This window comes from Psychroserpens sp. Hel_I_66, assembly GCF_000799465.1.
GTDB lineage: Bacteria > Bacteroidota > Bacteroidia > Flavobacteriales > Flavobacteriaceae > Psychroserpens.
In genome coordinates this window covers 2,252,501-2,367,843 of record NZ_JUGU01000001.1, presented here as the reverse complement: position 1 = coordinate 2,367,843, position 115,343 = coordinate 2,252,501, and the positions used below count along the sequence as shown (strand labels likewise).

Genomic DNA, 115,343 nt, shown 5'->3' with positions numbered 1-115,343 from the left:
TAGGTCCAGCACATTGGATTGTACAGGTATTGTGGTTGCTCTTATTTTTTCGGTTTTGTAATCGTACAGTTGTAATTGCTGAAGATCTTGGTTGAAAATCCAAATGGTATTATCGTAACCGGAAGACACATGTGTCACATTTTTATAGGGCTGGATACTGTTGAAATCAATTTTAAAAATTTCGGCAAAACGGTTGTCCAAAATAATCACTGTATTGAAATCCTGATAGAACACAATCACTTTTAAAGGATTGAACGTGTTCACCATTGTTGGGATGCCCAACTGTACGTTACTGTAATTAATGGCTGGTTTTTCTAATGGCTGTTTATAGATAATGCTATTGCTCGTGTAATAGATGGTCTCAAAATTATCTATGGCGATAATTTGATCTGCTTTAATAGCTGTAGAATCTGTTGAAATCAATTCAATTTGAGACTGTGCAGTTGCAAATACCGAAAATAATAAAAGTAAATATCGAGTTATCGTCATACCAAAATTAAAGAACTGGTAAAGTACAAAAATTGAACCAGTAATTTAGTACGGATCGTTTTGATAATAGATTGAGTCATGATTTTCTTCGGAAGGATTAAAATACGAGTTTATACCCAAACCCACGAACGTTGATGATTTGGATACTCTCATCGTTAGCCAATTTTTTACGCAGTTTGGAAATAAAGACGTCCATGCTTCGTGCAGAGAAAAAGTCATCATTTCCCCAAAGTTTATTCAATATTAGGGAGCGGTCTAATACTTGATTTTTGTTTTTCACGAGATGGAATAATAAATGTGCTTCTCTATGGGTAAGTTGCTGTTGGCTTTCATTGAAATGTAAGATTTGCTTCGGGAAATCGAATGAATAATCTCCAATTTTTAAAGTTTCCGAAGTTTTTTGAATTTTTGAACGTTGCAATAAATTGTTTATTCTAACGATCAACTCTTCCATACTAAACGGTTTTTTTAAATAGTCGTTTCCGCCAATTGTGAAACCTTCAACCACATCTTGGGTTTGTGATTTTGCGGTTAAAAAAATGATTGGGATGGTGTCGTCCAAAACCCTAATTTCTTTAGCTAATGTAAAACCGTCTTTTTTTGGCATCATCACGTCGAGCACTAACAATTCTGGAGATTCTTTCTCATAGACGCTTTTGGCGATCTCTCCATTTTCGCACAGAAGGACATTAAAATCTCTGGTTTCAAGACTTTCTTTTATGATTTGACCTAAGGCTGGCTCATCTTCTGCTAGTAAAATAGTTGTTTTAGACATTTGGGATTGAGATTTTAAAAGCGGTTAGTTTATGATCAAGTTCTAAAGTAATAGTTCCATCGTGTTTTTCGACGATTTTTTTGGTGTAATAAAGCCCAATCCCAAACCCTTTTACGTCATGCTGGTTTCCTTTTGGGATGCGATAGAATTTATCAAATATTTTGTCTTTGTAGGCTTTTGTGAGTGTTTTGCCATTATCTGCAATGGTAATTTCTATATGATTTTTAATAGTTTTTAAATCAATAATAATTTTGTCGCCTCCATATTTACAAGCATTATCAATGATGTTATTGATGGCGTTTTCAAAATGAAAAATATCAACAGTTGCAAACGTGTTTTCCTTTATATTGTAAGTGATTGCTTTCTCTTCGTTTTGCATTTTATGTTTTTCAGCAATGGTTTCAATAACTTCGGAAATATTATAACGATCAAAATTAAGCTCTAAATTTTCACTGTCAAGAGAGGCGGTTTCCAGCAACTTTTCGACCATGATATTCAGCTTTGAAAGCTGTACGGTTGACATATCTAAATAGGTTTTAGTTTTTACCTTATCATCAAGTGCATTAAAACTTTGGATGCTCTCTAAAGCAACACCAATGGTAGAAATTGGTGTTTTAAATTCATGCGTAATATTACTAATAAGATCATTTTTTACTTCCGCTAATTGCTTTTGTTGTTTGATAACATGCAAAAGATAAAACAAACAGCTAATCACTGCTAAAACTAAAAAAATTGAAATTACAATGGCCCAAATAATTCTTTTAAACACATCGTTGGACACATCGTTATAAAGTAGACTTAGTTCACTCTTTTTGGGTAATAGCGTTGATTTTGATGATGTACTCAAAAATGACTTCAGTTTTGTAGAATCTATCGTTTCAATATGTTTTTCTACGGAATTATAATAATCCACATCCTTTGAAGGATCAATATATTTAATGGTGTAATTGATACCAATGTCTTTTCGGCGAAGTTCAGATTGGATTAAAGTATCAATGCCAACCAACGATAAGGAGTCTGTAGTCATAGACACAATAATCTTTGAGGTGAATTTTTTGATGTCTTCTGGTAGTTTTTTTTCAAAAGTATTTTGATCTAAAGAATCTCTTACTATTTGATTGATACTCGCAGATGACGAATCGTTAAATTGATCATTATTGTTAAGTTGCATTTGTCTAATTATAGAATCTGCTTTTGAGCCTCTAACGATTGTAACACCTTCTGTAAAATCTGGGTTTATTGAATCTGTGCTGCCAAAACCATTGGTGTCTGTCACTTTAATAGCGCTGAAGATGCTATCAAATTTTCCGTTTTTTATAAATTCTTTTTGACTCATTCCATCAAGACTAAATCCGATGGTGCTGTTTTCTGCCAAATTAGAATAATAATCATTAACAGCTTTGTCCAAACTGGTTTGCACATCATTGATAACCTGTTGCTTGCTAGATTGGTAGTTTTTATAGTTCCAATAGGCTTGAATACCAATTGTTGAGAGAATTACAACAACAATAATATATAGTATGTATCTGTATTTGGCGTCGTTCATAGTTCAAAAGTAAACGTTAAAACCCTTAAAAACTAATCGGTTAACACTCGTTAACACTGGTTAACTAAAATTGAAATACATGTGCTTTAAGTTTGTAGTGTATTAATCATAAAAAATATAATATCATGAAAACAGTAGTTACAATTTTAGGACTTTTAATGGCAACAGTTAATGTTAGTCAGGCGCAAAATTTAGAAGGTAAGGTTACAACAGAAGAGGTTAAGATAACAAATTTTGGGGTTTCGGTAACAGTGGATTCCGCAGAAGACATTGAATCCACCTTTAGCATAAAAGACATTAAAACCGTATTAAAAGAAATTGAGGGAGAAGAAGAGCTTTCATTTGAAATGACTTGTAACGGAGAGAAAATATCAGATAATGTAAAAAGAAAAGTATCGTACCGCGTTACGGGAAATTCAAATGATAAAGCTGAATTTTTAAAGAGAGTCAAAAAAGTGAGAAAGGCAGCAATTCAATTTTATACAAATAGAGACTAACCATGAAAATACTAGTAAAACTAAGTATCGTAGCAATGCTTTTTTTCTTCGGAAAAATAAATGCTCAAGATTTTCAAGGCGTTGCTACTTACAAAACGAAACGACAGGTCAATATAGAACTAGACTCCACAAAGGTGGAAACCGCAATGCAAAAGCAAATTAAGGACATGCTCAAAAAGCAGTTTGAAAAAACCTATATTCTGACCTTCAATAAAGAGGAATCCATTTATGAGGAAGAAGAATCTCTTGGAGCGCCAAATCCTGCGGGAATGATGGTAATGATGTCTGGAACAGGAGGAGGAGATATCATGTATAAAAACACGAAGCATCAAACCTATACCAATCAAAATGAATTCTTCGGAAAAATATTCTTGATAAAGGACGATTTGAAGCCCATTGTATGGGAATTAGGTTCAGAAACCAAAAACATAGGCGCTTACACATGCTTTAAAGCAACTTTCACCGAAGAAATTGAAATTTTCAAGAATAGTATGACTATAAACGGAGAGAAAGATAAAGAGGATGTTGATGAGAAGCCACAAACGAAAACTAGAGTCACAACAGCTTGGTACACGCCTCAAATCCCTGTGAATACTGGTCCTGAGAAATTCTTTGGTTTGCCAGGCTTAATCTTAGAAATCAACGATGGTTCGCAAACAATTATTTGTAGCAAAGTGGTGATCAATCCAGAAAATAGGATAGATATCGAAGAGCCAAAAAAAGGAAAACAAGTCACACAATCTGAATTTAAAGCTATTACACTCAAGAAAATAAAGGAAAACCAAGAACGGTTTCAAAGCAGTGGTAGAGAAGATGGCGAGCATATAAAGATTAGTATTGGAGGGTAATGAATTATTTTAAGATAAGTTTAACCTTTTCAAACTTAACGTTTGAGTGTTTTTGAAGTCTTACTTAATTATATACATTAATTTTGACTTTTAATTAAAGACTTCAAAACATGAAACCATTTATCAAAAAGATAACTTTTGCTATAGTATTGCTGGCAAGTATATCAATTTCAGCTCAAGAATTTCAAGGACAGGCCATTTATCAAACCAAAACAACTTTAGATATGAGTAGTTGGGGAGATCGGGCAAATCAAATGAGCGAGCAGCAAAAAAAGATGATTGCAGAGCGTATGAAAAGTATGCTGGAAAAAACATATGTGCTCAATTTCAATAAAAGTGAATCTACTTATAAAGAAGAAGAAAAATTAGAAGCTCCAGGAGCTGGCAACAGTCGTTGGGGAGGAATGATGAGTAGTTTTACAGGTGGACCACAATATAAAAATATCAAAGAATCTTTGATCTTACAGGAACAGGAATTCTTCGGAAAGCAGTTTCTCGTAAAAGATTCTTTACCAAAATTAGAATGGAAATTAGAGAACGAAACCAAACAAATTGGACAGTACACTTGCTTTAAAGCCACTACAACGAAACCAGTTGATGAAATGGATTTTATGAGTATGCGTCGAAGAGGTGGTGATGATGAGAAAAAAGAGGGTGAGAAAAAAGCAGATAGTACAAAAAAAGAATCTGATGATCCTTTTGATGAGCTTGAAGTTCCAAAATTTGTGATTGTTACCGCATGGTACACACCACAGATTCCTGTAAGTACAGGTCCGGGAGAATATCATGGATTACCAGGATTAATTTTGGAGGTTACCGCAGATAAAACAGTAATGTTGTGTACTAAAATCGTGATGAATCCACAAAATAAAGAAGCTATCGATAAACCAGAAAAAGGAGACATCGTAACGCGTGACGAATACAATCAAATCATGAAAGATAAAATTGCAGAGATGAGAGAGATGTATGGTGGACGAGGTGGTCGCAGAAATTAATTAGGTTTTCAAAAAAAAGTTCCCATTCTTCCGAAGAAAAAAAGGAAGTCAAAATCAATCAAATGAAAAAATTTTTTATTGTTGTAACGCTTTTAGTAGCGAGTTTTTCTAGTGCCCAGATTACCGTTAAAGGAGTTGTAAAAGATAGTATTGGTGAGGCTCTGGAACTGGCAAATATTATTGCTATAAATAAAGAAACTAAAGCTATGGCATCGTATGCCATAACTAATGATAAAGGTTTTTTTAAGCTTGATCTGGATAAAAATACGGTGTACACTGTTCAAGTGAGCTACATAGGGATGCAAACAGTATCTGAAACGATAACTACTAAAGAGGTTGACATAACAAAAGATTACACACTTCAAGCAGATAATGCGCTATCGGCAGTAGAATTAACCTATGAAATGCCTGTCACCATAAAAGGTGACACTTTAGTCTACAATGCAGATTCTTTTAAGGATGGTAGCGAACGAAAACTGGAAGACGTCCTCAAGAAATTACCAGGTGTTGAGATTAATGCAGACGGACAAATAGAAGTCGAAGGTAAGGTCGTCACAAAGCTTATGGTTAATGGGAAGGATTTTTTTGATGGCGATTCTAAATTGGCAACTAAGAATATCCCTTCTAATGCGGTCGATAAAATTCAGGTATTGCGTAATTATTCCGAAGTTGGGCAAATGAGCGGTGTCACAAATAATCAAGATAACGTTGCCATAAATATCAAATTAAAAGAAGGTAAAGAAAATTTTTGGTTTGGTGATATTACTGCAGGATCAGGAGTTGCAGATACAGATGGACTTTATCTCGTACAGCCAAAATTATTTTACTATAGTCCAAAATATAGTGTAAACCTTATTGGTGACATGAATAATATTGGAGAGGTTGCACTCACCAATCGGGACATTAGAAATTTTGGTGGCGGTTTTAGAGCACCCTCAAGAAGTAGTGGTACAAATATAAACTTAGGTAATAACAGCCTTAACGGTCTTACCAATATTGCTAATGCACAAGAAGTCGTTACTAAATTAGGTGCTGCAAACTTTAGTTACGCACCTCAAAAAAATTTGGATCTTAGTGGTTTTTTCATTTATAACAGTAGCAGACTGAGAACTCGCGAAGAGAGTTTTGTGCGATATACAAATTCAGATTTAGGTATTCCAGATGAAGAAACTGTGCAAGTTGGGCGCGAAGCTTCAAATCAAGCGCTTGCTAAACTTAGTGCGAGTTACAAACCAAACGTCAATAATCAATTGGATTATGACATATTGGGAAGAGTGTCTAACGATCTTGAAACCCAGGATTTGTTTTCTTCGGTTGTTGGTAGTACCAACCAATTGGATAAGGCAAAACCGTTTAGTATCAACCAAAGTTTGAATTACTATTATACTTTAGACGAAAAAAATATTTTTGCTTTTGAAGGACAGCATCTTTTCAAAGATGAAGATCCATTTTATAATGCACTTTTAGGGAACACTACAGATCCAGATGTTCAAGATCCATATGACAATACAGCAGAAAGTTTAGGGTTAAATCAAAATCAATTGGGTTACGACGTAAACCAGAACAGACGCATAAAATCCAATCAGTTGGATGCTAAATTAGATTACTATCATATTTTGAACAATAAAAGTAATATCAATTTAACCTTGGGTACGATATTGAGCAGGCAACAGTTTAACTCAAACATTTTCCAGTTTTTAGATGACGGGACCTTTTTTGACCCAGTTGCTACTTTAATAGATCCCGTAAGTGGTAATACTTTGGTGAATCAAAACGATACCGATTATAATTTTAGCGATGTCTATTTAGGGTTGCACTACAGATTAAAAACCGGTAAATTTACCATTACACCTGGGCTTTCTGTTCATTCCTATGGAAATAAGAATACACAATTTGGAGAAGAGTATAAAGATAATTTCTTTAGGGTTTTACCAGATTTCGAAACACGAATCCAATTTAAAAAGAGTGAAAGCTTGACCTTTAGATATAACATGAACAATTCATTTACAGATGTTACCAATCTAGCAGAAGGTCTAGTTTTAAATAATTACAATAGTATTGGCTATGGTAATCCAGAACTTCAAAATTCATTGTCACACAACGTCAATCTAAGTTACTTTAGTTTCAATCTCTTTAACTATACAAATGTATTTGCGGTAATTAACTACAACAAGAATATAGATCAAATTAGAAGTTTAACTCAGTTTGATAACGTGATTAGAACAAGCACATTTTTCAACTCCAATTTTGCAGATGAAAGCCTATCCGCCTTTGGTCGAGTTCAAAGAACGTTTAAAAAGATTAGAGCAAGTATGAGAGTTAATTACAGTTACAGTAAGAACAACCAATTTATTCAAGGTATACGCTCAGTAAACGAAAGTTTCACACAAGGTTACACGCCAGAAATTCGTACAAATTTTAAGGAAGCACCAAACGTAAGTCTTCGTTATGGGTACACGGTAACCAAAAATAATCAAGGTCCAACATCTACAACATTTACGGTCAATGCACCATCTATAGAGTTTGATGCCTATATATTAAAAGCGTTCACATTTAGAACAGATTTTACCTACCAAAATCAAAAAGGAGTAGGACCATCACAATCGTTTCAAACGTGGGATGCGAGTTTAGCTTATAGAAAAGATAGGGATGCAAAATTTGAATTTGAGCTCAAGGCCTCCAACCTTTTAGATATAGACTCTAGAGTGAGTAATGGCGCAAATAATATTTCGGTATTTAGTTCGGAAACCTTTATACAACCACGTTTTGTAACGTTTAGAATTATTTATTCGTTGTAAAAATGTTTTGGGCGTTACCCTTTTCCGCAGAAAAAGCTCCAAAGGGTCAGGCTATCCACTAAATCTTTTTGTAAAAACAAAAAGGATATCGTTTCTATCCTTAACGCAAAAAAAGACCTTCTTAAATTTAAGAAGGTCTTTTTTATTTTTCAGAAATTCAGCCATTTAGCATTTTATTTATTAAAAAAATACCTAAACCGTTTAATAATTGTCTAAATTTGTTAGACAAACCAAAACCTCAATAATATGAAATCTATTATTACAACAATAACTGTTATTATATGTAGTGGTTTATTGATGTTGAATCCAACTTTAGATAACGCCCAAGAGTCAAAGGAATTTCAAGGTCAGGCAACTTATATGGCCAAATCCAGTTTAGATTTGGGTAGTTGGGGAGCACGAATGAGTGAAGAGCAAAAGAAGGAAGTGAAGGCAAGGTTAAAAAACCGACTGGAAAAAACATACACCCTAAATTTCAATAAAACCGAATCGTATTTTACCGAAAATGATCAACTCGACGCGATGTCTGGAGCAACAGACTCTTGGGGAAAAAATTTCACAGCAGGAGATCAATACAAAAATGTAAAGACCAATACCCAAATACAAGACCAAGAATTCTACGGAAAGCGCTTTTTGGTAAAAGATAGCTTGCAACCCATAGATTGGAAATTAGGAAGCGACACCAAACAAATAGGAAACTATACTTGTTTTAAAGCTACAGCATCTATACCAACAGATGAGCTCACATGGTACTCGTTTTCTTGGGGAAAACTACAAAATCAAGCTCCAGCAACTGAAGATGGAGAAACTAAAGAGCAAGAAATAGCAATGACCGAAGTTGAAGCTTGGTACACACCGCAAATCCCAGTAAGCCACGGTCCATCAGAATATTGGGGACTTCCAGGTTTAATCTTAGAAGTGAGCGCAGGAGATACAACAATGTTATGTTCTAAATTGGTTCTCAATCCAGAAGAAACCATTGAAATTGAAGCACCCAATAAAGGAAAAGAAGTCACCAAAAAAGCCTACCAAGAAACCATTGTTGAGAAAATGAAAGAATTTAGGTCACAGCGTATGGGTGGGAGACCACGTGGGTAATTAGATGCCCAATTTCCTTAGGCTTAAAAAAGCCCTCTCTTTCGAATCTTAAAAAGAGAAGGCTTTCTTTATTAAAATTATTTCTATTGATCTCTTCTCGCATGAATAATACCGTTGAAAGTATGCATTGTTCCATCAGGATCTTCATAGGTGCCATCAAAATTTATATCTACGAATTCATTAACCTCTCCAAAATTTGTAATATAACTAATAACAATACTTTCGTTATTTAACAAAACTGGACCTTCGGTACCAAATCCTATGTCATCTCCAAATCCAGTATGATTATAAGCTCCAGTATAAGGGGGATTGTCATTTAGGCGAAATTGGAAAAAGAAATAATCTTGATTATCATCATTACTCGTAAATCCTTGAACAGATAATCTCGGTATTGTAGGACTTGAAGGCGAAAAATATAGTCCTATGTACAAATTCGTTGCAATGGTCACTTCATTTTCTTGATCTATTTGATATTGAATAAATTCATCTATCGTATTGCAGGCAGTTAATGTTCCAATATTTGTTATTGGACTTGTGTACGTATATGCAATAGAGTCTGTCTCTTGAAGATTAACAAAGTCATATCCTTTTAAATAGAACGTATCGTTATCATCGCAGCGCAAAAAGTTAATTTCAAAATCGCCATCATCTACATATTCATATGATTCAAATCCAGCATTATTTAAAAACACGTAACCATCATCAACAGGGTTTCCTGAACACGTCTCAAAACTTCCTAAAACCGTTTCGATATCCAAATCACCAAAATCAGTAATTTCAATTACGATTGAAGAATCTGTTGAGAATGGACCAATCGTTGTCGAATAAATAATATCAGAAATACAATTACCAACTCCAAGAACAGAAACATTTACTTCTAAAGATTCATTGCTTGGAACTAGACCGCAAACTTGTCCGTTTTCATTAGTGTATCCATTTCTTGTTCCGTAAGTATTACTGGTAATTCCAATTATCAAATTAGCTAAGCTATTATTATCAGAATTTACTGCAGTTACACACAAATTAACAGCTTCAATAGGTATATCACAATTCCAAAACGAAAAATGAGACACGGTGCCAACATAAGTATTGCCAACTAAAGTAGCTTCTCCATCTTCAATCCAATACCCATTGATCTCGTCAAAGTACCAAAGTGGTATAGAGCTTGGTGCATTTACCATTAAACTTGGGTCTAAAGGCACAGTTATTTCTGCTGTAGAACCTTCGGCTAAGTTTAAATCTTCGCCATTTTCACCTCTCAACTCTACAGCAAGCATGCCAAAAGTTTCAAGCATACGTGCTTCGTTTTGTGAGTTCGCTGCATAGAGCATTCCAGGCATTTGGTCTGGCATGTTGCCATCTGCTGGATCTAGATGATGCATAATAACATTCACATTTCCGGAGTAAGAAGAACCATCTGCTTTTATATAATCACCTTCTAAAGCAACAGATGCTCCATCTTGTAAACTAATAGTTTCTTGTGTTCCACTTGAAGTTGTGCCAACAATGGTTTCTGCCAACATCGTGATACGAATCTTATTTGTGCCTTCACTTGGAACAACTGCTCTTGAGGCGCGTATAAAGCCTGCTTTCTCTGCTTTCACATATCCGAAGCGCTCATTAACGGTAGCATTATTAATAATAAATATACCATTGGCATCTGTCATTGCAGTTGAACTTCCAATGCTAATTTGTGCATTTTCAATAGGATTATCGTTGATATCTAAAACAGTCCCTAGAAATGTTCTAGAGATTTCACTACCAAAATTTTGGGCAAATGCTGTTGGATCTGGTTCTTGGTTTTGAGGACTATTTGGGCTATCATCTTTATTACAAGACAATGCAATAAGCAATATAAAGGATAGTAAAAACGGTTTTGTGAATTTCATTATGATTGATTTTATGTTAGAGTTCTATTATCTAGATGTAAAAATTTAAAAAGGTTGCGTCAATTAAGATATAAAATATTTTTTTTCATTTTTGTTACAAATGATTTATTCTTGATTTTCAATAGAAAGAACGAATTCAACCAATATAAGAACTCTATAAAACAAAAAAACCTCCAAATTTAAATATGGAGGTTTTTGTTATAATGTATTTTAAACTTTAAATATCAAAAGCACGTTTCACTTTGTCTACATAATCCAATTTCTCCCATGTAAATAACTCAACATCAAGCGTTAAATCATCACCATTAGGTTGAGAAAATGTTTTACTAACTATTTCTGGAGTTCTGCCCATGTGACCATAAGCTGCAGTTTCACTATACATTGGTTGGCGTAATTTTAAACGCTCTTCAATAGCTGCTGGACGCATATCAAAAATACTTTTGATCTTTGAAGCAATCTCACCATCTGTAATATTAAATGGGCAAGTACCATAAGTATCTACAAAAATAGAGGTCGGTTCTACAACACCTATTGCGTAACTTACTTGTACCAATATTTCTTCACAAACACCAGCTGCAACCATATTTTTAGCAATATGTCGTGTGGCATAAGCAGCGCTTCTATCTACTTTACTAGGATCTTTTCCTGAGAACGCACCACCACCATGGGCACCTTTTCCGCCATATGTGTCAACGATGATTTTTCGTCCTGTTAATCCTGTATCTCCATGAGGTCCTCCAATAACGAATTTTCCTGTTGGGTTGATATGATAAGTAATTTGATCATTAAATAATACTTGGATGTGTTCCGGTAATTTAACAACAACTCGCGGAATCAATATCTCCACAATATCGGTTCTAATTTTAGCCAACATCGTATCGTCCTCATCAAAATCATCATGCTGCGTAGAAACTACAATCGCATCAATACGTTGAGGTACATTATCATCACTGTACTCAATAGTCACTTGGCTTTTTGAGTCTGGACGTAAATAGGTAATATCTTTATGCTCACGTCTTAAATCGGCAAGTTCTTTTAAAATTCTGTGAGACAGATCTAATGCTAAAGGCATATAGTTTTCGGTTTCACTGGTTGCGTAGCCAAACATCATCCCTTGGTCTCCAGCACCTTGCTCTTCTTTGCTTGCTCTGTCAACACCACGATTGATGTCTTCCGATTGTTCATGAATTGCAGAAAATACGCCACAAGAATTCCCGTCAAACATATACGCGCTTTTAGTGTAGCCAATCTTGTTAATCGTATCACGCGCAATTTTTTGAACGTCTAAATACGTATTTGATTTCACCTCACCAGCCAAAACAACTTGCCCTGTAGTCACTAAGGTTTCACAAGCTACTTTTGATTCGCTATCAAAGGCTAAAAAATGATCAATTAAGGCATCGCTAATTTGATCTGCTACTTTATCTGGATGGCCTTCAGAGACGCTTTCCGAAGTAAATAAATATGACATATAATCTTTTTTTTTAAATTCAGAAAAATAAATTAAGATTGCTTTGTCGCTAGAGAAGTCTATAACTAACTGCTTTAGCATTTTTTTAAAGAGGTTGCAATCAGAACAAATTTTTCCTCGTTGATATTGGCAGCAAAAGTACAGATTAAATTGTAACTAGAAAAGAATGTATACGAAAGAATTTATTTAGAATCCCAGTCATTTTTGCAGTAAAATGAATTCTTCGGAAATGTGCTAAATCTAAAATTTTCAGTATTTCAGAATAAATATGTCTTAAAATAAATAATAACGGAATATTTTTCCGTTTAAACTTTAATTCATTAATTTTTTAGAAAAATTTTCTATTTCATTTGGTTGTGACATATAATTTTTGCAATCTTTGTACTCATAAAGTTCAAACACTTACTGAAATTGTTATCAAGAAAGGTGGAGAGATAGACTCGTTGATACCTTAGCAACCCTCGAAGTTCCTGTGAAAACAGGGATCTCAATCGAGAAGGTGCTAAATTCTACTTGAATGCGCAAGTCATTTTTTGCAAATTTGGATAGATAACTTAAAACTAATTACCCATCTGTAATTAGTAATTTCTTTTTAACATTTTTCTATTAAGTATGCTTCTTAAGAAGCTTATTTGGCTTTTGAATTAATCTTTTAATTAACTCAAAAACTTAGAAAAATGAGTACACAAAAATTCGCAACCAAAGCGTTGCACGCAGGTCACGACACGACAAAAAATGGAGGTACAAGAGCTGTCCCAATTTATCAATCTACAGCGTATGTATTTGATGATTCAGATGATGCTGCTGGACGATTCAATCTATCTATTCCAGGCTTTATTTACACCCGTTTAAACAACCCAACAAACGATATTTTGGAGCAACGTATTGCTGCTTTAGAAGGTGGTATTGCAGCGGTGGCAACAGCCTCTGGAACAGCAGCCATTTCAACTACGTTGTTAACACTTCTCAGAGCTGGAGACCATATTGTGGCATCCAATAGTTTATATGGAGGAACCTATAATTTATTAAGTGTAACGTTGCCAAGACATGGCATCACAACGACGTTTGTAGATCCATCAAACCCAGAGAATTTTGAGAAAGCTGCACGTGAAAATACGAGAGCCATTTTCGTAGAGTCGTTAGGCAATCCAAAATTAGATGTTTTAGATATTGAAGCAATTTCTAAACAAGCGAAAGCGCATAAAGTGCCTTTAATTGTAGATAATACGGTTGCAACACCATATTTATTGAATCCTATTGAGTATGGAGCAAATATCGTCATCCACTCTTTAACAAAATATATCAACGGAAACGGAACATCCCTAGGAGGTATAATAGTGGACGCAGGAACCTTTGATTGGACCAATGGTAAATTCCCAGAGTTCACAGAGCCTTCTGCTGGATATCACGGTTTAGTGTATACCGAGGCCATTGGTCCTGCAGCATTTATTGCTAAAATTAGAATTGAAGGATTGCGCGATTATGGTGGTGCTTTGAGTCCGTTTAATGCATTTCAAATCATTCAAGGTTTAGAGACTTTAGAATTGAGAGTTAAAAAGCACAGTGAAAACGCTTTGGAACTGGCAAAATGGCTACAAGCGCAACCAGAAGTTAAATGGGTTAACTATCCAGGATTAGAAACGAGTAAGTACAAAGAATTGGCTAAAAAGTATTTACCAAATGGTCAAAGTGGAATCGTCACTTTTGGTGCAGATGGCGGTTTTGAAGCAGCCAAAAAAATAGCAGATACGACCAAGATATTCTCGCTCTTAGCTAACATTGGTGATACAAAATCATTGATCATCCATCCAGCAAGTACTACACACCAACAGTTGAGTGATGGAGCTCAAGAAACGACTGGAGTGACCAAAGATTTGATTCGTCTATCGGTTGGTATTGAAAACATAGACGATTTAAAGGCAGATCTAAAAGCAGCTTTTAAAGTGGTTAAAGAGACCGTTTTATCATAGAAGTTTAATGTTCAAAATAGCTACTGCAAATTGCCATGGTTTGCGGTAGCTTTTCATAAAAATAAACTCATGTCAACATTAAAACACATTTCTATTTCTAATTTTAATACTGAAATTGGCACCACCCAACACATCAACTTATCGTATCAAGTTTTTGGACAAAACTTACATGATGCACCGATTGTTCTGGTGAATCACCCATTGACGGGTAATTCTAATATCTGCGGAAATGAGGGTTGGTGGAATGATCTCATAGGTGAACATAAATGCATCGATACCAATTTTTATACGGTTTTAGCATTTAATATTCCAGGAAATGGTTACGACGGAAACACAAATAACCTCATTGAAAATTATATGGATTTTAATGCAAGGGACATCGCTAAAATCTTTTCCGAGGGATTAAAAATTTTAAAAATTAAAGAATTGTATGCTGCCATTGGAGGATCTGTTGGAGGTGGGATTGGTTGGGAATTAGCTGCATTGCAACCAGATTTGATCGAGCACCTCATTCCTATCGCGACCGATTGGAAATCTACAGATTGGCTCATTGCCAATTGCCATATTCAAGACGCTATATTAAATAATTCCAGTTCGCCATTGGCAGATGCACGAATGCACGCCATGACCTTATATCGCACACCAGAATCTCTGACGAGTAAATTCCGAAGAACTGAAAAATCAGCTCAACTGTTTAATGTAGAAAGTTGGCTTAATTATCATGGAAAAGCTTTAGATGAGCGTTTTAATATTTCAGCATATAAATTAATGAATCAAATATTGAGAACTATTGATATTACAAGAAACAGAACGTCATTTAGTGATGTGGTTTCGAAAATCAAGTCTAATATCCATATCGTTACCATTAATAGCGATCTCTTTTTTAAACCTGAAGAAAACTGGGAAACCTATGTCGATCTTAAGTTAATAAAAGATAATGTTTGCATCAACGAGATAAAGTCAATTCATGGTCATGATGCATTTTTGATAGAATTCGCGCAATTGTCAAAATTCTTATTACCAATTTTTGAAAAAAGAAAACAAAGTAAATATTTTGAATTGGATTGCTACAAAAAAAGAATTACAGCATAACTATGAGTCATTTTGAAACCGATGCCATACGAACGCAAACCGAGCGTTCTCAATTTTTAGAACATTCAACACCTTTATATTTAACATCAAGTTTTGTTTTTGAGGATGCAGAAGATATGAGAGCGTCTTTTGCTGAAGAAAAAATACGTAATGTCTATGGTCGTTATACAAATCCAAATAACTCAGAGTTTGTAGAAAAAATCTGCAAAATGGAAGGTGCCGAAGCTGGTTATGCATTCGCGTCTGGAATGTCTGCAGTGTTTTCAACGTTTGCAGCGTTATTAAATTCTGGAGATCATATAGTATCTGTACGAAGTGTTTTTGGTTCAACACATGGTTTGTTTACCAATTTCTTGCCAAAATGGAATATCACAACCAGCTACTTTGATACCAATAATTTAGATGATGTTGAGGCTAAAATCCAGTCGAATACAAAAATCATTTATGCGGAAAGCCCAACAAATCCTGCAGTAGATATCTTGGATTTAGAGCGTTTGGGACTCATTGCAAAGAAGCATAATCTTTTATTGGTGATTGACAATTGTTTTGCAACACCATATTTACAACAACCTATAAAATTTGGAGCAGATTTAGTGATTCATTCGGCAACAAAATTAATTGATGGACAAGGACGTGTTCTTGGAGGTGTCACTGTTGGAAGTGCCGATTTGATTAGAGAGATTTATTTATTTTCGCGTAATACTGGTCCAGCATTATCACCATTTAATGCTTGGGTATTATCAAAAAGTTTAGAAACTTTGGCAGTACGGGTTGACAAGCATTGCGAAAATGCTTTAAAAGTAGCGCAGTTTCTGGAAAATTATGATAGAATAAATCTGGTGAAATATCCATTTTTAAAATCACATCCGCAATACGAGATTGCCAAAAAGCAAATGAAACTTGGTGGAAATATTGTAGCTTTCGAAATTAAAGGAGGTATAGATTCTGGGCGACAATTTTTAAACAATATAAAAATGTGTTCATTATCTGCAAACTTAGGAGATACAAGAACTATTGTAACCCATCCAGCATCAACAACCCATGCTAAACTTTCCGAAGAAGATCGATTGGAAGTTGGAATAATTGGTGGACTGGTTAGAGTTTCGGTGGGATTGGAAAACGTAGAAGATGTGATTGAAGATTTAAAACAGGCGTTACAAAATGAGTAATATACAAGAGGAAATTGAAAAACGAATATTAGTGCTCGATGGCGCCATGGGAACCATGTTGCAGCGTTATAATTTTTCCGAAGAAGATTTTAGAGGAGAACGTTTTAAAAACTACCCAACGTCACTAAAAGGGAATAACGATTTATTATCCTTAACACAACCGCAAGCTATTGCAGATGTGCATAGATTATATTTTGAAGCAGGAGCAGATATTGTAGAAACCAACACTTTTTCTGGAACCACAATAGCAATGGCAGATTATAATATGGAAGATTTGGTTTATGAGTTAAATTACGAATCTGCAAAAATCGCTAAGCAAGTTGCTAATGAATTTACAAAAGTAAACCCAGAGAAACCAAGATTTGTAGCAGGTAGTATTGGCCCAACTAATAAAACCGCAAGCATGTCTCCAGATGTGAATAAGCCAGAATATCGAGCCATTACTTTTGAAGAATTAAGAGTTGCATACAAGCAGCAGGTAGAAGCTTTGATTGATGGTGGTGTTGATGTGCTTTTAGTGGAGACTATTTTTGATACGCTCAATGCTAAGGCAGCTTTATTTGCTATTGAAGAAGTAAAAGAAGAGCGCCAAATAGACATCCCAATTATGGTATCTGGAACCATAACAGATGCATCAGGTCGAACACTGTCTGGTCAGACTGTAGAAGCCTTTTTGGCTTCAATTTCTCATATTCCATTATTGAGTGTCGGTTTTAATTGTGCTTTAGGTGCAGAGCAGCTCAAACCTTATTTACAGCGATTATCTAACGAAACCGAATTTCACACCTCTGCACACCCAAATGCTGGTTTACCAAATGCTTTTGGAGAATATGACCAATCTGCAAAACAAATGCAGGTTTTGATCGAGGATTATTTAAAAGATGGATTAATTAATATTATTGGTGGTTGCTGCGGAACAAATCCGGAACACATCAAAGCTATTGCTGAGGTTGCCCAAAATTACAAACCAAGACAAACTAAAGTACACGCATAATGGCAGAAAGTGACTGTAAAAAGTATCTAACATTATCTGGATTAGAACCTCTAGTCGTAACTCCAGAAAGTAACTTCATAAACGTAGGAGAACGCACAAACGTAACCGGTTCAAGAAAATTTTTAAGATTAATAAAAGAAGAAAAATACGACGAGGCTTTAAGCGTCGCCAGAGATCAAGTTGAAGGAGGCGCGCAAATTTTAGATGTCAATATGGATGAAGGCATGCTCGATGGTAAATATGCCATGGTGAAGTTTTTAAACCTTATTGCCTCTGAGCCAGATATTGCACGTATTCCGTTGATGATTGATAGTTCAAAATGGGAAATTATTGAAGCTGGATTACAAGTTGCGCAAGGTAAATGTGTTGTCAATTCAATAAGTTTAAAGGAAGGCGAAGCAGAGTTTAAGCGTCAGGCTAAACTTGTTAAGCGCTATGGTGCTGCGGTAATTGTTATGGCTTTTGATGAAAACGGACAAGCAGATACCTATGATCGCAGGATTGAAATTTGTAAACGCTCCTACGATATTTTGGTTAATGAGGTCAAATTTTCGCCACAGGACATCATTTTTGATCCCAATATTTTTCCTGTAGCGACAGGTATGGACGAGCATCGACGCAACGCTCTTGATTTTTTCAATGCAACTAAATGGATTCGTGAAAATCTTCCGTATGCAAATGTTTCGGGAGGTGTGAGTAATGTGTCTTTTTCTTTCCGCGGAAATGATACCGTTAGGGAAGCTATCAATTCAGCATTTTTATATCACGCTATTAAACATGGCATGAATTTAGGGATTGTAAACCCAACGATGTTGGAGATTTATGATGAAATTCCGAAGGATTTATTGCAACACGTCGAAGACGTATTATTTAATAGAAGTGATGACGCAACAGAACGTTTATTAGATTTTGCTGAAACTGTAAAAGGCGATAAAAAGGAAGATGTCGTTAAAGTTTTAGAGTGGCGAAATGAACCACTACAAGACCGAATAACCCACAGTTTAGTTAAAGGTATTGATGAGTTTATTATAGAAGATACCGAAGAAGCAAGATTAGCATCCAGCAAACCTATAGAAGTGATCGAAGGCAATTTAATGATTGGGATGAACGTCGTAGGTGATCTTTTTGGCAGTGGAAAAATGTTCTTGCCTCAAGTGGTAAAATCTGCTCGTGTGATGAAAAAGGCTGTAGCGTATTTACAGCCATTTATTGAAGAAGCAAAAAAAGCCCCTAAATCCCCAAAGGGGACTTACTATTGGAAGACAGCAGATCCAGTCTTGTATGGTTTATTGAAACAATACGCTAAAGAAATGCGTAATAAACCTACGCATGCAGAAGAGGTGTTATGGAATGAACTAAGTGGTAAAAAAGTAGATGGATTTAAGTTTAGACGTCAACATATAATAGGTGGTTACATAGCAGATTTTATTTGTTTAAAACAAAGTTTAATAATTGAAATAGATGGATTAATACATCAATTACCAGAAAATAAAATTTCTGATGAAGAGCGAACAAAATGGTTAAATAATAATGGATATCGTGTTATTAGATTTACAAATGATGATGTATTGTCAAATCTTGAAAATGTTTTAGAATCAATTAAAACCGAGTTGAAAGTTTCCCCTTTGGGGACGGAAGGGGCTAGATATGCAGGACGTATTTTAATGGCAACCGTAAAAGGCGATGTACACGACATTGGTAAAAATATTGTAAGTGTTGTTTTGGGTTGTAATAACTACGAAATCATAGACTTAGGCGTTATGGTGCCTCCAGAAAAAATTATTGAAACAGCCATTAGAGAAAATGTAGATGTTATTGGATTGAGCGGATTAATTACTCCGTCACTTGATGAAATGGTGTACGTCTCCCAGCAAATGGAGAAGAAAAATCTAAACATTCCGTTGATTATTGGAGGCGCAACAACCTCTCGTGCACATACCTCAGTTAAGATTGCACCAAAATATAATCATACGGTTGTGCACATCAATGATGCATCGAGAGCAGTGACTGTAGTTGGGAATTTGCTTCAAAAAGACAATAAAATCTATAAAGAACAAATTAGGGAAGAATACGATAAATTTAGGGAGCAGTTTTTAAAACGAGGCAAGCAAAAAAATTATGTTTCCATAGAGGACGCTCGAAAAAATAAATTTAAGATTGATTGGAGTACTTCGGAAATTGTAAAACCCAAAAACCTTGGCATTCAAATTATAGAGGACTTTGATATCACTAAATTGGAAACTTTTATTGATTGGAGTCCGTTTTTTAGAAGTTGGGATCTTCATGGTAAATATCCAGATATTTTAACAGATAATGTCGTTGGAGAACAGGCGCAAGAATTGTTCAAAGATGCTCAAAACTTATTGAAACGTATTTTTGATGAAAAGCTACTTAAAGCAAAAGCCATTTTTGGATTGTTTCCAGCAAATACAATAAATGATGATGATATTGAGGTGACAATCAGAGATGGTCATGCTGAACTTGATTCAGCATCTCATAAAGAGACGCTCACATTTCTTACCCTTCGTCAGCAATTAAGTAAAAGAGAAGGCATTCCAAATATTGCTTTATCAGATTTTATCGCACCAAAAGATAAAGGGATCCAAGATTATATGGGAGCATTTTGTGTCTCTACAGGATTTGGGACTGCAGAATTAGCCAAACAATTTGAAGCAGATCATGATGATTATAATTCAATTATGATTAAGGCATTGGCAGATAGGTTAGCAGAAGCCTTCGCAGAATACTTGCACAAACAGGTGAGGACTGATTTTTGGGGCTATGCTTCCGAAGAAAATCTAACAAATACCGATTTAATAAAGGAGTCGTATAAAGGGATTCGCCCAGCTCCAGGTTATCCAGCGTGTCCAGATCACTTGGAGAAGAAAACGATTTGGAAATTATTAAACGTCGAAGAAAATATAGGCGTGAAATTAACCGAAAGTCTAGCCATGTGGCCCGCTGCAAGTGTAAGTGGTTATTATTTTGGGAATGAAGAAGCAAAATATTTTGGATTAGGAAAGATAACCGAAGATCAATTAAAGGATTATGCAAAGCGAAGACATGTTAGTGAAGATGAAGCAAGAAAATGGTTGAATCCTAATTTGGCAGATCAATAATTCAATAAAAAAAAATTAAAATTTGAATAGCTTAAAAGCTAAAAAATATAGTAAAAACAGATAAAATTTCAACAAATTATAGCACAGAAAAATCTTAACAATTAATTACAATTTAGATAATGTTTTAATGTGAAAAAGGAATAATTTTGCAAAAAAATTAAAGCTACATTAAAATGAAAAAGTATAGATTAGAATTGAAGTTTGCTATCCAAATTATATTGCTTACAGCAGTGTCTTTGGTGATTGCGGGCTTAATGTCAAAATTTTAATTAAAGAAGATGTTCGGTTATAAATTTGTTTCTGAAAATGACTTCCAAAAGTTTGGAATTAACATATGAAAATAACTGAACACATTAAAAAAGCCAACGGAAAAACATTGTTTTCTTTTGAGATTATTCCGCCAAAAAAAGGAAATAGTATTCACGAGTTATACAGTAATATTGATCCATTAATGGAGTATAAACCTCCATTTATTGATGTCACGACGTCTAGGGAGCAATATGTTTATATTGATAAAGGCGAGGGATTGTTAGATAGGCGAATTACGAGAATGCGTCCTGGCACAGTTGGTATTTGTGCAGCAATCAAACATAAATATGATGTAGATACGGTACCACATGTGCTGTGTGGAGGGTTTTCTAAAGAGGAAACAGAATACTTATTAATAGATTGTCATTATTTGGGCATAGATAATGTCATGGCACTTCGTGGAGATGCGATGAGCCATCAAAAATACTTTGAACCCTCAAAGGGTGGTCATAAATTTGCGACCCAATTGGTAGGTCAAATCCAAAATTTAAATTGTGGTAAATATCTTCATGACGTCGTTGAGGCAGATAATAAAGCAGATTTTTGCATAGGTGTTGCTGGTTATCCTGAAAAACACATTGAGGCACCTTCATTACAATCGGATTTAAAACGTTTAAAAGAGAAAGTTGACGCTGGCGCAGATTATGTGGTGACCCAAATGTTTTTTGATAATAAAAAGTACTTCGATTTCGTAGAAGCTGCAAAAAAGGAAGGTATAAATGTGCCAATTATTCCTGGGATTAAACCTATTGCAGTAAAAAAACACCTGCAGTTGTTGCCTCAGGTCTTTAAAATTGATTTACCTCAAGACCTCATCAATGCTATTGAAAACTGTTCTAACAATAAAAATGTTAGGCAAGTTGGAGTGGAGTGGACAATCCATCAATCTAAAGAGCTTTTAGATGCTGGAGTACCAGTGTTACATTACTATTCTATGGGAAAAAGTGATAATATAGAAGCCATTGCATCTGCACTATTTTAAAACTCACATTTTGATTTTTGCGTATAGTTTTAAAGCGTAAAATTAATTACATACTTTTACGCTCTAACTCAATTTATGAATCGTTTTTTACCCTACTTGTTTTGCATTTGCTGTTGGTCTGTTTTTTCGCAAGATGAAGATCCAGATCTATTCACTTTAGATGCCAATATGTTCTACGGAACAATCCTGGAACACAACCCAGATATCTCACATTTAATTACAGATCATCCCAGCGGATTGATTTTAAGCTACAATAAAAAAACCTACGGGTTTAAAGACTGGGAAAGTAGATATAACTATCCAGACTGGGGTTTCTCATTCATTTATCAAGATATGAAAAATGAATTTCTGGGAGAGAATTATGGATTATATGCGCATTATAATTTCTACTTTTTGAACCGAAATCTTAATTTCAGAATCGCTCAAGGTATTGCATATACAACAAACCCGTATGATAAGTATTCTAACTTTCAGAATAATGCTTATGGGTCTGATTTGTTGAGCTCCACATATGTAATGTTTAATTACAGAAAAGAAAATATTTATAAAGGTTTAGGGTTAAATGCAGGTATTTCAATCATTCATTATTCTAATGCAAACTTTAGGGCGCCAAATAATTCTACCAACACATTTGTGTTCAACGTTGGTGCGAACTATTTATTTAACTATGAAAACGAACCTGAGTTTATTGCATCTTCCGAAGAAAAAAAGTTTAAGGAAGACATAAAGTATAATCTTGTGTTTAGAACAGGCTTAAATGAAAGTGATGTTATTGATACAGGTCAATACCCGTTTTATATTATTTCTGCCTATGCCGATAAGCGCCTTAATAGAAAAAGTGCGATCCAAGTGGGAGCAGATGTGTTTTTCTCAAAATTTTTAGAGGAGTTGATCTATTATTATTCGGTCGCTTTTCCAGAATTTGACGTTACCGGAAATGAAGACTGGAAGCGAGTTGGTATTTTTGTAGGTCATGAATTGTTTATCAATAAAATGTCTTTTATCACACAGTTAGGTTATTATGTGTATTACCCTTACGATTTTGAAGGACGGGTTTACAATAGAATTGGATTAAAACGCTATTTTGGAGATAAATTTTTTGGAGCTATGACCTTAAAGTCCCACGGAGCAAAAGCAGAGGCTGTTGAATTTGGAATTGGAGTACGACTATGAAAAAGTTAATATACATACTATTTACCGTTATTTTATTGTCCTGCAATGGAGAGAACGTTCCAAATTGTATCCAAAATTCTGGAGATATTATCGAAAGAGATTTTGAAGTGGATGCATTTACAGAAATTACTGCATTTGCAAGAGTAGCATTGATTGTAACAGATGCGCCAACACAATCTGTCACTGTACAAACAGGTGAATTTTTAATTAATGATATTGAAGTTGTTGTTGAAAATGGACATTTAAAGCTATACAATAATAATGCATGTAATATTACGCGAGATTATGGCATTACAAAGGTATTTGTAGGTGCACCAAACCTTACTAAAATTAGAAATGCATCTGGTTTAACAGTTAGGAGTGAAGGTGTTTTGAGCTATAATTCTTTACAGTTAATTTCAGAAGATTTTACTGAAGAAGATGCAGTAAATACTGATGGTGATTTTAATGTTGAGGTTGATTGTGATTCATTAAGTATTATGGTAAATAATTTATCTACTACGTTTATAAGTGGTGAAGTAGGCAGTTTATTTCTTGGTTATTATTCTGGAGATGCACGTTTTGAAGGTCGAAATTTGATAGCTCAAAATGTTGATATTTTCCAGCGTAGCAGTAACGATTTGATTATTAATGCACAACAATCTGTAACTGGAGAAATAAGAGGTACAGGTGACGTTATTCTTGTAAATACACCTCCAATTGTTGATGTGGAGCAGTTTTATACTGGGCAGATTATTTTTGAGTAAATTCCTGCAAAGGCAGGAATCTCAGTGCTAGAAGTAATTATCATCATTTATTTAAAGGTAAATTGCTGAACAAATACTTAGAATAACTACAAATATTCCAATTCTAGTATTCCATTCTTCTTCAAAAATTTGGGAATACGTCTTTTTGCCTCCGTAGAAAATCCATTTGATTGTTGCTCCAATTCCTTTTAGAAATGATGGAATCATATCTCTAATAAAGTCTCCAAGCATTTCAATTAAAAATTCACCCATTTAAATAGAATCTAACTAGTCAACTCCCTAAACAAACTTTCTAAACTCGCATTTTTTTGATTGAGCTGAAGGATTTTCAATTCATTATCATGAGCAAAATCAAAAACGTGGGAGCGCATATCTTCCGTAGTAGAAAATGTGATCTCGTAAATAAAATCGTGTGTGTTTTTAACGGTTTTTGCGTTAGGAAGTTTCAGTAAAAAAGCCTCTTCAACACGATAATCAAACTCTACGATTACCGTTTGTTCTTGTCCGTCGCGTAAATCCTTTAATTTTTTATCTGCAACGATTTCACCTTTATTGATGATGATCACTCTATCGCAAATGGCCTCAACCTCTTGCATGATGTGCGTCGATAAAAACACAGTTTTGTCCTTGCCAATGTTTTTGATCAAATGTCTTATTTCTACCAATTGATTAGGATCTAAACCAGTAGTTGGCTCATCTAAAATTAAAACCGACGGGTTGTGCAATAAAGCATTTGCCAACCCCACACGCTGCCTGTAACCTTTTGATAATTGCCCGATTTTTTTATGAGCCTCTGGTGTTAGACCAGTGAGTTCAATCACCTCATTGATTCGAGATTTGGGCGTTTTATAAACACCTGCGTTAAAAGCAAGATATTCCTTGACGTACATTTCTAGATATAGCGGGTTGTGTTCTGGCAGATAGCCCACACTTTTTTGAACATCCTGTTTATTAGTTTCAACATGAAACCCGCTCACTTTAGCAACACCATTGGTTGCATTGATATATGTGGTGAGAATTTTCATTAATGTAGATTTTCCAGCACCATTAGGACCCAAAAAACCAACAATCTCTCCAGTTTTTACAGAAAAGGAAATATTATTCAAGGCTTTTTGTTCGCCATAAACTTTTGAAATATGTTCAACCTCAATAGACATGTAGTAATTGTTTATTCAAAAATAGTAATTATTAGTAATGACATACTTTAAATTATGAATTCTTTAATTCTGAAATGTAAAACCTAAAAAATTAGTCTAACAATTTTGATTTGTTAAAAATATAAGTACATTAGCAATATAATTTAAATATCCAATTTGACGGATAGTAGAAATGAAAACATCAAATCATACATATTTTAACTGGTTCTATTTCTTTTTTAGCGAAAAGAGAGAGACGTTATATGTATAATTTATATAAAATAAATATAATATGAGTCTCGATGAAAATCGGGACTTTTTTTATAATTCAAATTTAAGAAACTCAAATACATTGATCAAAACAGTTGCCATACAAGGAATAAGAGGTTCGTTTCATCATATTGTGTCACAACAATACTTTGGAGAAAAGATTTTAGTAGATGAGTGCATGACCTTTGATGCGGTAATTGAAAGTATTTTAACTCTTAAAAGTGATGCTGCAATTATGGCGATTGAGAATTCTATAGCTGGCTCTATAATTCCTAATTACGCATTGATCGATTCAAATAATTTACACATCATTGGTGAGCACTATTTAGATATCCAGCACCATTTAATGGCACTTCCAAACCAACATCTGGAAGATATTAAGGAAGTACATTCACATCCTATGGCATTATTGCAATGCAAAGCTTTTTTTAAACAGTATCCTCATATAAAACTAATTGAAGATAAAGACACAGCACAAGTTGCAGAGCGCATTAATCAAGAACAAGCCAAAGGTGTAGCAGCCATCGCATCTCGTTTGGCAGCACAGTTATTTGATCTTGAGGTTTTAGCAGAAAGTATCCAAACCATTAAACATAATGAAACCCGATTTTTCATAGTTAAAACTAAAAACTCGGAATTATCTAAAAAGGAAATCAATAAAGCATCGGTAAAGTTTGAATTAGACCATAAAAGAGGAAGTTTAGCGACTATTTTAAATGTTTTGAGTGATTGTAAGTTAAATTTAACCAAAATACAATCGCTCCCAAAAATAGAAACCCCTTGGAAATATGCTTTCTTCGTGGATTTAACTTTCGATGATTACAAAGATTATGAGAAAGCGAAATCGATAATGAAAATTATGGCTCAGGATTTCAAAATATTGGGAGAATATAAAAATGCTAGACAATGATAGAGGTAGCCAATCGCTTAAAAAATGTTGAAGAATACTACTTTTCTAAAAAATTAAGAGAAGTAGCATTGCTTAAATCGCAAGGCAAGCCCATTATTAATTTGGGTATTGGCAGTCCAGATATGGATCCGCCAGAAGCGGTTCTCAACGCACTTGTTGAGTCTTTTGATGATGATGCAGCCCATAAATACCAAAGTTATCAAGGCATACCAGAGTTAAGAGAAGCCATCGCAGATTTTTATAAAAAACAATTTAATGTGCCATTAAGCTCTCAAACCGAAGTATTGCCACTAATGGGTAGTAAAGAAGGGATTTTGCATATTTCAATGGCATTTTTAAACGAAGGCGACGAGGTATTGATTCCAAATCCAGGGTATCCAACCTATAAATCTGTCACAAATCTTGTTGGAGCAGTACCGGTTTTTTACGATTTGACCGAAGATTCTGGCTGGTTTCCAGATTTGGTAGTATTAGAGAAAAGAGGCGTTGAAAAGGTCAAGATGATGTGGGTCAATTATCCGCATATGCCAACAGGAGCACAAGGGTCTGTAAAGCTTTTTGAAGATTTAATACGCTTTGCCAAGCGTCATGATATATTGATTATCAATGATAATCCATATAGTTTTGTACTCAATCGTTTTCCGCGTAGTATCTTGAAATACAAAGGTGCAAAAGACGTATGTTTAGAGTTAAATTCACTCAGTAAAACCTTCAATATGGCAGGATGGCGAGTGGGTATGCTGCTAGGTAAACACGACTACATCAATGCTGTTTTAAGGGTAAAGAGCAACATGGATTCTGGTATGTTTCTAGGCATCCAAAGAGGTGCTGTTGAAGCTTTAAAATGTTCAGATATGTGGTTTGAGAGTCTTAATAACGTGTACAGACAAAGACGAAATATCGTTTGGCAAATTGCAGATGCATTAAGCTGTACTTATAATAAAAACGCCTCAGGTTTGTTTGTTTGGGCAAAATTACCCGACCACCTCGAAGCAGAAAATTATATCGATTTAATATTAAAAGAAAAATCAATTTTCATCACGCCAGGAAGCATTTTTGGCTCCAATGGCAGTCGCTATATTAGAATTTCACTTTGTGCATCAATGACAGATCTAGAAGAGGCTCTAAAACGATTAACGTAGGATTAAAAATATTTTCTTCGGAAGATTAAAGCACGAAAACAATAAAATTTCCGAAGAAAAAAAATTAAGAATGAACAAAATTTACATCATAGGAGTTGGGTTAATTGGCGGAAGTTTAGCAATAGACATCAAGTCAAAATATGAAGGTGCAACGATTTTTGGAATCGACCTCAATGAGGACCATTTAAACGAAGCTTTATTATTAAACCTTATTGATGAAAAAGCGACCTATGAGGATTTAGAAAAAGCGGATTTGGTCATTCTCTCAATACCGGTTGACAAAGCGGTTTTGGAGTTGCCAAAAGTTTTGGATGCTGTTGGCGAGCAAACTTTAGTGATTGATGTAGGTTCTACAAAATTACCAGTGTGCAAAAGTGTAGAGAACCATGAGAGAAGACGTCACTTTTTAGCAACACACCCAATTGCAGGTACCGAATTTTCGGGACCAAAGGCAGCTATTGCAAATTTGTTCAATAAGAAAACGAACATCATTTGCGAGGTAGAAAAAACCACCTTTAAGCTGCAGGAAAAAGCTTTGAAATTATTTCAGGATTTAGGGATGCGTATTCGATACATGAATCCCGAAGCCCACGATAAGCACATCGCTTACGTGTCGCATTTATCGCATATAAGCTCATTTATGCTGGGTAAAACAGTGATAGAAAAAGAAAAAAATGAGCGTGACATTTTTGATATGGCAGGCAGCGGATTTGAAAGTACAGTACGTTTGGCAAAAAGCTCTCCAGCCATGTGGACACCTATTTTTAAGCAAAATAGAGAGAACGTTATAGAAACTTTAGACGAATACATCAATAATTTAAAGCAATTTAAAACTCTAATGGAGGCAGATGATTTTGATGCTATATACAACGAAATGAAAAACACCAACCACATCAAAGATATTTTGAACGGGTTGGGTTGATAAAAACATAAAATAAAAACAAGTAAGAACGAATTTATTTTCTTCGGAAAAATGGATTCAAAAGACCAAAAGCAATGGAAAACAAGAAAGAAATGAGAACATGGTTGGATGATATGAAACTAGATCATCCTTTAGTAATAGCAGGACCATGCAGTGCAGAGACCGAAGAACAAGTTTTAAAAATAGCCCATGAGCTAAAGGATACTGATGTAAATTATTACCGAGCTGGTATTTGGAAACCAAGAACACGTCCAGGAAATTTTGAAGGAGTTGGTGCTTTAGGTCTTAAATGGTTGCAAAAAGTAAAAGCAGAAACAGGAATGAAAACCTGTACAGAGGTTGCTAATAGAAATCACGTAGAATTAGCGTTAGCGCATGATATAGATTTATTATGGATTGGCGCTCGGTCTACTGTGAGTCCGTTTATTATGCAGGAACTGGCAGATGCCTTAAAAGGAACAAATAAGATTGTATTGGTTAAAAATCCAGTAAATCCAGATTTGTCGCTATGGTTAGGAGGTATTGAACGATTATATTCTGCAGGAATTAAAAATTTGGGTGCTATTCACAGAGGTTTTTCGACCTATGAGAAAACAAAATATAGAAACATTCCAGAATGGCAAATTGCTATTGAGTTTCAAAATAGATTTCCAGATTTACCATTAATCAATGATCCTTCGCACATTACAGGTAAAAGAGATATGATTTTTGATGTGTCTCAAACCGCATTGGATCTCAATTTTGACGGTTTAATGATAGAAACACATTATGATCCTGATAATGCATGGAGTGATGCTGCACAGCAAGTAACACCTAAAACCTTAATTAAAATCATGGAAGATTTAAAAATAAGAAAAGAATCTGATCCTGAGGCAGAGTACAATAGTGAACTTAATAATCTAAGAGCTCAAATAGATGTCGTCGATAACCAGATTATTGAACTTCTAGGAAAACGAATGAAGGTTGCCGATGGTATTGGTGCGCTTAAAAAGCAAAAAAACGTTGCGGTTTTACAAAGCAAACGTTGGAACGAGATTTTAGGAAAAATGGTACTGCATGGTGATGAAAAAGGATTGAGCGAAGAATTTATTCTGCGTATGTTTAAGGCAATTCATCAAGAGTCAATTAACCACCAGGAAAAAGTTATTAATGGATAATTGTTGATTTTAAACAAAATATTTGATTTGAGCCTCATTAATTTGAGGCTTTTTTTATGCCCTTTACTAATTCAAAGGCTGTTTTTACTCATTGTTGGTTTTATGACTTTATCATTTCCAGTAGGTTTGGTTCATAATTTAAATTCCAACATTATGAACCGAGCGTTTTCAAAATTTAATGTTCTTAAAAATAACATTGACAGCAAACAACACGTGACGAAAAGAAACAATAGATACGAACACATGACATCACTTTTACTTTTAGCATCTGTTGTAATCTCATCCCTCACTTTTGGGCAATCTGAAATTAAAGGAATAATAACCGATGAGTTTGGTCTATTGTCAAACGTGAATATCTCAATAAAGAATACAAGATTAGGCACGTCGACAGATGAAAATGATCAATATAACATCCAAGCTAAACCAAGTGATACCCTTAGAGTATCACATGTAGGTTATGAACCAGTTGATATTGTAGTAGGTCATTTTAAAGAAATTAATATTAATTTAAAAAATTATCAAGTTTTGGATGAGGTTGTTGTAAATGCTTTTGATAGTGGGACAATTTCTTGTGGAATTATATGTGAAACAATAAAGACAAATTGTTATGTAGAATTAATTGAAAATAAGTTTAAAGGTCAGGAAGACATAGAAACTGTCAAACTTTACCCAAATCCATCAAAGGATGGTGTTTTCAATATTAGTCTTTTAGAAGATATTTCTCAAGTAAACATTATCATAGCAGATTTAACGGGTCGTATCATTTTAAATAGAACAGAACGCAAACTTAGTTCTAAAGTTATTATAGATTTATCTAATCAATCTTCCGTAATTTATGTCATAAATATATTGTCAAAAGGTGTTCAAATCACTTCAAAAAAAGCGATTAAGATTTAGAAAATCAATGGTATATTTTTCAAAGTGAATTAAAAGTTTATTTTTGTCAATGAAAGAATATTCTTTCCCTAACAACAACAAGATTACATACCTATGATTAAAAAAATCACATTTTTTTTACTGTTAGTTACCGCTTATACTACAGTAAATGGCCAAGGAAAATTAGGTCCAATTACCATAACCCATGGTGAGGAGATTGAGGCAGACAAAGAAACAATTGTAAGAATTGCAGGAGAGACTAATGGTAAAATTTATACGCTAGCCACCAAAGGAAAAAACTATTTTATCAAAGTTTTTAATTCTGAAAACATGGATTTGGTTTCAGTAAATGAAATTGAAATGGACGATTTTATTGATAAAGAGCCTGTTTTTGAGGAAATAGCTGTTTTAAACAATAGAATCTACATAATTGGTAGTGTTTACGACAGAAAAAATAAAATCAATAATTTATTGGCAGTTGAGATTTCCGAAGAAGGAAAACTAACCTCAAATACAAAAAAATTATTTTCTACGGAAGTCACAAAAAACAGAGAAAAAGGAGCTTTCTATTTTAAGCATTCACCTAATCAAGATAAATTATTGATCATGCATGCTTCTTTATTTGATAAGGAAGAAATAATGCAATACGAGATAAAATTGATCAATGAAAATCTTGATATTGTTACCTCACATTTAGAAAAAGTATCTTTTGAAGATAGAAGAGATTTAGAATTTGCTATATCTGATTTTGATGTCACTTTTCAAGACGATATCTTTTTAGTAATTAACGAAAGCTATAGAGAAAGAAAAGAAAAAAAGAACATCGAGAAATTTGAGGTTCATGCCTTTAAAAAAGCAAATAACTATGCAAAAGAAGTTATTAATATAGATTTTACCGGTAAAGAGGTTATCAATTGTGAAATGTTAATGACAGCAGATAACACACTTAATTTGGTCGGTTTTTACTCTAGTGTTAATAAAAGAGGAAAAGCAAACTGGAAATTAAAGGGTATTTACTCTGCAACCATAAATGCTTCGGTAAACGAAGTGACCAATTTAAAATTTAATGTTTTTGATTTAGAGACAAAGACAAAACTAATTGGTGAGCGTCGTGCGAAAAAAGATAAAGATATACCGCCATTTTATTCAACTCACAGTTTGATTGAAAAGGAAGATGGTGGATTAATTTTTCTGGCGGAATATAGACAATCTATTATAGGCAGATCTTCTGGTATAGGTATTGGAGGTCTTGGCGTAAGTTTTACACCAATCACCTTTTTTACTAATGAAATTATCGTAACCTCTTTAAACGCAGATGGGTCTGTAGAATGGGCAAATGTCTTGGCCAAAGATCAAAAAGCAAGCTTTACAACCATGTCTCTTGGCATGTATAGTTTTAGTAATGGTTCTAATTTTTCGGTAGGAGTTGGGATCTCGATTCCTTTAGCTGTTTTAGGAAAAGGGCCTGAATATTTAGGCGCAATTCCAATATATAACAATGGAGAGCTAACAGTGGTATTTAATGACAACAAAAAAAATATGGGTGTAACAGATATTGAAGAAATAAAAACTTTGGGAAACTATAATAAAGCCATACCAACTGCATTTACATTTGATAGAACAAATGGAGATATTAGTAGGATAGATCCGGAAGAATTACAAAAAGATCAATTGATTTTAAGGCCAGGAGTCTATCATATCAAAACCGATAAAGAATATCTTATTTATTCTTCAAGAAGGTCTGAAGATAAGCTAGGTCGTATGACTATAGATTAAAAATCTAAAATAAGATTTAAAAAGACCATCAACCGATGGTCTTTTTTTGTTGTTTTAAACGCTTATTATTAGCATCTTTGCTGTAATGACAGGACTCGTATATAAATCTACAGGAAGCTGGTACACCGTTAAAACCGATCTTGGTGCTGCGTACCAATGCAGGATTAAAGGAAAATTCAGGCTTCAGGGCATAAAAAGTACCAACCCAATAGCGGTTGGTGATGTTGTGGATTTTGAAATCGAAACCAATAACGATGAGGTAACAGGAGTCATCCACAATATTCATGATCGCAAAAATTACATAGTTCGTAAATCGGTTAATCTTTCAAAACAAACCCATATTATAGCATCAAATATTGATCAGGTTTTCTTATTGGTCACAATAGACAATCCTCCAACGTTTACCAGTTTTATAGATCGTTTTTTGGTCACTGCAGAAGCTTATCACGTCAAGACCATCTTACTGTTTAATAAAATAGATACCTATAGCGAAGAGACATTGGACGAGGTGCGTTTTTTAGCGTATGTCTATAGAAAAATCGGATACGAATGTATTGGTATTTCTGCGGAAACAGGAAAAAACACAGAAAAGGTAAAAGCATTAATGACTGGCAAAGTAAGTATGTTTGCAGGACATTCTGGTGTTGGGAAATCAACTTTGGTCAATGCCATCGAACCCAATTTAGATTTAAAAACAAAAGCAATTTCTACTCAGCACAGTCAAGGACAGCATACAACCACATTTGCAGAAATGTTTGATTTAAGCTTTGATGCAAAGATCATAGATACTCCAGGAATTAAAGGTTTTGGTATTGTTGATATGGATAAGGAAGAAGTAGGTGATTATTTCCCAGAATTTTTTGAACTTAAACAAGACTGTAAATTCAATAATTGCCTTCATATTGAAGAACCAAAATGTGCAGTTAAAGAGGCTTTAGACAAAGATGACATTGCCATTTCAAGATATAGAAGCTATCTTCAAATATTAGAAGGAGAAGATGAGCATTATAGAACAGATCATTGGGATGAAAACTAATTGGTTTCAGTGAGCACTATTCAGCTTAAATAAAATTTTAAAAAAATATTGAAAGCAGTCATTCAGCGCGTTACAAAGGCGTCGGTAACTATAAAAGGAGAAAAAGTAGCCAATATAAATTCTGGTTTACTTATACTTTTGGGAATTGTTGATGACGATACTCAAGATGACATTAAATGGCTGTCTAATAAGATCGCAAATCTTCGCATTTTTGCAGATGATAATGGTGTAATGAACAATTCACTTTTGCAATCAAATGGAGATGCTATAGTAGTAAGTCAGTTTACACTTCACGCAAGTACAAAAAAAGGAAATCGACCAAGTTATATTCAAGCAGCTAAACCAGACATCGCCATACCTTTGTACGAAAATTTTGTCAAACAATTGGAAAGTGATTTAGGTAAAAATATACAAACAGGTCAATTTGGAGCAGATATGCAGGTAGAACTGCTCAACGATGGTCCGGTTACAATCATTATTGACACAAAAGATAAGCACTAATGGCTTCAATTTTTGGGCATGGATTGGTGGCTTATACAACTGCAAAAGTTATAGATTCTAAATCCAGTAAATTATTGGTATTTCTTGCAATAAGCTCTGCAATGCTCCCAGATCTTGATGTGATTGGCTATTTTTATGGTATTGACTACTCAAGTCCTTTTGGCCATCGTGGTTTAACACATTCTATTTTATTTGCGTTTTTATGGACAGGTCTTCTTACCTTTTTCTTCGGAAAGTCTAAAAAACTAACTTTCGCAATAATTATATGTCTATCCACCCTTTCTCATGGTATTTTAGACGCTATGACAAGTGGAGGTAGAGGTGTTGGTTTTTTTATTCCATTTGACAATTCCAGATATTTTTTACCCTTTAGAGGCATTAAAGTTTCTCCTATTGGTATTGAGAATTTCTTTTCAGAATGGGGACTGAAAGTTATTTGGAGTGAACTGTACTATATTGGTTTACCGTGCTTAATAATTTTGGTTGTCCAGTTTTTCATAAGAAGAAAATAAGAAATCAATTTTTTCTGATTTACGTTTTTTTACACAATTGGTTAATCAAAAAAAATTATATTTGATTTTCCGCTTAACTAAAACTCTACAAATGCCCTGTAAATATTACCTAATCGTCCTATCGATATTAGTACCTATATTTTCTTTTTCTCAAAATGAAGATTTGCTAAACTCATCTTCAGTTCCCTTAGATTTGAGAATGAAAGCCAATGCAGTTATAAGGTATAATAATACACTCATAGAGGTTAATAGTTATAATGATCTAGATTATCACAATAAACGTATTGTTACGGTTTATAACGAAAATGGAATATCAGATCAAGGCTCTTATGTTCATTATGATGAGAACAGACGCATAAAAAAATTAGAAGCAATCATTTATGATAGTAACGGTGAACAGATTAAAAAATTCAAAGAAAAGGATTTTGAAGATGTAAGTGCTGTAAGTGGAGGAACGCTTTACTCAGACAATAGATTAAAATATCTTAATTATACTCCAATAAATTATCCTTACACTATAGTTTTAGAAACCGAAATTAATTTTAAAAGCACAGCTTTTGTACCATCTTGGAGCCCAATTGAGGGTTTTTATGTGAGTACTGAAAATTCTGAATATAAGATTGTCAATAATTCTGAAACGAAAATTAAAATCAAAACCAATAATCTAGAGAATTATAATATTGAAGAACTCAGTGATTTACATTTTAAAGCCCAAGACTTAAAATCTATTAAACCAGAAGCTTATAGTCGTGCTTTCAAAAATTATGCGCCTTTAGTGAGGGCAGCTTTGATTGATTTTGATATGGAAGGCGTGAAAGGTGTAAATAACAATTGGGAAGATTTTGGGAAATGGATGCATGATAAACTATTATTAGGTACAGAGGTAATTCCAGAAACTGTTAAAGAGCAAATTAAGTTACTTACTAAAGATGCTTCAACAGATTTAGAAAAAGCAAAAATAGTTTACAATTACATGCAGGAAAAAACCAGATATATTAGTGTTCAAGTTGGTATAGGTGGATGGAAACCAATGTTGGCTGGCGATGTAGAACGTTTAGGTTATGCAGACTGTAAAGGGTTGTCTAACTATACAAAAGCACTTTTAGATGAAGTTGGAGTAGAATCCCATTATGCAGTAATTTATGGAAGTCGGGATATCACAAGTTTTGATACAGATTTCTCTGCTACAGAAGGCAATCACGCAGTATTGTGCATACCAAATGTAGAAAAGGATATTTGGTTAGAGTGTACCAGTCAAACCAATCCTTTTGGCTTTATAGCTGGTTTTACAGATGATAGAGATGCATTGCTCATCACGCCTCAAGGTGGTAAAATAATTCATACTACGATATACCAAACAGAAGAAAATTTGCAGCAAACTAATGCAGAAATCAAAATTGCCCAAGATGGATTACTATCTGCAGATGTTACAATTAAAACTCATGGTTTTCAGTATGCTTTGCATGAAGGTATCCAAAATCAAACCTTTAGAGATCAAAAGCTTTATTTTAAAGACTATTGGGATTATTTAAATAACCTTTCCGTAGAAAATATAACTTTTAATAACGATAAAGAGGCTATTGTTTTTACTGAAAATTTAAAAGTTTCAGCAAAAAGTTTTGCAACAAAAAGCGGTAAACGACTACTATTTCAACCCAATGCATTCAATAGAGTTACACGTATTCCAACACGGTATAGTAAAAGAACTCTGGATTTTGAAATAGATAGAGGCTATGTGGATAAAGATGAATTTGTTATCACTATAGATCCAAGTTTTGAGGTAGAAGCTATGCCAAATGCAATTGATATAAGCAATAAATTTGGGAGCTATTCATTTTCAATTGAAAAACTATCTAATAACCAACTGCTTTACAAAAGAACACAAATTTTAAATAAAGGTGTTTATACAAAAGAAGAATATAAAGAATTTAGAGAATTTATGTCCTCAATGGTAAAGCATGACAAATCTAAAATCGCCTTAATTTCTAAATCCTAACTTATGAGAATTTCAATTACCTTACTAGTCCTTTTACTGTCATTTAACATTCAATCTCAAAATTTTAAATTCGGTAAAGTATCTAAGGCAGAACTTGCCGAAAAAGTTCATCCAAAAGATCCATCTGCAAATGCTGCTGTTTTATTCAAAAGAGAATCTGTAAGGTTTGATTATCAAAAAGGAGAAGGTTTTATTCAATTAAGAACCATACACGAACGTATTAAAATATATAATAAAGAAGGTTTTGATTGGGCCACTAAAAAAATAAGACTTTATAATAAATCTGGTGCAGACAGCGAAGATTTATATAGATTAAAAGCTTACACCTACAATTTAATTGATGGTAAAGTAGAAGATGATAAGCTTAAAAATGACGGTATCTTCGATGAAGAAGTTAATAAATTTTGGAAGGCAAAAACATTTACAATGCCTAATATTAAAGAAGGTTGTGTCGTAGAGTTTACTTATGAGATTTCTTCTCCATATTTGGCAATAGATGATATAGATCTTCAATATATGATACCTATTAATGTATTAGAAGTACAGGTAAAAACTCCAGAGTATTTTATTTACAATAAAGTATTGAATCCACGCACTTCATATTTACCAACTATTGAAGAATCAACATCAACACGAAATGAATCCTTTACAAATACTAATGTTTCTAAGAACGTTTTCAATAGAAGAACAAATACATCTGTTTCTCAAGTTTCAATTAATGAAAAAGTAATTAACGTTAATGAAACAGATATACCTGCGCTTAAAGATGAGCCATTTATCGATAATTTAGAAAACTACCAAGCAAAATTAGAACTAGAACTTACCGCAATAAAATACCCTAATGAGCCTTATAAAAACCTTTCTAACTCTTGGGATGCTGTGACCAAAACTATTTACGAGTCAGATGATTTTGGTAACCAACTTGATAAATCAGGATATTATGAAAATGATATTGATGCGTTAATTAGTAATTTGGAAACTAATGGGCAAAAGGCTTTTGCAATTTATAATTTTGTAAAATCTAAAGTAAAATGGAATGGATATTACGGGTTTTCAACAGATGCAGGTGTTAGAAAAGCTTATAAGGATGGAGTTGGCAATGTTGCAGACATCAATTTAATGCTGGTATCTATGCTTAGATATGCAAACATAACTGCAAACCCTGTTTTAATCAGTACAAAAAGTAATGGTATTCCATTATTTCCAACGAGACAAGGCTTTAATTATGTTATTTGTTTTATAGAAGACGAAGATATTATATCATTGTTAGATGCTACAGATGAGAACGCAACCTTCAATACACTCCCAGTTCGTGATTTGAATTGGCAAGGTAGAGTAATTAGAGAAAGTGGAAGTTCAACATGGATTGATCTCACACCAAGAGAGTTATCTAAAGATGTCATCGTTTTGAATGCAAAACTAAATCCTGATTTTTCTGCGGAAGGAAAAGTACGATCTCAAAAATATGATTACGTCGCTAAAAGACATAGAGATAAATATGGCGATGCTAGTGATGAAACATATATTAAAACATTAGAAAAAGATAAAGGAGACTTACTAATTTCTAATCTGGAAGTAGATGGTAAAGGTAATTTACAACAACCAATTATTATCACCTATGATTATAAAATGGATGATGCTTTAGAAGAAATTGGTGATAAACTTTACTTCTCTCCATTACTGTTTCTAAGTACCCAAGAGAACCCTTTTAAACAAGAAGAAAGAAAATTCCCGTTAGATTTGGTGCATCCAATGTCAGACAAATATATGGTCAATATTATATTGCCCGAAGGTTATGAAGTAGAGACCTTGCCAGTAAATCAAGCGTTGGATTTTGCTAATGAAAAAGGAGAATTCAAGTATCTTATTAATCAAAACGGAAGGTTTTTACAATTAGTTATAGAATTAAAGATAAATACATCATTTATTAATCCAGAAAATTATAAGTTTTTCAAAAGCTTTTTTGCTCAAGCAATTGAAAAAGAAAGTGAAAAAATAGTGCTTAAAAGAATTTGATATGAATATTAAAAACGCCCAACTAGAAGTAGACAAATGGATTAAAGAACATGGAGTAAGATATTTTAACGAACTTACAAATATGGCTCAACTTACCGAAGAAGTTGGTGAAGTTGCACGAATAATTGCAAGACGTTACGGTGAGCAAAGCGAAAAAGAAAGTGATAAAAATAAAGACTTAGGAGAGGAGTTGGCAGATGTGGTTTTTGTAGTTTTATGCTTGGCAAATCAAACAGGTATTGATTTGCAAAGTGCCTTTGATAAAAAACTAGATTTGAAAACTAAGCGAGATCACGATAGGCATCAAAATAATGAAAAATTAAAATAAACTTCCAATTCTCCATAGAGCTTGACTCAATGGCAAGATTTCTTTTATGACAGTTAAAATCGAAAAATCCAGTATTGTAAAACAATCAAAAATTACGATTACGGGCTCTAAGAGCGAATCCAATAGATTGTTATTGTTAAAGGCGCTTTACCCAGAACTGGAAATTGAAAATGTATCAAATTCCGATGATTCTAAAGTGATGCAAAAGGCTTTAGCTTCCGAAGAAAAAGTAATAGACATTCATCACGCAGGCACCGCAATGCGTTTTTTAACAGCCTATTTTGCGAGCAATGAAGGTCGGGAAGTTGTGCTCACGGGTTCAGCAAGAATGAAAGAGCGACCAATTAAAATTTTAGTGGATGCGCTGAATGATTTGGGTGCAGATATTTCGTATTTGGAAACTGCTGGTTGCCCGCCAATACAAATTAAGGGTAAGAGGTTAACGAGGCAACATGTGAGATTGAATGCCAATGTTAGTAGTCAGTACATTTCCGCATTAATTCTAATAGCTTCTCGTTTAGAAAACGGATTGATTTTAACTCTCGAAGGTGAAATGACATCTGTTCCCTATATCAATATGACGCTTGATTTATTGCGTCAAGTTGCAATTGAAACAACTTTTAATGAACAGGTTATTGAGGTGAAGCCTAAAAAGGAAAGTTTAAAAAACAAGAAATTAACTGTTGAATCAGATTGGTCTTCAGCATCTTATTTTTACAGCATTGTAGCTTTAAGTCCTGTGGACACTCAAATCGAATTATCCTCTTATAAAAAGGAATCATTACAAGGCGATTCGGTTTTGGCAGAAATTTATGCATCATTTGGAGTAGAAACGGTTTTCTTCGGAAATTCAATAGCATTGAAAAAAACATCTAAAGAAGTAGCTGAAATTGTAGAATTTCAGCTCAATAATTCTCCAGATATTGCTCAAACTATTGCGGTAACCTGTTTGGGATTGGGCATAAAGTGCCATCTTACAGGTTTGCATACTTTAAAAATCAAAGAAACCGATAGATTGGTCGCACTTCAAAATGAACTTCAAAAATTTGGAGCTGAAGTTGACATTACTGAAGAGTCTTTGACTTTATATAAAGCGTCACAACTAAGAGAAAATGTTGTTATTGCTACATATAACGATCATAGAATGGCAATGGCATTTGCACCTTTGGGTTTAAAAACCAATTTAGAAATTGAGGATTATATGGTAGTTTCTAAATCATATCCTACGTTTTGGGATGATTTAAAAAACCTAGGTTTTAAATTTTCTAAATAAATACTGCGTTTTACTTGACAACCCCTATGTTGAGATTGTATATTTGCACCTTGTAAAAAAAAATATACACATGAAATTATCACACTTTAGTTTTGATCTACCAGATGAATTGTTAGCAGAACGTCCTACCGAGAATAGAGACGAATCGCGTTTAATGGTTCTCAATAGAGAGAAACAAACAATCGAGCACAAATTATTTAAGGATATTATCGATTATTTTGATGAAGGTGATGTGATGATTTTAAATAATACTAAAGTTTTTCCAGCACGTTTATTTGGTAATAAAGAAAAGACAGGTGCAAGAATTGAAGTGTTCTTACTTAGAGAATTGAATGAAGAGCAACGTCTTTGGGATGTTTTGGTAGATCCAGCACGTAAAATTAGAATTGGTAATAAACTATATTTTGGTGATGATGAAACCTTAGTAGCAGAGGTTATTGATAACACAACCTCAAGAGGTAGAACTTTACGTTTTTTATACGATGGGTCTTACCATGAATTTAGAAGAAAATTGACAGAGCTAGGTGAAACTCCTTTGCCAAAGTATATTCAAAGAGAGGTAGAGCCAGAAGATGAAGAGCGTTACCAAACTATATTTGCTAAAAATGAAGGTGCAGTTGCAGCTCCAACAGCGGGATTACATTTTTCAAAACACTTACTTAAGCGTTTAGAAATTAAGGGTGTAGAATTACCAGAAGTAACACTCCACGTTGGTTTAGGTACATTTAACCCTGTTGAAGTTGAAGATTTATCTAAGCACAAAATGGATAGTGAAGAGATTTTTGTAACTAAGCCAGCTACAGATATCATCAATGACGCGAAAGTTCATAAAAAACGCGTTTGTGCGGTTGGTACCACTGCGATGCGCGCTATAGAAAGTTGTGTCTCGTCGAGCGGAACATTAAATGAATATAGTGGATGGACCAATAAATTTATTTTCCCTCCATATGAGTTTAGTATCGCAAATAGTATGATTACAAACTTTCATACTCCAAAATCAACCTTATTGATGATGGTTTCAGCATTTGCAGGACACGATTTTATGAAAAAAGCTTACGAAGAAGCGGTTAAGGAAAAATATCGTTTTTACACCTATGGAGATGCAATGCTTATCATATAATTTTAGCTATTGAATAATAAAATGAAGCCTTATGTAATAATAAGGCTTTTTTTTGCTTCGGAAATTTTAAAACTTTGAGATCAAATCTTAAGCAGAGAAATTGGTTTGATTACTTTTGCAAAGAGTTATGAAAGATAAAAAGAAAGACGTAAGGGCATTAACCAAAGAGCAATTGAGAGATTTTTTTGTCAAAGAAGGTGATCAAGCCTTCCGAGGAAATCAAGTCTATGAATGGTTGTGGGGTAAAGGTGCTCATTCTTTTGAGGATATGACCAATATCTCAAAAGAAACAAGAGAGATGCTTCAAAATAATTTTGTGATCAACCATATCAAAGTTGACCAAATGCAAAAAAGTAGTGACGGTACGATTAAAAATGCGGTAAGATTACATGATGGCTTAATTGTAGAGTCTGTTTTGATTCCAGCAAAAAACCGAACTACTGCCTGTGTGTCAAGTCAAGTTGGCTGTAGTTTAGATTGTAGATTCTGCGCAACTTCTAGATTAAAAAGAATGCGCAACCTCAATTCAGATGAAATCTATGATCAAGTTGTTGCAATAGACAATGAAAGTCGCCTGTACCATAATAGGCCATTGAGCAATATTGTATTTATGGGTATGGGAGAACCGCTCATGAATTATAATAACGTTTTAAAAGCAATAGATAAAATAACATCTCCAGATGGTTTGGCAATGTCGCCAAAGCGAATTGTGGTCTCCACCTCTGGCGTGCCCAAGATGATAAAAAAAATGGCAGATGATGAGGTCAAGTTTAAGCTTGCGGTATCATTGCACTCTGCAATTGATGAGATTCGTACATCGATAATGCCATTTAATGCGACATTTCCATTGGCAGATCTAAGAGAATCTTTAGAATATTGGTACGAAAAGACAAAAACCGAATTACTTACGAGTATGTCGTTTGGGATGGTATCAATGACATAGAAAAGGATGTTGAGGCTTTGATTACATTCTGCAAATTTGCACCGAGTAAAGTCAATCTTATCGAGTATAACCCAATTGATGATGGCGAATTTCAACAAGCAAGTTCAAAAGCGATCGATATGTATGTGAGCATGCTAGAGGCTAACAATATTACAGTTACGGTGAGACGTTCACGAGGTAAAGATATTGATGCAGCTTGTGGGCAATTGGCAAATAAGACATAAAAAAAGCGACCAATTGGTCGCTTTTTTTATAAAATAAAAGTGTTTAGCTCTTGATAAACTTTAGAGTTTTGATACCGTTTTCCGTACTTACTCTTGCTAAATAGATACCATTCTTTAATTGTGATAATTCAACGGAATCTTCATTACCATTTAAATTTTGGTTAAAGATATTTTTTCCAAGAACATCGTAAATCTCTAAAGTACTCAGATTATTTTGTGGAGAATTCAATTTTAATTCCTTGCTTTCGGTGTTGTAAAAATGAGTGAAAGAATTGATTGAAAATTCACTTACTGATAAATCTTCATCATTAATTCTAAGATTGTCTAAGTACCCTTCTCCACCAAAGTTATCATGTACAAATCTAAGTCCAGTAAAATCAAAATCATTTAATAATATAGATGTCCCAACTTGAACATCGTCTACAAAATAAACAATATTAGATCCGGTAGTTTCAGCTCTAACATTATACCAAGTATCTACAGACCAAGTTCCAACGTTTTGAAAAGCTCCTGTTGCGTCAGCAATTTTGATATTACCTTCAAAATCAAAATCGATGAGGAATGTAAAAAACAAATCACCCATAGCGTCCTCTCCAGTGACACCAAATCTAAAATCTGAGCTATTCGCATCTTGTTGAGTGATACGCACATCATATGAAAAGGTAGCATCTGTAAAATCTATTGGTAAAGCAAAATCATAAAAACCTCCAAATATTGCTCCAAATGTATTTCCAAAAGCAGGATCCGGAGCTATCTTTAGAGAAGCGGTTCCATCTGTTGATTGTTCACTAGAAACGACTTGATTAGATATAAAGCATCCAACTCCACAACCGGTAACAAACCAACCATTTTGAGCATTAATATCTCCAAGAGTGTATGCTGGCGCTTCAAAAGAGATTGTTTCTTGAGCATTACCAAAGGTAAATGCTAAAAACATTAAAAATAATAAAGTAATTTTTTTCATAATTGTTCGGATTTTAAATTAATTAATAATTAAAGGTAAAAAAAAATGTCTAGAGCGTTAAACCTAAAATAAGATTTAACTATTTATTGTTACTTAATCAAAACCTTAAGTAGTTAATTAGTAATTTTGCAATATCAACTCAACAAACTATTAATACTTGAAAATTACCGAACAAATAAAACAACCCATCGCATATGAGATGGAGCTTTTCGAGCAAAAGTTCCTTCTTTCTATGTCAAGTAAAGTTGCTTTATTAAATCGTATTACACATTATATTGTTAACCGTAAAGGGAAGCAAATGCGACCAATGTTTGTTTTTTTAGTGGCAAAAATGGTTGATAATGGGCAGGTAAGTGAACGAACCTATAGAGGCGCTTCAGTAATTGAGTTGATTCATACAGCAACTTTAGTTCACGATGATGTGGTTGACGATAGCAACCGTAGACGTGGTTTTTTCTCTATTAATGCACTTTGGAAAAATAAAATCGCAGTACTAATTGGCGATTATTTACTGTCTAAAGGCTTGTTACTTTCAATAGATAATAATGATTTCGATTTGCTCAAAATCATCTCGGTAGCAGTGAGAGAGATGAGCGAAGGGGAGTTACTTCAAATCGAAAAAGCGAGACAGCTCGATATTACAGAGGAGGTTTATTACGATATAATTAGACAAAAAACTGCAACCTTAATCGCTGCATGTTGTAGTTTGGGAGCAGCTTCGGTAAAGCCAAATTCAGATCACGTAGAGTCTATGCGTAAATTTGGAGAGCTTATTGGAATGGCATTTCAAATTAAGGATGATCTTTTTGACTACGGAAATGAAGCCATAGGGAAACCCACAGGAATAGACATAAAAGAACAGAAAATGACACTTCCTCTTATTCACGTTCTGAACAATTGCACCAAAAAAGAAAAATCTTGGCTTATAAATTCAGTTAAGAATCACAACAAAGATAAAAAACGAGTAAAAGAAGTTATCGCTTTTGTGAAAGCCAATAACGGTTTGGACTACGCCATTAATAAAATGAAGGAATTTCAGGCAGAAGCGTTAACCATATTAAATACATATCCCGAATCCCAATACAAAACAGCACTGGAAATAATGGTAAATTATGTTATTGATAGAAAAAAATAAAAATTATCTGTCTAATTTTCAATAACTTAAAAAATATTTCAAATCTCAGGCAACCATTTATGTAATAATTGCGTCTTTATAAATAGAAGACCAAACCAAAGTTATTTTGAAAGTAATTCAATTACATCATAAAAATAATACGACGCTCATAAAAAAAGCAGCAAAAGGCAAACGTGATGCTCAGCATACCTTGTTTGAAATTCATGCGCCAAAAATGCTTAGCATTTGTCGCTATTATATAAAAGATATCCAAAATGCGGAGTCTGTGATGCTAAAAGGATTCTTCAAAGCCTTTACAAATCTCAATAAGTTTAAAAACGAAGGTAGCTTTGAAGGTTGGTTAAGACGCATAATGGTAAGGGAATCGATTTCATTCTTAAGACAAGAGAAAAACGTAGAATTTTCGGTTGAAGATGAGCCAATCACGCAAGAACAATACAATAATGTAGACTCGCAAATTGAAGTTGCCCAAATTCAGCAGCTTATTGACGAACTTCCCGAAGGTTATAAAATGGTATTTGTCATGTACGCGATTGAAGGCTATAAGCATAATGAAATTGCAGAGATTTTAAATATCTCCCAAGGCACATCCAAATCGCAATTATTCAAAGCACGACAAATGCTTCAGAAAAAGATAAAAGACATAAATAAAACAAGTTATGGCACCAATTAAATTTGAGGAAAATATAAAAAATAAGTTAGAGAAAAGAACAATCCAGCCCTCAACTGGTGCTTGGGATAAATTATCTGCAGATCTTAACCAAAATGATAAAAGCAATAGAAGAGGCTTGTTTTTTTATATAGGCATAGCAGCAAGTATTGTAGGCGTTTTATTGGTAACTACGATAATTTTTAATGCTTCGGAAAATCAACCAGGCGAGCCAAAAATAGTAGAAACCCAAGCTAATGACTCTAAAAACAAATTAGAATCAAAAGAATTAAATGAAATTCCAAAAGTGGAAGTGGCAACCGTGAATTCCGAAGATATTTCCGAAGAAACCAAAGAGAAAAAAGAGAGTAATCAATTTAAGTCATCAATCAAAAACGAACAAAACGTAGCTTCAAATAGCAAGAAAACAATAAAAACAGAAGACGATCTTGTGATTGAAACACCATATTCAACCAATGCTAATAATCAAGAAAAGTTAAATAAAGCAGTGGTTGAAAACACTACCAGTTCAAATAGAAAAGAACAATCAATTAATACGCTAACATTTGAAAAAGCAAAAGTAGTTGAGGTCGTGAATGAAATTAAAAAGCTAGAGATTGAAAATGGAACGGTTACAGATGCAGAAATCGAAAACTTGTTGAAACAAGCCGAAAGAGAAATTTTAAGAGAACGAATATATAACGAAACTACACGAACTGTAAATGCAGATGCACTACTTCAAGACGTTGAAGATGATTTACAGCAATCGTTTAGGTCTAAAGTATTTGAAGGTTTAAAATCTAGTTTCAAAACAGTGAAATCTGCACTGGTTGAGCGCAATAATTAAAGTCTCTTAACAAGAGCATCTCATTTGAGAAATTGAGATTAAAACGTATCATCAATTTTAAAATTAACATTATGAACACTATCACAAAAACAGTAGTGCTACTATTCCTATGCTTGATTGTAAGCAACTTAACAGCACAAGAAACACAAAAAGATTCTACAAACACAACAGTTCCATTTCGAGAAAGCGCACTTCAAATAGAGAGGCTGGTTGAACTCAAAACAACTATTGAAAATGAAGAACGTGAATTCTTAAAATTAGAAGTAGAAAAAATTAATGATAGATTAGAAAATGGCGAAATATCCAATGAACAAGCTGAGAATTTAAAAAAAGAAGCTGCAAAAAAACGTGCTTTAAATATTGAAAACCGTATCGCAATTATTGATAATAAGATTTCTTTATTAGAGCGAAATGATGCTTATTACAATGATGGCGATAAAGATAATTTAAGTATCGGTTTTAGTACTTCAGGTGGATTCAGCGGTATAACATTTAATCAAAAAAACAAACCAAAAAAATATGACAAGCGCACTACTAGTGATTTAGTTTTAGCAGCAGGTTTTAATAATGCCATTGGTGACGGTCAAAAAATTGGCGATGACTATTTGTTTTTAGGTTCTGGCTTTGTGGAATTGGGATTTGCCTGGAAAACAAGATTATTTAAAGAATCCAATGCAGCACGTTTAAAATATGGATTTTCTTTTCAATGGAATAAATTAACATCCAAAGGCAATCGCTACTTTGTTCAAGATGGCAATATAACCACATCAGAGGTGTTTCCGGTTAATCTTAAAGAATCACAAATACGATTTACAAACTTAGTAGTGCCAGTACATTTTGAATTTGGCCCATCAAAAAAAATAGAGCGAGATGATTATTTTAGATATAGCACGACAAATCGTTTCAAAATAGGTATTGGTGGGTATGCAGGTTTCAATATTGGGACACAACAAAAATTGAGATTTGAAGAAGATGGAGAAAACATAAAACAAAAAATAAGACGTGATTATAACGCCACGCCTTTTGTGTACGGTGTAAGTGCCTATGTTGGTTATGTAGGTATAGGTATTTATGCAAAATATGATTTAAATCCGCTATTTGAAAATCAATCAAATGATCAACATAACCTTTCATTAGGGTTTAGATTCGATTTGGATTAGTCTAATTATATATCCAATTAAAAGCTCCAATTACATATGTAGTGGAGCTTTTTTTTTACATTTACAGTCCATAATTATTTCTGAAATTGATATCAAAATCCACCATAGAACAAGTATTTGAAACCGCTCGCGTTGAGGAGGTTATTGGTGATTTTGTGCAATTAAAAAAGTCTGGAAGTAATTTTAAGGGGTTGAGTCCATTTAGTGATGAACGCTCACCAAGTTTCATGGTATCTCCAGTAAAACAGATTTGGAAAGATTTTTCCAGCGGAAAAGGAGGCAACGCAGTCACATTTTTAATGGAGCACGAGCACTTCACCTATCCAGAAGCTATAAAATACCTCGCAAAAAAGTACAACATAGAAATCGAAGAGACCGAACAGACCGATGAGCAAAAGCAGGAAGCCAACGAGCGGGAAAGCTTGTACTTAGTCAATGAGTTTGCTAAACAGTATTTTGAGCGTATTCTTTTTAAAACAGATCAAGGTCAAGCCATTGGTTTAAGCTATTTTAAAGAGCGTGGGTTTACAAATGAAACCATTAAACTCTTTAATTTGGGTTATTCTTTAGACGATTGGCAAGCCTTTACAGATGAGGCGTTAAAGCAAGGTTACCAATTAGAATTTCTTGAAAAAACAGGACTTTCTATTGTAAAAACAGATAAAAAATTCGATCGCTTTAAAGGTCGCGTCATGTTTCCTATTCACAGTATGAGCGGACGTATTTTAGGTTTCGGAGGGCGTATTTTGAAAGCAGATAAAAAAGCAGCCAAATATCTCAATTCCCCAGAAAGTGAAGTCTATCATAAAAGTAAAATTCTCTACGGAATTTACCACGCAAAGCAATCTATCGCTAAAGAAGATAATTGCTATTTAGTTGAAGGTTATACAGATGTTATTCAGTTTTATCAAACAGGAATAAAAAATGTGGTTGCCTCTTCTGGTACTGCTTTAACGCCAGAACAGATTCGTTTAGTCAATAGGTTGACCAATAATATCACTGTGCTTTTTGATGGTGATGCAGCAGGAATAAGGGCGTCTATTCGTGGTATTGATCTTATCTTAGAGCAAGGTATGAATGTAAGAGTTTGTGGTTTTCCCGAAGGTGAAGATCCAGATAGTTTTGCAAAGAAAAACACACTTGATGAATTAACAGAATATCTCAACGATAACTCAAAAGATTTCATTCAGTTTAAGGCATCACTTTTAGTAAAAGAAGCCAACAATGATCCTATAAAAAAAGCAGAAACGATTAGGGAGATTGTTAATAGTATTGCAAAAATTCCAGACCAGATTAAAAAAGAGGTGTATATCCAAGAATGCTCTCGTATAATGGATATTAGTGAGGAAGTACTGTTTACTACATTGGCGCAATTAGATAAGAAGACAGCGCAAGACTCCAATAAACCTTATAAAACTGAGCAAAAAGCATTTCAAGTTGTAAAGCCTGAAGTCAAAGCGCCAAAAGTTGACTTACAATTTGAATTAGAGCGAAAAATAATAGAAATTCTTTTACTCTACGGAACAGAAACTGAAGATTTTGAAGATCTAGTTCTTAAAGAAACCGAAGAAGGAGAATTACAGTTAGAGCCAGTAACCCATAATGCAAAAGTATTTGAGAAGATATATTTAGACTTGCAGGAAGATGAAATGCAGTTTACAAATACAAACTTCAAATCACTGTATTACACAATTATAGATAACCTTCATCAAGATCCGGAATTTGAGCTCAAAAACTTCATAAACCGTTTAGATCAAGAATTGGCAAGTGATGTAACCTCTATATTAATGAATGATGAGCGTTATAGATTACATGATTGGGAACGCAAAAATATTATTCCGAAGGAAAAATTGCACTCTATTTCACAGTTGGTGACGCAAACCATCTTGACACTACGTTGTTATTTGATTGATAAAAAGGTCTCCCAATATCAAAGCGATACATTGCGTGAGAACGCCAATTCTAGGGGTATTTTAGAAGATGTAAAAGATTATTTAGGATTAAAGATGCTGCTTTCTAGAAAACTAGGAAAAGTAGTTGGAAGTAAATTTTAGGTTAAATCCATATGCTTTCCTTGATTTACCAAATCTATGAGATTTGTTACGTTTAATTTTTTGAAAAGTCTAGCTTTATAGGTACTTACCGTTTTCTCGTTTATATCAAGTTCTTGGGCAATTTCTTTGTTCTTTTTGCCAGAGGATAATAATTTTAAAACCTCTACTTCTCTTGTAGATAAACGTTTGTAAATTCTGGTTTTAGACTGTTTGGTTTCATTGTAATTGAGATGTTTAGACATTTTGTCGCTCAAATAAATCTCCCCAGAATGAGCACGTTTGATCGCTTTTATGATGACATCTGTCGATTCGGTTTTTGAAACAAAACCAGAAGCTCCTGCCTTTATACTGCTAATGGCATAAATTTCTTCAGGATGATAGCTAAACATGATAATATTAATATAGCCATGTTCTTTTTTGATAGCTCTTAAAGCTGTAATACCGTTAAGTTCAGGTAGTTCAATTTCACAAATAATGACATCTACTGTATGTCTTCTTACAAATTCGAAAATATCAACACCGCTCGAAACAGTACCCACCACTTTAATTTCAGGGTGGTTTTGAAACAGTAACTCAAATCCAGTTGTTACAATTGGATGGTTGTCCACCACGAGTAATTTAATCATGATACATGAGGTTTAATTGGTTGGTTAGTAAAGAACGCCAGAACTTACCCAAAATAAATTCAAGAATGTGGAGATTTGAGTTGTAAAAATAAAAAAAAAATCAACATTTACGATTTTTTACACACAAAAATTCAAAGTTTACTTTAAATTGTTGGGAATTTCGCAAACAGGTATTGCTATCATTTTGTGATTGTTAGACCTATTGTATCGTGTAAATATTTTAAAAACTTCCTTTTTTCTACCCGTAAAATCAGCTTCTGTTTTTCCAGCATCTTTCATTTGCATAGCCCATTCCAGTTCTGGATATGAAGCTCCAATTTGGTCTTCATCACTTCTAGCATCACCAAATAATCCATCACTGGGAGCAGCTTTCATAATAGATTCTGGAACTTCTAAAAATTCACCTATTTTATAGACTTCAGATTTCATTAAATCTGCAATTGGACTCAAATCAACACCACCATCTCCATATTTAGTATAAAATCCAACGCCAAAATCTTCCACTTTATTCCCAGTTCCAGCGACTAAAAGGCCTAAAAGTCCCGCATGGTAGTACAGTGTCGTCATTCTTAATCGTGCTCTGGTATTAGCCAAAGCCATATCAACCGTAGCTTGTTTTCCCTCTAATGAGACTTCAGTTTTGAATTCCTCAAAAACAGGAGTTAAGTCAACACGGGTATCCTTGACATTTGGGAAACGTTTTTTTAGTTGAATAATATGTTCTTGGGCTCTACTCACATGACTTGGAGCTTGATGGATAGGCATTTCAATACAAAGCAAATCCAACCCAGTTTTAGCGCAAAGTGTTGAGGTTACTGCAGAATCTATCCCTCCGGAAATCCCAATAACAAATCCATTTACACCAGCTTTAGTAGCGTAGTCTTTTAACCAGTTTACAATGTAGTCAACAACTTTTTCTGTTTGCATTTTAATGAGTTTTTATTGAAAGAATAGTACCTTTGTTAAACAAAAATAATAAGATAAGTTCAGAAATCACGTTAGTAAAAGGTATTTTACTTTATAAATTTTTGATAATTATATAGATGAAAAAAATAGCGCTAAATTTCCTTATTCTGTTGTCCATTTTTAGTTGTAAAAATGAAGATGCCTTAGAAACAGAAATAGCTAAAATTCAAACAGACATCCAAATAGAACGATTTGATCGTGCTTTCGCAGAAGCAAAACCAAGTGATTTAAATAATTTACAAACCACGTTTCCTTTTTTGTTTTCGAGCAGAGTTCCAGATTCTTTGTGGGTTGAAAGGATGACAGATTCCTTTCAAATAGCATTAAATAATGAAACCGATAAGCAATTTGGAGATTTTCAAATCATTGCAGAGGATATAGAAAGACTGTTTCAGCATTTAAAATATTATGATAAGACATTTTCTGAGCCCAGAGTAATCACCCTTACAAATTTTGTGCAATATCGTGATAAGGTAGCGGTTACAGATTCTATTGTTTTGATTGCTATAGATAATTATTTGGGAGAAAAGCATGAATTTTATGGTGGTTTCCCAAAGTACATAGCAGAGAATTTGAAACCATCTCAAATTGTTGTGGATCTGGCAAAGGCATATGCAGAAAAACAAATCTTTCAATCCCCAAAAAAAACCTTTTTGGATGAGATGATTTTCTTCGGGAAACAACTCTACTTCAAAGACAAAATGATTCCGTTCAAAACCGATGCTGAGAAAATTGGATATAAGCCAGAACAATTGGAATTCGCAAAAGAAAACGAAGATATGATCTGGACAGAATTTGTAGAAAATGAAATGCTCTACAGTACAGACAGCGCTTTTCCAGCGCGATTTATTGCCGATGCACCATTTTCAAAATTTTATCTAGAATTAGACAATCAAACGCCAGGTCGACTAGGGCAATATATGGGTTGGCAAATCGTAAGGTCTTACATGAAAGGCAATGATGTCTCCTTGGAACAAATGTTACAAACCGACGCTATTGAAATTTTTAACAAATCAAATTACAAACCACCAAAATAATGGCTAATAAACATACATCAAAAATAGAATTAACGGTAGAGCTTGACGAGAATCGAGTACCAGAAAAATTAAATTGGACCGCAGAAGATGGTGGTATCTCAAATGAAGAAGCCAAAGCCATGATGCTAGCAGTTTGGGATGCAAAGGCAAAGGAGACCTTGCGCATCGATTTATGGACCAAAGATATGCCAGTAGATGAGATGAAACAGTTTTTTCACCAAACTTTGGTAGAGATGAGCAACACCTTTCATAGAGCAACGCAAGACGAAAAAATGACTGCAACGATGAAAGATTTTTGCGATTATTTTGCTGAAAAACTTGAACTTAAGAAATAACCAACATATGAGAAAAGTTGTCTTCGGAATATTGATTACAGTAGTAGTGCTCATCAGTTTTAAATACTGTAGTGATAAAAATGAAGATAAAATTGTGCTTCAAGAGAACTCAGCGCTTATTCAAGAATCTTTAAAAAATGTTGGAAAGTTAATTGTAACCGAAGGTCATTTTAGCCAAGTATTTAGCTATAAGAATTCAAAGGCAATTTTTGGGAATTTCATCGAAGTAGAGAAAAAAGCGTTAGTTGTTGTAAATGCAGACGTGACCGTGAGTTATGATTTGAGTTTGATTGAATATGAGATCGATGAATTGACAAAAACATTGCGTATTACAAGCATACCTTCCGAAGAAATAAAAATAAATCCAGATTTTGAGTATTACGATGTTCAGGCAGATTTTCTCAATCAATTTGAGGCTAAAGATTATAACTCCATAAAAAAAACGGTGAATGATCAATTAATGAAAAAAATTGAAAATTCAGATTTAAAGAAAAATGCCAAAAACCGACTCATTAGTGAGCTCGCAAAATTTTACATCTTGACCAATTCTTTGGGCTGGACATTGGAGTATAACGAAAATCCTATCAATTCCTCAGAGGCACTTCAGCAATTAAATTTATAACCTACTTTTTACGTTTAGCCAACCACCACCATTAATCGCCTCAATATTGTTAAGATTTAGAAATTTGGCAGCTTTCGCAGATCGCACACCACTTGCACAACAAGCAATTATAGGTTGGTTTAGAGCCTTAACTTCATCAACACGGTCATTGAGCTCGTTCAAAGGGATGTGTACAGAATTTGCAATGTGTCCAGCATCCCATTCTTGCTGAGTTCTCACATCTAAAATCACAGCGTTATTCTTTAGATAGTCTTCAACCTGGCGCTTTTTGGCACCAAAAATAAAACTTAAAAATCCCATAGCTTCTTTTTGTTTAAATTTACAAATTAACTATCAAATTAAAAATTTTTAAAACATGGATTCTCTTTTCTTCGGAAAGGGGCAGGTTAAGAAAATGAAACAGGAAACACGAAAAGACGAGATCATAAAAACAGCTGCAAAACTTTTCAAGGAAAAAGGCTTTAGCGCTGTAACCATGCGCGATCTTGCAACAGCAATGGGAATGAAAGCAGCAAGTCTGTATAACCACATAAGCTCAAAGCAGGAAATTTTAAAAATCATCATTATTGCTATTGCTGAAGAATTTACAGACGGAATGAACGACATCGTAAATTCAGAAACCACATCAATTCAAAAACTAAAAAAGGTTGTCGATTTACACGTTAGAATCACAGCGAATAATACAAATGGTATGGCTTCGCTAAACAACGATTGGATGCACTTAGAAGATAAATTGAACTACTATTTGAAACTTAGAAACGAATACGAGGCTAATTTTCTTAATATTATTGCACAAGGCATTTCTTCCGAAGAAATAAAAAACAGCAATCCAGAAGTTATTATGTTTTCTATGCTCACAACCTTGCGTTCGCTTTATCTGTGGATTCCCAAAAAAGAAGATCTTAGCGCAAACGATTTAGCAATTAATCTTAGTCAAGTCCTTATTGAGGGAATTAACAATTAGTTAAGAATAAAAATTTGTATCTTTGTATTGTAAACTAACAAGTGTTAGTTTATGGTTTTTTCTAAAGAGAGAATCATTTAAATCAAACAAGTAAACAAATTACAATAATTTCTATTTCTTCGGAAAAGGATGTTTTTAGATATAAATGGCAGAATTTCACAATATAAAAGTAGCGAATGTCTATAAGGAAACTGACGATACTTCGGTCATTACTTTCGATATTCCTACAGATTTACAAGAGGCTTTCAATTATAGCCAAGGTCAGCATTTAACACTAAAAGCGATCATTAATGATGAAGATGTTCGACGATCATATTCATTATGTTCGAGTCCAATTGACAAGCAATGGCAAGTTGCTGTAAAGCAAATTGCAGGAGGTAAATTTTCTACTTATGTCAATGAAAAATTGCGATCTGGAGATATTATGGAAGTGATGGTTCCCAGCGGTAATTTTGGCGTTGAGACAAATCCTGAAGCCTCAAAAAATTACCTCTTTTTTGCAGCAGGTAGCGGTATCACACCAGTACTATCGATGATTAAAACACATCTCAAGGCAGAGCCAAATGCGACTTGTAAATTATTTTATGTTAATAAAACAGCAAAATCCATCATCTTTAAAGAAGAGCTGGAACAACTTAGAAATAGATATTTCGGCAGGTTGGAAATCTATTATTTCTTAACGAAAGAACGTCGCGACATCGAATTGTTTAACGGTCGTTTTGATGACGAGAAAATGCAAGTATTGACAAAAACTTTTATAGACATTCCAGATACGAGCGAAGTCTTTCTTTGCGGACCAGAAAAAATGGTAAATTACGTAAGCGAATACCTAATACAAGCAGGTCTGCCAAAAGATTTAGTGCATTTTGAATTGTTCGTAACAGGACTTTCAGAAGAAGATATAAAAAGAGCCGAACGTTTGGCCCAGCAAAACGTAGAAGGCACAGAAATAACCATTGTAGATGGTGGAAAAGAGTTTTCGTTCACCATGACCAAAGAATACGACAATATTCTTGATGCAGCTTTGGGCGCAGGAGCCGATTTACCTTTTGCTTGCAAAGGTGGTGTTTGCAGTACCTGTAAGTGTGAGGTTAAAGAAGGTTCCGTAGAAATGAAAATTAACTACGCCTTAGACGAGAAAGAAGTAAGTCAAAATTTAGTACTCAGCTGTCAAGCTGTACCAACTAGTGATAAAGTAATAGTTGATTTTGATGTTTAAAAGAATAACTAGGGCGTTACCTTAAGGGTCAGGCTCTCGCAAGTCGCTATCAAAGATGAGCTCCAACAGTTGCTCCATCCTTAACGCGCCAACAGCTAAAGGCCAACAGCCAATAGCTAATAAAAAAGAAGTTCAACACGCTAAAGGTCAAAAGCCATTAGCTAAAAGCTAAATAAAATGAGTGAAGAACAAGTTAAAAATTTAGAAAAGCAATTCGAAGAACGTATTGCAAGAGACGAGAAAATCGAACCAAAAGATTGGATGCCAGAAAAATATCGTCAAACACATATTAGACAGATGTCGCAGCATGCGCATTCTGAAATTGTAGGTATGCTTCCAGAAGGTAACTGGATCACGAGAGCACCTTCTTTAAGAAGAAAGGTCGCCTTATTGGCTAAAGTGCAAGACGAAGCAGGACATGGTTTGTATTTATATTCCGCAACTGAAACCTTAGGCATCTCTCGAGACGAAATGTACGAGCAATTGCATACAGGTAAAGCCAAATACTCTTCAATTTTTAATTACCCAACAATCACTTGGGCAGATATGGGAGCCATTGGTTGGTTAGTAGATGGTGCAGCCATCATTAATCAAGTGCCATTATGTAACACCTCTTACGGGCCATACGCTAGAGCGATGATTCGTGTATGTAAAGAAGAAAGTTTTCACCAACGTCAAGGTTTTGAAATCATGATGAAACTGGCAAACGGTACTCCAGAACAAAAAGATATGGCGCAAGATGCTCTAAATCGCTGGTGGTGGCCTAGTTTAATGATGTTGGGTCCAACAGATGCGGAATCTGTGCACACCGAGCAATCCATGAAATGGAAGTTAAAAAGAAAATCAAATGATGATTTACGTCAACAATTTATAGATCAAACAGTACCACAGGCAGATTTAATAGGACTTACAATTCCAGATCCAGATTTAAAATGGAATGAGGAGCGACAAAGCTATGATTTTGGACCAATCGATTGGGATGAATTCTGGCAAGTTGTAAAAGGTCATGGACCTTGTAACAAAGAAAGAATGAAAGCGAGAGTTGGAGCATGGGAAGAGGGAGAATGGGTTAGAGATGCAGCAATGGCTCACGCAGAGAAGAAACAAGAAAGAAAAGAGAAACAAGCTGTTTAATGAGCTTGAAGTTGAAATCGAATATGAATTCGAAGATATGAATGATAAAAAATTCGATTTAACCTAAAGACTTGAAGATTTTGCTGCAACTATTATCTTATTATATGATAAAAAACCTTTGTCTTATGCAGGAGATTATCTAGCAAAACAATTGATTCGTTCTTCGTGCTCTTCTGCTTTGAATTATGGAGAAGTATTGGGAGCAGGGACAGACAAGGATAAAATTAATAAGTTAAGAATTTGCCTAAAAGAATTAAGAGAATCTTTAAGAAACTTAAATATTCAAACTAAAGCAAAATTATTTTCAGAAGAAGATCTAAAAAATCTAAAAAATGAGAATGATCAATTAATTAGAATAATAGTAACTAGAATTAAAAATATAAATTGAAGTCTTTCAAATTCGACTTCAATTTCAAATTCAATTTCAAATGAAAAACTGGCCACTTTGGGAAATCTTCATAAGAAGTAAAAACGGATTAGAACACAGGCACTCGGGAAGTCTTCACGCAGCTGATGCAGAAATGGCATTAGAAAATGCAAGAGATGTTTACACGAGAAGAAATGAGGGAGTTAGTATTTGGGTTGTAGAAAGTAAAAATATTACTGCTTCAAATCCAGAACATAATGGCGAATTATTTGAGCCAGCACAAGATAAAGTGTATCGTCACCCAACATTTTATGATTTACCAGACGAAGTAAAACATATGTAAATAATTCCTGCGAAGGCAAGAATCTCATAAAATCAAACTAAATTTTAATCGTTAATAATGTCTTTTATTTTCGAGGAAAGAAGCCTTAAAGGCGGAAAGGTTATAATATGAAAAACGAAAATTTATACAATTACATACTCGGTATCGCAGATAATAGTTTAATCCTTGGTCAGCGCTTGGGAGAGCTCTGCGGTCATGGGCCAACTTTAGAAACCGATATCGCTTGTACTAATATATCTTTAGATTTATTCGGGCAAGTAAGAAGTTACTTCCAATATGCTGCTAAAATTGCTGGTGATGGAAGAACGGAAGATGATATAGCTCTGCTTCGTAAAGAACGTGACTATAAAAATGTGCTATTGGTAGAGCAACCAAATACCGATTTCGCCTATACGATCGGACGACAATTTTTATTCGATGTCTATCACTTAGCATTTCTTTCAGAATTAGAAAAAAGTAAAGATCTCACATTATCTGCAATTGCTAAAAAATGCATTAAGGAAGTGCGTTATCATGAAAGATTCTCTTCAGATTGGGTAAAGCGTTTAGGCGATGGTACAGATGAAAGTAAAGTAAAAATGCAAGAAGCCATCAATAACTTATGGACATATACAAACGAATTATTTCTTCAAACCGAAGCGGATAAAGCAATGGTTGCTGAAGGAATAGGTGTTGATGTCACAAAGTTAAAAGATGGCTATTATAAAGATGTAAATGAACTATTGGAGGCATCAACTTTAGAAATTCCAGAATCAAAATATTTTCAAAAAGGAGGGAAAGAAGGTATCCATACAGAGCATTTTGGGTATTTGTTAACCGAACTACAATTTATGCAGCGTGCTTATCCAAATATGGAATGGTAACAAATTCCTGCGCAGGCAGGAATCTTAAAAAGAAAGATTAGCGTCATTCTGAACTTGTTTCAGAATCACACAAACCAAAAAATGACAACAACAGAACAAAACATAGACGAAACTTTAATTCCAATTTTGGAAAAAGTCTCAGATCCAGAAATCCCTGTGCTTTCAATAATGGATATGGGAATCGTGCGTTCTGCAGTAATAGAAAATAATATCATAAAAGTAGAAATCACACCAACTTACAGTGGTTGTCCAGCAATGGATGTGATAGGAGACGATATAAAAAAGGCATTAAAAATAGCAGGTTACGAATCTGAAATAGAATTGATTCTGCACCCAGCTTGGACAACCGATTGGATTACACCAAGAGGCAGAAAAGCATTAGAAGATTATGGAATAGCAGCACCCCTAAATGCTGAAGCTGACAAAGATGTATTGCTTAACGGGAAGCGAATAGTGAAATGCACCAATTGTGGTTCCACAAATACAAGATTAGTCAGTCAGTTTGGTTCAACAGCTTGTAAGGCACAATTTCAGTGTGACGATTGCCAAGAGCCATTTGATTATTTTAAATGTTTAAAATAATTTGTCATTCCTGCGAAGGTAGGAATCCACAATAAAAGAAAAATATGAGTAAAAGCATCCAGCTAAAAATAGAAAACAAAGTAGCAACAATAACGCTAAATAGGCCAGAAGTATTCAATAGTTTTAATCGCGAAATGGCATTTTTACTTCAGGATACTTTAGATACATGCGAGAAAAATCAAGAGGTTAGAGCAATTGTACTAATCGGTAACGGAAAAGCATTTTGTGCTGGTCAAGATTTAAAAGAAGTTACCGATCCAGACTTGAATCCCGGATTCAAAAAAATATTGGATGAGCATTACAATCCAGTAATTACAAGATTACGTGATATAAAAAAACCAGTCATAGCAGCAGTAAATGGTGTAGCAGCGGGAGCAGGAGCAAATATTGCATTGGCTTGCGATATAGTTGTGGCTCACGAAAAAGTTAGTTTTATACAAGCGTTCAGTTTAATCGGTTTGGTTCCAGATAGTGGTGGGACCTTCTTTTTGCCAAGATTAATAGGGTTTCAAAAAGCATTGGCATTAGCGATGTTGGGGGATAAAATTTCCGCAGAAGAGGCAGAAAAAATGGGAATGATCTATAAATGTGTTTCTTCGGAAGAATTTGAAAACACGATAGAAAATCTCGCATTAAAATTAGCAAATATGCCAACTAAGGCTTTGGGCATGATTAAGGAATTATACAATAAGTCTATGACAAATACTTTGGAAGATCAACTCGCTCTAGAATCTAAATTACAAATTCAAGCAGCGCAAAGTGTAGATTATCAAGAAGGTGTTGCAGCATTTATAGGAAAACGTAAGCCAGAATTTAAAGGAAGATAATAAAGTTGTCATCCTGAAATCGTTTCAGGATTTCATCAAAAAGTAAACATATGAATGTAGGAATCATAGGAGGAGGAACAATGGGAAGTGGTATTGCACAAGTTGCAGCTACTGCTGATTGTAAGGTGAAATTATACGACACTAATCAAAATGCGTTGGATAAAGCTAAAGCTGCTTTAGAAAAAATTCTATCGCGTTTAATTGAAAAAGGACGGATTGATTCCGAAGAAAAAAATAGAATCCAATCCAACATCTCTTATGTTGATAATTTAAAGGATTTAGCAGATTCAAATTTAACTATCGAAGCAATTATTGAAAACCTAGACATCAAGAAAAAAGTATTTTCAGAATTAGAAAGTTATGTAGCAAACGATTGTATCATCGCTTCAAACACGTCAAGTTTATCAATTGCATCCATTGCGTCATCTTTACGAAAACCAGAACGTTGTATTGGGATTCACTTTTTTAATCCAGCACCTTTAATGAAGCTGGTTGAGGTGATTCCTGCGATACAAACCTCAAAAGAAGTTTTAGAGAAATCAATCCAAACAATTCAAGATTGGAAAAAAACGGTTGCTGTCGCTAAAGACACACCAGGTTTTATAGTCAATAGAGTGGCAAGACCGTTTTATGGAGAATCATTACGAATTTACGAAGAAGGAATTGCAGATTTTAAGACCATAGATAGTGCATTGAAAACCATTGGTGGTTTTAGAATGGGACCGTTTGAACTTATGGATTTTATAGGGAATGATGTCAATTATACGGTAACAGAAACGGTGTTTACCGCATTTTATTTTGATCCAAGATATAGACCAGCATTTACTCAAAAACGATTTGCTGAAGCGGGTTACTTCGGAAGAAAAACAGGAAAAGGCTATTATGATTATGATGAAAATGGAAATATCATTCAAAGTCATTCTAAACTGATTTCAGAATCACAAAAAGATAAAATCGGACAACAAATTTTTGATCGGGTTATAGCAATGCTAATCAATGAAGCTGCAGATGCTTTATTTTTAAATATCGCATCAGCTGAGGATATTGATAATGCGATGACAAAAGGCGTAAACTATCCAAAAGGACTATTGGCTTGGGCAGACGAAAAAGGAATAGACTGGTGCGTAAATAAAATGGACGAATTATATAATGAATATCACGAAGATAGATACCGTTGCAGCCCCTTATTGCGTAAAATGAACAGAGAAAATAAAACGTTTTTTAATTAAATATAATGTCATACTGAACTTATTTCAGTATGACATTATCAAAATAATTGATTTCCACTTTATTGGAATAGTAATATGAAAGGAGAACAAATTCCATATAAAATGCTAAGTCAAGATGCTTACAGCCAATGGTTAGGTATTGAGATCTTAGAATGTGAAATAGGCAGATGCAAATTGGCAATGACCATCAGAAAGGAAATGCTAAACAGTATGAACAAAGCACATGGTGGTATTAGTTATTCTCTTGCAGATACCGCTTTTGGTTTTGCAGCAAACACACACGGTAAATATGCAGTCTCTATTGAAACAAGTATCAATCATATCGAAGCCTTAGATGAAGGTGATTATTTGGTTGCAGAATCGGTAATTGAAAAAGTAAATAATAAATTAGGCTTTAATATCATTGAAGTTAAACGAGGAAATGAATTAGTAGCGCTTTTTAAAGGTGTAGTTTATAGAACTCAAAAAACATGGGAAAACAATTAACAACTAACTAGAAATAATATTAAAAAATGAAATGGCAAGGTAATAGAAAAAGCGGAAATCTGGAAGATAGACGCGGTATGGGCAGTAAAGGCAAACTTGTTGCTGGAGGAGGAGTAGTGGCAGTAATTGTAATTTTGCTTCAACTTTTTGGAGGTGAAACAGGGCAACAATTGGCACCTTTGATAGAACAAGTTGGAAATAGCCAAAGTTCCCAGCAAGTCGAACAAAGAGAATTAACCAGTGAAGAACAAAAAATGGGAGACTTCATGTCAACCATTTTAGCTTATACGGAAGATACCTGGAGTCAAGTATTCAGAGAAAACAATTTAGGTACTTATAAAGAACCAAAAATGGTACTTTTTACAGACGCGGTATCAACAGGCTGCGGAAACGCAAGCTCAGCTTCAGGACCATTTTATTGCCCAGCAGATCAAAAGCTATATATGGATTTAGCTTTTTTTGACGAATTAAAAACACGTTTCGGTGCAAAGGGAGGGGATTTTGCAATTGCTTATGTGACTGCTCATGAAGTAGGGCATCATATCCAAACACTTTTAGGGACGTCATCAAAAGTAAGACAATTACAATCTCAAGCGAGTACAACCGAGGCAAATAGATTATCTGTCGCGCAAGAGTTACAAGCCGATTTTTATGCTGGACTTTGGGCACACTATAACAAACAATATCTAGAGGCTGGAGATATTGATGAAGCACTAAGTGCTGCAAATGCAGTTGGAGATGATGCTATTCAAAAACGTACGAGAGGAAGCGTGAATTCAGATAGCTTTACACACGGTACATCCCAGCAAAGAAAAGAGTGGTTTATGAAAGGTTATAACAGTGGAGATATTAGACAGGGAGATACCTTTTCTGCACTCTTGAACTAAAAAAAAATAATTTGTCATTCCGCACTTGATGCGGAATCCATTTAATTAATTATGAAAGAAGCATATATAATAGACGGAATTAGAACACCAATAGGAAATTACAAAGGCACTCTGTCAGCTGTGAGAACAGACGATTTGGGCGCATTGGTCATTGAAGAAATCGTAAAACGAAACCCAAATATCCCAAAAGATGCTTACGATGATGTCATATTGGGTTGCGCCAACCAAGCAGGAGAAGACAATCGTAATGTTGCAAGAATGGCTTCATTATTGGCAGGATTACCATTTACAGTTCCTGGAGAAACCGTAAACCGTTTATGTAGTTCAGGATTATCTGCGATTATTCACGCAAATAGAGCAATAAAAGCAGGAGATGGAGATCTATTCATTTCCGGAGGAGTAGAAAATATGACTCGTGGACCATACGTAATGTCCAAACCTTCAACCGGATTTGGAGGTGATTCGAAAATGTATGATTCCACTTTCGGATGGCGTTTCATAAATCCTAAAATGGAAAAGCTCTACGGAACCGATGGTATGGGAAACACTGCTGAAAACCTAGTAGAAAAATACAACATCTCAAGAGAAGATCAAGATAAGTTTGCTCATTGGAGCCAGATGAAAGCTACCAAGGCCCAAGAAAACGGTCGCTTAGCAAAAGAAATCGTAACTGTAGAAATTCCGCAGAGAAAAAAAGACCCAATCCAATTTTCAAAAGATGAATTTGTAAAACCAACAACATCTCTTGAAATTTTAGGCAAATTACGTCCAGCATTCAAAAAAGAAGGCGGAAGCGTAACCGCAGGAAATTCCTCTGGATTAAACGATGGTGCAGCAGCAACAATAATTGCTTCCGAGGAGGCAGTAAAAAAATACAATCTAAAACCATTAGCCAGAATCGTAAGTTCCGCAGTAGCTGGTGTTGAGCCAAGAATTATGGGAATTGGTCCGGTAGAAGCCTCAAACAAAGCCTTAGCAAAAGCAGGTTTAACTATGGACGATATGGATGTCATCGAGCTTAACGAAGCTTTCGCTGCACAGGCCTTGGCATGCACGCGTGCTTGGGGATTGGCAGATGACGATCCAAGATTAAATCCAAATGGAGGTTCTATCGCGATAGGTCATCCGTTAGGCGTTACAGGAACAAGAATTGCTTATTCAGCAGCCATAGAATTAAAAGAGCAAAACAAACGCTACGCATTAGTAACAATGTGTATTGGCGTTGGTCAAGGCTATGCTGCGATTATTGAAAATGTAAATATTTAAAATTTGGGCGTTACCACAAGGGTCGCGCTTTCACTACTCGCTCTTTTTGAGAAAAACAAAAAGGAGCTCAAACAAACCGTTCAATCGCTAACGCAAACGCACTCGGTTTAAAAGATAAACTATCCTGCAACGTTTTAAAAACCTTGTAGGTATCAAAATAAAAGTTGAATTAAAAAGATACCCACTTTCGCGGGCATTTGATATGAACAAAATCCAACACTACGTCCAAGGAAATTGGACTACAGGAAAAGAAGAAGGCTCACCAATTCTTGATGCAGTAACAGGCGAAGCCTTTACAAGCGTTGCCATTGAAGGTCTCGATATTCCAGAAATATTAAATTACGGTCGCACAAAAGGAGGAGAAAAACTTCGTAAAATGACCTTTCAAGAACGTGGAAATATGCTAAAAAGTTTAGCATTATATCTCACCAAAAGAAAAGAGTCATTCTACGATCTAAGCTATAGAACAGGAGCAACTAGAGTTGACAGTTGGATAGATATTGAAGGTGGCTTCGGTAACTTATTCGCCAACGCATCATTACGTAAATTATTTCCAAACCAACCCTATCATGTAGAAGGTGATGCGATCGATTTATCTCGAGGCGGACGCTTTATGGCGCATCACATCATGGTGCCAAAAAAAGGTGTTGCAGTTCATATCAATGCTTTTAACTTTCCAGTTTGGGGTATGTTAGAAAAATGTGCGGTTAACTGGATGGCTGGAGTGCCTGCTGTTGTTTTACCAGCACCATCATCTTCTTATTTGGCAGAAGCTGTAGCGAAAACTATAATAGATTCGGGTATTTTACCTGAAGGTGCACTACAAATCATAAATGGAACAGTAAAAAATATTTTGGACACAGTCGAATCTCAAGACGTAGTCACGTTTACAGGTTCAGCAAAAACGGGACGCTTATTAAAAGCACATCCAAGACTAATTCAAGAATCTGTGCCATTTACTATGGAAGCTGATTCACTAAATGCATCAATTTTAGGAGAAGATGCAGTTCCTGGAACTCCAGAATTCGACTTATTTATCAAAGAAGTAAGAAAAGAGATGACGGTAAAAGCTGGACAAAAATGTACAGCAATCCGAAGAGTTATAGTACCAGAAAATCTTGTTGAAGATGTTCAAATTCATTTAGGCAAAGCGTTAGATAAAGTCATCATTGGTGATCCAAGACTCAAAGAAGTACGAATGGGATCATTAGTAAGTCAACAACAGGTACAAGCAGTTAGAGATTCTGTCAACGATTTAGCAAAAGAAGCGCAAATCGTTTATGGAAGTTTAGATAAAATCGAAACCATTGGAGCAGATGCTAAAAAAGGCGCGTTTATTAGTCCGATTTTATTGCGAGCAGATCATCCATTCCAAAATGCAGTGATTCATGAACGTGAAGCTTTTGGTCCAGTAAGTACGATTATGCCATATAAAAACTTAGACGAAGCAATAACCTTAGCTCAAATGGGTAAAGGATCTTTAGTGTCTTCAATTGCTACAAATAACGATAAGATTGCCAAAGAATACGTGATCAATGCAGCAAGTCATCATGGGAGAATATTAGTACTCAACAGAGAAAGCGCAAAACAAAGTACAGGTCACGGTTCGCCATTACCATATTTAGTGCATGGTGGTCCAGGAAGAGCAGGAGGAGGAGAAGAAATGGGAGGCATGCGAGGCATTAAACATTATTTGCAACGTACAGCCATTCAAGGTTCACCAACAACAATTACCGAAATCACTGGAATTTATCAGCAAAATTCCAAATATAAGGAAGCAAAAATGCATCCATTTAAATACCACTGGGAAGATATCCAACCAGGAATGTCCCTCAAAACACATAACCGTACATTCACAGATACAGACATTATCAACTTTGCAAATTTAACTTGGGATCATTTTTATGCACATACAGATATTACGTCTTTGGATGGCAGTATCTTCGAAAAAAGAACTGCTCACGGTTATTTTATAATTTCTGCAGCAGCAGGATTATTCGTGTATCCAAACAAAGGTCCAGTAGCTGCAAATTATGGTCTGGATAGTATTCGTTTTTTAAGACCGTTATATCATAACGACACCATTTATGTACGTTTAACTTGTAAAGAAAAAGTAGATCGTGATGTCGCTTCTGCGGAACATCCTAGCGGAATCGTAAAATGGTACGTTGAGGTGTTTGATGCTAATTTTGAAAATAAACCAGAAAAAGATAAAACTGAAAAAGACAGTCCGTTAGTGGCAGTCGCAACCATTTTAACAATGGTTCAAAAAAAGCAAGAGGTTTTTACTGAAATAACTTCGGAAAAGATTGAAGAATGTCTTTCTAAACTTTCCGAAGACATGAAACCAAAATGGGGAATTATGACACCACAGCACATGGTTGAGCATTTGGAATATACCTATAAAATTACGTCAGGTGAGATTCAGGATTTTGAGATTGCCACACCGGAAAAGATTTTAGAAAAAGTACATGCGAGTTTATATAACTATGACAAATTTCCGAAGAACAGCCAATTTCCGCAGTTAGAAAAAGACAAATTAGATGATTTGAAACATCCAGATTTAGCAACCGCAATCGAAAAGTTTAAATCACAAAGAGAAAAATACATCGAGTATTTTAAAGAAAATCCAGACGCTAAGTTGAAGAATTTAGTCTTTGGTGAATTGAATAAATATGAATCGTATTTATTGGAGCGCAAACATTTGAATCATCACTTCGAACAATTCAGTCTTTTATAAAAGATTGAATTGTTCGAAGCACCCGAGAAATCGGGTGTCTTGTATATAAAAGTTTAAAAAAATGGAATGGAACGTCTACATCATAACAAATAAAAAAGAAGGCGTTTTATACATTGGAGAAACAGGAAATTTAAAGAAAAGAATATATCAGCATAAAAATAAAATACATCCAAGCACATTTTCAGCAAGATATAATTTGAATAAACTAGTTTATTTTGAAAGATTTGAAACTGAAAAGGAAGCCAAATTAAAAGAAAAGCAAATGAAGAAATGGAACAGAGCTTGGAAAACGGAATTAATAGAAAAACAAAATCCAGAATGGTTGGATTTGTATAAAAAAATAATATAATAAACAATAAAAAAAAGATTCCCACTTTCGTGGGAACACTATCGTGATGACAGACCCATACGTTAAACAAACAATAGAAAACGAAGTAGGATATATAGAATTCTTCCACCCAGCACACAACTCTTTGCCAGGAGACGTTTTAGCTAAATTAGCGAAAACCATAACTGAAGCTGGAGAAAACGAAGCGATAAAGGTGATTGTTTTAAAAAGTGGAGGAGATAGAACATTTTGCGCTGGAGCGAGCTTTAAAGAATTGATCAATATCAATGACGCAGCAACAGGTAAAGTCTTCTTTTCAGGATTTGCTAATGTGATCAATGCAATGCGTAAATGTCCAAAGTTTATTATCGGGAGAATTCAAGGAAAAACCGTTGGAGGTGGTGTAGGTTTGGCAGCAGCAACAGACTATTGTATGGCTACAAAATACGCAGCTATCAAATTAAGCGAATTAAATATTGGGATTGGACCATTTGTAGTTGGACCAGCAATAGAACGAAAAATGGGATTAAGCGCAATGTCACAAATTGCTATTGATGCTAATTCATTTTATCCGCCAGAATGGGCACAACAGAAAGGGTTGTTTACCCAAGTTTACGAATCAACAGAAGAATTGGACGAAGCTGTGAAAACAACTGCAGAGCACCTTTGTACATACAATACAGAGGCCATGTTAGAAATGAAAAAAGTATTCTGGAAAGGAACAGACGATTGGGATAATTTGCTAGCAGAACGAGCAGAAACCAGTGGACGTTTAGTGCTTTCCGAATTTACAAAAGAAAAACTAAAAGGATTTAAATAAAATGATCTACAGTTTCAAGGGTTACACACCAGTCGTTCACGAATCAAGTTTCGTGCATCCTTTGGCAGCGGTAACAGGAAATGTCATTATTGGTAAAAACTGTTACATAGGTCCAGGAGCAGCTATTCGTGGCGATTGGGGACAAATTATTTTGGAAGATGGCGTAAACGTTCAAGAAAACTGTACAGTTCACATGTTTCCAGGAAAATCTATTACTCTAAAGGAAAGTGCACATGTTGGTCACGGAGCCATAATTCATGGTGCTAATTTAGGTCGAAATTGTCTCATCGGGATGAATACCGTAATCATGGACGATGCTGAAATTGGAGACGAAAGCATAATAGGTGCGATGTCTTTTGTAAAAGCTGAAACTAAAATACCCAAGCGAAGTTTAGTAGTTGGTAATCCAGCAAAAGTCATTAAACAAGTAAGTGATGACATGATTGCTTGGAAAACTAAAGGCACGCAATTATATCAGCAATTGCCAGCAGATTGCCACGAGAGTTTGATTGAAGTTGAACCGTTGAGAGAAGTGCCACAACATATGAAAATACAAGAAGATGTTTATAAGACACTTCGGGAACATTTCCTGCGCAGGCAGGAATCTCATAGTAAAAAGTCATGAGTCAATGGTATGTGTATATCATGACAAATAAACCTAATGGAGTAATTTACATTGGAATTACTGATAATATTGAAGAAAGAGTTAAGGAACATAAATTAAAAATTCGTCCAACATCATTTACAGCTAAATATAACTGTAATAAGCTAGTTTATTTTGAAGATTTTGATGATGGCAAATTAGCAAATATTAGAGAACGACAATTCAAAAAATGGAAACGAGATTGGAAAATTGAACTCATTAAAGAAATGAACCCAAGCTGGATGGACTTAAGTATGAATTGGAATTTAGATTATAATAAAAATCGAAATGAAAAATAAAGAGATTCCTGCCTTCGCAGGAAGTTATGAATTAAAAATGCCCAAGATGGGCGAAAGCATAACAGAGGGAACCATAATCAATTGGTTGGTAAATGAAGGTGATAGCTTTGAAGAAGGCGATATCATCCTCGAAGTGGCAACCGATAAAGTCGATAATGAAGTGCCTGCACCAGCATCGGGAACCATGAAAACCATAAAACATCAGGCAAAAGATGTTGTTGCTGTTGGAGAGGTGCTCGCTATTTTAGAAGTTTCAGAAGAAATAAATTCCGAAGAAAAAAAGAAAGAAACAGTTAAATCGAGCGCAGTCGATACATCCCAAAAGAAAACTAAAGTTTCAAACAAACCAAAACCGGTTCAACAACCTTTAGCTTCAACGTCGTTTTCAGTCAACAATACAAACACGTTTTTTTCACCTTTAATAATTGAAATTGCAAAATCACATCACATCAGTTTTGAAGAATTATCTAGAATTCCTGCAACAGGAAATGAGGGCAGATTGCGTAAAAGTGATGTATTTCAATATATAGAAGATGGTCGTCCGTACAAATTTGCACAACCTGTAACGCAAGATCCAACAGCTTATCGCATTCCGCAATTGACTTTCGATAAAGGCAAAGGAAAAGTCATAGAAATGGATAGAATGCGCCAAATGATTGCAGATCACATGGTGTATTCCAAGCACACATCACCTCACGTCACAGCTTATGTAGAAGCCGATATGACGAATATGGTGAATTGGAGAAATGCAAACAAAAAAGCATTTCAAGAAAAATATGGTGAGCGTTTAACCTTTACACCGTTATTTGTTGAGGCTGTGGCAAAAGCTGTTAAGGATTTTCCAAACATAAACGCCTCTGTAGATGGTAATAAAATTATTGTAAAAGAAGACATAAATATTGGTATGGCAACAGCATTGCCAAGTGGAAACCTAATTGTACCTGTGGTAAAAAATGCAGATACCAAAGATTTAAAAACACTTGCAGAGAATGTTAGCGAACTAGCAGGTAAAGCAAGAGAAAACAAGTTGGCAGGTGATGATATTAAAGGAAGTACGTTTACAATCTCTAATGTTGGAACCTTTGGAAGTGTAATGGGAACACCAATCATTAACCAACCTGAAGTTGCAATTCTAGCATTGGGTATTATTAAAAAAAGACCTGAAGTTATAGAAACCGAAAAAGGAGACGAAATTGCTATTAGAAGTATGATGTATTTATCGCTATCCTTTGACCATAGAGTGGTTGACGGATTTTTAGGCGGAAGTTTTGTACGACGCGTAGCCGATTATTTTGAACAATTTGATGTGGATAGAACGATATAAATATGAATAAGGATATTTTAAAAAAAGGATTTTCAAAACTCTGCACAGCGAAAGCGATGACAGAATTATATGAAGCTAATTTTAAACAAGTTTCAAAATATGTTCATGCCACATCGAGAGGTCACGAAGCGATTCAAATTGCTTTAGGCATGCAATTGCTGCCACAGGATTATGCATTTCCGTATTATAGAGATGACGCCATGTTATTATCATTTGGGCTAGAACCTTATGATTTGATGTTGCAATTATTAGCTAAAAAGGAAGATCCGTTTTCCGCAGGTAGAACTTATTACTCACATCCGAGTTTAAAGGATGATGATAAACCTAAAATCCCTCACCAATCCTCTGCAACTGGGATGCAAGCGATTCCTGCAACAGGTGTTGCGATGGGAATGCAGTATAAAGAACTCCAAGGTTTAGATGATAAAACGCTTAACGATTTACCATTTGTCGTTTGTTCTTTAGGCGACGCTTCAGTAACCGAAGGCGAAATTGCAGAAGCCTTTCAAATGGCAGCATTAAAGCAAATGCCAATTTTGTATTTGGTACAGGATAATGGTTGGGATATTTCTGCAAATGCTGCGGAAACGAGAGCACAGAACGCTTTCGAATACGCAAAGGGATTTCATGGTTTGGAAGCTATTTCAATTGATGGTGCCAATTTTACCGAAAGCTACAATGCTTTAGAAAAAGTAATTGATACAATTAGAAAAGAGCGTCGCCCATTTTTGGTACATGCTAAAGTCCCGTTATTAAATCACCATACCTCTGGTGTGCGAATGGAATGGTATCGTGATGATCTTGACGAAGCAAAGTCTCGTGATCCTTATCCGGTTTTAAAACAACAATTATTGGATATTGGTTTTTCTTCGGAAGAGATTGATACCATAGAAAATGCTGCAAAAAAGAAAGTACAATCCGACTTTGAAAAGGCCTTAAAAGCTGAAGATCCAAAACCCGAAGATTTATTCACTAACGATTTTGTGCCAACGCCAATTTCCGAAGAAAAAGGGGAGAGAGCACCAAAAGGCGCAGAGAAAGTAGTGATGGTAGATTGCGCATTGTTTGCTGTTGAAGAATTAATGAAAAAACATAAGGAATGCTTACTGTACGGTCAAGATGTTGGTGGACGTTTGGGTGGCGTTTTTAGAGAGGCAGCAACTTTGGCGCAAAAATTTGGAGATGACAGAGTGTTTAATACGCCAATTCAAGAAGCATTTATTGTTGGCTCAACGGTTGGGATGAGCGCTGTTGGGTTGAAACCGATAGTTGAGGTTCAGTTTGCAGATTATATTTGGCCTGGACTTAATCAATTATTTACAGAAGTAAGTAGAAGTTGCTATTTAAGTAACGGGAAATGGCCTGTAAGTATGATTTTGCGTGTGCCAATTGGTGCTTATGGTAGCGGTGGACCTTATCATTCGTCTTCCGTAGAAAGTGTGATTACCAATATTCGCGGAATCAAAATAGCGTATCCAAGTAACGGAGCAGATTTAAAAGGCTTAATGAAAGCTGCGTATTACGACCCAAATCCGGTAGTGATTTTGGAGCATAAAGGGTTATATTGGAGTAAAGTGCCAGGAACAAAAGGCGCGACATCTATTGAGCCAAGCGAAGATTATGTATTGCCATTTGGGAAAGCTTGGGTGCTTCAAGAGATCTGGAAACAGGAAAACTTAGAAACATTGACAATCGTTACCTATGGGATGGGTGTGCACTGGGCTTATAATGCTTCGGGAGAATTAGGAATGCGTGATCAAATTGAGATCATAGATTTGAGAACTCTGTTTCCGCTTGACGAGGCAACAATCATGAAGTCGGTTAAGAAAACTGGCAAATGCTTGGTAGTTACTGAAGAGCCAAGCAAAAATAGTTTTGCAAGAGCTTTGGCAGGCAAAATTCAAGAAGAGTGCTTTAAATATTTGGATGCACCAGTAATGACCATTGGGAGTGAGAATATGCCAGCAATACCGTTAAACTCAACATTAGAGGAAACAATGATTCCTTCTACGGAAAAAGTTAAAGCTAAAATAAAAAGCCTAATTAATTATTAATTAGTAACTTAGACTAATATTTCTTCGGAAAAATAATTAATCATGTATCATTATAAAGCTAAAATTATTGCAGTTTACGATGGAGATACCGTTACTGCATTAGTAGATTTGGGATTTCTCCATTTTCAGGAAATGAAATTACGTTTGTTTGGGATCGACACGCCAGAACTAAGAGGAGAGGAACGAGAACAAGGCATGGTTGTTCGAGACCTTTTAAGAGAAATGATTTTGGACAAAGAGGTAGAGATTCACTCTTACAAAGACAAGCAAGGAAAATACGGACGCTATCTTGCTACAATTGTCATTGATGGATTAGATATTAATAGGTGGCTTTTAGATGAAGGTCATGCACAACCTTATCTCCTTTAGAAAAGAGATTGAAAATGGTTATTTGTAGAAAAATCTTTCGTATATTGAACCATTAATTTTTAACTATTATTATGAAAAAGGCTTTACTATTATTAACTTTTGGATGTTTTCTCTTATTAGGAAACCAATCTGCAATTGCTCAAAACACTTCAGGAAATATGACTTTGACAGCGAATAGCTCAATAAAGACTCCTAAAGAAAAGACAAATGATGTTGTGAACATGTTAGCGAGAACTAACAAATTAGATGCAACTCAAAAAGAAAAGATATATGAAATCTTTTCTTCCGCAGATAAAAAAATAAAAGGTATTCATGCCATTGAAGATTCAAATAAAAAAATCACAAAAATGGCTAAAATGCAAGATTACATTAATGAAAAAATAAAAACCGTTCTTAATGATGAACAGTACAGTATTTATTCAAGCAATTTGCCTAAATAATACATTTCTTTAAATAGAAAAAAGCCCATTGAATTTTTTCAATGGGCTTTCTTTTTACATATTATATTCCGAAAGTGGCTTTGTAAACTTTTCTGGATCTGCAGCCAAATGATATCTAGGATCGTCCACATCTTCAATAATGACTTCCTTAAATTTAGGACTCGCTTTATACATCAATAATTTACAGTCTTCACTAAGATGTTTTAGTTTGATAATTTTCCCTTCAGCTTCATATTTATTAACTAAATTGAAGATAGCTTCAAGTGCAGAGTGATCGCTAACTCGAGATTCTATAAAATCTATTTCTACATGCTGAGGGTCATTTTTTACATCAAATTTTGAATTGAAGTTTTGGATCGAACCAAAAAATAACGGTCCCCATATTTCATAAGTTTTTGTGCCATCTGCTTGAATTCTTTTACGAGCTCTAATCATCGTTGCGTTTTTCCAGGCAAATACTAATGCAGAAATGATGACACCAGCAATCACAGCAATAGCTAAATCCTGCCATACTGTTATTGCAGATACAGCGATAAGAACAATAGCATCAGATAATGGTATTTTTCTTATAATTCTAAAACTACTCCATGCAAACGTACCAATCACGACCATAAACATAACTCCAATTAAAGCAGCGATGGGGATTTGTTCTATCAAAGGTGCTCCAAACAATACAAAACACAAAAGAGCAATGGCTGCAACAGCACCAGATAATCGACCACGACCACCAGAATCTACATTAATTATAGACTGTCCGATCATGGCACATCCACCCATTCCGCCAAAGAAACCGTTGAGCATGTTTGCGCCACCTTGAGCGATACATTCTCGGTTTCCATTACCTCTTGTTTCGGTCATTTCATCAATGAGATTAAGTGTCATTAACGATTCTATCAAACCAACTGCAGCAAGAATAAAAGCAGTTGAGAAAATTAAATCCCAATGGCCAGCTAATGTTCCGAAGAGACCAAAAATTTGATCTTGAAACGACGGTAAACTTCCCTCTAATCCTGTGCCACCTTTTTCAACTATAAATGAGCCTACTGTACTCATCTCAAAACCTCCAAATATCGTGATACAGGCAACTACTATAATAGCAACTAAAGCAGCTGGTACTTTTTTGGTAAGCTTAGGGAGACCAAACATGATTCCCATTGTTAGACCTATAAATGCTAGCATTTTCCATAATTCTATATTAGAAAATAATGCTGAAAACCAAGCTGAGGTATCATTTAAAAATGAGATATCCTGCGGAACAGCATTAGGAAACATACCTAATTGGGATAGAAAAATCACGATTGCCAAACCATTCACGAATCCCATCATTACGGGATGTGGGATAAGTCTAACAAACTTACCCAGTTTGAAAAGACCCGCTAGAATTTGGATACCACCAACAAACAATAATGTGATGAAAAGCCACTGTAAACCAAGTTGGTCTATAGGTGTGTCTAGAGCTGCGCCAACTTCATTTCCCTTCTGAATTAAGTGCACCATAACAACTGCCATAGCACCTGTAGCTCCAGAAATCATTCCTGGACGACCACCAAAAAGAGCGGTTACAATACCCATCATAAGTGCGCCATAAAGACCAACCAAAGGAGGGATTCCAGCAACAAATGCAAATGCCACAGCTTCAGGAACTAAAGCTAATGCAACAGTTAAGCCCGAAAGAATATCGTTTTTTGGATTTTGTGTAAAGTTTTTTCTGGTAGTTTGACCTAATATCATAATATACGACTCTTAAAAGTCGGCAAAGATAGGCTTTTAGAAATGAAGCACAAATAAAAGAAAAAGCACCATCTGATAAGATGATGCTTTATTATTTAATGTTTCGAAAAAAATTACTCGTTTAAAGTTGGAGGATATTTTTCCATTATTTTAGAAACGAACTCATTAATTCTAGCTTCTTTCTTTTCGATACTGCGTTGGGTTAAAACTCCAGATCCCATACCTTGCCAAACCAATTCTTTTTTATTAGCATCAATTAGATCTACATAAAGAGTACCTTCGGTCGTAGTTGATACATTAGGTTGATTCCAACCCCAGCCCCAACCTGGTCCAAAGCCTCCCCAGCCCCAGCCACCGAAGCCCCAATTGTTATTGTAAACGTCAACACGTTGCTGGGATTTGGTGAAAATACTAACCAATAAATCTGGGTTTTCAGATTTTGTATAACCTTGAGCCATTAGTTCGGTTTCTATTGCTCTAAGAATTCTTCTTTTGTCGAGATCACTGATTTCAGCTTGATCTACACCAGATTTTAAAAAAGCAAATGTTTTATATTCACTAAAATTTGCCTGTTTATCATAGTCTGCAGCTACTCTTACTGAGCTGCATGAAGTTATTACTAGTGCTAACATCAACACTGGTAATGTTTTAAGTAATTTTTTCATAGTAATTTTTTTTAATTATAATAACGAGTCTAATAATTTTTCATCAACATGATTTGGTAATGTAACCTTTAAATTAGGTTCATTTTCCATAGCACGTTTTATAGCAAAAATAGCTTCTTCATTTCTTGCCCAACTACGTCTTGAGATTCCATTATTAACATCCCAAAACAACATGGATTTTAAGCGTTTTTCTGCTTCTATAGTACCATCAAGAACCATACCAAATCCACCATTAATCACTTCTCCCCAACCAACGCCTCCGCCATTGTGAATACTTACCCAAGTAGCACCTCTAAAGCTATCTCCAATTACGTTTTGAATTGCCATATCTGCTGTAAAACGCGAGCCATCGTAAATGTTACTGGTTTCTCGATATGGAGAATCTGTTCCTGAAACATCATGATGATCTCTACCCAAAATAACATAGCCAATGTCACCTTTAGAAATAGCATCATTAAATGCTTTTGCAATCTTTATTCGTCCTTCGGCATCTGCATATAAAATTCTTGCTTGCGAACCAACGACTAGCTTATTTTCTTGTGCACCTTTGATCCATTGGATGTTGTCTGCCATTTGTTGTTGGATTTCTTCTGGAGAATTCTTTTTTATATTTTCTAAAACTTGACAAGCTATGGCATCGGTTTTTGCTAAATCTTCTGGTTTGCCCGAAGCACAAACCCATCTAAATGGCCCAAAACCATAATCAAAGCACATTGGTCCCATAATATCTTGTACATAGGATGGATATTTGAAATCGATATCATTTTTTGCCATAATATCTGCGCCAGCACGAGAGGCTTCTAGAAGGAATGCATTTCCGTAGTCAAAAAAATAGGTTCCTTTTGCGGTATGTTTGTTTATGGCTTTGACCTGGCGTTTTAAGCTTTCCTGAACTTTTTTCTTAAACTCTCCAGGTTGATTTGCCATCATTTCATTGGCCTCTTCAAACGATAAGTTTACTGGATAATACCCACCAGCCCAAGGATTGTGAAGTGAAGTTTGATCACTGCCTAAATCGATATGGATGTTTGATTCATCAAATTTCTCCCATACTTCAACAATGTTGCCTAAATAGGCAATTGAAATCGTTTCTTTATTTTCTTTTGCTTTTAAAACACGTTTTACTAATGCATCTAAATCTGTGATTTTTTCGTCGATCCAACCTTGATCTAATCTCACTTGGGTGATTTTTGGATTTACTTCTGCGCAAACAGTTATACAGCCTGCAATATTTCCTGCTTTTGGTTGTGCGCCAGACATCCCACCAAGTCCAGAAGTTACAAAAAGGTTTCCTTTGGGTGATTTTTTTATTTTTCTGAAACCATTTAAAACTGTAATTGTGGTACCATGCACGATTCCTTGAGGTCCAATATACATGAAGCTTCCAGCGGTCATTTGACCATATTGTGTAACTCCCAAGGCATTGAATTTTTCCCAGTCATCAGGTTTTGAATAGTTAGGAATCATCATACCATTTGTGACAACAACTCTTGGCGCACCTTTATGGCTTGGAAATAATCCCATTGGATGGCCAGAATACATGGCAAGGGTTTGTTCGTCGTTCATTTGAGACAAATATTTCATTGTCAATCTATATTGTGCCCAATTAGAAAAGACGCCTCCATTTCCTCCGTAGGTTATTAGTTCGTGAGGATGTTGAGCAACTGCATGATCTAAATTATTTTGGATCATTAGCATTATCGCAGCAGCTTGTTTTGATTTTGCTGGGTATTCGTCAATTGGTCTCGCGTACATTTTATAGTCTGGTCGCAGACGGTACATGTATATTCTTCCGTAGGTGTCTAATTCGTTTTTAAATTCTGGAATTAGAGTTTTGTGGTGCTCTTTGTCAAAATATCTAAGCGCGTTTTTTAATGCTAGCTTTTGTTCTTCCGAAGAAAGAATTGTTTTACGCTTTGGTGCGTGATTTATGGATGCATCATACGGTTTTGGATCGGGAAGTGTATTTGGGATCCCTTCTTTTATTTGATCTTTAAATGATAGTGTCGTTGTTGGCATTACTTTTTTTTTAATGAATTTTTATTGAAACCATAGGGGCAATGTCTGCAACCGCTCTCGCAGCAATAACCTCTTTTTAGTAGGTATTGCTCGTTAAAACAGCGATAACCTTGTGGTGTGAGATAATAATCTCCATCTTCTAATGGAATAATTTTCTTCATATAACAAAGATAATGTAATTTGGAAAGATTTTTGATTACTGTTTGATATGGTTTTAATTTCAAAATATTTGGTTCCGAAGGGATACGTAGGTATCACTATTTTTCCATTTATTTTTCTGAAATTTTATGACTTGAAAACGAATGCTTTTTTGATAAATCATGAGAAAATTCATTTGAGACAGCAGATTGAGCTTTTGATAATCCCGTTTTATGTGTTCTACGGAATTGAGTTTTTTATTAGACTGATCAAAACAAAGCATTGGCGCACTGCTTACCAAAATATTTCTTTTGAGCGTGAGGCATACTTAAATGAAAAAGACCTCAATTATTTAAAATCAAGGTCTTTTTGGTCGTTTGTTCGTTATCTGTAATTATTGTTTTAAAACTACCTTTTGAACTTTTTGCTTGTTGTTATCTAATTTGACTTTTACGATATATGCGCCATCAGATAGTCTTGTTTGATTTAAAATAATTTCTGACTGGTTAATATCGTTGATGTTGAGAATTTCTCTTCCAACAATGTCATAAATAGCTATGGTGTTGATGGTTCCAATTTTTGAAGTCACTTTTATATACTCACTATTAGGTGCTAATATAGAAATGTCTCCATTATTATCTATTTGGTTTACACTTAGCGTTTCGTTTGTGTATCTTAAAATGAATCTATCGTCAAATGTGCCACTTTCCGTAGAAAAATTATACGGGCTTAATCTAAGATTGTGAATAGTGTTTGTGTACATATCTTCAATAAAAATATCTTGATCAGTACTTTCAAAAAGGCCATCAAGTATATTTATTGCAATGGAGTAGTTTCCGTTTTGGGCTGTGTTAAAACCGAGAGGTACTATATCTGTAACATTAAAAGGTAACGATCTTCCTTGTATTGCCATTTTATCATCACCAATTAAGGAGTAAAATAAATTATTAGAACCACTTAGTTGGTTGCCATCAAAAAGGCGATCGTTCTCATTTGTAGCTCCAGTAATATAACCAACTAAAATGGAGTTAGCGTTGTTATCAGCATCTATGAGATCTAGCCAAATTCTATGTTTTTCAGTTACAACTGGATCATCTGTTCTATAGAATTGGATATTATCAAATACACCATTTCTCATTGTGTTGTCAAATATCAAGTTTGATGGCGTTGCTGCAGCATTATCCATAAGTACAAAAAATGCTTGTCCCGCCCCTATAAAGCCACCAAATCCACTAGGTGTTGAGCCTGTTAAGTTATAGGCGATATAATCATTTGCGTTATAATTATATACATAATCTCCATAAAATGGATCTGTGGCTAAGTTGCTAGGAGCAGAGGCATGACTCCATAAATAAATAGTTCCTGCTATTGATGGATTTGCATCGTCAATAATTGTTGATGCATTCATACTTATAAAAGTGTCTGCGTTTATGGACGAGGGAAATGGATTTCCTACCAAGTTCCAATTATCATCTAGAGCGGTCGCATCAATGACTCCTGCTCCAGGATAATCTGCACCAGTATAACTGCCTCTAACGATTGGTGTTGTTACAATACCATTACTAGGTCTGCCAGCAAATTGTGCAGTATTTGCAACACTTGTACCCGTTAATGCTCTAATTGCATACCCTTTTCCAGGAATCATATTTTCAGCTGTAGTTTGCCATTCGCCATAATTTCCTGCGCCATTTCCAACAACTGTTGGGATCCAATTTAAAACATATGCAGGATTAGTTCCTGGTGAAACACCTCCAACACCAAAATTTTCAACTGGAGATGACCAATACACATAATCTTGGGAAGTCAAACCTGTCACTTCTCTGTCCATATTAATTGATCCACTATTAATATTTGCGACTACATTAGTTACTTGCACGAGATTAGCTCTATTTCTAACGTTGAAGGTTCCGTTGGGATCAACATTGATCCAATCTGTTACTGTAAGTGAAGAAGAAGGTTCTAATTCTAAAAAACCGTTATTTTTAATCGTTAGATTTCTTGCAAACGCTGGAACTGGAGGTATTGGTGGTCCAAGAATTGTAGGATCTGGTAATGTCCCTACATCACCAATAATAACGCAGTTGTCACTTGTTGGTGCTCCGTTTGGAAACCAATTGTCTGGATTATCCCAAGTATTGTCGTTTGAACCATTCCAGATTTTGGTGTTATTGGTAATTGTAAAAGGTAATGTTGCTGCACCACAATTATTAGATAGAGTAGCATTTATTGTGAATGAATAGCTAGCTGTTTCTAACTGGGTAATATTTGGTATGGCATATACGGTTGTAAATGCACCAGTTGTATAAGGTGTGTCGCCAACATTATCGTTATCTGTATCAATAAATAAATCTATAATTCCTGCAGGAGTCGTACTCCAATTTACAGCAGTTATATCTTGATCACCAAACAATTTAATGTCATCTATAGCAATCCCATCACCCCAATTTTGGTAAAATCTAAACCTCAAACTTAAGGTTGGTTGGTTTATATAGGCATCTAAATTATAGGACAATGTTTCAAACTTAGTTCCAATACCTACATCTGCAATAATATTAGGTGTAATACTCGTCCAATTGGTACCATCTGTCGAAACTTCAATAGCTGCATAGAAATCTGTACCTCCATCACCGTCTGTAAGATAATGAGAGTAATAACCTCTAAAACTTAAAGTAAGAGACGTAAAATCTGTGGTGTTGTAAGAATTTGTTGTGGTTAAAGCATTGTGCGTAATGTATGCTCCAACATCTGAGTTTGACATCACAAATTGGTTGGGTCCAAATCCAGAAGAAATTGCAGGATACCAAACTTCTTCATTTGGGACATACGTACTTGTTCTATTTCTCCATTGCGTAAGCGCGTTTATTGCGCCTCCATTATTTGTGATATTGGTATTGAAAAATACACCAAGTGTACCATCTTCAAAATCTTCATCGATTAGATACACATCATCTACGTCACCAATAGCACTAATCTCAAGAGCATCGTTTTCTCCACATATGACTCTGTCAGTTACATCTGGAGTTACTGTTAGCGTTGGTATAGGGTTATAATTGGCTACTATTGGCGTTCTTACCCAAGACTCGCAACTTCCATTAAAAGCAGAGACCCAATAGGTGGTTGTTGTAGAGATAGATGGTGTGTTCCAAGTCCCTGTAGCGGTTGTAGCTATAGGTGCTCCTCCAGTTTCATTTGCATACCAACGGTATTCACTTATTGAGGGTGCTCCAGTTGCTGTGACATCCAATGTCACACTTCCTGGTCCACAGGTGTCACCATCTATAACACTCGTAACAATTGCGTCACAGTAAGGTTCAACTGTGAAAAGATAATCTTCGGCTTCTCCAAAGTCTTCGTATAAGGTGCTTCCATTAAAAAAAAAGTTTTCACAAGGTCCAAAATCACGAATGTCATAGAAAAAATATAGCCAATCAAAGATAAGATTGTTTCTAATTCTTATTCTATAGTCTCCTGGAGTTGTTCCTAGCGGAATCACAAAGCCAAATGTTGTTGTTGCAGTGGTAACTCCATTGGTGTCATAAACTAATTCTGTAGCTGGATTATCATCAAAGTTACCATCATTATTCCAATCTATCCAAGCTTTAAATCTCGCTGATGCATTACCTGCAACTGAAATATTAACTCCCTCACCTTCAACTTGTCTTGCAATTGGAGTTAATCCTGTATAATCTTCGTATCCTCCTGAAAACGTACTATTATTGGACGTATCTTCTAACGTTCCTTCAAAACTAACGTTAGTTATGTATAAATCATTTGGAGTTTCAGTTGTTGGAGAGCAATAAGTAATAGCGCCAGGACAAACAATATTAAAAACAGCAGAGCCACCAGTAGAAAATTCTGGATCAACCATAATATAATATTGAGTACCTGCTGTTAATGCAAAAGCCCCTCCGGTTGCAGCTCCATCTAGCTCTGCTCCTGTACAAGTCCAGCCTGTGCTACCACAGCCAGCAGAAACAGGTTTGTAATAATAATCAACATAATTTGTTGAAGATATTTGTTGGATAGAATGATTTCCAGTGATAGTGGGTGTAAAAGTGTAAACATTTTCTCTTCCATCTGCTAAAAAGGTACATGCGCCTGCTACAGCACCAATACCAGCACTAAATGTTGAGGTTGTATTAATGCCACAAGCAGCAATATTAGATACTGCGGAACAAGGATTATAAGGAGCAGATAACAATGTTACAACTATATTTCCATTAGATGTATTTGGACCTGTAGCACAATTATATTTATTGATCTGAATTCTATACGTGCCCGTAGCGGGAGGGATAAAATCAATTGAAGCAGTTAAGCCTGCGCAGGCAGGACCATCATCATCATTATAATCAATATACGTTCCAACTGCATTTCTAATTGTCATTTGGGTATCTAATCCTGAGCCACAATTTGCGACTCTATAGGTTGCTCCAGCTATCATGTTAGAAACTTCAAAATTCCTTCTTCCACCATTATTGGCTAAAGTAGTACATGCTACTGAGTTGCCAATAACTGTTGGAGCATTTGCTGTACAGGAGTTGGCATTAAATACTGGACATTGAGCCTGTATTTCAGAATTTAAAAACCCAATATAAAATATAAGTAATAGTATTTTTTTAATCATAGTGTTCGTTTTTAGGCATAGCCAGATAGCGTTAAGTACAGAACAACGTAGATTACATATGTGATAGATTTTTTTGGGATTTTTTAGGCTTTGTAAGTCTCTGATTTCTCAATACATAAGCGTGTATCAAAAACAGTTTTACAAACCTAAATTAAAGATAACTTTTTTTGCGTTCTTTGTATCAAACAGAAAATAATATTCGTTAAAATGTTAATATTTAATGTTGAACGTAATTTAAACATTGATAATCAAGTTTATATAAAGCCTGAGTATTTGATTCATCCTCATGTTTCTGGTAATAAATTTCGTAAACTCAAGTACAATATTTTAGAAGCCAAAAAAAAGGATAAAAATACTTTATTAACGTTTGGCGGAGCATTTTCTAATCACATAGCAGCTGTTGCTTCCGCAGGAAAAACGTTAGATTTTAAAACAATAGGAATAATTAGAGGTGAGGAATTAGCAAATAAAATGGATTCAAATCCAACATTGAAGTTTGCTCAATCCTGCGGAATGTCCTTAAAATTCGTCACAAGAGCAACTTATAAAAACAAAAGTTCTGCTAATTTTATTTCAGAATTAAAAAATGAGTTTGGTGATTTTTATTTAATTCCCGAAGGTGGCACCAATAATCTTGCAATACAAGGCTGCGAAGAAATACTAACAGAAACTGATAAAGAATTTGATTATATCTGCTGTTCGGTTGGGACTGGAGGTACGATTTCAGGATTGATAAATTCTGCTTTGCCACATCAAAAAATTATAGGATTTCCTGCCCTAAAAGGTGATTTTTTAACTGAAGAAATCACTAAATTTGCAAGACAGAGCAATTGGGAGTTACAAACCAATTATCATTTTGGTGGCTACGGAAAAGTGGACGAAACATTAATTGATTTTATCAACGCTTTTAAAAAAAATCATGACATTCCGTTAGACCCAATATATACGGGAAAAATGATGTTTGGAATTTACGATTTGATTGAGAAAGGCTATTTTCCGAAGCATTCAAAAATATTAGCGATCCATACAGGTGGTTTACAGGGAATTGATGGTATGAACCAAAGGTTAAAACAACAAAACAAGCCATTAATCGTTTGAAGATTATGAAGAGAATTATTATATTTTTATTGATTGGCTCGATGGTTTTGAGTTGTGGCTCTAAAAAAAGGGTCGTGACAAAAAAAGATAAGAGAACTACAAGGACAGAAAAGGTTGTTATAAAGCCAAAAACAAATACAGAGGTTAATACTCCTGTTAAAACTGTAGATGTGCCTAATAACTCAAATCTTAGCGCTGTTGAGATTTATATTTTGACCTACAACGCGATTGCTATGGATGAGATGAGAAAATCTAAAATTCCTGCAAGTATCACATTGGCTCAGGGTATTTTAGAGTCTGGTTCTGGTAAAGGGCGATTATCGGTCGAGGCGAATAATCACTTCGGAATAAAATGTCATGGTTGGACGGGTAGAAAGATCTATCACGATGATGATCGCTCTCAAGAATGTTTTAGAAGTTATGACCATCCAAATTCTTCATTTGAAGACCATTCGGAATTTCTAACCGGAAGAAGCAGGTATGCTGCTCTCTTCAAACTCAAACCAGACGATTACGAGGGCTGGGCAAAAGGATTGAGAGCTGCAGGTTACGCAACCGATAGAAAATATCCTGAAAAACTCATCAGCTTAATTGAGCGTTACCAACTTTATAAATATGATGAGATCATGCTTGGCAAATCTACCGAAACTCCAGATATCGTTGAAAATACAGCCATAACCCATATTGTGATTAAAGGGGATACTCTGTACTCGCTGTCGAGGCGTTATCAAACTTCGGTCGACGAAATAAAACGTCTCAATAAACTATCTAACAATGATTTGTCTCTAGGGCAAACACTTATCATAAAAAAATAATTAACATGTTATATCAACGCAGTAGTGCGCTATTTAAAAACGCAGAAAACGTTATTCCAGGCGGTGTGAATTCTCCAGTAAGAGCATTTAAGGCTGTTGGCGGAACTCCTATTTTCGCAAAATCTGCAAAAGGGGCTTATGTTTTTGATGAGGATGACAACCGTTATATAGATTATATTAATTCTTGGGGACCAATGTTATTGGGTCACGCCTACGAACCTGTCGTAAAAGCAGTTATTGAAAAAGCCAAAAACGGAACATCTTTTGGCATGCCCACTGAAATTGAAACAAAAATTGCAGAATTAGCAGTTTCAATGGTACCAAATATTGATAAGATACGGTTTGTAAATTCTGGTACAGAAGCTTGCATGAGTGCTGTACGATTAGCTAGAGGATTTACAGGTAAAGAAAAAATCATAAAATTTGCTGGGTGTTATCACGGTCACAGTGATGCTTTCTTAATTCAAGCAGGAAGTGGAGCAGTCACTTTTGGGAGTCCAAATAGTCCTGGTGTTACAAAGGGTACTGCAAAAGATACCTTGTTAGCAACTTATAATGATATTGAAAATGTAAAAACATTAATGGAAGCTAACAAAGATGAGATTGCTTGCATTATCGTTGAGCCTGTTGCTGGTAATATGGGCTGCATTCCGCCAAAGAATAATTTTTTACAAAAACTTAGAGATTTGTGTGATGCGCATAATGTGCTTTTGGTTTTTGATGAGGTGATGACCGGTTTTAGATTGGCAAAAGGAGGTGTTCAAGAATTGTACAATGTGGATGCAGATATTATTTGCTTCGGAAAAGTGATAGGTGGAGGATTGCCTGTTGGGGCTTTTGCTGCTCGTAACGAGATTATGAGTCATTTGGCGCCTTTAGGCAACGTTTATCAAGCAGGAACGCTTAGTGGTAATCCTTTAGCAATGGCTGCAGGTTTAGCAATGTTGACTGCGATAGACAACGATAAAGACCTTTTTAAAAGATTAGCAGAAAAAACCGAATACCTTCACAAAGGTTGTGAAGCAGCCTTAAGTAAATATAACATTACGCATACTATCAATAGGGAAGGGTCGATGATTTCAATTCACTTTTCCGAAGAAAGCGTTATTGATTTTGAAAGTGCTGCAAAAGGGAATAATGAAACATTTAAAACCTTCTTTCATGGAATGCTTAATGAAGGTATTTACATTGCGCCAAGTGCTTTTGAAACTTGGTTTATTACAGATGCGCTCACTTATGAGGATTTGGATGAAACCATAAGGGCTGTAGAAAAAGTAGCTCAAACATTATAAAACAAAAAAGCGACAATCTTTAAAATTGTCGCTTTTTTATTTCTATTACTTGAGTAAATTACTGTCCTCTAATGATTTCAAGGTAATTGTGATATTCATATTCAGATAGGATGGCTTTTAAATCATTGTCTAAAACATCTTCTATTTTCTTTAGTCTAACAGCATTACCTTCTAAATTGCCACTAATTTTTTTGTAAGCTATACCGTAAGCTTGGTATGCTTTGTATACATCATCCATTTTTGTTTCGTCAAATTTGATGACTTTTCTAAGCTCTTTAGTTTTTATATTTGCTTCTGCATTGATTTCTAATGTGTTTTGGGCAGTCAGGTTTTGAGTGCTCAATAAAACAGTTACAGCAAATATGCAAAGTGTGATTATTTTTTTCATAGTCTTTTTATGTAAATTTTTCTACAAGTCATAAAATTAATGATTTTTATAATAAAAAAAAGCATCAATCCTAAAAATCGATGCTTATTAACAAAAAACTATTTAATTATGGATTTTGTTTTTTCATTCTTTCACCTCTTTTGCCTTTAGATCCATGCTTGCGGGACTTCATTTTTGACCATTTTTCATATTGATCTGCATTCAAAATAGATTTCATTTTTTGCTTCATCGCAATGTCATTATCTAATTTTTCGTTCATCATTTTAACTCGATCTTCTTTTGAGGGTCTTTTGGCGTCATCTTCATTTTTCATCTTCACTCGTTCTGCCATTTTTTGTTTTCTAGCAGTTGCCTGTTCTAGAAGCAATGATTTTACTTGAGTTTGTTGAGTTGCAGACAAGTCTAGCTCCAAGGTCATTTTTTTAGATCCTAATGTTGCGATTTCTTCCGCAGAGAGATCTTTCGTCATTTCCCTTTTGCCTTGTCTGTCTCCTCGTTTGTGATCTTGAGCAACTGCCTGTAGTGAAATAAAAGCAATCGCAATTAAAATTAATTTTTTCATAATGTTTTAATTTAATTATTATTTGTTTTTTAATCGATTGCTATTAGGACTGGATTTAAGCTAATAAGTTTAATAGCAATTCCTATTTTAACCTCTAATTAACATTTTGTGCTCGTTCTACAAGAGCCAATGTTGTTTCGTAAAGTGGTGTTTGTTCCATTTTGCTTTTTAGCCAAGCGTAAAAGCTCATTACAAAAATATCCTCTTGCTGTTCGTTGATCCAGGTGAAAGAACGTTCTATTTTATCCTTAAATTGTTGAGTGGTTACTTGATCTGGATTTTTGTAAAAGGACTCCACGATTTTTATGAAGGTTATCACGCGTTCTTGGTTGATTTGTTTTAAGTAATCAAAATAAAAGCGCTTAAAACTTTTAAGTCTAGATTCAATTAAATCTAGTTCACCAAGTTCTATAAATAGGATAATTTCGGCTAAATTCTTTTTGATTGTCCATTCTTTTCCAGCTTTCTCAATATAATATTTATCGGTGTGGTAAAATTTAGAAAAGATGGTTTTTGCTTTTTTGAAATCCGATTTTTGCATATAAATCATCACCAGGCCAAGATGGATATCCAAAAGAGACTCTAAATCTTGATGTTTACTTTCTTTTGCTACTTCTAAAATAGAAATTGCTTTTTCCTGTTCATTTTTATAATTATAATTTAACGCAGTTAGCAATGCAAATTTCAATTTAAATGCAGAATAGTACTTCTTTCGTTGACTTGACATCAAGACCTTCATTATATCTAAATACTTTAGGGAATCTTGAAATTTCTTGTTTCTGAATAATGTATTCGCAATCATATAAACCACTTGAATGTGATACACCAATTGTTTGTCTTTCGTTTTATGATTTTTAATTTTTTTGTAAGTATCAATCAAAAAAGGCTCAATTTTTAAATAATCATTAGTTACAAAAGCCGAAAGGCTTACAATAGTCATTAATTGGTATAGCGATTTAAAAGAAAGCGTTTCGTCAATTTCAATTTGATGCTCTTTGAGAGTATTATTTAATATGGTTTCAAAATCTAAAACCTTCCCTTTATAGGTCATATCGCTCAAAGTTTGCCTAATTTTTGCGTAAACAATATTGAGTTCTTCTTCAATGAAATGATGTTTTTGATTACTTCGGAAATTTGAAATCAACACCTCTATTTCTACAGAAGGATTCATATAGGCATACTGGATTTTGGTATGATATATTTCATTTAATATAGGAAACAACTGATGTTCTTGTGCTAAAACTTCAGCTTTATCTAAAATTTTATAAGCTATTTCTGGTTTTTTATGAATGAGAAATGTTCGTGACGCCAATATATATTTGATGATTTGCATATCTACGGAATTCTCTTCCTCTAAATTGAGGTTTGCAATAAAATCTATCAACGATTGGTAGAGTCTTTTTCTCAAAGCATGGTAGGCAACTTTATTGTCTGTTTTATAAATCGTTTTGCAGATGTCCTTTGAAGTGAGTTTATTTTCAGCTAAAAGCTTAAAAAGCTCTATGTTTTTGGTGTCGTTTCGTTTGTTCTTTTTCTCTAGATAATTGATGAAACGTTGCTCATCTTCCGAAGAAAACGTTGAAACTATAGCGGTTAAGTCTGTCATGTCCACTTTCCGTGAAAACGGAACTTTTTTAAGGTTAATTAATCGTCAGTTAATAGGTTATAGATGTAGTAAATATAGTATTAAATAGTATAGATGTATATATATTATCGTCAGTTTTTAATAAAACCTGTATTTCTAAACGTGGTAAACCGTCGCATATTTGCCTCGTAATCAAAAAAACAAAATAGTATGAGACAGTTTCTTAAAATCACAGCTTTTATAATTGCAATAAGTGCAATGATTATTTTTTCAAGTCAAATACAAGACGAAATTGTAGAGCGCTACAATAATGGCGTTGAACAATTAGCAAGTTTAACGATGACGAGTTCAAATCCAATAGGGTTTTAAGATGCAACTCAAAAAACTAAATACCGCATTTATTGTCACTACTGGAGTTTCTGTAGTTGTATTTATCTACTTGGTTTTTTTGGGATATGATGAAATCAAAACCTTAAAGGATGTTGTGAAAATTATAGCATCTATTTTGTTCCCATTACCAATGTTGTTTTTTGTGCGTTTTCTATTAATAGAACATTTTTTACCACAAAACACCGATGAATACAAGCTAAAACATCAAAAGCCAGCAACTATATTGCTAGTTGTGAGTGTCGTAATAGGTGTTGTGAGTATGCAATTTATAGAGTGGGTGACTGGTCAAAAATTAGAAAATCATCTTGTTTTTGCGCATCTCATCAACTCCACAACCATAAGTAGTTATGTGCTCAATTATATTTTGTACAACAATTTGAGAGTCAACGGGATTTTAAGTGGTGTTCTGCTCTCATTAGCTATACATGTATTTTTTCTAACCGCTTAATAATTGCAATACTTTGGTTGACATGTCATACAGAGTGTAGCGAAGAATCTAAAAATAAAGTAAAATCATCAAAAATTTAAAATTATGAATCCAATTATTCAACCTCCAAAACCAAGAACTAACTCCAACAAAAGAGAATTGTTATTTACGTTTCAATCCATAATTGTGGTAGCGTTACTAATATTTACAGCAATAGCTTTTTTCCTTTATTATGATTTAACTATCGTCAAAGGTATCAAGGTTATTTTTGCTCCTTTTTTATCTGTTGTGCCCTTGCTCTTTATTTTGTCCATTCTTAGAGATTTGAGAAAAGGGTTTAAAGAAGGCAATTATAACAAAGATGAGATTATTAAATTCTGTTTAATTACTGTTGGGATCACTGCTGCATTTACAGGAATCACCTATTTACTTTCGGAAATTAAAGCACTAGAAATCTTGTTGGCAGCCATTATGGCAATCTTAAGTGCAGTGTTCTTTTTACGAAGTAAAATTAAGGATATTTTAGGCATGAGTATCATCACGGGAATTGCCGAAGGTATTATCGTCTACATGATCTTTTTGTTTTGATGATTGGTTGGTAAAAAAGATTGCTGACCCAAACCTCGCAGGTTTTTAAAATTTGTGGGGTTTTAAATCAAAAACAATTTTTTCCTATCTTGTTATCAATAATTCCGTTTTATGGCATATTGGGTATCCACAATCATCACCATTCTTGTGATTTATATCGCAATTAGCGTTGCGTTGTACTATTTGCAAGACTATATGCTGTTTAAACCCGAGAAGTTGGCTAAAGATTTTCAATTTGATTATGACAATCAAGAAACCAAAGAATATAACCTTGAAACCCGTGATGGTGCTGTAATTAACGGATTGCGTTTTTTTCCGAAGAAAGAAAGTAAAGGCGTCGTTTTATATCTCAAGGGTAATTCAAAAAGCATCAAAGGTTGGGGAAAATTCGCTGTTGATTTCACAAGACACGGTTATAACGTTTTAATGGTAGATTATCGAGGCTTCGGAAAAAGCACAGGCAGACGCTCGCAAAAAGCCATCAAACATGATTTGCAATTGGTCTATAATAAACTCAAAGAACAAACGACTGAAGATCGCATTATCCTCTACGGAAGATCCCTAGGCTCAGGTTTCGCAGCAAAACTCGCCTCTATGAACCATCCCAAAATGCTCATCCTTGACGCACCTTATTACAGTTTGACAAAAGTTACCGCACGTTACGCACCATTTATGCCATTGTCTTTATTGCTTAAATACCCGTTACCAACTTACAAATGGCTTAAATATGTGCAATGTCCTATTCATATTATTCATGGTACGCAGGATAAATTGATTCCGTTTAAAACCAGTATCAAATTGTCCAAAGTAAACCCTAAATTGACGAAATTACATACGGTTATTGGAGGCGGACACAAAAATCTGAATAATTTTGAATCCTATCACATCATGTTGGATGATATTTTAAATAAGACACCCAAAACCATAGATTTACAAACCACGAGCATAAATGTCATCCATTCCTCAAAACCAATTAAAAAAAAGGCTTAAAAGAGTATTAAAAGTACTTTTAGTTTTATACGTTATGATAGGCGCATCACTCTATTTTTTACAAGAAAAACTGTTGTTTCTTCCTTCGGAATTACCTCAGGATTATCAATATGAATTCAAATACCCATTTGAGGAAATCTTTTTAACTCCTGAAGCAGATGTATCAATCAACGCCATACATTTTAAAACTGAAAATCCAAAAGGAGCCATCTTATATTTCCACGGAAACGCTGGCGATTTGAGTCGTTGGGGAACAATTTCAGAATTTTTTGTAGCCAAAGGTTACGATGTGTTTATTATGGATTACCGTACCTACGGAAAAAGTAAAGGCAAACTCAGCGAGCAAGCATTTTATGATGATGCACAGTTTTGTTATGGTTATTTGTTGAAATCCTATCCTGAAGAACACATCACACTTTATGGTCGCTCTTTAGGGACAGGGATTGCTACTTTTTTGGCATCGAATAACAAACCAAAGCAACTCATTTTAGAAACACCCTATTATAGCATTTTAGATGTTGCTAAACAGAGATTCCCAATTTTCCCCGTGTCTCTGTTATTGAAATATAAGTTTCCCTCCAATGAGTTTATAGTTGATGTCAAATGTCCAATTACCATGTTTCATGGTACAGATGATGGGATTGTGCCTTATTCTTCCGCAGAAAAATTAAAAGCAGTAGCTCCAAAAGAGAACACAACGTTTATCACAATTGAAGGCGGTAGTCATAATAACCTGATTGATTTTGACACGTATCGTAAAGAAGTTGAACAACTATTGTGATTAAGTTATTAACGTTTTTTTAGTTAAGTAATTTCAATAAAAAATAAATAGCTATTGCTGCAATAGACAAGCTGAATAATACGTTTAATAATTTTTTGAATTTTATTTTTTTGAGATGCTCATCATAAACTACAAAGGTATTAGATGTCATATCGTGTATGGCTCTTTCATCATCAGATAAACCAGATAGTACGCTCATGAATCTGCTCAAGCTTCTTATAATAACTTGAAATACGTTTGGCTTGTTTCCGTTTTTGTCAACTACTTTTGTTTGTGTCTCAAATTTGCCTGGTGTTCTACTATAGATAGATTCAAAAAGCAGATAATAACAGAATCTTACAGCGAGATAAACTAAGAAAGCAGTTAGCTTTATTTTGAAGGTGATGTATTGATAGTCGTCAATTATATAAAAATAAAACACGACACCTAAGGCTCCTAATATTGAAGAAAATATAAAATCAATTATTAAATTTTCACCACGTTCATTTTCAGTAGCTAGGTTGTGGTTTGGGTATTTTTTGTGGGTTATTTTCATGTTTTAAATCTACTCGATAAAGATATAAACTAAAAAAGGAAAAGCTCCAGATTTCTCTGAAGCTTTTTAATATCTAACCTAGTCTAAACATCTAAGAAATCTAAGATGTCTAATTCATTATCCATTAGGATTCAAAATCATATCAATACGTTCAATAGCATCTGCAATATGAATTCTACTCATATTGTCAGCTCCACGAGCAGAGCGTAATTGACTACGTAAAGAGGTTAACTCTGCACGAACAACTGCTCTAATATCTGACTGGCTTGTGTTTACTGCGGTCGCCTTTACATAAGGGCTACGTGATCTTCCACTTTGATTTTCCGCAGTCATCATTTCTCCTAATCTGTCAATGTAAGCACGCTGTAAATTACGTCTATACGTATCAATATTCTTTCCTGTTCTTAATTCACTCCAGATACCACTACGTAAATCGCTCATCATATCAGGTAAAGAGTATGCATCGTTGTTGTAAGTATGTGCTTCTGTCAAACGTTGCATTTTACCTAAGCTCACAATGTTATTTAATGTACGCTCTTGTAAACCACGAACTCTTTCTACTGAACCTGAAAATTCTATACGATCAAAAATCTCTTTATTTAACAACCATTCTGGTGTTGTAAATAAATTATCCTGAATGAATTGCATTGCTTCTTTTTGAGTTTCTTTAGGTACAGCTGTGTACACTGCGCCTTCTTGACCAGCAGCTTTATAATACTCATAAACGCCACCAATATTGTTGGATACGTGTCCCATATAACGATTAAATTGAGAAATTACGTGACCATACATTTCTTCTAAATCATCGTAATCTTCACCAGTTTCTGTTGTCCATTCAATTAAGTTAGGAACTATGCGCTTTAAGTTTTTAATTCCGTAGCTACTTGCTAACATGGCATCATCACCTAAATCCTCAGTTTGTGAACTTGGATCTACAACATCACCAGCTTGTTGATGACCAAAACGGTACATTGGGTCTCCAGCGTGTTCCATAATCCATTCATTAAGAATAGGTTTTTCTTCTTCAGCAGTTTTACCCATAATAGGTTTGTAACCCCAAGCAATCGCATATTTGTCATAGGTACCAATATTTGGCATTAGCGCGACACCTTCATCTCCTGGTTGTGCTACGTAGTTAAAACGAGCATAATCCATAATTGATGGCGCAGTACCGTTGACTCTTGTAAATTCGGCATCACGCAGTTTTTCTACAGGGTAGGCAACGCTACTTCCCATATTATGTGGTAATCCTAGTGTGTGTCCAACTTCATGGGCAGATACAAAACGAATTAAACGTCCCATAACTTCGTCTTTAAATTGTGGGCTTTGCGCATCTGGATTTATAGCAGCAGTTTGTACAAAGAACCAACCGCGTAATAAAGACATAACGTTGTGGTACCAGTTAATATCACTTTCTAAAATTTCTCCAGTTCTTGGATCACTTACGTGCGGTCCGTTTGCATTTGGTATTGGTGAGGCTAAATAACGAACTACAGAGTAGCGCGCATCTTCTGGACTCCATTCTGGATCTTCTTCAACTGTTGGAGGATCCATTGCAATAATAGCATCTTTGAATCCTGCAGCTTCAAAAGCAACTTGCCAGTCCTCAATACCTTGTTTGATGTATTTTCTCCATTTCACTGGAGTAGCTCTATCAATATAATAAACGATTTGTTTCTTCGGAACAACTAATTCTCCTCGTTTAAATGCATCAACATCCTCATCTTTAACCTCTAATCTCCAACGATCTAAATATTCTAAAGATTTACTTTTTTGATCTTCTAAACCATAATCTGTTGTACTGCTTGTAAACCATCCAACTCTTTCATCAAAGTAACGACGCTTCATTGGATTGTCTGGTAACAAAATCATTGAGTTATTGATTTCTATAGAAATGCTTCCAGTACTAGAATTTGAAGGTGGTTGACCAGCAGCGTATGTTTTTACATGTCTTGCCTCAATATTTCTAGGGTAACTTTTTATACTTTCAATAAAAGATTTGTCGCTTTCTAAACGTGACACTTTATAAGGTGTTCTTCTATATTGTGGTAAGCCTAATGATTTTACATCTTTTTCAAAAAGAGGTGTCGCATCAATTACTGTGCTCGTAGAATCCTTACTAAAAGCTTCAATTGGGAATGTATATAAAACAGGTTCAAAATTGGAATTTTCCACTGCCTCGTTTACAGGAAGAGAATCTGCTGCAGTTACGTTGTAAGATACAACACGAACTACAACTTTCTTACCTTTTTTCTGCCAGCGTAATACTTGCTCATTTTGCTTTCCGCCACCAAATCCTAATCCGCTAGCGGTTTTAGAGATACGAGTCACCATTAACATTTCTCTATCAAATAGAGAATCTGGAATCTCATAATAATACTTATCGTCTAGCATATGAACTGTAAACAATCCAACATCGCTCTTCGCGTCTTTCGTAATGACTTTACTGTAAGGTTTTGGATCGTTTTTACCAGGTTTTTTTCCTGAAGGTGTAGCAGCAGTATCTGCTTTAGATTTATTTGCTTTTTTTGCAGTAGAGCAAGAAAAAGAAATAAATAGTACGGAAACTACAAGTAGTAGCTTAATGGAAAGTTGCTTCAAAATTGTCGATTTTTTAAATTAGTCTCCTAAAATAACAAATCTGTAGATGGGTTAAAAATGATAATCTACTTTTAATATGAATTTAACTTATATTTTTTTCTAAAAAAAAGCAACAAGTTGTTGGCTGTTCTTCAAAAGTAAAAATCATTATTCTAATGAGTTGATATATTCAATAAGTACGTCAACAGCTTCTTCATGAACTATTGTAGTACCAATCAATGGCATACCATATTCTGGAATCGTATTTTGTATTCTTGCTAAAATACTATTACGTCTTTCTGAAATAGACGATTCTTCGTAAGCAGTTTCATAGGATAACCTTAATGTTGATATTTCATCACAAAAACCACCTGGAGTGTGACAATGTGCGCAATTAATATCCATATATGCTCTTGCACGTCTATCTAATGATACCGTTGGATCTTCCCAATTTGGTAATAAACTAACGCTTGTAGGATCTGTTAAGCCTTGTAGCATATCATTATTTATCAATTGTTGTATTTGATTTGATCCATTAAAATTAAAATTAATTGTTCGCATTTTAGGACCAATTGGAGTCATAGAGCCATTGGTTTGATGACACGTGAAACAATCTGTATTTGAAGGTATTTCATAATTAACATTTTGGGTTACACCTTCAGAATCAATCCAACTCACAGGCACTGTACTTCCGCTTAGATCTAAAAAAGCCTCTGTTTGAGAATCGTTCCATTTGTAATCGCCAGTTTCCCAGTTGCCATCAATCTTGATGAGTAGCCTAGTTTCTATTATTTTTTGTCCTAAAGAGATATCTCTATCATCAATATTGTAATAAAATGTTTTTACGATTATTGAATTATCAGGAAAAATTGGTAACCCTTCGCCATTATACGTTAATTTTTCTCCCGTGGGCAAAACGAAAAAACGTTGCTTTGTTGCGTAATCTGTAAATAATCTTGTGTGTAAATCATATTCAAAACCGTAAGGTGTGATTTCTAAATTTTCTAAATCACCAACAAATAAGTTTAATTCTGAAAGTGTTGGTCTAAATTCTGGTATTACAGGTATTGCAAGTGTTCTAAAGGTGATAATTTCAGAATTTGAGCTCACGTTACTATCACTACATAAAGCTCTTACATACAAATCATAATCTGTATTTGCCAATAAGCCAATAATTTCAAAAGAAGTTGAACTTGAAGCAATAGTCGTCCCACTACCCAAAGTAAATCCAGATGTGCCATATTCTAATTCGTAGCTAGCACCTGTATTAACAGTGTCTTCCCAAGAAATTAATGCAGAATTATCTGTGATCATACTAGAATTCACATTTACTACAGTAGCACAAGGTGTTGTAGATGTGGTAAAACTATAGACATCTGTAAACATGCTAGTGTTGTCTTGAGAGCACACGGTCTGTACGTAGACATCATAAGTCGTATCACCTTGCAATGCAGAAATTGAAATTGTATGATCTGTAGCATTGACTAACGTTCCTCCTCCTAATGAAAAACCAGAAGTACCATATTCTACGATGTATGATCCAACATTACTGGCATCACTCCAAGTTATATTTGCTGAGCTGTCTGTAATAGAATTTGAAGATACATTAGTAACAACATTACATGCAGAAACCATGTCGTCATCATTGTTACAAGCAAATGCAAGACTTGCAACAAAAAGGAGTAGTGCAATTTTTTTTAACATTTGGGTCAGTTTTCTTATTAATAGCTGATTGCGAATTTAATAAAAAACTTTTTTAAAAAAACCATCAAATCGTTATCTGGTAGGATTTTAACCTCAAAAGAATAGTAAAATTTAAATTTTCAAGTTTTATTTCTTCGGAAGGTTTAAAAAAACAACAAAAAAAGCATATCTCTCTTCGATATGCTTTTATATTCAATAGGTGCTAAAATGTTTTAAATTTTCATATTTCCGAAGAAAAATCAAACTATTTCAACAACTAAACCTTCATCGTTTTTTACAACATTTGCAATCCCTTTTGCGGTTAATCCTTTTATGGATTTATCCCATTTTTTATTGCTCAAACCCGATTTGGATTTAAGATCGTTGAGTTCTATAGGAGAGTTTGATTTTAGAATACTAAAAATTTCTTTCTCTTCCTCGGTCATTTCAACCTGCTTCTTTTCTGGACGCATTTGAGGAAAAAACAATACTTCTTGTATGGATTGGTTATTGGTTAAAAACATGATTAAACGGTCCATTCCAATTCCCATCCCAGAGGTTGGAGGCATACCATACTCTAGAGCGCGCAAGAAGTCATAATCAATAAATTCGGTAGCTTCATCATCACCTTTTGCAGCCAGTTTTAATTGGTGCTCAAATCGCTCACGTTGGTCTATTGGGTCGTTTAACTCACTGTATGCGTTTGCAATTTCTTTTCCGCAGACCATTAACTCAAAACGCTCTGTGAGTTCTGGATTGTCACGGTGTTCTTTACATAACGGACTCATTTCTTTTGGATAATCTGTAATAAACGTTGGTTGTATGTAGTTGCCTTCACATTTTTCCCCAAAAATCTCATCAATTAACTTTCCTTTACCCATGGTGTCATCGACATCAATGTGCATATCTTTTGCTGCTTGTCGAATTTCAGCCTCAGACTTTCCGTTGATATCAAAACCAGTAAAGTGCTTGATGGAGTCTGCCATGGTTACACGAGCATAAGGTGCTTTGAAATTAATCTTATGATCACCAAATGTAGCTTCTGTCGTGCCATTAACTGCCATGGCACAGTGCTCTAAAAGACGCTCACAAAAATCCATCATCCAGTTATAATCTTTGTAGGATACATAAATTTCCATTGCTGTAAACTCTGGATTGTGCGTACGATCCATACCTTCATTTCTAAAGTTTTTAGAAAACTCGTAAACGCCATCAAAACCACCAACGATGAGTCTTTTTAGATATAATTCATTAGCAATTCTCATATATAATGGAATGTCCAAACTATTGTGATGAGTTGTAAACGGTCGTGCTGCAGCGCCTCCAGGTATGGGTTGCAATATTGGAGTTTCAACTTCAAAATAACCTGAGTTATTGAAAAATTCACGCATAGCATTGAAAAGCTTTGTGCGTTTCACAAAAACTTCTTTAACATGCGGATTTACAATTAAATCGGCATATCGCTGTCTGTAACGTTGTTCGGGATCTGTAAAAGCATCATGAATAGTGCCTTCACTGTCAACGCGTGGTTGAGGTAAAGGTTTTAAAGCTTTACTCAATAACGTAAAATCTTTTACCATTACGGTTTTTTCACCCACTTGCGTTGTGAACAGTTCTCCTTCTACACCAACAAAATCCCCAATATCCAATAGTTTTTTATAGACATCGTTGTATTTACTTTTGTCTTCTCCTTGGCATATTTCATCCCTGTTAAAATAGACTTGTATTCTTCCAGCACTATCTTGTATCTCAGCAAAACTAGCAGTTCCTTGAATACGACGAGACATTAAGCGACCAGCGATAATTACTTTTTTACCTTCAGAAAACGTATTTTTTACCTGTTTAGATGTGTGATCAACAGGAAATAAATCTGCAGGATATGGGTTGATGCCTAAGGCTCTTAATTTTGCGAGTTTTTCGCGTCTTACTATTTCTTGTTTTGAAAGCTGCATGCTACATATTGTTTTGAAAACCTATCTTCAAGATAAGCAGGTGCAAAATTACATTATTTACAAGAATTAACGTAAAAAAACCATCAGGTTTTATGAATCTGATGGTCTCTTTAAATTCTAAATTGTACTAAGATTTTTGTGTTCTAAATATGTATTACTTTTTACTGAATATAATTAAAGATCTAAACCTTGAATTAAGAATTTACTATTTTGAAGCGATAATAGTCCCTTTGATTTTTAAAATTTTGTTACCGCCTTCTGCATTAGAAGTGACAGTTACCGTTTTTGTGAAAGCACCCAGTCTCTTCGTGTCATATTTAATTTCTAATGCACCAGAATCTCCCGGTAGAATAGGAGCTTTTGAGTAACTAGGTACTGTACAACCGCAACTTGTCTTTACGTTTGTAATTAATAGTGGAGCATCACCTGTATTGGTGAAAGTAAATTGTCTTACACCATCTGAGTTTTGTGTGATTGTACCATAGTCGACAACTTCAGTGTCGAATTTAATGACTGCTACTTTAGAGTCAAATGTGTTTGTTTTAAAAGGTGCTACACTAAAAAAACTAAATGTTACAACTAATAAGATTGCAATGTTTACCGTTCGTTTCATAATTAAAATTTTAAATGATTAATAATGAAGCAAACTTCACAATTAATAATATGAATTGTGTAAAAACAAGGGTTGAAATGAGTACTAGTACTTAGGTTGAATTTTATAACTACTTAGAAAACAGTGACTTTAATTCGTCTCGGGAATTTACATTTAGTTTTTTATAAACGTTATTTACATGGGTTTTAACAGTGCTTACACTTACAAAAAGCGCATCTGCAATATCTTTGTTGGTATTATCGCCCAACAATAAATCCAAAACGTTTTGTTCTTGTTTGGTCAACTGCTCTTTAGCATCGTTTTGTTTTTTAGACTTTCTTTTTTTTGCTGAAATGAGAAACCACAAATTAAGAGCTACAGAAATAAAAAGTAGACCAATCCATAAATATGTCCAATTGAAAGTAGATTTTTCTTCCGAAGAAAATACAATAAATTTATCTGAAGTCAACTCTGCTTCATACTGTCTTGCATAGCTGGAATTTGGATATTTGTTCTTCAAACGCTCCAATAATTCGTCATAATACGAATTGTTCTTTAGGTTTTCTAAATAATAATTATGAAATTGATTGCCACGATCGGAAAGGAATGTATAGATGTATAGTTCCGCAAGTGGTTCGTCAAGATCTTTACCATAATCCTGTAAGGTCTTGAACCATTTTTTGTTGTTTAAGTTTCGATTGGCTTTACTTCTAAATTCCGAATAGGCAAATTTCATTTCTTCTTTTAAAGAATCAATTTGTATAAAGGCACTTGTTTTAGGGTTGTTGGACTCGATGTCGCAAAACATTTGTGCATCAAAAGAAAGTGGAAACGTTATAGAATCTGTACGTTTGGCAATGAATAATATATCTTTATAATCTGTGCAGTGACCGTCAAAATGATTGCCTCCTTGGTTGAAAGAGTCACAGTTATCAACATGTAATTTGTAAATTTTTTGCTGAATGTCCAGCTGGTTTTGATCAAATTTGAAGAAACCATTTGTATCACATTTTACTTTAGTGATAATCTGTTCGTCATTTATGCCATCCAATGTTCTATAGTCTTCTATTACCGATAGATATACCTCATTTTGCCAGCGTTCATTATCGATATGACCTTGAAAATGATGTTGTGCATTGGCTTGGTTTCCGAAGAAAATTCCGAAGAAAAAATGAAAACAAACGATTTTTAAAAGTCTCACATCGCTAAGCTAATATTTTTTTAGATGCTAGCATAAAAATTTCAAGTAACAAAAGTAAAATGTCAACGTCTCATAACTACATCATCAATCATCTGCTTGGAAACAAGTAGCTTAAATAATCAAATTATGAGTTTTTGGAGAGTTGTTCTTGCTATTGTTTTTCCACCTTTGGCAGTAATAGGTAAAGGGTGTGGGTCTATTTTTATTGTGTTTTTACTTTGGATTTGCGGTTGGGTTCCTGGTGTGATTGCTGCACTGGTAATTCTTAATAATCCTGAAAGATAAAACTGTATCTTTGCAATGCTAAATCATTAAAATAGTTGCGATGAAACAAATGTTCACACTTATTGCTATTGCGCTTACGTTTACAAGTTGTCAATTTTCTGAAAACATCTACATCCATGAAGATGGAAGTGGTACGATGGAGTTTTCTATGGATGCTTCGGAAATGATGGAAATGGTAGGTCAAATGGGTGAGGGCGCGTCTGCAAATGGCATGGATAAAGTTATAGATTCTACTATTGTATTTAAGGATTTTATTACTGCAAACAGAGACAGCATCGCTACTTTAAAACCAGAAGAACAAAAGAAAATAATGGCACTTGAGGATTTTAAAATGCACATGCAAATGAATCCTGAAACAAAAAAAATGGTATTTGATCTTTCTACGGAATTTGAAAATGCTAATGATCTTCAAGATATGTTCAAGGCCATGAACAATTTTAGCAATTTACAAGGTAAAGGCGGTGCGCCAACAAATTCTCCATCAAGTCCTTTTTCGGGTATGGGAGAAGGTGGCTCTACAGATGTGAAATATTCTTATGACGGTAAAATATTTAAACGCTCTGCAAAGATTGTTGATATAGAATTGCACCAACAGGCTATGGATAGTTTAGAACAGTCTGCCATGATGTTTGGGTCTTCAAAATATAAGATCAATTACCATTTCCCGAGAGCTGTAAAATCATTTTCTAAAGAAGGTGCTATGTACAGTGAAGATAGAAAAACAGTGACTTTTGAAGTTGGTTTTATGGATGTATTAAAAGATCCAGAGTTACTAAATATTGAAGTTGTTCTAGAAGATAAATAGTATTGAATAAATTAATTAAACTCCAAGATTTAGGTTCAAAAGACTTTAAAGAGACGTGGGATCACCAAGAGCAAATCTTTAAAGGTATTCTTGACACTAAAATCAAAAATAGAAGAGAAGATGCTGGATTACAAACAGAAAACCATTTTCTGTTTGTTGAGCATCCTCATGTCTATACTCTGGGTAAAAGTGGCGATATTTCAAATTTACTTTTGTCTGAAAAGCAACTTACCCAAAAGGGGGCAACGTTCTACAAAATAAATAGAGGAGGAGATATCACCTATCATGGACCTGGTCAAATTGTGGGCTATCCTATTTTAGATTTGGATAATTTTTTTACAGATATCCATAAATACCTCAGATTTCTTGAAGAAATTATCATTCTTACTTTACAAGAATACGGATTAAAAACTGAGCGCAGCCCTGGTGAAACAGGAGTTTGGTTAGATGTAGGAACGCCTTTTGCAAGAAAAATATGTGCCATGGGAGTTCGGGCCAGTCGTTGGGTAACCATGCATGGTTTTGCGTTAAACGTCAATGCAGATTTGGGTTATTTTGATAACATTATTCCTTGCGGAATTCGTGGAAAAGCAGTTACCTCTTTAAACGTTGAATTAGGCGTTGATAAACTCAATGAGGAAGAAGTAAAGGAAAAGCTCTTAAAACATTTTAAGGTGCTTTTTGAGGCTGAGTTTGTTTGATTAGCTTAATCGTTAATCGCTAGAATTTAAAAACTCCAATAAATCATCTCCAACCATATCTAATGCTTTTAGCACAGCTTCAGATTTTGTTTGTTCTCGCAATTCTAAATCAGACAACTCCTTAGATGTCTTTTTGCCAAAACTTTCTTGTGTAGCGATGGTCGTAAAAGGAATAATTCCCGTTTTGGTATCCATTAAAAAAACTTCAACGGTTGCAAATGCCTTAGTTTCATTTGCGCTAAAAGTTCTGTATTTGTAATAAGTATCACTTCTTATATTGTAAACAAGCAATAAGTTGGCTTGCAAACGAATGGAGATATCCCTCAAGCTCACAATTGAAGAGTTTGCATCTGCCATAATAGAAGGCATCAATATCGTTTTATCTACATTGTTAGCGCTTTTAATTTTAGATGTTAAGGCATCGACATAAGATTGTTGGTTCTTTAGAAATTCTTCGTCATTCCAACGATAATACCCACGATAATTTGATTCTTTAGAGTAATTAAAAACAGCAACTTTAAGTGAGTTTCCAAGCTCTATTTTGCCATTTAATAGTAAAGGGATGTTTTCTTCGGAAATCGTCTGTGAAGAAGCATCAAACAAGGATTTCGTAATTGTCGGCTGGCTATTAAATTTTTCAGATTGATAGCTGGAATTTGGTAAGGTTTTAACGGTATTGCATGAGGTGAAAAGTAAAGCTATAACTAAAAAGATATATAGATATTTCATAAAAGGTTGGTTTACTTTCAAAACGTCAAATTAAAAATATTATTATTTATCCTTCTTCATTAAAAAACACCTTATAAAAATGCATTTTCTTTTCTTCATCGTAACCTCGCTCTAGATACTCTGCAGAGGCATCAGGTGCGTCAACATCTAGTTTGATTTGAATATTGGTGTCAAGTTTGATTTCGGTTTTTATCTTTTGTTTTTGTTTTTTCAGCACTGCTTCAGATACATCAAATTGGTTTCTCAACACAATATTATGATCGGTTTCGTAACCTTTTTTGTAATCTTCAAATAACTGAATCGTATCTTCTTCATCAAAAACTTCCTCCTTAAAGGTTTCTACATTTACGATTTCGTTTTCTTTGAAAAAATCAACTGTTTTAGCTAAAAAATTGCTTTGTTGCTGTCCGCCAAATTGAGGTTGCATGATCTCTTTTGAGAATTCTCGGCACATTTCGATATAATTCTTAGTATGTTGGTTAGAGTCGTCAGGATATTTAATATTCAAGAAACTCTTTATCCAATATTGTGCATCATAATTATTGTTGTCAACACTCAATACAATCTTGCCCTCTGTATCGGCAGCATTTAAAATTAAAACACCTTTATCCACTTTTTTTGTTGCAATTCCTTTCTGTGTGATGATGTCGTAGCTGCCATTTTCTAAATAGGTTTGAAAAAAATGGGACTTATTCTCGATTTTAAAAATACCAATAGCATCGGTTTGATAATCTTCGTATTGAATGTCATGAAACATGCAAACAATTACATCTCCAGTTTTTATTTGTGATGAATTGGATTGTTCAAATAAATGCGTGACAATATGTTTTGAAATATCAACAAAATCTGTGTCATCTTGTAATAATTGAGAAGCGTAGCTATTAATCTCGTTAAGCTCGATGTTGGAGTGGTGATTAAACCTGTAAGATTCTGCTAAATTTGTAAAAGGTCTTAATAAATACGGAAGCATTAAATCATAGCTTATTTCTTCAAAATCAATTGGTTGTTCAGAAAAAGCATTTTTTGTGCTATTAAATTTATTGCCAACTTTATGAAGAATGCATTTTGAAATTGAGGCTTTATTTCGTTTGATCATAATGAGAAATTGAAGCCACAATACTACTAAAATTTAAGGTCTTAAAATAGAAAACGCCAAAGAAAACGCTTTGGAATTTTCATTACTATTTTGGTATTGATTTGGTAATTTGAATAGGCTATTGTTTTATGAATTCTACACGTCTATTTTCAGATTTACCTTCTGCGGTAGAATTATCACCAACAGGTTCGCTTTCTCCTTTTCCTTCGGAAATGAGCCTGCTTCCATCAATTTTATAAACATCAATTAGCGCTCGCCTAACAGCTTCTGCACGAGACTTTGAAAGTTTTAAATTGGCATCATCTGTACCATCTGCATCAGTATGGCCAGCAATTTTTAGTTTGATTGAATTGTCTTGCTCAAGTACTTGTGATATTTGACGTATGATCCCGAAAGATTGTGGTTTGATATTTGAAGATCCAGAATTGAAAAGAATACCATTGGTAGAAATTCTACCGTCACTTAAAAGTTTTTGTCTTAAATCAATACCACCTTCAGCAACTTTAAAATTACTAACATATAGATTTTCTTTATTAATATCCATTCCTCTTAAATGGAGCTTTATGCTTTTCATGGTCAAATTTTCAGGAAGCAACCTTGGGACGTCAACGTATTTTGTCTCGTTGATCCAAACTCTAAAGCGTTGGTTGTTTATGGCTACAGAAATATGATTTCTTTTATTGATCTGTTCTCTAATGTCTACTTGTATTTCATTGCGAATTTCTCTTTTACCATTAATATTATTTTCTATTATTATTCCACGATCAATAAATTGGCATAAAGGAATTTCTGCCATTGCAAAATTGGCACCTGTATCAAAAGAATTATTATCTGATATTAATATTTGAAAATAAGATTGGGAAGACGTTTTGTTATTTAAATCTTTTGTAAGCATATCAAACTCTAAGGTGAACTCTTCAGGAAGATTTTTGATGTCTGGGATGTATCTGGTATTTCTTCCGGAAACGAGCCTAAGCCATTTATTTGAATCGTCATTTATCTTAACGAGCTCACCAGAGCCATTTGTGTTCCATTTTGAAGGGAAATCACCAATAAAGTCTTGGGAAAAATCATCATAAAATATTAGCTTATCACCAGGCACAAAGTCAAATTTACTTAACACCTCTAGAGTATTTGTGGTGTTGTTAGAATCTCCTACTTGATTATCATCGCTTTTGTTTTCTGAATTTGAAAGTTCCTCATCATTGTCCTGGTCACTTGGCTTTTCAGTTCCATCACCTTCATCCTCTTTGTTTTTTCGTTCTCCTAAGAGTAATTCCTTTGAGGTTTTAATACTGTATGTTAGTGCTTTTTTAGCTTTGTTTATTTGTAATGTAGCCTTCCCTTGTTTTAGAATATTCTCTCCATCTAAATCTGATAAAATATCTGGTGCATTATCGCTCAATAAGCTAACATCATCAAGAGCATCTTCTAAAACATCGATGTCTTCGTCTTCCAAAGGGGTTCCAGATTCTGCATATCCATCGTATTTATAAACTTTTTCGTAAAGGTCAAACGATTCTTTTACAAAACCGTCAACACTGGATATGCCAACTCTGCTTTTTGGCCTTTTAATTTTTTTCGTTTGCGAAAGAGCCTCTGGTATAAAACATAATAGTACCAAAACTGCTAATGCATGTTTGAAGTATGATGCACGTTTAAACATTTTTCATAAAATATTGATTAATAGCTGTTTTAAAAGTAATTAATCAAATATTTTAATCAAAGTATGATGTATATGTGGCTAGTATTTATGTGTGAATGGTAATTTTAGATTATGAGGCTATTAAAACTCATATACAATTATTGAATCATCATCTCCTTTTGTTACAATTTCCAGAGCATTGTCTTTATCAATATTGTTAAGTTCTAATTCACTATTGGCATAAACCGGGAAATTTGCAATAGGCTTTGCTTGACTATCAAAAAGAAATCCTCTTTTTGATTGTAAATCTGTAACTGTTACATAAATTTTATCTTTTATATAATAGATTTTTGGTTGTGTATAATCTCCAAAATCTAAATCTATTGTGTTAGATTTTATCGTCAGTTTATTCTCGTTTAAAATTACCAATGTTTTACTTGTTGTTGCAATTTTATGATTAGTATTTGCATTTAGGTTTTTATGGTTTACATTTCCTTTTTGGTTTATTTCTATGAGTTCTCCGTTAGTGGTGGAGGTTGTAAAATTATTATTGTAAAGGTAGATTTCATTATCTGAAAAACTAATATTCTCTTTAACTCTGATTCTCGAGTCTCCAACGCGGTCCAAGATTTCTAATTTATTTCCGTTAGAAAAAACGATATAATCTTTTCGTGCGATTCTAAAATGTTTTGGCTGGGAGGTAATGGTGCTGTTTGCTGTTTTGTATTTAAATCCTTTAACGATTTCTCCATTTTTATCATACATCAACACAGATTTTCCCTGAGTAATCAGTAATCTGTAATTTTTATTATTGTCATAATCATAAACCGAAACGGGCTGTGTTATGTTGTCTTGGAATTTTAAAGGGAAATTGTTAACATCTTTCCCGTTTCTGTCCAGAATATATAAGCGATTTGAAGTGTTAAAAACCAATTGAAGCCTACCGTTTTTGTAGGTGTCAATTTGTTCTATTCTGCCTAGAATTCCCCCTTCAATTTGTTTTTTCCAATATACTTTCCCTTGGTTAGAAATAAGATATAAGTTGTTGTTGATGTCTTGAACAACAATGTTCATTTGGTTATTTGTGTGGTTTTTTACTAGTTGTGGTATCATTAGCAGGTTTGCTCCAATAGAGATATTGAACTCTTCCGTTACACTATTATTATCGCTTTTGTTTTTATGTGTTTTAAAAGCTGCTGCAATGTGTGCAAAATCTGTTTCATAAACAAATTGTATTGCTGATGATTTGTAATTGGAAATATCCAGTTTTTTATCGTCAGTAAAATTGGAGTTCAAAAGCGTGTTTAATTCCGAAGAATTTCCGTAAATTAAGAGTGAGGCTTCATCACTTAAATTTATTTTTAAGTCTTTGTAAGATTTGCTTTCAGCTAAAATATTCTTGCTTTGATAATTAGAAATTATGGATTTCAAAAATTCAATATCATTTGAAAAAACAAAAAAATCATCTAAGTTAATGTAATGGTCTGCAGATTTTATAGATACAAAAGGACTAAAATCATTTATGAAGCTATTGGCATCATCTAATGGGTGCAGCTCGATTTCTCTGTAAGTGTCGCTTGAAACGGTTGGATTTAAATTTTCTAATGTAGAGCTTGGATCAATAGATCGCAAAATAAATGCATCGCTGCCCTCTTGTTTTGCGTAACCAGCTTCAACAATATTTTCGAAAATTTTAGAATTATCTAATATAGAATCTTGTATACCGTGTTTTATTAGGTTTTCTCTAAAAGTTTTGTAATTGTTAAACGTAATACTTGTGAAATTTTTGGTGTTGGCAGGTAAGACTTCAGTAATTTTATTCTCTTGAGGAATTAAATTCTTAAATACATTGATCAAACTTTTTGTTGAGTCACTCGCCATTGTAACCCCATTTATTAATATGGAGTTTTGAGATATGTCACAGTCTATTAAGCTGTAATTTGAAAATTTATATGAATTAAAAGTAGAATCACTTAAAATTTTAAAACCATTTGGGTCTTTTCTGTGATTAATTACTATTGAAACTGTTTTTTCTTTATTAGATGTCTTGAAAATAGCTTCAATATCTGGATCAATTTTACCGTCTGTATTTAAGGTTTTTTCGACAATTTCTACTGAGCTTGATATGAATAGTAAGTTTTTATTTACCTTACTATATAAAGGCTTATCGTTATAAAGCCATTTTTTAATCCCGACTTTATTTTGAAAAGAGGAATCTGCCTTTAGACCTTGAATAGAATCTAAGGTTGTAACTTTTTTAGTGATAGGCAAAATATAGCTAATCTCTAAACTGTCCTTTTGGTTCCGAGAAACTGCAATTAAGCAATAATCTTTATTTATTTGGTAGATAGGGCTAATTAAGGTTTCAAATTCGTTTATTTGAGAATAACCCTTAATTGCTTTTATTAGAGAATTGTTTTTTAATCCGTTTTCTAAACTTTCCGAAGAATTTATTTTTATTATTATTTCGGTGTTTTCAGGAATTAGAGATAATGGTTTTTGAGATTTGGTTTTTGAATTCTCACAATTAAAAAGCAACAACAAGCAAAAAAAGACCAGCCAGATTTTTTTCATTTAAAAAATTTTTACAAATATAAAAAGTTACAATTCTAAATTATATTGTTGTGGCAATAATCTAAAAGATTTTCTATGGTATTTAGTTATGCCATATTTTCTAATGGCCTCCCTGTGTTCTTTGGTAGGGTAGCCCTTGTTTTTTTTCCAATTATACATTGGGAATTCGTCGTGAATCCGTTCCATGTATTTATCTCTGTAAGTTTTTGCTAGAACCGAAGCAGCAGCTATAGACATAAACTTGCTGTCACCTTTTATAATCGTTTCAAAGAGGATATCACCATAAGGCTTAAATCTATTGCCATCAACAATTATAAATTCAGGCATGGTGCTTAGAGAGTCTATAGATTTGTGCATCGCCAATATGGAAGCGTTTAAAATGTTTATAGCATCTATTTCCTTCGGAAGAATATGAGCGTAAGAAAAATAGAGCGCCTCCTTTTCTATAATTGGTTTTAGAAAATTTCTTTTTTTTTCTGAAAGGAGCTTTGAATCATTAAGAATTTCATTTTGAAATTCCACAGGCAATATAACCGCAGCAGCAGTAACTGGACCAGCCAAACAGCCACGCCCAGCTTCATCTGTTCCACATTCAAGCAATAATTCAGAAAAGGAGGATTTAAGCATTAAAATGTTAAAGTTTGAACAAAGTTAAAATTTTAACGCAACCATTTTACATTTTATGTATCTAATAACTAGTAATTCTAATGTGAAACATAGTAAAAACGGTTTGTAACAATTAATTAAGCGTTAACATTTTTTTAGTATAAATACTTGTTTATTTAATATATTATTAAGATGTTTGCGCTAGACTAACTCAAATAATTGTTTTATGAAATTAAAGTTAACATGGTTAATGACGCTTTTTATGGCGTTTGTGATGCAACTCTCTTTCGCACAAGAGAAAACGGTCACAGGAACAGTTACATCGGCTACAGACGGTTTACCGTTGCCTGGTGTAAGTGTAATAGTAAAAGGAACTACACGTGGAGTTCAAACAGATTTTGATGGAAATTACTCTATCAAAGCAAGTACTGGTGAAACATTAGTATTTAGTTTCGTTGGTATGAAATCAAGTGAAAAGAAAGTTGGACAGAGTTCAACACTTAATTTAGCGATGGCTGAAGATTTAGCTGAACTTGAAACTGTGGTAATTACAGGTTATGCTGGTGCTACAAACAGTTCTAAAATCACATCTGCTGTTGCCAGTGTTGATGCGACATCTATTGAGCAGGTGCCTATTACCTCTGTGGATCAAATGCTACAGGGTCAGGCTGCAGGTGTAAATGTTAGTACGGGTTCTGGTCAGCCAGGGCAAAGTGCTACGATTATAATTCGTGGTAGAAACTCTCTTAATGGAGATACTGAGCCATTATTTATTATAGATGGTGTGCCAGTTGATCAAGATAACTTTCGTAGTTTGAATCAGAATGATATAGAAACAATGTCTGTATTAAAAGATGCTGCGGCAACTGCTATTTATGGAAATAGAGGTGCTGGTGGTGTTATTTTGATTACAACCAAAACAGGTAAAAAAGGTTCTGGTGTGAAAATACAGTATAGATCACTTTATGGTTTTTCTGAAATTCCAGAAGCTAAGTTTGATGTGATGAATGCGCAACAGTTTTTAACATTTCAGAGAGACTTGTTACCTGGAGTTCAGTATGGTGACGGTTTATCGGATGCTGCTATCGCAACAATTGCAAATCAAACAAATACAGATTGGTCAGATATCTTTTTTAGACAAGGTAAAACAAGATCTCATGAACTAACAGTTAGTACTGGTGGAGAAAATAGTACTTCATTTAACTCTGTTCAATATTTTGAGCAAGAGGGTACTACTTTAGGTAGTGCTTTGAAGCGTTTTTCTTTTAGAAACAACTTTAATGCAAACAGTGCAGATAATAAGCTTAATTTTTCGACGTCTTTAACTGCAAACTATTCTGTTAGTAATTTCGTTGTTGATGCAGCTAGAGGTAATAATACTGGAGGTCAATTAGACAATCCTTTCATTGTGCCTTACATTGGTTTGCCATATTTGTCACCTTATAATCCAGATGGTTCTATAAATATTTGGGGTACGGGTCCTAGAGAATTAGGTGGTTCTGGTGCGTATTTAGCAAATGGAGAAATAGATATTGCAAACGTTGCTGGTTTTAGAAACACACCGTTTATTGCTTTAAATACTGCAGCTCTAGGTACAGATCAAGAAGCTGAAATTAAAATTGTAGGTAGAATAGCCTTAGATTATAATTTTGCTAAAAATTTAACAGCAGGTGTGTCTTTTGGTTTAGATTACACAAATGAAGAAAGTTTATTTATTAATCCTCCTAACAGTATTAGAGGTTTAACTGTGCCATCTGAGGTTTCATTGGCTAAAGGTTCTCAGTCTGAAGGATATTTTAGAGATGCTAATTTTATTACAAATGCATTTGTTAGATATTCAAACGATCTTACTGATAAATTGAACATGAACGCAGCTGTATTCGCAGAATACAATTATGCAAATACTCAATTCGCTAGTTTTACAGCTCTTGGTTTAAATCCTGCTTTACCTGGTTCGGGTGCTGGATTCTCTGCTGGTAATACAACAGAAGGAGAAGATAATGACATATATAATTACATTCCTACTGTTGGTTCTTCGGAATCTGAATTGGCATTAGCATCAGTTTTTGCAACTGTAGATTTTGATTACGATAATAGATTCGGTTTATCGGCATCTATAAGACAGGATGCGACATCTCGTTTCGTTGAAAATAGAGATGGTGTATTTTACTCTGTATCTGGAAGATGGAATATAGATAATGAGGCATTTATGGAAAATGTTGATTGGTTGTCAACTTTGAAGTTGAGAGCTAGTTATGGAGTAGTAGGTAATCAAAACCTAGGTGCTGCTAGTAGATATATCGGTCGTCAAACAGTTAGCGCTGGGCAAGGTTATCAATTAGCTAATTCTTACCAATTAGGTACATTTATCGATCCAAATATTAAGTGGGAGACTTCAGAACAAACGAATTTAGGTTTAAGTTTTGGTTTCTGGCAGAATAGATTATCTGGGGAGTTAGATGTTTATAATAATCTTACAACAGATTTATTTGCAAATAAGATTTTATCCATTGCAGGAACAGGTAATACTGCAGTTACGACAAACGTAGCAGAAATGAGTAATAAAGGAATTGATTTACAAATCTCTTATGATTTATTAAGACAATCAGATTCTAACCCTTGGGCTATAACTCTTAATGCTAATGGTAACTATAACAACAACACGGTTGAAAGTATTCCTGGTGAATTCGCTGGAACTAACACCCTTAGAATAGCTGAAGGATATTCTGCATTCACTTGGTTTTTACAAAGATGGGCTGGAGTTAATCCTGCTAATGGTGAGCCATTATACTTAGATTCAGATGGTAATTTAACTAATGTTTTTAATGCTAGTGAAGGTGTTTATTTGGATAAAAACTTTGACCCAACTTACACAGGTGGTTTTGGTTTGGATATTAAATATAAAGGCTTTGCTTTAAATTCATTATTTGCTTTTCAAGCAGATCGTTGGAAATTGAATGGTTCTTTAGGTTTAATCGAAGATACAAGTTTGGGAGCTAATTTAAATTTATCTACTTCTATGTTGAATGCATGGACGACTCCAGGACAAATTACAGATATCCCTGCTCAATCATTTGGTGGAGTTAGGTTTCAATCTGGAGATAGATATTTAGAAGATGCTTCTTTCTTAAGATTAAGAAACATTTCACTTTCTTATAGTGTAGATCGTAAAGTTCTTGAACAAACAAAATTATTTACTGGAGTAAGAGTATTTATCCAAGGAACTAATTTGGTTACATGGACTAAATTTAGAGGATTCGATCCTGAAGGAACAGGTTCATCTACATTTTTTGATTATCCTGTGGCTAGAACGTTTAGTTTAGGATTTGATTTAACATTTTAAAAAAAAATAATAATGAAAAAATATATAAAAATTTTAAGTATATCTGTTACCACCCTTTTTATGGGTTGTAGCGATCAACTAGAATTGTTTCCAGTTGACTCACTTGTTGAGGAGACTGCTTACAATACAGTAAGTGACCTTCAGTTTGGTATTAATGGTGTAATTGGTAATTTTGACTTTCGATATGCAATTGGTTTTAATTCCATTTTTACAGATAATACAACTTTAGGAGAAGATACTGGTGGTCAAGATACTAATTATGGTCAGCAAGATTTAATTAGTGCTACAGGTGGTTTTAGTTTTGGCTCAGGTCTATTGTGGAATAATAGATACGCTAATATTAATAATATGAACCGTCTTTTTGAAGCTGCGGCAACTATTACACCTAGTCCTGGAGAACAAGATCAGTACAATAATATTCTAGCTCAAAATTATGCGTTTAGAGCATTGGCTCATTATGAGTTGTTACTTTATTATGGCTTAAATATCCAAAATGGAGATGCATTGGGTGTTCCTTATGTCGATTATGTTTCGGCTGACGCTACACCAGCGAGAAATACAACTGCCGAAGTTTTAGAAGGTAACAATAATGATTTAGATCAGGCAATAGCTTTATTTCCTGAAGGGTTTTCAGACATCAATTTTGCAACTCCTGATTTCGTGAATTTCCTTAGAGCAAGAATCGCTTTGGAAACGCTAAACAACCCAGAAGCAATTAATTTAGCAAATGGGTTAATTGCTGATTATGATTTGGCAAATCAAGCGGAATATTTTGATATGTTTAGAGAAGATGCTAATAAAACGGAGGTTGTTTACAATTTTGATAATGTTCAAGGTTTCGATTATAATATTAATTTTGTTTGGAATTTTAACGGTCAAGGACCTAAATTTGAAATGTCTACTGAATTATATAACTTATTGGAAGATGATGATATCAGAAAGACTGTATTGGTAGATCCAATCAGTAATCCTGCTGAGGGTTTAATAGTTGTTGGTAAATACCCTGAAAATGCAGATTTCCTTGCAATCAATGATTTCAAAGCTATGAGGATTTCTGAAATGTATTTATTAAGAGCTGAAGCATATGCTAAATCAGGCCAATTTACATTGGCAGCTAATGATGTATTAGCGGTGCAAACAGCTCGTAAGAGTTCTACTCCAGAGCCTATTACATTTTCGGGACTACCAGATGCAATTGAACAAATTATTGCTGAGCGTCGTATTGAATTAGCTTTTGAAGCTCACAGGTATATTGATATAAAGAGAGTAAGAAATATTACTAATCAAGGTATTGTGCGAATTGAGGAGTTAGGAGATTGTGGTGGTGCTTATAATTGTATATTAGCCCCAGGTGATAATCGCTTTACATTACCAATTCCTATTGCAGAGACTAATGCAAATCCGGTTATAACACAAGCACCAGGTTATTAAAAAATATAAAGAATAAACAATGATTATGAAAAATATATTAAAATTATGTATAGTATGTCTGTTGTTCGCTTCATGCGAGACGACAGAGTCTCCATTATTTGATGGAACTACTGGAATAGGTTTTGAAAACGATGTTGTTCCAATTGAAATACCAGAAGGAGGCATAACTGAAACATTAAACGTTTTGTCGACAACAATATCTTCAGAGTCTAGAACTTTTGAGGCAGTTATTGTAGAGGCGGTGGATGATGGAGATGATACATCTCTTCCATTACCAGTTGCTAATATTTCAGTAGGTAATGTTGTTATTCCAGCTAATTCTTATGAAGGTACAGTAGATGTCACTTTTACACCAAACGGATTAATGGATTTTCAAAAGTATGACGTTCAGGTTCAATTAGTTGTTCCAGGTGGCGGAAGTGCTTTCCCTCCAGTAACCTTTGATATCTTAAAAGCATTTGATATAACAACTTTTGCTTGTTCAGATTTAACAGTGCAGATAGTTGCAGATAATTTTGCATCAGAGACTTCTTTTGAGATTACAGATGCTGATGGCGTTGTTGTAGTTTCAGGTGGACCATATGACGATGGTACAGCAGGAACTGAATATAATACTAATGTTACTTTAGCTGCAGGATGTTATACGTTTACGATTTTTGATTCTTACGGTGACGGACTTTTTGATGGAAATAACGAGGGGACATATGATTTGTTTTGTGCAGCTCAAACAGTTGTATCTTATGCTTCAGGAAGTGGTGATTTTGGAGACTTTGAGTCAACAGACTTTTGCATAGTAGAATAATAATTATAAAAAACTTATCTTATGAAAAAAATAATAAAATTAATACCTATTTTGCTTTTAGTCGTAGCATTTTCTTGTAGTGATGATGATAATGCAAGATTCGCAAATGATCCAACTACTGGTTGGGTTGAATTCGGTACATCTACTAGCAGTACGACTATTTCGTTGCAAACTGAAACACTAACATTACCAGTTAGTGTTAGAGTACCAATATATGAGAATGGTTTAAATGTATCTTATGAACTACAGCCTGTTCAAGGTGATTTTAATACTATCGTTAATACAGGTAGTGTGTTGAATTTTTTATCTTCAACAGCTTCAACTGTAGATGGTAGTTCTGCTGTTCAAAATATAGTATTAGAATTTGAGAACCTTGATTCGTTGACTGAAGTTATTGTATTTGATGTTGTAATAACTAATGTTGATGTTAATGGAGTAGATATTGGTTTAGATGAAAATAGTATTACTACTTTCAGAGTTTCTACGCCATGCCCATTATTATTTTCTGATAATTATAATGTATCTGTTAGTGCTCTTGGTGGAACTGCTCCATCGCATGATGTTGCTTTAGTTCCTTTAGGTGGGAATCAATTTTCAGTTTCTTCTACTTGGGGACCAAATTTTGTTGCTTGGGCTACTGGAGATCCAGGTTTTGAAGGACAGTTTCCTTATCCTGCTGTTATTACTGTAAATGAGGATTTAACAGTTGATGTTGTTGGTACAGGAAATGCGAATTTAACAGGAGGTACTGGTACATATGATAGCTGTTCAGACGTATTCTTAATTACATTATCTCAAGGTCTTTTTACAACTGATTTCACTGTGGATATTCAAATGACTAGCATTGACTAGTCCGTAGTAAATATTAAAATTATTTATAAAAATCTCTGAAAATTTATTTTCAGAGATTTTTTTATATCAATTTCTTAAATGAGTAGTAATCTTTTTTAAAAATCAAAATATTTTGTTTTAAGACTATTACAATAGTTATGTTTCATTTGCGAATGATTTATAGTTTTTAAGAAAATTATTCCAATAAAAAATAGAAAATTTTAAAGTACTATTATAATTTCTGCGCTTACTATTTTTTTTAATTTTTTTTCCAAAACGTTTTTTATTTTTATCAATTATAGCTTTAAAAAAAGTTGTCAATAAAACGGTAAAAAGTTTGCTGGAATCAAAATTGGTAAAGATATACCGGCTTATAATAATTAATTTTAATTAACGATCCTAGAAATTTTAGAAATTTTAAAATTTTATAAAAACAATAAAAGGGAGTAATATGAAATTACTACCTTTAACTATATTAACGAAATCTCATTAGTAATATATCTTTTATGAATTTAAGAATACCAATGTATTATATAACTGAGTTATATTGAAATATTTAATCTTTATATGAAAGTCTTATTATATGTATTCTTATTCATAACTCTTCCTCAAATAAGTTATACTCAAATTAGAGAAATAAAAGAGAATAAAAGTGAAGTTAGTATTGATAGCACAAAGAGCAACAGCAAAAAGTTTGTTAAAAATAATGGTAAGGAAATTTCAGATAGATCTACAATCGATAATTATATCGTAATACAAAACGATGGTTCTTTTAAGATATTGGATACCTCTTTAACTATCCAAAAGGAATATAAGTTCAATTATTTAAGAAAAGATAATTTTGGCCTTTTGCAATTTGCAAATTTAGGACAAACCTATAATAGTTTAACAAAAGATTTCAGTAATAATAATTTAGCTCCTTTGTTTGGAGCAAGAGCTAGACATTTCAATTATTTAGAAGTTGAAGACATAAAGTATTATGAAGTCCCAACGCCCTTAACCGAGTTATTTTTTAAAACAGCTTTTCAACAAGGTCAGTTGCTTGATGCTTTTTTCACAGTGAATACTTCCAAGCAATTTAATTTTTCAATTGCCTATAAGGGAATGAGATCTTTAGGAAACTACCAACAATCCTTAACAAGTACAGGGAATCTAAGAATGACTGCAAATTATAAGACAAAAGATTTGCGTTATAAAGTAAAGTCCCATATAGCAACCCAAGATTTATTAAATCAAGAAAATGGAGGTCTTACAGATGAGGATACACAAAACTTTATTTCAGGAAATGAAGATTTTATTGATAGATCCGTCTTTGATCCAAACTTTGATAATGCTGAAAGTACCTTAATTGGAAAAAGGTTTTATCTAGATCATGAATATAGCATAATACCTGAAAAAGATTCCTTAGGTAAATCTGTTAAAATTAGAAATATCGTAAATTTTGAAGATAAAAATTTTCAATTTAGTCAAACTTTAAGTGATCCGTTTTTTGGTGATTCTTTCAATCAGAGTAATATCAGGGATAAAGTTACTTTAGAAAATTTTGAAACAAAATTGCATGTCAATTATACAGCTCCAATTATTGGAGAAATTAGTTTAGGAGCAATCTATAATGATATCAACTATGGGTATGATCAAGTCACAATTTTAAATGGTGAACAGATTCCTAATAGAATCAATGATAAGTTGTTTAGTTTGGAAGCTCAATACTTTAATATGTTTGGTGATTTTTCTTTAAACTCGAAAGTTGGAAGCAATATTTCGGGTTCTTTTGAAAATAGATATTTTTTTGCTGAAGTTGGTTACCTCATTAAGGATGATGTGAAAATTAAAGGAACCATCAATTATAATTCGAACGCTCCCAATTATAATCTTTTACTTAATCAAAGTGATTACATCAATTACAATTGGAACAATAAGGATGATTTTAAAAATCAGAACACTTCTAACGTAAAATTGATATTAAACTCAAAGAAACTATTTGATTTATCATTTGAATATATAACCATAGATAATTTTTCTTTTTTCTCTTCGGAAGGTGAAACGAATTCAATAAAACCTAAGCAATTACAACAATCACTTAGTCTTTATAAACTTAAATTGGATAAGGAGATAAAATTTGGCAAGTTCGCTTTAGACAATTCTATTTTATATCAAAATGTTAATGACGAAAGTAATTCTA

The 115,343-nt window shown here is 34.3% G+C and carries 102 protein-coding genes, 2 pseudogenes and 1 riboswitch (2 of these 105 running past the window's edge); of the genes and pseudogenes, 74 read left to right on the top strand and 30 right to left on the bottom strand.

Annotated features, from left to right (window positions below):
- From GQ40_RS10645 to GQ40_RS10635, 3 genes are all read right to left on the bottom strand, one after another.
- A protein-coding gene (locus GQ40_RS10645; protein ID WP_047548043.1) for a hypothetical protein crosses the window boundary here: on the bottom strand, positions 1-489 show its 5' portion. It extends 294 nt beyond the left edge of the window; only the first 489 of its 783 coding nucleotides appear in the window; it begins with the start codon at positions 487-489; its stop codon lies off the left edge, out of view.
- A 97-nt stretch (positions 490-586) separates the two neighbouring features.
- On the bottom strand, positions 587-1,264 hold the full coding sequence (locus tag GQ40_RS10640; RefSeq protein ID WP_047548042.1) for a response regulator transcription factor: 678 nt from the start codon (positions 1,262-1,264) through the stop codon (positions 587-589).
- Positions 1,257-2,810, bottom strand: a complete 1,554-nt coding sequence (locus GQ40_RS10635) for a sensor histidine kinase (RefSeq protein WP_047548041.1) — start codon at positions 2,808-2,810, stop codon at positions 1,257-1,259. The genes GQ40_RS10640 and GQ40_RS10635 overlap by 8 nt, the downstream gene beginning before the upstream one ends.
- Positions 2,811-2,935: 125 nt before the next feature.
- Here GQ40_RS10635 and GQ40_RS10630 point away from each other — a divergent pair, with 125 nt between their 5' ends.
- The 5 genes from GQ40_RS10630 to GQ40_RS10610 all read left to right on the top strand — a co-directional run bounded on the left by GQ40_RS10630 (position 2,936) and on the right by GQ40_RS10610 (position 9,046).
- Positions 2,936-3,307: a hypothetical protein gene (locus GQ40_RS10630; protein ID WP_047548040.1), complete on the top strand. Its 372-nt coding sequence runs from the start codon at positions 2,936-2,938 to the stop codon at positions 3,305-3,307.
- Positions 3,308-3,309: 2 nt separating this feature from the next.
- Positions 3,310-4,155 carry a GLPGLI family protein gene (locus GQ40_RS10625; RefSeq protein ID WP_047548039.1) on the top strand — a complete coding sequence of 282 codons (846 nt, stop codon included), beginning with the start codon at positions 3,310-3,312 and terminating at the stop codon, positions 4,153-4,155.
- A gap of 110 nt (positions 4,156-4,265) precedes the next feature.
- The gene (locus GQ40_RS10620) at positions 4,266-5,150 is read left to right on the top strand and encodes a GLPGLI family protein (RefSeq protein ID WP_052184227.1); all 885 of its coding nucleotides are present in this window, start codon (positions 4,266-4,268) and stop codon (positions 5,148-5,150) included.
- Positions 5,151-5,212: 62 nt separating this feature from the next.
- Entirely contained in the window at positions 5,213-7,948 is a 2,736-nt protein-coding gene (locus GQ40_RS10615) for a TonB-dependent receptor (RefSeq protein ID WP_047548038.1), read from the top strand.
- Between the two features lie 246 nt (positions 7,949-8,194).
- Entirely contained in the window at positions 8,195-9,046 is an 852-nt protein-coding gene (locus GQ40_RS10610) for a GLPGLI family protein (RefSeq protein WP_047548037.1), read from the top strand.
- Positions 9,047-9,129: 83 nt separating this feature from the next.
- Here the strand turns inward: GQ40_RS10610 and GQ40_RS10605 are convergent, their stop codons facing one another.
- Positions 9,130-10,935, bottom strand: coding sequence for a carboxypeptidase-like regulatory domain-containing protein (locus tag GQ40_RS10605; protein ID WP_156115570.1), 1,806 nt, complete (start codon positions 10,933-10,935; stop codon positions 9,130-9,132).
- A 217-nt stretch (positions 10,936-11,152) separates the two neighbouring features.
- Positions 11,153-12,406: a methionine adenosyltransferase gene (gene metK, locus GQ40_RS10600; RefSeq protein WP_047551856.1), complete on the bottom strand. Its 1,254-nt coding sequence runs from the start codon at positions 12,404-12,406 to the stop codon at positions 11,153-11,155.
- Between the two features lie 411 nt (positions 12,407-12,817).
- A riboswitch (SAM riboswitch) is annotated at positions 12,818-12,962 on the top strand.
- A 121-nt stretch (positions 12,963-13,083) separates the two neighbouring features.
- Here metK and GQ40_RS10595 point away from each other — a divergent pair.
- The 8 genes from GQ40_RS10595 to GQ40_RS10560 all read left to right on the top strand — a co-directional run bounded on the left by GQ40_RS10595 (position 13,084) and on the right by GQ40_RS10560 (position 23,960).
- Positions 13,084-14,376, top strand: coding sequence for an O-acetylhomoserine aminocarboxypropyltransferase/cysteine synthase family protein (locus tag GQ40_RS10595; protein ID WP_047548035.1), 1,293 nt, complete (start codon positions 13,084-13,086; stop codon positions 14,374-14,376).
- 69 nt (positions 14,377-14,445) lie between these two features.
- The gene (locus GQ40_RS10590; RefSeq protein ID WP_047548034.1) at positions 14,446-15,468 is read left to right on the top strand and encodes an alpha/beta fold hydrolase; all 1,023 of its coding nucleotides are present in this window, start codon (positions 14,446-14,448) and stop codon (positions 15,466-15,468) included.
- Positions 15,469-15,470: 2 nt separating this feature from the next.
- Complete coding sequence (locus GQ40_RS10585; protein ID WP_047548033.1) at positions 15,471-16,637, top strand: trans-sulfuration enzyme family protein; 1,167 nt, start codon at positions 15,471-15,473, stop codon at positions 16,635-16,637.
- Positions 16,630-17,631 carry a homocysteine S-methyltransferase family protein gene (locus GQ40_RS10580; protein WP_047548032.1) on the top strand — a complete coding sequence of 334 codons (1,002 nt, stop codon included), beginning with the start codon at positions 16,630-16,632 and terminating at the stop codon, positions 17,629-17,631. The genes GQ40_RS10585 and GQ40_RS10580 overlap by 8 nt, the downstream gene beginning before the upstream one ends.
- On the top strand, positions 17,631-20,750 hold the full coding sequence (locus GQ40_RS10575; RefSeq protein ID WP_047548031.1) for a vitamin B12 dependent-methionine synthase activation domain-containing protein: 3,120 nt from the start codon (positions 17,631-17,633) through the stop codon (positions 20,748-20,750). The genes GQ40_RS10580 and GQ40_RS10575 overlap by 1 nt, the downstream gene beginning before the upstream one ends.
- Before the next feature lie 334 nt (positions 20,751-21,084).
- Positions 21,085-22,041: a methylenetetrahydrofolate reductase [NAD(P)H] gene (metF, locus tag GQ40_RS10570; protein WP_047548030.1), complete on the top strand. Its 957-nt coding sequence runs from the start codon at positions 21,085-21,087 to the stop codon at positions 22,039-22,041.
- 75 nt (positions 22,042-22,116) lie between these two features.
- Positions 22,117-23,214, top strand: a complete 1,098-nt coding sequence (locus GQ40_RS10565) for an acyloxyacyl hydrolase (protein WP_047548029.1) — start codon at positions 22,117-22,119, stop codon at positions 23,212-23,214.
- The gene (locus GQ40_RS10560; RefSeq protein WP_047548028.1) at positions 23,211-23,960 is read left to right on the top strand and encodes a head GIN domain-containing protein; all 750 of its coding nucleotides are present in this window, start codon (positions 23,211-23,213) and stop codon (positions 23,958-23,960) included. Before GQ40_RS10565 ends, GQ40_RS10560 begins: the two co-directional genes overlap by 4 nt.
- A gap of 51 nt (positions 23,961-24,011) precedes the next feature.
- On the opposite strand, the gene GQ40_RS10555 is transcribed toward GQ40_RS10560, so the two are convergent.
- Complete coding sequence (locus tag GQ40_RS10555) at positions 24,012-24,212, bottom strand: hypothetical protein (RefSeq protein WP_047548027.1); 201 nt, start codon at positions 24,210-24,212, stop codon at positions 24,012-24,014.
- An 11-nt stretch (positions 24,213-24,223) separates the two neighbouring features.
- Positions 24,224-25,117 (bottom strand): gliding motility-associated ABC transporter ATP-binding subunit GldA, encoded by an 894-nt coding sequence (gene gldA / locus GQ40_RS10550; RefSeq protein WP_047548026.1) that lies wholly within the window; start codon positions 25,115-25,117, stop codon positions 24,224-24,226.
- Between the two features lie 331 nt (positions 25,118-25,448).
- Between gldA and GQ40_RS10545 the strand changes: the two genes are divergently transcribed.
- The 15 genes and pseudogenes from GQ40_RS10545 to rlmN all read left to right on the top strand — a co-directional run bounded on the left by GQ40_RS10545 (position 25,449) and on the right by rlmN (position 42,098).
- Positions 25,449-26,276 carry a prephenate dehydratase gene (locus GQ40_RS10545; RefSeq protein WP_047551854.1) on the top strand — a complete coding sequence of 276 codons (828 nt, stop codon included), beginning with the start codon at positions 25,449-25,451 and terminating at the stop codon, positions 26,274-26,276.
- The gene (locus tag GQ40_RS10540; RefSeq protein WP_047548025.1) at positions 26,273-27,418 is read left to right on the top strand and encodes a pyridoxal phosphate-dependent aminotransferase; all 1,146 of its coding nucleotides are present in this window, start codon (positions 26,273-26,275) and stop codon (positions 27,416-27,418) included. The genes GQ40_RS10545 and GQ40_RS10540 overlap by 4 nt, the downstream gene beginning before the upstream one ends.
- A gap of 70 nt (positions 27,419-27,488) precedes the next feature.
- Positions 27,489-28,340, top strand: coding sequence for a prephenate dehydrogenase (locus GQ40_RS10535; protein WP_047548024.1), 852 nt, complete (start codon positions 27,489-27,491; stop codon positions 28,338-28,340).
- 74 nt (positions 28,341-28,414) lie between these two features.
- On the top strand, positions 28,415-29,497 hold the full coding sequence (locus GQ40_RS10530) for a bifunctional 3-deoxy-7-phosphoheptulonate synthase/chorismate mutase type II (protein ID WP_047548023.1): 1,083 nt from the start codon (positions 28,415-28,417) through the stop codon (positions 29,495-29,497).
- A 102-nt stretch (positions 29,498-29,599) separates the two neighbouring features.
- The gene (locus tag GQ40_RS10525; RefSeq protein WP_047548022.1) at positions 29,600-30,394 is read left to right on the top strand and encodes a carboxypeptidase-like regulatory domain-containing protein; all 795 of its coding nucleotides are present in this window, start codon (positions 29,600-29,602) and stop codon (positions 30,392-30,394) included.
- 93 nt (positions 30,395-30,487) lie between these two features.
- Positions 30,488-32,149: a hypothetical protein gene (locus tag GQ40_RS10520; RefSeq protein WP_047548021.1), complete on the top strand. Its 1,662-nt coding sequence runs from the start codon at positions 30,488-30,490 to the stop codon at positions 32,147-32,149.
- Between the two features lie 85 nt (positions 32,150-32,234).
- Entirely contained in the window at positions 32,235-33,185 is a 951-nt protein-coding gene (gene rsgA / locus GQ40_RS10515; RefSeq protein ID WP_047548020.1) for a ribosome small subunit-dependent GTPase A, read from the top strand.
- A 48-nt stretch (positions 33,186-33,233) separates the two neighbouring features.
- Positions 33,234-33,686, top strand: coding sequence for a D-aminoacyl-tRNA deacylase (dtd, locus tag GQ40_RS10510; protein WP_047548019.1), 453 nt, complete (start codon positions 33,234-33,236; stop codon positions 33,684-33,686).
- Complete coding sequence (locus GQ40_RS10505; RefSeq protein ID WP_047548018.1) at positions 33,686-34,198, top strand: metal-dependent hydrolase; 513 nt, start codon at positions 33,686-33,688, stop codon at positions 34,196-34,198. The genes dtd and GQ40_RS10505 overlap by 1 nt, the downstream gene beginning before the upstream one ends.
- Positions 34,199-34,289: 91 nt before the next feature.
- Positions 34,290-36,194 carry a DUF3857 domain-containing protein gene (locus tag GQ40_RS10500; protein WP_047548017.1) on the top strand — a complete coding sequence of 635 codons (1,905 nt, stop codon included), beginning with the start codon at positions 34,290-34,292 and terminating at the stop codon, positions 36,192-36,194.
- 3 nt (positions 36,195-36,197) lie between these two features.
- On the top strand, positions 36,198-38,210 hold the full coding sequence (locus GQ40_RS10495) for a DUF3858 domain-containing protein (protein WP_047548016.1): 2,013 nt from the start codon (positions 36,198-36,200) through the stop codon (positions 38,208-38,210).
- A 1-nt stretch (position 38,211) separates the two neighbouring features.
- Positions 38,212-38,538: a nucleotide pyrophosphohydrolase gene (locus GQ40_RS10490; RefSeq protein WP_047548015.1), complete on the top strand. Its 327-nt coding sequence runs from the start codon at positions 38,212-38,214 to the stop codon at positions 38,536-38,538.
- A gap of 46 nt (positions 38,539-38,584) precedes the next feature.
- The gene (locus GQ40_RS10485; protein ID WP_047548014.1) at positions 38,585-39,811 is read left to right on the top strand and encodes a 3-phosphoshikimate 1-carboxyvinyltransferase; all 1,227 of its coding nucleotides are present in this window, start codon (positions 38,585-38,587) and stop codon (positions 39,809-39,811) included.
- Between the two features lie 70 nt (positions 39,812-39,881).
- On the top strand, positions 39,882-40,931 hold the full coding sequence (gene queA, locus GQ40_RS10480; RefSeq protein WP_047548013.1) for a tRNA preQ1(34) S-adenosylmethionine ribosyltransferase-isomerase QueA: 1,050 nt from the start codon (positions 39,882-39,884) through the stop codon (positions 40,929-40,931).
- A 127-nt stretch (positions 40,932-41,058) separates the two neighbouring features.
- Positions 41,059-42,098: pseudogene (gene rlmN / locus GQ40_RS10475) on the top strand (23S rRNA (adenine(2503)-C(2))-methyltransferase RlmN).
- A 43-nt stretch (positions 42,099-42,141) separates the two neighbouring features.
- On the opposite strand, the gene GQ40_RS10470 reads toward rlmN, so the two are convergent.
- The gene (locus GQ40_RS10470; RefSeq protein ID WP_047548012.1) at positions 42,142-43,062 is read right to left on the bottom strand and encodes a T9SS type A sorting domain-containing protein; all 921 of its coding nucleotides are present in this window, start codon (positions 43,060-43,062) and stop codon (positions 42,142-42,144) included.
- A 157-nt stretch (positions 43,063-43,219) separates the two neighbouring features.
- On the opposite strand from GQ40_RS10470, the gene GQ40_RS10465 reads away from it, so the two are divergent.
- The 5 genes from GQ40_RS10465 to dnaG all read left to right on the top strand — a co-directional run bounded on the left by GQ40_RS10465 (position 43,220) and on the right by dnaG (position 48,907).
- The gene (locus GQ40_RS10465; protein ID WP_047548011.1) at positions 43,220-44,197 is read left to right on the top strand and encodes a polyprenyl synthetase family protein; all 978 of its coding nucleotides are present in this window, start codon (positions 43,220-43,222) and stop codon (positions 44,195-44,197) included.
- A 106-nt stretch (positions 44,198-44,303) separates the two neighbouring features.
- On the top strand, positions 44,304-44,870 hold the full coding sequence (locus tag GQ40_RS10460) for an RNA polymerase sigma factor (protein WP_047548010.1): 567 nt from the start codon (positions 44,304-44,306) through the stop codon (positions 44,868-44,870).
- Positions 44,857-45,693, top strand: coding sequence for a hypothetical protein (locus GQ40_RS10455; RefSeq protein WP_047548009.1), 837 nt, complete (start codon positions 44,857-44,859; stop codon positions 45,691-45,693). The genes GQ40_RS10460 and GQ40_RS10455 overlap by 14 nt, the downstream gene beginning before the upstream one ends.
- A 71-nt stretch (positions 45,694-45,764) precedes the next feature.
- Positions 45,765-46,853 carry a hypothetical protein gene (locus tag GQ40_RS10450; RefSeq protein WP_047551852.1) on the top strand — a complete coding sequence of 363 codons (1,089 nt, stop codon included), beginning with the start codon at positions 45,765-45,767 and terminating at the stop codon, positions 46,851-46,853.
- An 86-nt stretch (positions 46,854-46,939) separates the two neighbouring features.
- Positions 46,940-48,907 carry a DNA primase gene (gene dnaG, locus GQ40_RS10445; protein ID WP_047548008.1) on the top strand — a complete coding sequence of 656 codons (1,968 nt, stop codon included), beginning with the start codon at positions 46,940-46,942 and terminating at the stop codon, positions 48,905-48,907.
- On the opposite strand, the gene GQ40_RS10440 is transcribed toward dnaG, so the two are convergent.
- Together GQ40_RS10440 and nadE are read right to left on the bottom strand one after the other, a co-directional pair.
- Positions 48,904-49,533, bottom strand: coding sequence for a response regulator transcription factor (locus GQ40_RS10440; protein WP_047548007.1), 630 nt, complete (start codon positions 49,531-49,533; stop codon positions 48,904-48,906). The genes dnaG and GQ40_RS10440 overlap by 4 nt on opposite strands.
- A 138-nt stretch (positions 49,534-49,671) precedes the next feature.
- On the bottom strand, positions 49,672-50,460 hold the full coding sequence (nadE, locus tag GQ40_RS10435) for an NAD(+) synthase (RefSeq protein ID WP_047548006.1): 789 nt from the start codon (positions 50,458-50,460) through the stop codon (positions 49,672-49,674).
- Between the two features lie 116 nt (positions 50,461-50,576).
- Between nadE and gldB the strand changes: the two genes are divergently transcribed.
- Genes gldB through GQ40_RS10420 form a run of 3 tightly spaced genes read left to right on the top strand, consistent with a single transcriptional unit; the run spans position 50,577 to position 52,493 of the window.
- A complete protein-coding gene (gene gldB, locus GQ40_RS10430; RefSeq protein WP_047548005.1) occupies positions 50,577-51,536 on the top strand; it encodes a gliding motility lipoprotein GldB in 960 nt (319 codons plus the stop codon).
- Positions 51,536-51,871, top strand: coding sequence for a gliding motility protein GldC (gene gldC / locus GQ40_RS10425; RefSeq protein ID WP_047548004.1), 336 nt, complete (start codon positions 51,536-51,538; stop codon positions 51,869-51,871). The genes gldB and gldC overlap by 1 nt, the downstream gene beginning before the upstream one ends.
- A 7-nt stretch (positions 51,872-51,878) precedes the next feature.
- The gene (locus tag GQ40_RS10420) at positions 51,879-52,493 is read left to right on the top strand and encodes a DUF4230 domain-containing protein (protein ID WP_047551850.1); all 615 of its coding nucleotides are present in this window, start codon (positions 51,879-51,881) and stop codon (positions 52,491-52,493) included.
- Here GQ40_RS10420 and GQ40_RS10415 read toward each other — a convergent pair.
- Positions 52,488-52,793, bottom strand: a complete 306-nt coding sequence (locus GQ40_RS10415; protein WP_047548003.1) for a rhodanese-like domain-containing protein — start codon at positions 52,791-52,793, stop codon at positions 52,488-52,490. The two genes, GQ40_RS10420 and GQ40_RS10415, sit on opposite strands and share 6 nt — an antisense overlap.
- A 94-nt stretch (positions 52,794-52,887) precedes the next feature.
- Here GQ40_RS10415 and GQ40_RS10410 point away from each other — a divergent pair, with 94 nt between their 5' ends.
- The 21 genes and pseudogenes from GQ40_RS10410 (at position 52,888) to GQ40_RS10310 (ending at position 71,677) form a co-directional block, all read left to right on the top strand.
- The gene (locus tag GQ40_RS10410) at positions 52,888-53,457 is read left to right on the top strand and encodes a TetR/AcrR family transcriptional regulator (RefSeq protein ID WP_047551848.1); all 570 of its coding nucleotides are present in this window, start codon (positions 52,888-52,890) and stop codon (positions 53,455-53,457) included.
- A 145-nt stretch (positions 53,458-53,602) separates the two neighbouring features.
- On the top strand, positions 53,603-54,676 hold the full coding sequence (locus GQ40_RS10405; RefSeq protein ID WP_047548002.1) for a 2Fe-2S iron-sulfur cluster-binding protein: 1,074 nt from the start codon (positions 53,603-53,605) through the stop codon (positions 54,674-54,676).
- A gap of 177 nt (positions 54,677-54,853) precedes the next feature.
- Positions 54,854-55,810 carry a 1,2-phenylacetyl-CoA epoxidase subunit PaaA gene (gene paaA, locus GQ40_RS10400; protein ID WP_047548001.1) on the top strand — a complete coding sequence of 319 codons (957 nt, stop codon included), beginning with the start codon at positions 54,854-54,856 and terminating at the stop codon, positions 55,808-55,810.
- Positions 55,811-55,895: 85 nt separating this feature from the next.
- Positions 55,896-56,198: pseudogene (locus GQ40_RS10395) on the top strand (four helix bundle protein); the annotation flags it as partial.
- Positions 56,199-56,238: 40 nt separating this feature from the next.
- The gene (gene paaB, locus GQ40_RS10390; protein ID WP_047548000.1) at positions 56,239-56,520 is read left to right on the top strand and encodes a 1,2-phenylacetyl-CoA epoxidase subunit PaaB; all 282 of its coding nucleotides are present in this window, start codon (positions 56,239-56,241) and stop codon (positions 56,518-56,520) included.
- A 107-nt stretch (positions 56,521-56,627) separates the two neighbouring features.
- Positions 56,628-57,383 carry a 1,2-phenylacetyl-CoA epoxidase subunit PaaC gene (paaC, locus tag GQ40_RS10385; RefSeq protein ID WP_047547999.1) on the top strand — a complete coding sequence of 252 codons (756 nt, stop codon included), beginning with the start codon at positions 56,628-56,630 and terminating at the stop codon, positions 57,381-57,383.
- 81 nt (positions 57,384-57,464) lie between these two features.
- A complete protein-coding gene (gene paaD / locus GQ40_RS10380; protein ID WP_047547998.1) occupies positions 57,465-57,965 on the top strand; it encodes a 1,2-phenylacetyl-CoA epoxidase subunit PaaD in 501 nt (166 codons plus the stop codon).
- A 44-nt stretch (positions 57,966-58,009) separates the two neighbouring features.
- Positions 58,010-58,792 (top strand): enoyl-CoA hydratase-related protein, encoded by a 783-nt coding sequence (locus tag GQ40_RS10375; RefSeq protein ID WP_047547997.1) that lies wholly within the window; start codon positions 58,010-58,012, stop codon positions 58,790-58,792.
- Between the two features lie 50 nt (positions 58,793-58,842).
- Positions 58,843-60,021: a 3-hydroxyacyl-CoA dehydrogenase NAD-binding domain-containing protein gene (locus GQ40_RS10370; RefSeq protein ID WP_047547996.1), complete on the top strand. Its 1,179-nt coding sequence runs from the start codon at positions 58,843-58,845 to the stop codon at positions 60,019-60,021.
- Between the two features lie 75 nt (positions 60,022-60,096).
- A complete protein-coding gene (locus GQ40_RS10365; protein WP_047547995.1) occupies positions 60,097-60,507 on the top strand; it encodes a PaaI family thioesterase in 411 nt (136 codons plus the stop codon).
- A 26-nt stretch (positions 60,508-60,533) separates the two neighbouring features.
- A complete protein-coding gene (locus GQ40_RS10360) occupies positions 60,534-61,394 on the top strand; it encodes a neutral zinc metallopeptidase (RefSeq protein ID WP_047547994.1) in 861 nt (286 codons plus the stop codon).
- A gap of 51 nt (positions 61,395-61,445) precedes the next feature.
- The gene (gene pcaF / locus GQ40_RS10355; protein WP_047547993.1) at positions 61,446-62,660 is read left to right on the top strand and encodes a 3-oxoadipyl-CoA thiolase; all 1,215 of its coding nucleotides are present in this window, start codon (positions 61,446-61,448) and stop codon (positions 62,658-62,660) included.
- A gap of 202 nt (positions 62,661-62,862) precedes the next feature.
- Entirely contained in the window at positions 62,863-65,400 is a 2,538-nt protein-coding gene (gene paaZ / locus GQ40_RS10350; RefSeq protein WP_047547992.1) for a phenylacetic acid degradation bifunctional protein PaaZ, read from the top strand.
- A gap of 61 nt (positions 65,401-65,461) precedes the next feature.
- Entirely contained in the window at positions 65,462-65,749 is a 288-nt protein-coding gene (locus tag GQ40_RS10345; RefSeq protein ID WP_047547991.1) for a GIY-YIG nuclease family protein, read from the top strand.
- Positions 65,750-65,795: 46 nt separating this feature from the next.
- A complete protein-coding gene (locus GQ40_RS10340; RefSeq protein WP_047547990.1) occupies positions 65,796-66,548 on the top strand; it encodes an enoyl-CoA hydratase/isomerase family protein in 753 nt (250 codons plus the stop codon).
- Position 66,549: 1 nt separating this feature from the next.
- A complete protein-coding gene (locus GQ40_RS10335; RefSeq protein WP_047547989.1) occupies positions 66,550-67,173 on the top strand; it encodes a transferase hexapeptide repeat family protein in 624 nt (207 codons plus the stop codon).
- Positions 67,170-67,490, top strand: coding sequence for a GIY-YIG nuclease family protein (locus tag GQ40_RS10330; RefSeq protein WP_047547988.1), 321 nt, complete (start codon positions 67,170-67,172; stop codon positions 67,488-67,490). Before GQ40_RS10335 ends, GQ40_RS10330 begins: the two co-directional genes overlap by 4 nt.
- Entirely contained in the window at positions 67,480-68,814 is a 1,335-nt protein-coding gene (locus tag GQ40_RS10325) for a dihydrolipoamide acetyltransferase family protein (protein WP_052184226.1), read from the top strand. The genes GQ40_RS10330 and GQ40_RS10325 overlap by 11 nt, the downstream gene beginning before the upstream one ends.
- A gap of 2 nt (positions 68,815-68,816) precedes the next feature.
- Positions 68,817-70,868: a thiamine pyrophosphate-dependent enzyme gene (locus GQ40_RS10320; protein ID WP_197052670.1), complete on the top strand. Its 2,052-nt coding sequence runs from the start codon at positions 68,817-68,819 to the stop codon at positions 70,866-70,868.
- Between the two features lie 42 nt (positions 70,869-70,910).
- Positions 70,911-71,237, top strand: a complete 327-nt coding sequence (locus GQ40_RS10315) for a thermonuclease family protein (protein ID WP_047547986.1) — start codon at positions 70,911-70,913, stop codon at positions 71,235-71,237.
- Positions 71,238-71,308: 71 nt separating this feature from the next.
- Positions 71,309-71,677 carry a hypothetical protein gene (locus tag GQ40_RS10310; protein WP_047547985.1) on the top strand — a complete coding sequence of 123 codons (369 nt, stop codon included), beginning with the start codon at positions 71,309-71,311 and terminating at the stop codon, positions 71,675-71,677.
- A 54-nt stretch (positions 71,678-71,731) separates the two neighbouring features.
- Here GQ40_RS10310 and GQ40_RS10305 read toward each other — a convergent pair whose 3' ends face one another.
- The 4 genes from GQ40_RS10305 to GQ40_RS17730 all read right to left on the bottom strand — a co-directional run bounded on the left by GQ40_RS10305 (position 71,732) and on the right by GQ40_RS17730 (position 76,253).
- Positions 71,732-73,408 carry a SulP family inorganic anion transporter gene (locus GQ40_RS10305; protein ID WP_047547984.1) on the bottom strand — a complete coding sequence of 559 codons (1,677 nt, stop codon included), beginning with the start codon at positions 73,406-73,408 and terminating at the stop codon, positions 71,732-71,734.
- Between the two features lie 113 nt (positions 73,409-73,521).
- Positions 73,522-74,073 (bottom strand): DUF4136 domain-containing protein, encoded by a 552-nt coding sequence (locus GQ40_RS10300; protein WP_047547983.1) that lies wholly within the window; start codon positions 74,071-74,073, stop codon positions 73,522-73,524.
- A 15-nt stretch (positions 74,074-74,088) separates the two neighbouring features.
- Positions 74,089-76,092 carry a urocanate hydratase gene (locus tag GQ40_RS10295; protein WP_047547982.1) on the bottom strand — a complete coding sequence of 668 codons (2,004 nt, stop codon included), beginning with the start codon at positions 76,090-76,092 and terminating at the stop codon, positions 74,089-74,091.
- On the bottom strand, positions 76,092-76,253 hold the full coding sequence (locus GQ40_RS17730) for a DUF5522 domain-containing protein (protein WP_197052669.1): 162 nt from the start codon (positions 76,251-76,253) through the stop codon (positions 76,092-76,094). The genes GQ40_RS10295 and GQ40_RS17730 overlap by 1 nt, the downstream gene beginning before the upstream one ends.
- 47 nt (positions 76,254-76,300) lie before the next feature.
- Between GQ40_RS17730 and GQ40_RS17835 the strand changes: the two genes are divergently transcribed.
- On the top strand, positions 76,301-76,624 hold the full coding sequence (locus GQ40_RS17835; protein ID WP_047547981.1) for a hypothetical protein: 324 nt from the start codon (positions 76,301-76,303) through the stop codon (positions 76,622-76,624).
- On the opposite strand, the gene GQ40_RS10285 is transcribed toward GQ40_RS17835, so the two are convergent.
- Complete coding sequence (locus GQ40_RS10285; RefSeq protein ID WP_081990201.1) at positions 76,625-80,854, bottom strand: GEVED domain-containing protein; 4,230 nt, start codon at positions 80,852-80,854, stop codon at positions 76,625-76,627. It abuts the gene before it with no gap.
- A gap of 207 nt (positions 80,855-81,061) precedes the next feature.
- On the opposite strand from GQ40_RS10285, the gene GQ40_RS10280 reads away from it, so the two are divergent.
- From GQ40_RS10280 to hemL, 3 genes are read left to right on the top strand one after another with little or no spacing between them, the layout of a single operon-like run.
- On the top strand, positions 81,062-81,952 hold the full coding sequence (locus tag GQ40_RS10280; RefSeq protein ID WP_047547979.1) for a 1-aminocyclopropane-1-carboxylate deaminase/D-cysteine desulfhydrase: 891 nt from the start codon (positions 81,062-81,064) through the stop codon (positions 81,950-81,952).
- 5 nt (positions 81,953-81,957) lie between these two features.
- Positions 81,958-82,767 carry a glucosaminidase domain-containing protein gene (locus GQ40_RS10275; RefSeq protein ID WP_047547978.1) on the top strand — a complete coding sequence of 270 codons (810 nt, stop codon included), beginning with the start codon at positions 81,958-81,960 and terminating at the stop codon, positions 82,765-82,767.
- A 5-nt stretch (positions 82,768-82,772) separates the two neighbouring features.
- Positions 82,773-84,059, top strand: a complete 1,287-nt coding sequence (gene hemL, locus GQ40_RS10270) for a glutamate-1-semialdehyde 2,1-aminomutase (protein ID WP_047547977.1) — start codon at positions 82,773-82,775, stop codon at positions 84,057-84,059.
- Positions 84,060-84,117: 58 nt separating this feature from the next.
- On the opposite strand, the gene GQ40_RS10265 is transcribed toward hemL, so the two are convergent.
- From GQ40_RS10265 to GQ40_RS10255, 3 genes are all read right to left on the bottom strand, one after another.
- A complete protein-coding gene (locus GQ40_RS10265; RefSeq protein WP_047547976.1) occupies positions 84,118-84,447 on the bottom strand; it encodes a hypothetical protein in 330 nt (109 codons plus the stop codon).
- Positions 84,448-84,553: 106 nt separating this feature from the next.
- Positions 84,554-85,009 carry a hypothetical protein gene (locus GQ40_RS10260; protein WP_047547975.1) on the bottom strand — a complete coding sequence of 152 codons (456 nt, stop codon included), beginning with the start codon at positions 85,007-85,009 and terminating at the stop codon, positions 84,554-84,556.
- 94 nt (positions 85,010-85,103) lie between these two features.
- Positions 85,104-86,615 carry a hypothetical protein gene (locus GQ40_RS10255; protein ID WP_047547974.1) on the bottom strand — a complete coding sequence of 504 codons (1,512 nt, stop codon included), beginning with the start codon at positions 86,613-86,615 and terminating at the stop codon, positions 85,104-85,106.
- Between the two features lie 189 nt (positions 86,616-86,804).
- Between GQ40_RS10255 and GQ40_RS17605 the strand changes: the two genes are divergently transcribed.
- The 5 genes from GQ40_RS17605 to GQ40_RS10235 all read left to right on the top strand — a co-directional run bounded on the left by GQ40_RS17605 (position 86,805) and on the right by GQ40_RS10235 (position 89,770).
- Positions 86,805-86,963 carry a hypothetical protein gene (locus tag GQ40_RS17605; RefSeq protein ID WP_156115569.1) on the top strand — a complete coding sequence of 53 codons (159 nt, stop codon included), beginning with the start codon at positions 86,805-86,807 and terminating at the stop codon, positions 86,961-86,963.
- A gap of 1 nt (position 86,964) precedes the next feature.
- Complete coding sequence (locus GQ40_RS10250; protein WP_047547973.1) at positions 86,965-87,432, top strand: hypothetical protein; 468 nt, start codon at positions 86,965-86,967, stop codon at positions 87,430-87,432.
- 84 nt (positions 87,433-87,516) lie between these two features.
- Positions 87,517-87,999: a hypothetical protein gene (locus tag GQ40_RS10245; protein WP_047547972.1), complete on the top strand. Its 483-nt coding sequence runs from the start codon at positions 87,517-87,519 to the stop codon at positions 87,997-87,999.
- 111 nt (positions 88,000-88,110) lie between these two features.
- Positions 88,111-88,989 (top strand): alpha/beta hydrolase, encoded by an 879-nt coding sequence (locus GQ40_RS10240; protein ID WP_047547971.1) that lies wholly within the window; start codon positions 88,111-88,113, stop codon positions 88,987-88,989.
- The gene (locus GQ40_RS10235) at positions 88,949-89,770 is read left to right on the top strand and encodes an alpha/beta hydrolase (RefSeq protein WP_047547970.1); all 822 of its coding nucleotides are present in this window, start codon (positions 88,949-88,951) and stop codon (positions 89,768-89,770) included. The genes GQ40_RS10240 and GQ40_RS10235 overlap by 41 nt, the downstream gene beginning before the upstream one ends.
- 19 nt (positions 89,771-89,789) lie before the next feature.
- Here GQ40_RS10235 and GQ40_RS17185 read toward each other — a convergent pair whose 3' ends face one another.
- The 6 genes from GQ40_RS17185 to GQ40_RS10205 form a co-directional block, all read right to left on the bottom strand.
- Positions 89,790-90,305: an RDD family protein gene (locus GQ40_RS17185; RefSeq protein ID WP_052184225.1), complete on the bottom strand. Its 516-nt coding sequence runs from the start codon at positions 90,303-90,305 to the stop codon at positions 89,790-89,792.
- A gap of 117 nt (positions 90,306-90,422) precedes the next feature.
- Positions 90,423-92,909, bottom strand: coding sequence for a zinc-dependent metalloprotease (locus GQ40_RS10225; RefSeq protein ID WP_047547969.1), 2,487 nt, complete (start codon positions 92,907-92,909; stop codon positions 90,423-90,425).
- Positions 92,910-93,053: 144 nt separating this feature from the next.
- A complete protein-coding gene (locus GQ40_RS17830) occupies positions 93,054-94,589 on the bottom strand; it encodes a fibronectin type III domain-containing protein (protein WP_231565564.1) in 1,536 nt (511 codons plus the stop codon).
- Between the two features lie 239 nt (positions 94,590-94,828).
- Positions 94,829-96,520 (bottom strand): lysine--tRNA ligase, encoded by a 1,692-nt coding sequence (gene lysS, locus GQ40_RS10215; protein ID WP_047547968.1) that lies wholly within the window; start codon positions 96,518-96,520, stop codon positions 94,829-94,831.
- A 205-nt stretch (positions 96,521-96,725) separates the two neighbouring features.
- Positions 96,726-97,133 carry a DUF1573 domain-containing protein gene (locus GQ40_RS10210; protein WP_047547967.1) on the bottom strand — a complete coding sequence of 136 codons (408 nt, stop codon included), beginning with the start codon at positions 97,131-97,133 and terminating at the stop codon, positions 96,726-96,728.
- Positions 97,134-97,242: 109 nt separating this feature from the next.
- A complete protein-coding gene (locus GQ40_RS10205) occupies positions 97,243-98,313 on the bottom strand; it encodes a helix-turn-helix domain-containing protein (protein WP_231565563.1) in 1,071 nt (356 codons plus the stop codon).
- A gap of 126 nt (positions 98,314-98,439) precedes the next feature.
- On the opposite strand from GQ40_RS10205, the gene GQ40_RS17460 reads away from it, so the two are divergent.
- From GQ40_RS17460 to lipB, 3 genes are read left to right on the top strand one after another with little or no spacing between them, the layout of a single operon-like run.
- Entirely contained in the window at positions 98,440-98,598 is a 159-nt protein-coding gene (locus tag GQ40_RS17460) for a YqaE/Pmp3 family membrane protein (protein WP_081990200.1), read from the top strand.
- A 40-nt stretch (positions 98,599-98,638) separates the two neighbouring features.
- Positions 98,639-99,403, top strand: a complete 765-nt coding sequence (locus tag GQ40_RS10200) for a hypothetical protein (RefSeq protein WP_047547966.1) — start codon at positions 98,639-98,641, stop codon at positions 99,401-99,403.
- 2 nt (positions 99,404-99,405) lie between these two features.
- The gene (gene lipB / locus GQ40_RS10195; RefSeq protein WP_047547965.1) at positions 99,406-100,104 is read left to right on the top strand and encodes a lipoyl(octanoyl) transferase LipB; all 699 of its coding nucleotides are present in this window, start codon (positions 99,406-99,408) and stop codon (positions 100,102-100,104) included.
- Between the two features lie 12 nt (positions 100,105-100,116).
- Here the strand turns inward: lipB and GQ40_RS10190 are convergent, their stop codons facing one another.
- The 5 genes from GQ40_RS10190 to GQ40_RS10170 all read right to left on the bottom strand — a co-directional run bounded on the left by GQ40_RS10190 (position 100,117) and on the right by GQ40_RS10170 (position 106,775).
- On the bottom strand, positions 100,117-100,833 hold the full coding sequence (locus tag GQ40_RS10190; protein WP_047547964.1) for a hypothetical protein: 717 nt from the start codon (positions 100,831-100,833) through the stop codon (positions 100,117-100,119).
- 46 nt (positions 100,834-100,879) lie between these two features.
- Positions 100,880-101,929, bottom strand: a complete 1,050-nt coding sequence (locus GQ40_RS10185; RefSeq protein WP_047547963.1) for a nucleoid-associated protein — start codon at positions 101,927-101,929, stop codon at positions 100,880-100,882.
- A gap of 118 nt (positions 101,930-102,047) precedes the next feature.
- On the bottom strand, positions 102,048-103,595 hold the full coding sequence (locus GQ40_RS10180; RefSeq protein ID WP_047547962.1) for an OmpA family protein: 1,548 nt from the start codon (positions 103,593-103,595) through the stop codon (positions 102,048-102,050).
- 120 nt (positions 103,596-103,715) lie between these two features.
- Positions 103,716-106,148 carry a hypothetical protein gene (locus tag GQ40_RS10175; RefSeq protein ID WP_047547961.1) on the bottom strand — a complete coding sequence of 811 codons (2,433 nt, stop codon included), beginning with the start codon at positions 106,146-106,148 and terminating at the stop codon, positions 103,716-103,718.
- Between the two features lie 27 nt (positions 106,149-106,175).
- The gene (locus GQ40_RS10170) at positions 106,176-106,775 is read right to left on the bottom strand and encodes a ribonuclease HII (protein ID WP_047547960.1); all 600 of its coding nucleotides are present in this window, start codon (positions 106,773-106,775) and stop codon (positions 106,176-106,178) included.
- Between the two features lie 205 nt (positions 106,776-106,980).
- On the opposite strand from GQ40_RS10170, the gene GQ40_RS10165 reads away from it, so the two are divergent.
- The 5 genes from GQ40_RS10165 to GQ40_RS10145 all read left to right on the top strand — a co-directional run.
- Complete coding sequence (locus tag GQ40_RS10165) at positions 106,981-110,097, top strand: SusC/RagA family TonB-linked outer membrane protein (RefSeq protein ID WP_047547959.1); 3,117 nt, start codon at positions 106,981-106,983, stop codon at positions 110,095-110,097.
- Positions 110,098-110,109: 12 nt separating this feature from the next.
- The gene (locus GQ40_RS10160) at positions 110,110-111,528 is read left to right on the top strand and encodes a RagB/SusD family nutrient uptake outer membrane protein (RefSeq protein WP_047547958.1); all 1,419 of its coding nucleotides are present in this window, start codon (positions 110,110-110,112) and stop codon (positions 111,526-111,528) included.
- 25 nt (positions 111,529-111,553) lie between these two features.
- On the top strand, positions 111,554-112,330 hold the full coding sequence (locus GQ40_RS10155) for a hypothetical protein (protein WP_156115568.1): 777 nt from the start codon (positions 111,554-111,556) through the stop codon (positions 112,328-112,330).
- A gap of 21 nt (positions 112,331-112,351) precedes the next feature.
- Complete coding sequence (locus GQ40_RS10150; protein ID WP_047547956.1) at positions 112,352-113,182, top strand: hypothetical protein; 831 nt, start codon at positions 112,352-112,354, stop codon at positions 113,180-113,182.
- 546 nt (positions 113,183-113,728) lie between these two features.
- A protein-coding gene (locus GQ40_RS10145) for a putative porin (RefSeq protein WP_047547955.1) crosses the window boundary here: on the top strand, positions 113,729-115,343 show its 5' portion. Its footprint extends 350 nt past the window's final position; 1,615 of the gene's 1,965 nt are visible here — the first part of the coding sequence; its start codon is at positions 113,729-113,731; the stop codon falls past the right edge of the window.

Excerpts from the sequence above, each read along its gene's own strand:
- GQ40_RS10640 (WP_047548042.1), bottom strand. The coding sequence starts at position 1,264 with ATGTCTAAAACAACTATTTTACTAGCAGAAGATGAGCCAGCCTTAGGT.
- GQ40_RS10635 (WP_047548041.1), bottom strand. The coding sequence starts at position 2,810 with ATGAACGACGCCAAATACAGATACATACTATATATTATTGTTGTTGTA.
- GQ40_RS10630 (WP_047548040.1), top strand. The coding sequence starts at position 2,936 with ATGAAAACAGTAGTTACAATTTTAGGACTTTTAATGGCAACAGTTAAT.
- GQ40_RS10625 (WP_047548039.1), top strand. The coding sequence starts at position 3,310 with ATGAAAATACTAGTAAAACTAAGTATCGTAGCAATGCTTTTTTTCTTC.
- GQ40_RS10620 (WP_052184227.1), top strand. The coding sequence starts at position 4,266 with ATGAAACCATTTATCAAAAAGATAACTTTTGCTATAGTATTGCTGGCA.
- GQ40_RS10615 (WP_047548038.1), top strand. The coding sequence starts at position 5,213 with ATGAAAAAATTTTTTATTGTTGTAACGCTTTTAGTAGCGAGTTTTTCT.
- GQ40_RS10610 (WP_047548037.1), top strand. The coding sequence starts at position 8,195 with ATGAAATCTATTATTACAACAATAACTGTTATTATATGTAGTGGTTTA.
- GQ40_RS10605 (WP_156115570.1), bottom strand. The coding sequence starts at position 10,935 with ATGAAATTCACAAAACCGTTTTTACTATCCTTTATATTGCTTATTGCA.
- metK (WP_047551856.1), bottom strand. The coding sequence starts at position 12,406 with ATGTCATATTTATTTACTTCGGAAAGCGTCTCTGAAGGCCATCCAGAT.
- GQ40_RS10595 (WP_047548035.1), top strand. The coding sequence starts at position 13,084 with ATGAGTACACAAAAATTCGCAACCAAAGCGTTGCACGCAGGTCACGAC.
- GQ40_RS10590 (WP_047548034.1), top strand. The coding sequence starts at position 14,446 with ATGTCAACATTAAAACACATTTCTATTTCTAATTTTAATACTGAAATT.
- GQ40_RS10585 (WP_047548033.1), top strand. The coding sequence starts at position 15,471 with ATGAGTCATTTTGAAACCGATGCCATACGAACGCAAACCGAGCGTTCT.
- GQ40_RS10580 (WP_047548032.1), top strand. The coding sequence starts at position 16,630 with ATGAGTAATATACAAGAGGAAATTGAAAAACGAATATTAGTGCTCGAT.
- GQ40_RS10575 (WP_047548031.1), top strand. The coding sequence starts at position 17,631 with ATGGCAGAAAGTGACTGTAAAAAGTATCTAACATTATCTGGATTAGAA.
- metF (WP_047548030.1), top strand. The coding sequence starts at position 21,085 with ATGAAAATAACTGAACACATTAAAAAAGCCAACGGAAAAACATTGTTT.
- GQ40_RS10565 (WP_047548029.1), top strand. The coding sequence starts at position 22,117 with ATGAATCGTTTTTTACCCTACTTGTTTTGCATTTGCTGTTGGTCTGTT.
- GQ40_RS10560 (WP_047548028.1), top strand. The coding sequence starts at position 23,211 with ATGAAAAAGTTAATATACATACTATTTACCGTTATTTTATTGTCCTGC.
- GQ40_RS10555 (WP_047548027.1), bottom strand. The coding sequence starts at position 24,212 with ATGGGTGAATTTTTAATTGAAATGCTTGGAGACTTTATTAGAGATATG.
- gldA (WP_047548026.1), bottom strand. The coding sequence starts at position 25,117 with ATGTCTATTGAGGTTGAACATATTTCAAAAGTTTATGGCGAACAAAAA.
- GQ40_RS10540 (WP_047548025.1), top strand. The coding sequence starts at position 26,273 with ATGATAGAGGTAGCCAATCGCTTAAAAAATGTTGAAGAATACTACTTT.
- GQ40_RS10535 (WP_047548024.1), top strand. The coding sequence starts at position 27,489 with ATGAACAAAATTTACATCATAGGAGTTGGGTTAATTGGCGGAAGTTTA.
- GQ40_RS10530 (WP_047548023.1), top strand. The coding sequence starts at position 28,415 with ATGGAAAACAAGAAAGAAATGAGAACATGGTTGGATGATATGAAACTA.
- GQ40_RS10525 (WP_047548022.1), top strand. The coding sequence starts at position 29,600 with ATGACTTTATCATTTCCAGTAGGTTTGGTTCATAATTTAAATTCCAAC.
- GQ40_RS10520 (WP_047548021.1), top strand. The coding sequence starts at position 30,488 with ATGATTAAAAAAATCACATTTTTTTTACTGTTAGTTACCGCTTATACT.
- rsgA (WP_047548020.1), top strand. The coding sequence starts at position 32,235 with ATGACAGGACTCGTATATAAATCTACAGGAAGCTGGTACACCGTTAAA.
- GQ40_RS10505 (WP_047548018.1), top strand. The coding sequence starts at position 33,686 with ATGGCTTCAATTTTTGGGCATGGATTGGTGGCTTATACAACTGCAAAA.
- GQ40_RS10500 (WP_047548017.1), top strand. The coding sequence starts at position 34,290 with ATGCCCTGTAAATATTACCTAATCGTCCTATCGATATTAGTACCTATA.
- GQ40_RS10495 (WP_047548016.1), top strand. The coding sequence starts at position 36,198 with ATGAGAATTTCAATTACCTTACTAGTCCTTTTACTGTCATTTAACATT.
- GQ40_RS10490 (WP_047548015.1), top strand. The coding sequence starts at position 38,212 with ATGAATATTAAAAACGCCCAACTAGAAGTAGACAAATGGATTAAAGAA.
- GQ40_RS10485 (WP_047548014.1), top strand. The coding sequence starts at position 38,585 with ATGACAGTTAAAATCGAAAAATCCAGTATTGTAAAACAATCAAAAATT.
- queA (WP_047548013.1), top strand. The coding sequence starts at position 39,882 with ATGAAATTATCACACTTTAGTTTTGATCTACCAGATGAATTGTTAGCA.
- GQ40_RS10470 (WP_047548012.1), bottom strand. The coding sequence starts at position 43,062 with ATGAAAAAAATTACTTTATTATTTTTAATGTTTTTAGCATTTACCTTT.
- GQ40_RS10455 (WP_047548009.1), top strand. The coding sequence starts at position 44,857 with ATGGCACCAATTAAATTTGAGGAAAATATAAAAAATAAGTTAGAGAAA.
- GQ40_RS10450 (WP_047551852.1), top strand. The coding sequence starts at position 45,765 with ATGAACACTATCACAAAAACAGTAGTGCTACTATTCCTATGCTTGATT.
- GQ40_RS10440 (WP_047548007.1), bottom strand. The coding sequence starts at position 49,533 with ATGATTAAATTACTCGTGGTGGACAACCATCCAATTGTAACAACTGGA.
- nadE (WP_047548006.1), bottom strand. The coding sequence starts at position 50,460 with ATGCAAACAGAAAAAGTTGTTGACTACATTGTAAACTGGTTAAAAGAC.
- gldB (WP_047548005.1), top strand. The coding sequence starts at position 50,577 with ATGAAAAAAATAGCGCTAAATTTCCTTATTCTGTTGTCCATTTTTAGT.
- gldC (WP_047548004.1), top strand. The coding sequence starts at position 51,536 with ATGGCTAATAAACATACATCAAAAATAGAATTAACGGTAGAGCTTGAC.
- GQ40_RS10420 (WP_047551850.1), top strand. The coding sequence starts at position 51,879 with ATGAGAAAAGTTGTCTTCGGAATATTGATTACAGTAGTAGTGCTCATC.
- GQ40_RS10415 (WP_047548003.1), bottom strand. The coding sequence starts at position 52,793 with ATGGGATTTTTAAGTTTTATTTTTGGTGCCAAAAAGCGCCAGGTTGAA.
- GQ40_RS10410 (WP_047551848.1), top strand. The coding sequence starts at position 52,888 with ATGAAACAGGAAACACGAAAAGACGAGATCATAAAAACAGCTGCAAAA.
- GQ40_RS10405 (WP_047548002.1), top strand. The coding sequence starts at position 53,603 with ATGGCAGAATTTCACAATATAAAAGTAGCGAATGTCTATAAGGAAACT.
- paaA (WP_047548001.1), top strand. The coding sequence starts at position 54,854 with ATGAGTGAAGAACAAGTTAAAAATTTAGAAAAGCAATTCGAAGAACGT.
- paaB (WP_047548000.1), top strand. The coding sequence starts at position 56,239 with ATGAAAAACTGGCCACTTTGGGAAATCTTCATAAGAAGTAAAAACGGA.
- paaC (WP_047547999.1), top strand. The coding sequence starts at position 56,628 with ATGAAAAACGAAAATTTATACAATTACATACTCGGTATCGCAGATAAT.
- paaD (WP_047547998.1), top strand. The coding sequence starts at position 57,465 with ATGACAACAACAGAACAAAACATAGACGAAACTTTAATTCCAATTTTG.
- GQ40_RS10375 (WP_047547997.1), top strand. The coding sequence starts at position 58,010 with ATGAGTAAAAGCATCCAGCTAAAAATAGAAAACAAAGTAGCAACAATA.
- GQ40_RS10370 (WP_047547996.1), top strand. The coding sequence starts at position 58,843 with ATGAATGTAGGAATCATAGGAGGAGGAACAATGGGAAGTGGTATTGCA.
- GQ40_RS10365 (WP_047547995.1), top strand. The coding sequence starts at position 60,097 with ATGAAAGGAGAACAAATTCCATATAAAATGCTAAGTCAAGATGCTTAC.
- GQ40_RS10360 (WP_047547994.1), top strand. The coding sequence starts at position 60,534 with ATGAAATGGCAAGGTAATAGAAAAAGCGGAAATCTGGAAGATAGACGC.
- pcaF (WP_047547993.1), top strand. The coding sequence starts at position 61,446 with ATGAAAGAAGCATATATAATAGACGGAATTAGAACACCAATAGGAAAT.
- paaZ (WP_047547992.1), top strand. The coding sequence starts at position 62,863 with ATGAACAAAATCCAACACTACGTCCAAGGAAATTGGACTACAGGAAAA.
- GQ40_RS10345 (WP_047547991.1), top strand. The coding sequence starts at position 65,462 with ATGGAATGGAACGTCTACATCATAACAAATAAAAAAGAAGGCGTTTTA.
- GQ40_RS10340 (WP_047547990.1), top strand. The coding sequence starts at position 65,796 with ATGACAGACCCATACGTTAAACAAACAATAGAAAACGAAGTAGGATAT.
- GQ40_RS10335 (WP_047547989.1), top strand. The coding sequence starts at position 66,550 with ATGATCTACAGTTTCAAGGGTTACACACCAGTCGTTCACGAATCAAGT.
- GQ40_RS10330 (WP_047547988.1), top strand. The coding sequence starts at position 67,170 with ATGAGTCAATGGTATGTGTATATCATGACAAATAAACCTAATGGAGTA.
- GQ40_RS10325 (WP_052184226.1), top strand. The coding sequence starts at position 67,480 with ATGAAAAATAAAGAGATTCCTGCCTTCGCAGGAAGTTATGAATTAAAA.
- GQ40_RS10320 (WP_197052670.1), top strand. The coding sequence starts at position 68,817 with ATGAATAAGGATATTTTAAAAAAAGGATTTTCAAAACTCTGCACAGCG.
- GQ40_RS10315 (WP_047547986.1), top strand. The coding sequence starts at position 70,911 with ATGTATCATTATAAAGCTAAAATTATTGCAGTTTACGATGGAGATACC.
- GQ40_RS10310 (WP_047547985.1), top strand. The coding sequence starts at position 71,309 with ATGAAAAAGGCTTTACTATTATTAACTTTTGGATGTTTTCTCTTATTA.
- GQ40_RS10305 (WP_047547984.1), bottom strand. The coding sequence starts at position 73,408 with ATGATATTAGGTCAAACTACCAGAAAAAACTTTACACAAAATCCAAAA.
- GQ40_RS10300 (WP_047547983.1), bottom strand. The coding sequence starts at position 74,073 with ATGAAAAAATTACTTAAAACATTACCAGTGTTGATGTTAGCACTAGTA.
- GQ40_RS10295 (WP_047547982.1), bottom strand. The coding sequence starts at position 76,092 with ATGCCAACAACGACACTATCATTTAAAGATCAAATAAAAGAAGGGATC.
- GQ40_RS17730 (WP_197052669.1), bottom strand. The coding sequence starts at position 76,253 with ATGAAGAAAATTATTCCATTAGAAGATGGAGATTATTATCTCACACCA.
- GQ40_RS17835 (WP_047547981.1), top strand. The coding sequence starts at position 76,301 with ATGGTTTTAATTTCAAAATATTTGGTTCCGAAGGGATACGTAGGTATC.
- GQ40_RS10285 (WP_081990201.1), bottom strand. The coding sequence starts at position 80,854 with ATGATTAAAAAAATACTATTACTTATATTTTATATTGGGTTTTTAAAT.
- GQ40_RS10280 (WP_047547979.1), top strand. The coding sequence starts at position 81,062 with ATGTTAATATTTAATGTTGAACGTAATTTAAACATTGATAATCAAGTT.
- GQ40_RS10275 (WP_047547978.1), top strand. The coding sequence starts at position 81,958 with ATGAAGAGAATTATTATATTTTTATTGATTGGCTCGATGGTTTTGAGT.
- hemL (WP_047547977.1), top strand. The coding sequence starts at position 82,773 with ATGTTATATCAACGCAGTAGTGCGCTATTTAAAAACGCAGAAAACGTT.
- GQ40_RS10265 (WP_047547976.1), bottom strand. The coding sequence starts at position 84,447 with ATGAAAAAAATAATCACACTTTGCATATTTGCTGTAACTGTTTTATTG.
- GQ40_RS10260 (WP_047547975.1), bottom strand. The coding sequence starts at position 85,009 with ATGAAAAAATTAATTTTAATTGCGATTGCTTTTATTTCACTACAGGCA.
- GQ40_RS10255 (WP_047547974.1), bottom strand. The coding sequence starts at position 86,615 with ATGACAGACTTAACCGCTATAGTTTCAACGTTTTCTTCGGAAGATGAG.
- GQ40_RS17605 (WP_156115569.1), top strand. The coding sequence starts at position 86,805 with ATGAGACAGTTTCTTAAAATCACAGCTTTTATAATTGCAATAAGTGCA.
- GQ40_RS10250 (WP_047547973.1), top strand. The coding sequence starts at position 86,965 with ATGCAACTCAAAAAACTAAATACCGCATTTATTGTCACTACTGGAGTT.
- GQ40_RS10245 (WP_047547972.1), top strand. The coding sequence starts at position 87,517 with ATGAATCCAATTATTCAACCTCCAAAACCAAGAACTAACTCCAACAAA.
- GQ40_RS10240 (WP_047547971.1), top strand. The coding sequence starts at position 88,111 with ATGGCATATTGGGTATCCACAATCATCACCATTCTTGTGATTTATATC.
- GQ40_RS10235 (WP_047547970.1), top strand. The coding sequence starts at position 88,949 with ATGTCATCCATTCCTCAAAACCAATTAAAAAAAAGGCTTAAAAGAGTA.
- GQ40_RS17185 (WP_052184225.1), bottom strand. The coding sequence starts at position 90,305 with ATGAAAATAACCCACAAAAAATACCCAAACCACAACCTAGCTACTGAA.
- GQ40_RS17830 (WP_231565564.1), bottom strand. The coding sequence starts at position 94,589 with ATGTTAAAAAAAATTGCACTACTCCTTTTTGTTGCAAGTCTTGCATTT.
- lysS (WP_047547968.1), bottom strand. The coding sequence starts at position 96,520 with ATGCAGCTTTCAAAACAAGAAATAGTAAGACGCGAAAAACTCGCAAAA.
- GQ40_RS10210 (WP_047547967.1), bottom strand. The coding sequence starts at position 97,133 with ATGAAACGAACGGTAAACATTGCAATCTTATTAGTTGTAACATTTAGT.
- GQ40_RS17460 (WP_081990200.1), top strand. The coding sequence starts at position 98,440 with ATGAGTTTTTGGAGAGTTGTTCTTGCTATTGTTTTTCCACCTTTGGCA.
- GQ40_RS10200 (WP_047547966.1), top strand. The coding sequence starts at position 98,639 with ATGAAACAAATGTTCACACTTATTGCTATTGCGCTTACGTTTACAAGT.
- GQ40_RS10190 (WP_047547964.1), bottom strand. The coding sequence starts at position 100,833 with ATGAAATATCTATATATCTTTTTAGTTATAGCTTTACTTTTCACCTCA.
- GQ40_RS10185 (WP_047547963.1), bottom strand. The coding sequence starts at position 101,929 with ATGATCAAACGAAATAAAGCCTCAATTTCAAAATGCATTCTTCATAAA.
- GQ40_RS10180 (WP_047547962.1), bottom strand. The coding sequence starts at position 103,595 with ATGTTTAAACGTGCATCATACTTCAAACATGCATTAGCAGTTTTGGTA.
- GQ40_RS10175 (WP_047547961.1), bottom strand. The coding sequence starts at position 106,148 with ATGAAAAAAATCTGGCTGGTCTTTTTTTGCTTGTTGTTGCTTTTTAAT.
- GQ40_RS10170 (WP_047547960.1), bottom strand. The coding sequence starts at position 106,775 with ATGCTTAAATCCTCCTTTTCTGAATTATTGCTTGAATGTGGAACAGAT.
- GQ40_RS10165 (WP_047547959.1), top strand. The coding sequence starts at position 106,981 with ATGAAATTAAAGTTAACATGGTTAATGACGCTTTTTATGGCGTTTGTG.
- GQ40_RS10160 (WP_047547958.1), top strand. The coding sequence starts at position 110,110 with ATGAAAAAATATATAAAAATTTTAAGTATATCTGTTACCACCCTTTTT.
- GQ40_RS10155 (WP_156115568.1), top strand. The coding sequence starts at position 111,554 with ATGAAAAATATATTAAAATTATGTATAGTATGTCTGTTGTTCGCTTCA.
- GQ40_RS10150 (WP_047547956.1), top strand. The coding sequence starts at position 112,352 with ATGAAAAAAATAATAAAATTAATACCTATTTTGCTTTTAGTCGTAGCA.